Origin of the sequence: Streptomyces sp. NBC_00654, assembly GCF_026341775.1 — a bacterium.
Lineage (GTDB): Bacteria > Actinomycetota > Actinomycetes > Streptomycetales > Streptomycetaceae > Streptomyces.
This window is the reverse complement of record NZ_JAPEOB010000003.1, coordinates 57,672-172,044: the sequence shown is the minus strand read 5'-3', so window position 1 is coordinate 172,044 and position 114,373 is coordinate 57,672. Positions and strand designations below refer to the sequence as shown.

Here is a 114,373-nt window from a genome sequence, read left to right as displayed (position 1 = left end):
GCGTGGGCGGTGTCGGCCGGGGCGCCGGGCGGGCCGTGGCCGCGTGACGCGATGGACATGCTCGCGCAACGGAAACGTCTTCAAGTCTTGACACCCACCCCTCCGAGGAAGGAACCTTCCGGCATCGGTGCATGGGAGCGCTCCCACAATGCACGGGAATCCCGTGCGCATGGCACTGCCCGTGCCTCCCCCCAGTACCACCTGGCGCCGTCCGCGCCGCCGCACCGGCCTCGCGGAGCACCGCCAGTCCCACCCTGGAACAAGGAGTAGTGGAATGCGCATCACCCGCAGCGTTGCCGGCGGACGCCGCAGAACCGCGATCGTGGCCACCACGGGCCTGACGGTCACCGCCCTGCTGCTCACCGCGTGCAGCGACTCGTCGGATTCCGGCGGCAGTGCCGACGCCGACGGGAACATCACGCTGACCGTCGCCGACTTCGGGCAGTTCGGGTACAAGGAGGCCGGGCTCTTCGAGAAGTACCACGAGCTCAACCCGAAGATCACGGTCAAGGAGGACACCACCGCCGAGGAGAAGAACTACTACCCCAAGCTGCTTCAGCAGCTGAACTCGGGCAGTGGGCTCGCGGACGTCCAGGGCATCGAGGTCGGCCGGATCAAGGAGATCGTCGACACCAAGGCGGACGCGTTCGCCGATCTCGGCAAGGTGATCGACGTCGACGAGTGGGTGTCGTGGAAGGAGAAGCAGGCGACGGCCCCCGGCGGCGCGGTGATCGGCGCGGGGACCGACATCGGCCCGATGTCGCTCTGCTACAACACCGAACTCTTCGCGAAGGCCGGACTGCCGACCGACCGCACCGAGATCGCGAAGCGGACCGCCGGGGGCTGGGAGGACTTCCTCGCGCTCGGTGAGGAGTTCAAGAAGAAGGCGCCCAAGGGCACGTACTTCATGGACTCCGCCAGTGCGATGTTCAACGCCGTGGTCAGCTCGAACGCGAAGCAGTACTACGACGAGGGCGGCAAGCCCATCTACCAGGACAGCCCCAGCGTCCAGCAGGGCTGGGACCTGGCCGCCGAGGCCGCGTCCAAGAAACTGACCCAGGGCCTCGCCCAGTTCGAGGACCCGTGGCAGGCGGCCCTGCGCAAGGGGACCATCGCGACCGTGGTGTGCCCGGCGTGGATGGCCGGGCAGATCTCGACGTACGCCGGTGAGGCCAACAAGGGCAAGTGGGACATCACCAGCGCTCCCGGTGCGACGGCCGCCAACTGGGGCGGCTCCTTCCTCTCCGTGCCGAAGTCGGGGAAGAACGTCGACGAGGCGATGAAGCTCGTCAAGTGGCTGACCGCCCCCGAGCAGCAGGCGGCCGTCTTCAAGGCGATCGGTGTGTTCCCGTCCAACAAGGGCGCGTACGAGCTGCCGGACGTGAAGAACGCGACCCTCCCGTACTTCAACAACGCCCCGATCGGCCAGATCTACGCGGATGAGGCGACGTCCATCCCCGAGGCGGTCCTCGGCCCGAAGGACGGCGTGATCAAGGACTCCATCTCCACGCAGATCAACAACATGGAGCAGCGCGGCACGAACCCGGACGACGCCTGGGACGCGGCGACGAAGGCGATCGACAAGGCGATCGGCTGAACCGTCGCCGGTGCGGGCGGCCCACGGAGGGCTGCCCGCACCGGCGGGACGGGCAGCCGTCCGCATCCCTTCCGCACCGGGGGGCTTGCGCAGCGGTCCGCATCCCTTCCACGCGCAGCCTCCACCTCCGCCCTGATCTCCACCTCCATCCGCATCCCCACCTCCATCCCCACCTCCATCCGCATCCGCATCCCCATCCGCATCCGCATCCCCATCCGCATCCGCATCCGCATCCGCATCCCCATCACCGTCTCTCCGGTCCGACCGTTCCTCGCGCCGTCCTGCCGGCGCACCCCTGGGAAGGACTCCCGCCCGTGGCAACCTCGACCCCCACCCGGGACACGCACGCCCCGCCACCCGGTGATCCCGGGCGCGAACACCGCGACGCCCGACGCCAGTTGTGGCGGAGCCGGCTGTGGCGGTTCGACGACAAGGCGTCCCCGTACGCGTACATAGCGCCGTTCTTCCTCGTCTTCGCCGCCTTCGGGCTCTACCCGCTCATCTACACGGGCTGGATCGCCCTGCACCGGGTGGAGATGACCGGCCTGGACCGGATGGAGTGGGTCGGCTGGGAGAACTTCGACCGGATCCTGCACGACTCCGAGTTCTGGACGGCGGTCAGCAACACCTTCCTGATCGGGGTCATCTCGACCGTGCCGCAACTGCTGGTCGCGCTGGGCCTGGCGCATCTGCTGAACTACAAGCTGCGGGCCAGCACGTTCTGGCGCACCGTCATCCTGACGCCGTACGCCACATCGGTGGCCTCGGCGGCCCTGGTCTTCGCGCTGGTCTTCCGTGCGGACGGCGGCCTGCTGAACTGGGTGCTCCAGTTCGTCGGATTCGGCGACACCAACTGGGCGAACGGGCACTGGACGTCGAAGATCGCCATCTCCGTCATCGTGATCTGGCGCTGGACGGGGTACAACGCCCTGATCTACCTGGCCGCGATGCAGGCGGTGCCGAACGATCTGTACGAGGCGGCCTCGCTCGACGGCGCGTCGCGGTGGCAGCAGTTCCGCAAGGTGACCATCCCCTCGTTGCGGCCGACGATCCTCTTCACGATCGTCATCTCGACCATCGGTTCGATGCAGCTGTTCGGGGAGCCCCTGCTCCTGGAGGGCGGCGCGCTCGGAGCCACCGGAGGCAACGAGAATCAGTACGAGACGCTCAGCGTCTACCTCTACAACTACGGCTGGAATCTCGGGCATCTGGGCCCGGCCGCCGCAGTGGCCTGGGCGATGCTCGCCCTCCTGCTCATCATCGCCGCGGTGAACTGGCTCATCGGCCGTTTCGTACGCAACTCAGCGGCCTGACCGGGAGCGATTCCATGACCATGACCAGCCCCACCAAAGCGCCGCGGCCCGTCCTCCCGACACCGCGTGAGCGGCGCACACCGCACCGTACGAACCGTTTCCGGATGGGGGCGGGCCAGCAGATGAAGGGCGGCCCGTTCGCCTACGCCGCGCTGACCGTCGTCGGTATCGGCTCGCTGCTGCCTCTCTACTGGACGCTGGTGGCGGCGTCCAGGACCCAGGACGAGGTCCTCGCGTCCACCCCGCCGTTCCTGCCGGGCGGGCGGCTGTTCGACAACCTCGGGACCGCCTGGGAACAGGCGAACCTCGGCAAAGCGATCATCAACAGTGTCGTCGTCTCCGCGTCGATCACCGCGGCGACGCTGTTCTTCTGCACGCTGGCCGGGTACGCCTTCGCCAAGATGCGCTTCCGCGGGCGCGGCTGGCTGATGACCGCGGTCATCGCCACGCTGACGATCCCGCCGCAGCTCAGCGTCGTCCCGCTGTTCATGATGATGTCCGACCTCGGCTGGGGCGGGCAGCTGGAGTCGGTGATCTTCCCGACCCTGGTGAGCGCGTTCGGTGTCTTCTTCATGCGCCAGTACCTGATCGAGGCGCTGCCGTACGAACTCATCGAGGCGGCGAGGATCGACGGAGCGAACAACTTCCGCATCGTGGTGAGCGTGGTGCTTCCGGTGGCCCGCCCGGCGATGATGGTCCTGGGCATGCTCACGTTCGTCCAGGCGTGGAACGACTTCTTCTGGCCCTATCTCGCGCTGAACCAGCAGAACCCGACCCTTCAGGTCGCGCTGGGCCAGCTCAGCGCCTCGTACACCCCTGATCAGAGCATCGTGATGGCGGGCGCGCTGATCAGCACACTGCCGCTGCTGGTCGTGTTCGTGCTGTTCGGGAAGAAGATCGTCGGAGGGATCATGTCCGGCGCGGTCAAGGGGTGACGGAGCCGGCGGAGTTTCGCCCCGACGTTCACTGACGCCGCCCCGGCCCGACTCCTGAGCCCGACTCCTGAGCCCGACTCCTGCGCCCGGTTCCGAGCCCGTCGGCCTGCCCCTATTCCTACTCCCGCTCTCTACCCCCTACTCCCGCCCTCTGCCCTGCCCCTGGCGCGACCCGCCAGCCCCCTGCCGCAGTCTGCCCCAGCCTGCCAACCTCCTGCCCCACCCTGCCTGCTTCCTGCCGCCTGCCCTGCCTCACCCACTTCTGGGAGCGCTCCCGTTATGACTGCCGTACGCCCTGACACAGCAATCCCCGGCATTCCCGCCCTTCTCACCAGCCCCTCGGCCCCGCTGGGGTCCGGCCCCGCGACGGGCACCGCCCCGCAGCGGCCTGCGGGGGAGCCCCCCTTCCCGGCGGGCTTCGTCTGGGGCGCGGCGACCGCCGCCTACCAGGTGGAGGGAGCCGCCGCCGAGAACGGCCGCACCCCCTCCATCTGGGACACCTTCTGCCGCACACCGGGCAAGGTCCGCAACGGCGACACCGGGGACATCGCCGCCGACCACTACCACCGCTACCGCGACGACGTCGCCCTGATGAGGCGGCTCGGGCTGAAGGCGTACCGCTTCTCCGTCTCCTGGTCCCGCGTCCAGCCCACCGGCCGCGGCCCCGCCGTCGAGCGCGGGCTGGACTTCTACCGCAAGCTCGTCGACGAGCTGCTGGAGGCGGGCATCACGCCCGTCGCCACGCTCTACCACTGGGACCTCCCGCAGGAGCTGGAGGACGCGGGCGGCTGGCCGCAGCGCGTCACCGCCGAACGCTTCGCCGACTACGCCGCGATCATGGCCGGGGCGCTGGGTGACCGGGTCGGCATGTGGACCACGCTCAACGAGCCGTGGTGCTCGGCCTTCCTCGGTTACGGCTCCGGCGTGCACGCCCCGGGGCGCACCGAACCGGGCTCCGCGCTGCGGGCGGCCCACCATCTCAACCTCGCCCACGGCCGGGCGGCCGGGATCCTGCGCGACCGGCTCCCCGCTGCCGCCCAGCTCTCGGTCACCCTCAACCTCCACCAGGTGCGCCCGCTGACCGCGAGCGCCGAGGACGCGGACGCCGCCCGCCGCATCGACGCGGTGGGGAACCGGATCTTCACCGGCCCGATGCTGCGGGGGGAGTACCCCGAGGACCTGCTCGCCGACACCGCGCACCTGGTCGACTGGTCCGGGCTGGTGAGGGACGGTGATCTGGCGGAGATCGCGCGCCCCGTCGACGTACTCGGCGTCAACTACTACACGCCGACGATCGTCTCCACGCCCGCCTCGGGCTCCGGGGACACCCGCAACGACGGCCACGGCAACAGCGACCACTCGCCGTGGCCCGGTTCCGAGCACGTCGCCTTCCACCTCGCCGAGAACAGACCGCGTACGGCGATGAACTGGTCGGTCGACCCCGACGGGCTGCACGACCTGCTCCTCGACGTCACCCGCGATCACCCGGGCCTGCCGCTGATGGTCACGGAGAACGGAGCCGCGTTCGACGACTACATGTCCCCCGAGGGCCGGGTCGAGGACCCCGAGCGGATCGCGTATCTGCGGGGCCACCTGGACGCCGTACAGCGCGCGGTCGCCGCCGGGGCGGATGTGCGCGGCTACTTCCTCTGGTCGCTGATGGACAACTTCGAGTGGGCGTACGGGTATTCGAAGCGTTTCGGGGCGGTGTATGTCGACTACGCGACCCAGCGGCGCACCCCGAAGGCGAGTGCCCACTGGTACGCCGATGTGATCCGCCACCACGCGCTGCCCCCGGCGCCGGAGGCGCGAGACTGACGTACGCGCCCGGCGCACGCACCCGGCACACACGCCGGCCCCGCTCCCTCGGAAGACCCCGCGCACCGGCGGGGTCTTCCGACGTTCCGGCGGGTCCGGGACCCCGTAGACTCGAAACCGCTGGGAGCGCTCCCAAGCCGCACGGTCGACCCCACCGGGGCGAAGCATCCGAAACTTGGATTGGCTTTGCGGCTGTGAGAAATTGACCGGGAACGGGGAGGCAGCCATGGCGGCAGGGCGAGTACGGAGCGGCGGGCGGCCCACGCTCGAAGAAGTGGCGGCACGGGCGGGAGTGGGCAGGGGCACCGCGTCCCGCGTCATCAACGGATCGCCACGGGTCAGCGCGCAGACCCGCGAGGCCGTCGAGGCGGCCGTCGCGGAGCTGGGATACGTACCCAACCGCGCCGCCAGGGCCCTCGCGGGAAACCGCACCGACGCCATCGCGCTGGTCGTCCCGGAGCCCGAGACCCGCTTCTTCGCCGAGCCGTACTTCTCCGACATCGTGCGCGGTGTCGGCGCCGCGCTCGCCGACACCGAGATGCAGCTGCTGCTCACCCTGGTGGGCAGCGACCGGGAACGCCGGAGGCTCGCGCAGTACCTCACCGCGCACCGCGTCGACGGCGTCCTGCTGGTCTCGGTGCACGCCGACGACCCGCTGCCCGACCTGCTCGAACAGCTCGGGATGCCGTCCGTGATCAGCGGCCGCAGAAACGCCGCCGAACCGCTCGCCTCGGTGGACTCCGACAACTTCGAGGGCGCGAGGGCCGCGGTGGACCACCTGGTCTCACGGGGGCGCCGCTCCATCGCCACGATCACCGGCCGCCTCGAGGTCTACGGTGCGCAGCGCCGCCTGGACGGCTACCGCGCGGCTGTCGCCGCGGCGGGCCTGGCCCCCGACGAACGCCTGATCGCCCCCGCCGACTTCACCGAGGAGGGCGGCGCCCACGCCATGCGCGAACTCCTGGCCCGCCGCCCCGGCCTCGACGCGGTCTTCGCCGCCTCCGACGTCATGGCCGCCGGCGCCCGCCAGGTCCTGCGCGAGGCCGGCCGCCGCATCCCCGACGACGTGGCCCTGGTCGGCTTCGACGACTCGGTCGTCGCCCGCCACATGGACCCGGCCCTCACCAGCGTCCGCCAGCCGATCGAGGAGATGGGCCGCACGATGGCCCGGGTCCTCCTGGACGAGATCGCGGGCCGCCAGGAAGAGCGCCCGAGGATCGTGCTGCCGACGGAACTGGTGGTACGCGACTCGTCGTGAGGGCCGGCTCGCCCTCGGCGGCTGCCCTTGGGCCGCGCGCCTGTACGCGAACCTGTCCGCGACGATCGTGGTGGAGACCCGGTCCGCCCGCATGCGGTGGGAGTTGGTCACTCCGGAGAGCGTGATACCTCCGTGGCACGATGCTCCGGTCCGCGGTGGGGACCACGTCCGTTTCGGCATCACGGCACATGCTGCCGGGCGCCGGCTCACCGAAGCCGACTCCGACCTGGCGGCCCGGACCGATCAGATCGCCGCCGCGCATGGGGCGCAGCCGTTCAACGGCTGATCAGCGGAGCGAGCGCCTGGGCCGGGCAGGCAAGGAAGGCCGTCTCGCCGTGGCCGCAGCAGCCACAGAGCCGCAGCAGCCGCACAGCGGGCCACCCCGGTCCCGGCCGGCGTCCGGGACACCCCCGGGCACACGGAACAGCTCGCGTCCGGCCGAAGGCGATGGGCGCACGCCCCGCGCGTGCGGGGACCACCGTTCGGGGCTGATCTGGAAACGGATCAGCCCCTGACCCGTTTCCCAGGTCAGGGGCTGATCAATCAGGGTGAGTAACGGGACTTGAACCCGCGACATCCTGGACCACAACCAGGTGCTCTGCCAGCTGAGCTATACCCACCATGTCGTCCGGTCTTTTTCTGACCGGCCGAGAAAAAGTGTACAGGGTCCGGGAGGGTGCTCGCGCCCCGGTTGTTCCTGCCCGGTCCACGGGCCCCGAAGGGCCCGTGACCTGGGCTGTCGTCCTACGCCGGAGGCAGCACGTGGCGCGCCGCGATTTCCTTGGCGCGTTCCGAGTCCGGGCCGGGCTGCGGCACGAAGACCGCCTCCCGGTAGTAGCGCAGCTCCGCGATGGATTCGCGGATGTCCGCCAGGGCCCGGTGGTTGCCGCTCTTGGCCGGGCTGTTGAAATACGCCCGCGGATACCAGCGGCGGGCCAGCTCCTTGATGGAGGACACGTCGACGATCCGGTAGTGGAGGTAGCCCTCCAGCGTCTGCATGTCCCTCGCCAGGAAGCCCCGGTCGGTGCCGATGGAGTTTCCGCAGAGAGGGGCCTTGCCCGGCTCCTTCACGTGTTCGCGTACGTATGCCAGGACCCGCTCCTCGGCGTCGGCCAGGGTGGTACCCCCGGCCAGCTCGTCGAGGAGACCCGAGGTGGTGTGCATCTGCCGCACCACCTCGGGCATGGTCTCCAGGGCCGCGTCCGGCGGGCGGATCACGATGTCCACCCCTTCACCGAGCACGTTCAGCTCCGAGTCGGTGACCAGTGCGGCCACCTCGATGAGTGCGTCGTCCGCCAACGAGAGCCCGGTCATCTCGCAGTCGATCCACACCATGCGGTCGTTCATGCGCCCCACCCTACGGGGCGCTCCGCTGTCCCGGCAGGGCCGGGCGCCCGTGAGCGTACGCGTCCGGACCCGGTACGGAGTGGTCCCCGGCGCCCGCCGATGCCGCGCTCGCGAGCGGCATCGAACCTGCCCCGGACGGGGCCATGCCCCGGCGGCCGGACGGTGAACCCTGGGAGGGCACGACCGTCTCGATCGCCGTGGAGGACTCCGCCATTCCCCCTTGCGGACGACGGGCCCGATAGGCGGCCCGGTACGCGGCGGGGGAGGAGCCGAGCTGGCGGCGGAAGTGCCCGCGCAGCGCGACCGGGGAGCGGAAACCGCAGCGCCCCGCGACCTCGTCGACCGAGTAGTCGGAGGTCTCCAGCAGCCGTTGCGCCTGCAGCACCCGCTGGGTGATCAGCCACTGCAGCGGTGCGCTTCCGGTGAGCGAGCGGAACCTCCGGTCGAAGGTCCGCCTGCTCATATAGGCACGCGCCGCCAGCGTCTCCACGTCGAACTGCTCGTGAAGATGCTCCAGGGCCCAGGCCACGACCTCGGCGAGCGGGTCGGAGCCGATCTCTTCAGGTAAAGACCTGTCGAGGTAGCGCTCCTGGCCGCCACTGCGCCGTGTGGGCACGACGAGCCGGCGGGCCAGTGCCCCGGCGGCCTCCGTGCCGTGATCCGTACGCACGATGTGCAGACAGAGATCGATCCCGGCAGCCGTCCCGGCCGAGGTGAGCACATCGCCGTCGTCGACGAAGAGCTCACGCGGATCGACGTGCACCGACGGATAGCGCTTGGCCAGCGTCGGTGCGTACATCCAGTGCGTGGTCGCCGGGCGGCCGTCCAGCAGACCTGCGGCCGCGAGCACGAAGGCCCCGGTGCACAGTCCGACGATGCGGGCACCCTCCTCATGGGCGCGGCGCAGCGCGTCCAGTGCCTCGGCGGGCGGCGCTGAAGTGATCGAGCGCCAGGCGGGCACCACCACGGTGCCGGCCCTGCTGATCGCCTCCAGGCCGTACGGCGCGGTGAGTTCGAGTCCGCCCGTCGTACGCAGCGGCCCTTCCTCGCCGCCGCAGACCAGCAGGCGATAGCGGGGAACTCCCGCGTCCTGCCGGTCGATTCCGAAAACGGAGAGCGGGATGGAGCTCTCGAAGATAGGGCCACCACTGAACAGCAGCACGGCTACGACTTCCCGGCGTCGCCGCCCGGTCAGTTTTCGTGCGGCCTCCGTTGCGGTGGCGGAGTCCTGGCTCATGACGCTAAGCCCCCCTCGGTGTTCGCGTCTCCCTGGTCCTTACGGGCCTGTCGCTCCTGCACGTTTCCCCTCGGTATTGCACGGGTCCCCAGCCATCGATACCCATGATCGAATCTACTGTGTCCCGCAGTCCCGACGTGAACACGTTCCCCCACCGGCACTATGTCGACAAGGCAACTTGGCGCGAAGCATTCGATCACGAAGCGTTCCACTCGCGGGCCGCGCAGGGAAGTGCGCCTCGCGATCATGGCCCGTCCGCGTTGGGTGAAAGCGTACCGCGCGGTCTCTTCCTGCCTGGCGGCAAGTGGGTTGGTCGGCCATATCGCCAAGGATTCGGCGCAGATGTGAAGTTGGCTGAAAAGTGGTGGTTGTGTGAGCGGTTCCGGTCACGCCCGGCGCACAACTACTCGCCTCGCGGCCGCTGCAGTGCGCTCCTAACGGCCGCTCCGCTGTGCTCCTTCGGCCGCCCGGAGTGTGGCGCGTTCGGACCGGCGCAACAACAGCCGGCACACTGCCGTGACAGAGGCGAGACCGAGCGCGGAGACGGTGGCATTACCGACCGATGTGCCGTAGACGACCAGAACCGCCGGGACGAGCAGACCCCCGAACACCGCCCAGCGGACACCGTCGCCCGCCGGATCGGACACCGCGTCGCGGCTCTGCTCGGACGAGGGTCCCGGCGGGGTCGGCACAGCTTTGCTCCCTGAGGTGGCGGTGAGGTGGCACGGTGTGACGATGTGGCTAACGGAGACCGTTCGAAGGGGTCACTCCCCGGTGCGCCGATTCACTTTCGAGTGCTTCCGTACGGCCCCCAAAACAGGGCGACCGGCCTCCTCCGGCCGCCGAACCGCTCGGTGTAAGACACAACCGGCATTGCCATCCGGGGCCGCCTCGGGCATGCTCCCTCCAACGTCGCGCGCGCTTTTGCGGGGGTCTGGGCAGTGGAGGAGTGGCGCCGTACCCTTGGGGGTAGGGGGTTGGGAAGATGATTCCCGGACACAGCTACACCGCTCGCTGATGCACCTCCCCAAGCCGCTCCCTCCTCACGAGGACTCTCTTCGCCGAGACATCGATGGCCGGTCACGAAATCCCTGAACCCGCAGACCGCAAGCAGGTAGCCGACCCACTGTCGGAGCCGCAGACGGTCGAAGAAACATGCCATTCCTGCGATCCCGCCTTCCGCCACGGCGTCGTGGTCGGCTTCGACGGCTCCACATCCAGTGAACGGGCCCTCGCCTACGCCATCGGCATGGCCTGCAGATCCGGCTCCGGTCTGATCATCGTCCATGTCGCCAACCGGCTGCCGACCACTGTCTGGGCGGGCTGCGAGCCGCCCGTGTTCGTCGATGTGCCCGATCACCGCACCGAGGTCCTCGGGCTCGAACTGGCCTGCGCGGACTACCTCTCCGACGTGCCCTGGGTGCTGGTCGAGCGCGGCGGCGACATCTGCCACGAGCTGGAGGAGGTCGGCCGCGAGTATTCGGCCGACGCCATCGTCGTCGGCTCCACGCACGGCATCGTCGGCCGGATCTTCGGCTCGGTGGCGGGCCGTCTCGCACGCCGCGCGCAGCGCCCGGTCATCGTCATCCCCTGACTCCGCCGCCGCGCCCCGCCGCCGCGCCCCGCCGCCGCGCCCCGCCGCGGCGATCCCACCGGAGGCACCCCACCGACGTGAGGCATCGGGCGTCGGGCGGCGGGTGTCGGGCCGGTCTTCGGGCGCCGGACATCAGGTGCGCTGCGCCGTGGCGCGTGGCGCCGTACCGGCAGACGAAGCGTCACAAGGCCCTGGAAGGCGCCTGGTTGGCCGCTGGAGCGCTCGGCGCGGCGGTGGGCGCCTTCTCCCGGCCCCGCGGGGTCCACGGGCCTCTCGTGCCCCCCGGGGCCCGTCGTGACCCTCATGCCCCTCGGGCCGCCACACGCCCTCGCCCTCCGCCCCCTGCTGCCCCTCCCGGATGCCGGAGAGCCGCCCCGCGATCCCGGGGAAGGGGTGCGGGGCGGCTCTCCATGGATGCCGTTGCGAGGCGGGGCCGTGGCGCGGGGCGGCTACTCCACCGTGACGGACTTCGCCAGGTTGCGCGGCTTGTCGATGTCACGGCCCATGGCCAGCGCCGTGTGGTAGGCGAAGAGCTGGAGCGGGATGCCCATCAGGATCGGGTCCAGCTCGTTCTCGTTCTTCGGTACGACGATGGTGTGGTCGGCCTTCTCCTGCTCGCGGTGGGCGACGGCGAGGATACGTCCGCTGCGGGCCTTGATCTCCTCCAGCGCCGCTCGGTTCTTCTCCAGCAGGTCGTCGTCCGGGACGATCGCGACGGTGGGGAGCTCCGGCTCGATGAGCGCGAGCGGGCCGTGCTTCAGCTCCGAGGCGGGGTACGCCTCGGCGTGGATGTACGAGATCTCCTTCAGCTTGAGGGAGGCCTCCAGCGCGACGGGGTAGCCCCGCACACGGCCGATGAACATCATCGACCGCGCGCCCGCGTACTCCTCTGCCAGCTTCTTGATCTCGTCCTCGGATTCGAGGATCTCACCGATCTGCTCGGGCAGCTTGCGCAGGCCCTCGATGATCCGCCTGCCGTCGGCGACCGAGAGGTCACGGATACGGCCCAGGTGCAGGGCGAGCAGCGCGAACGCGACGACGGTGTTGGTGAAGCACTTCGTGGAGACGACACAGACCTCGGGGCCCGCGTGGACGTACATGCCCCCGTCGGCCTCGCGGGCGATCGCGGAGCCGACGACGTTGACGACGCCCAGGACGCGCGCGCCCTTGCGCTTGAGCTCCTGGACGGCGGCGAGCACGTCGTACGTCTCACCGGACTGGGAGACCGCGACGTACAGGGTGTCGGGGTCCACGACCGGGTTGCGGTAGCGGAACTCGGAGGCGGGCTCGGCGTCCGCGGGGATGCGGGCCAGCTCCTCGATGAGGCCGGCGCCGATCAGACCCGCGTGGTACGAGGTGCCGCAGCCGAGGATCTTGATCCGGCGCACGCCCCGCGCCTCGCGGGCGTCCAGGTTGAGACCGCCCAGGTGCACGGTGGAGAAGCGGTCGTCGATCCGGCCCCTCAGCACCCGGTCCACGGCGTCGGCCTGCTCGGAGATCTCCTTGTGCATGTACGTGTCGTGGCCGCCCATGTCGTACGACTCGGCCTCCCACTCCACCGTGGTGGGCGTGGACGTCGTGGTCGAGCCCTCCGTGGTGTACGTACGGAAGTCGTCGGCCTTGAGGGTGGCCATCTCGCCGTCGTCCAGGGTGACGATCTGGCGGGTGTGGGTGACCAGCGCGGCGACGTCGGAGGCGACGAACATCTCCTTCTCGCCGATGCCGAGGACGACGGGGGAGCCGTTGCGGGCGACGACGATCCGGTCGTTGAAGTCGGCGTGCAGGACGGCGATGCCGTAGGTGCCCTCGACGGACTTCAGCGCCTCGCGGACCTTCTCCTCCAGGGTGACGGCCTGCGAGCGGGCGATCAGGTGGACCAGCACCTCGGTGTCGGTCTCGGAGAGGAAGACGACCCCGTCCGCGACGAGCTTCGCACGGAGCTCGGAGGCGTTGTCGATGATGCCGTTGTGGACGACGGCGACCTTGTTGTCGGCGTCCAGGTGGGGGTGGGCGTTCTCGTCGCTCGGGGCGCCGTGGGTGGCCCAGCGGGTGTGGGCTATCCCCGTGGTCCCGGCGAACCGCTTGGGGACCCGGGACTCCAGCTCGCGGACCCGGCCCTTGGCCTTGACCGTCTTCAGGGTCCCGGCCTTGCCGGCCGCCGCCTTGCCCGTGATGACGATGCCCGCGGAGTCGTAACCCCGGTACTCCAGCCGCTGCAGGCCCTCCAGCAGCAGTGGGGCGACATCACGCTTCCCGATATAACCGACGATTCCGCACATAGAGTCTCTGCCCCTCCATCGACGTACAAAGATCAGACCGTGCTCAGCCGTAGACGATGCGGCGCAACTGGCGGAGCGAGAGCTCCGGCGGCGCCACCGCGCGGTGCGGCAGCTCGGCCGCGATCCGCTCGAAGATCTCCGCGTTGACCAGGCCGCCCGATTGCAGTTCGCGGTGGCGGCGCCGGACGAAGTCGTCCGTCGTCTCGTCGAAGTACGCGAGCACGTCAAGGATCACCCGGGCCGCTTCACCGCGCTGGAGCGCGCTGGAGCGTACGAGGTGGTCGATGAGGTCGTCGTGCGACGAGCGGCGTTCAAGCACTCGTCGATACTGCGCGGAGCGGAGGGCTTATGCAAGAAATCTGCCCGATATCGGGCAGAGGGTGCTGGGAGGGGATGCCAATCGGGTCAGAGGCGCTTCAGTACGGCCTGCTTCGCCGCGCCGAACTCCTCATCGGTGAGCACTCCGGCCCGGTGCAGCTCGCCGAGCTCGCGCAGCCTGCGCAGCAGTGCGTCGTGATCGTCGGCGTCGCCGGTGGCGGGGGAGGGGGAAGGGGGAGCGGCCGGTGGGGCGGAAGGGGAAGGGGGAGCGGCCGGTGCGGCGGCGGTCTCCCCGGGCGCGCCCGGGGTCTCGCGTGTGTTCGCCAGCCGCATCAGCACCGCCGCCGCGACCAGGACCGCGGTGTTCTCCTTCTTCGACATGCCCCACAGGTCCAGCGAGTACGGGTCGAACTTCGGCGGCGCCGTGACCGGCCCGCGGTCCAGCTCGAAGCGCAGGTAGCCGTTCTCCAGGCCGAGGGACGGCAGCCAGCGCACGCCCCGGACCGCCGACACCGGGAAGGAGACCGCGCCACCGGCGGTCTTCGACTCCTCGGCCTTCCAGTTCCAGGTGAGCCGCACGGTCTCCCCGTCGAACGAGGCCGTGCCGTCCCCGCCGCCGCCGGACACCGGGAGCGAGGGGCCCGGCAGCAGGAAGCGGTCCACCGGGCCCTCGGGCACCTGCTCGATCAGCAGGGCGTTGCGCACCTCGTCGACGAAGTACTCGGCGACGCCCGTGCGGTCCTTCTCCACCGTGAGTACATAGGGGTCCGCGCCGTCCTTGAGCCGGCCCTCCGCGGCGAGCAGCACCGGGCAGGCCCCGCCGCGCAGCCGTAGCCGCAGTCGGCCGCCCTTGCGCTCCGACTCGAACGAGATGCCTGCCAACGCCTGTACGGGTATGGCGAGTTCGCCGAGTCCCTGGCGTACCGGATGCGCCTTGCCGCCCGGCACGATGCGCACCGTTTCGCCGTCGAAGGTCCACGTTCCGTCGCGCTGGATGATTTCCGCCATGCCGGTGATTCTGCCAGCAGCCCATGCCGAACTTGGTCTAGTCCTTGACGGGTCCGCGACCACCGCGATACGGATGGTGACCGTTCGGTTGCTCAGAAGAAGCGCAGGTGACCCCGTCGAAGGGACCGGCTTGTGACACAGCACAGAACGCTTCCCCGCCTGTTCGGATCGCTGCTGCTCGTCGTGGCGGCCGGCGTCTCGGGCATCGGAGCCGCGCCCGGCGGCGGTACGGGCCCGGGGCACGCGGACGCACCCCGGCCGCTCGGGCAGCTCGTGCCCGTCCCCGCCGAGGTGGTGCCGGGCGGGTCCCCGTACGCCATCACCGCCGCGACCACGATCCGGACCGTCGGCGGCTCCCGCGAGGTCCGCGAGATCGGCGCGTATCTGGCGGACCTCCTGCGGCCCTCCACCGGTTTCGCGCTGCCGGTCACCGACCGCGACGGCCCGGACGGCATCCGGCTGGATCTCGGGGACGGCGTCCCCGGCCTGGGTGCGGAGGGCTATCGCCTGCGGTCCGCCCAGGGCTCCGTCACCATCACCGCCCGCGAGCCCGCGGGTCTCTTCCACGGCGTCCAGACACTGCGGCAACTGCTCCCGGACCGGGTGGAGGAGGACAGCCGGCAGGACGGGCCCTGGCGGATCGCGGGCGGTACCGTCACCGACTTCCCGCGCTACGCCTACCGGGGCGCGATGCTCGATGTCTCGCGGCACTTCTTCTCGGTCGCCGAGGTGAAGCGGTACATCGACCAGCTCGCCCTCTACAAGCTGAACAAGCTCCATCTGCACCTCTCCGACGACCAGGGCTGGCGCATCGCCATCGACTCCTGGCCCCGGCTGGCCACCTACGGCGGTTCCACCGAGGTCGGCGGCGGACCCGGCGGGTACTACACCAAGGACGACTACAGGGAGATCGTCCGGTACGCGGCCTCCCGCTATCTGGAGGTCGTCCCGGAGATCGATCTGCCCGGCCACACCAACGCGGCCCTCGCCTCGTACGCCGAGCTGAACTGCGACGGCATCGCGCCGCCGCTCTACACCGGCACCGAGGTCGGCTTCAGCTCGCTGTGCGTCCCGAAGGCCGTGACGTACGACTTCGTGGACGACGTCGTACGCGAGCTGGCCGCGCTCACGCCGGGGAAGTACGTCCACATCGGCGGCGACGAGGCGCATTCCACCAGCGACGAGGACTTCACGGCCTTCATGGAGAAGGCCCAGGCGATCGTCGGCGAGTACGGCAAGACCGTGATGGGCTGGCACCAGCTCACCGGGGCCGAACCGGTCGACGGGGCCGTGGCGCAGTACTGGGGCTACGACCGGACGGGCGCGGCCGAGCGGCAGCAGGTGGTGGACGCCGCGAAGGCCGGCACCAAGCTGGTGCTGTCGCCCGCGGACCGGGCCTACCTCGACATGAAGTACACGAAGGACACCGAGCTGGGGCTGTCCTGGGCCGGGCTGGTCGAGGTGCGGCGGTCCTACGACTGGAATCCGGCGGCCTGTCTCGCCGGTGCGCCGGAGGACTCCGTCCTCGGCGTCGAGGCACCGCTCTGGACGGAGACGCTGACCGACAGCACGGAGATCGAGCAGATGGCCTTCCCCCGGCTGCCGGGGGTCGCGGAGCTGGGATGGTCGCCCGCGGCGACGCACGACTGGGAGACGTACAAGGTGCGGCTCGCCGCCCAGGGGCCGCGGATGACCGCGCTCGGCATCGGTTTCTACCGGTCGCCGCAGGTGCCGTGGGCCGCGCCGTGACCGGCCGGCGTCGGCGCCGTACGCGTCGGAAGGCGCGAGAACCGGAGGCGTGAGTACGGGAACGAGTGCGCGTACGGGAACGAGTGCGCGTACGGGTACGGGAAGGTGAGCGGTGAGCGCCCGTAGGGCCTTGGGTCCGGGCGCTCACCGGTTTGTGGGGGCCCTGTCAGGGCCTGGTTCCTCTCACGGCACTGGAGACCGGCGGGACCCGGTCGTCGGAACCCGGCCGTCAGAATCCGGTCGCCGGGGCCCGGTGGAGGTGGCCGGTTCCCTGGTCGGCCGGTACGCGGTTCCGGCCAGGGCCGACGCGTGCCCCTCCGTGCGCTCCGGTACTGCCTCCGGCGTACGCCCGCGCGTGCGGCGCGGGCCGAGGGACAAGCGCGGTGCGTCCGCCGCTAGTTCGGATCGGCGCAGGTGGCGGCGGACCGTAGCCGTGCCGACCTGCCCCTGGTCCGGTGGGAGGGGCCGGCGCGGAGAGGCGGCAGCCGATCGTGGCGTCGCCTCCGTGCGCGGCGCGGCGGACCTTGCCGAGGAGTGCGGGGTCCGTCCGCCGCACATGGCCGAATTCGTCGGGCGTTCTGCGGCCGAGCGGTCTGTTTGTAGTGGTCCGGCGGCCGGGCTGCCCGCCGGAAAGCGGGCGGGCCCTGTCGGTGAGGGGGACCTCCGGGCGGAGAAGGAGGAGTGAGGGTCGCGATGTGTAACTAAGGTTAGCCTAACCTATCCATGGTGGTGATGTCCCTCGCCCTCCCCGGAACGCGCGAAGCCGCCCGCCTCAGGCGTCCTCGGTGGCCGCTTCGGCGCGCAGCTGCTCCTCGCTGAGCCCGCGCCGCCAGTAGCCGACGAAGGTCACGCGCTTGCGGTCGAACCGCCGCTCCTGGACGAGATGGCGGCGCAGCGCCCGCACCCCGGAGGACTCGCCCGCGATCCAGACGTACGGCGTTCCCCCGGGCAGTTCGGCGGCCCGGACGGCGTCCACGGCGGACGGGGCGCCCTCGCTCCGTACGAGCCAGCTGATCCTGGCCCTGGCCGCGGTGTTGAGGGCCTGGCGGTCCTCGGTGCGCGGGACGTCCAGCCAGACCCGGGCGGTCATCCCGGCGGGCAGCCACTCCAGGGCGGCGGCCGCGGCGGGCAGAGCCGTCTCGTCGGCCCAGATCAGCACCCAGTCGGTGTCCTGCGGCGGCCGGAAGCGGACGGCCGTGTTGTCCTCGACGGCGGGGCCGAGCGCCTTGATCAGCTGCCCCGGAGCGGCCGCCATCGCCCAGCGGCAGGCGGGACCGCCGTCCTCGTGCAGCGCGAAGTCGATGTCGACCTCGGTGGGGCCGTCGCCCGTACGGCGCTGCGCGCGCACCGTGTACGAGCGCATCACCGCCCGTACGTCCTCCGGCAGCGCCCGCCACCGGGCGAACCAGTCCTCGCCGGTGGGCAGTACCGGCTCGGGCTGCCCCGGGTGCGGCAGGAACAGGGACAGGCTCTGGTCGCGCCCCCCGGCGGCGAACCCGTCGAGCCCCGGCCCGCCGAAGGTGACCCGGAGCATGGAGGGGCCCAGCCGTCTGGACCGGAGCACGGTCAGGCCGAAGAACCGGAAGGGGGCGATGGCGGGTGCGGGGGCAGTCGTCATACGGAGTTCCTCCGGAACGGGCGGGGCCCGCGGGCGCACGGCCCGGCCCCGGCAGCGGTGCGCCTGTGGTGCGCCGGCGGTGCGGTCGGCGTACGGCCGTGGTGCGATGGGCGTACGGGCCGTGACGCGTCGCCGGTGCGGCAATCCGAAGGAAGGTTAGCCTACCCTTTGTGAGTTGTGGAATGGGTGGCCGACCGGAATGGGTGGCCGACCGGAATGGGCGGCCGACCGGAATGGGCGGCCGGAGGAATGGCGGCGGGGCGTGACCACCGGCCCGCCCCCGCCCTTCTCACCCGCACATGAATGGCCGGACAGAACTCAGACGCAGGTGCTCGTCTCCGGCGTGCAGAACGTGACCTGCGGGTAGTGCGTGGAGGGCTTGTCCAGGAGGGGCTGGGGCCGGTGGCGCAGGTGCAGTTCGAAGAACGCGCGGGTGTACCTGCGGGTGATCTCCGATACCCGGGCGGCCGGCAGGTCGGCGCCGAGGTCGATTCCCAGTTGCTCGGCCGGCAGCCCGACGTCGGTGAAGGAGGCGTGTTCTGCTCCGGCGGACCGTGCCCATCGGCGGCCAGGGGTTGTACGGGGGTACGCGCGCGGCGTCACCAGACGATGACCCCGCCGCCCACCGCACGGGCCCGCTCTCCCGCGGCGGCGATGTTGGCCAGCCGCTGGGCCACGTAGTCGGCGCGGTATCCGCCGTGCGCGGCCAGGGCCTCGGTGTGCGGGCGCAGCAGCTCGCACTCGGCGAGGAAGTCCGCCACCTCCTCCGGCTCGACGAGCAGCATGTCCGTCGCGAGCCGGGGCAGGAAACGGGCCCCCAGCGCCCTGGCCGGCTCCGCGCCCCACAGCCGCGTACGGCAGCTCTCGAACCCGGCCATGTCCCGCCCGTCCGGCGGATCGTCGAGGAAGTCCCAGGCCCCTTCCTCGCCCGGCAGATACGTGTGCACCAGCAGCGTCATGCGCCGAAGTCCCCCCGGCAGGCGTCGAGCCCCTCGACGGTGACCGGGATGCTCCGGTGCTCCTCCCAGCGGGCCCGCTCCAGCCGCAGCCGTCGCAGGGTGACGGCCCTGCCGCGTACGGCGGTGACCTCCAGGCCGTCCGGTACGTAACCGAGCCGCCGCGAGACGCCGAGCGAACGCGGGTTGTCGGTCATCGCGCTCGACGTGGCGCACCGGGCCCCGAGCCCGGCGAAGGCCAGATGGAGCGCGGCGGCCCGCATCTCGGTGCCGATGCCCTGCCCCTGGTGCGCGAGCCCCAGCCAGGAACCGGTCGTGACCTCCCGGGTCACGGCGAAGTCCCGCCCCATCACGTCCTGTCGCCCGACGACTTCGCCCTCGTGCAGAACGGCGAGGCTCAACGCCCAGTTCTCCGCCGACCAGTTCGCCACCGTACCCAGTACATGCAGGTACACGGCCCGCCCGACCTCCTCGGGCGAACCGTCGGTCCACGGCACGGTGAAGGGCATGGCGTCCGGCGCGTGCACCCCGTCGGCGGCGACCGACGCGAGCTCGTCGAGCAACTCGGTCCCGGGGAGGCGCAGTTCGAGGCGGGGGGTGCGGATGCGGAGGCCGTACAGGGGCCAGTGTCGAGGCGTCATGACGGGACTCTGCCGGGCGGCGGCGGGCGGTGTCGAGCGAGTTTCCGTACGTCGGCGCAGTGGCGCGGTCCGCCGCACCGGACCGGGGCTGCCGTCCGCTGCCGTACACCCGGTTACGGCGGCGGAACGGCAGAGCGGGTCCGGTCTCGCGGACGGCGGCCCCGGCCCGGGTGGCTCAGGCCGGCAGCCCCAGCTCGCGGGCGATCAGCATCCGCTGGACCTCGCTCGTGCCCTCGCCGATCTCCAGGATCTTCGAGTCGCGCCACATGCGGGCCACCGGGTACTCGTTCATGAAGCCGTAGCCGCCGTGGATCTGGGTCGCCTCGCGGGCGTTGTCCACCGCGACCGTGGAGGAGTACAGCTTGGCGATCGCCGCCTCCTTCTTGAACGGCTCGCCCGCCAGCAGCCGGGAGGCCGCGTCGCGCCAGCCGATGCGGGCCATGTGCGCGCGCATCTCCATGTCGGCGATCTTGAACTGGATCGCCTGGTTGGTGCCGATCGCTCTGCCGAACGCGTGCCGCTCGGCGGCGTACTTCACCGACTCGTCCACACAGCCCTGCGCCAGGCCCGTGGAGAGGGCGGAGATCGCGATCCGGCCCTCGTCCAGGATCCGCAGGAACTGCGCGTAGCCGCGGCCCTCCTCGCCCAGCAGGTTGCCCGCCGGGACGCGGACGTCGGAGAAGGACAGCTCACGGGTGTCCGAGGAGTTCCAGCCGACCTTGGAGTACGGGGCGGCGACGGTGAAGCCGGGGGTGCCGGAGGGCACGATGATCGAGGAGATGCGCGGGGCGCCGTTCTCCTTGCGGCCGGTCACCGCGGTGACCGTGACCAGCTCCGTGATGTCCGTACCGGAGTTGGTGATGAAGCACTTGGAACCGTTGATCACCCACTCGCCGGTCGCCTCGTCGAGGACCGCCGTCGTGCGCGTACCGCCCGCGTCGGAGCCGCCGTCCGGCTCGGTCAGGCCGAACGCGCCCAGCGCCTCGCCCGAGCAGAGCTTCGGCAGCCACTGCTGCTTCTGCTCCTCGGTGCCGAAGCGGAAGATGGGCATCGCGCCCAGCGAGACCCCGGCCTCCAGGGTGATCGCCACCGAGGAGTCGACCCGGGCCAGTTCCTCCAGGGCGATGCCGAGGGCGAGGTAGTCGCCGCCCATGCCGCCGTACTCCTCAGGGAACGGCAGCCCGAACAGGCCCATCCGTCCCATCTCGCGGACGATCTCGTACGGGAACTCGTGGCGCTCGTAGAGGTCGCCGATCTTCGGGGCGACCACATCCTGTGCGAACTGCTCGACGGTGCGGCGCAGTTCCTCGTGTTCGGGGGTCAGTCGGTGATCCAGGGCCATGGTGGTCTTCACTCCTTGTGGGAGAGCGCGCGGACGGTACGGGAGGGGCTGGGGCGGCCCAGCTGTTCGGCGAGCCACACGCTCGTGGCGACGAGCTCGTCGAGGTCGACCCCGGTTTCGATGCCGAGGCCGTGGAGCATCCACACGAGGTCTTCGGTGGCGAGGTTTCCCGTCGCGCTCTTCGCGTACGGGCAGCCGCCGAGGCCGCCGGCGGAGGCGTCCACGGTGCTCACCCCGTGCTGGAGCGCGGCGAGGGTGTTGGACAGCGCCTGGCCGTACGTGTCGTGGAAGTGCACCCCGATGGTGTCGGTGCGCACGCCCTTCTCGTTCAGCTCGGTCAGCAGGGTCCGGACGTGGCCGGGGGTGGCGACGCCGATCGTGTCGCCGAGCGACAGCTCGTCGCAGCCCAGGTTCATCAGTGCCTTGGCGACCCGGACGACCTGGTGGACGGGCACGGGCCCCTCCCAGGGGTCGCCGAAGCACATCGACAGATAGCCGCGCACATGCACCTTGTCCGCCTTGGCACGGGCCACCACCGGCTCGAACATGGCGAGCGACTCGTCGACGGTCCGGTTCAGATTGCGGGCGGCGAAGGTCTCGGTCGCCGAGCCGAACACGGCGATCCGGCGGGCCCCGAGCGACAGCGCCCGGTCCAGTCCGCGCTCGTTCGGTACGAGGACGGGCAGTGCCACATCCCCGATGTCCGCGATCTCCCCGAGCAGGGGGTAGAGCTGCTCGGCGTCGGCCAGCTGCGGCACCCAGCGGGGGTGCACGAAGCTCGTCGCCTCGATCGTCGCGAGCCCGGCCACGGCGAGCCGGCGGATGAACTCCGCCTTCACCTCCGTGGGGACGACCGCCTTCTCGTTCTGGAGGCCGTCGCGGGCCCCCACCTCATGGATGCGGACCCGGGCCGGCAGGTCCGGGGCGGGCACCTCCATGGGCAGCCCGAGCGGTTGCGCGGTCATGATTCCTCCCCGGTCACGGGTACGGCGACGGGTGCCACCACGGCCAGGATCTGGTCCATGGCGACCGTGGCTCCGGCGATGACGTCCAGTTCGGTGACGGTGCCGGCGTGCGGGGCTGAGATGACGTGTTCCATCTTCATCGCCTCGACGACCAGCAGGCTCTGCCCGGCCGCGACCTCGTCCCCGACCGCCACCTTGACCACCGTGACCGTGCCCGGCATCGGCGCGGCCAGCGTGTCGGCCCCTGCGCGGGCGGCGCCGCTCAGGGACGCCTCCACCGGGTCGTGGTCCTGCACGTGCCAGGTGTCGCCGTCGCGGCCCAGCCAGTGGCCGCCGCGGTGGAAGTGGTGCGTGACGCCGTCCAGTTCGACCGTGACCCCGTGCGGGGTGACGGCCGACGCGTGGGGGGCGGCGCGGTCGGCCGGCTCGCTGCCCGCGACCCGGAGCGGGAACGTCAGGGGGGCCGCCCCGCCGCCCGTGCGCCAGCCGTTCGGCACGGAGAAGGGGTCCGTCCAGCCGTCCGCGTCAGGCCGGGGGGCCAGCGCGTCGAGCCGCAGCGCGGCCGCCGCCGCGTACACCTCGTCCGGCACCCCGTCCGGGACCAGCCCGTCCGCCTCGCGTTCCACCAGACCGGTGTCCAGATCGCCCGCCACCACCGCCGGGTGGGCCAGCAGGCGGCGCAGGAAACCCGCGTTGGTCGGGACGCCCAGGATCACCGTGTCCGCGAGGGCGGCGCGCAGCTTGCGTACGGCGGTGGCGCGGTCGGGGCCGTACGCGATGACCTTCGACAGCATCGGGTCGTACAGGCTGCCGACCGGCACGCCCTCGCTGAGCCCGGAGTCCGTCCGCACCCCGTGGCCCTGCGGCTCGCGCAGCGCGAGCACCGTGCCGCCGGAGGGGAGGAAGCCGCGCGCGGGGTCCTCCGCGCAGATCCGGGCCTCGATCGCGTGCCCGGTGAGGGTGATGTCGCTCTGGGCGTACGGGAGGTGTTCGCCCGCCGCGACCCTCAGCTGCCACTCGACCAGGTCGAGACCGGTGATCAGCTCGGTGACCGGGTGCTCGACCTGGAGGCGGGTGTTCATCTCCATGAAGCAGTACGCGGCGGGGTCGTCGCCCGGGACGATGAACTCCACCGTGCCCGCGCCGACATAGCCGCAGGAGCGCGCCGCCTGGACGGCCGCCTCGCCCATCGCCGCCCGGGTCTCCTCGGTCAGCAGGACGGACGGCGCCTCCTCGATGATCTTCTGGTGGCGGCGCTGGAGCGAACACTCGCGCTCGCCCAGGTGCACCACCTGGCCGTGCGCGTCGGCCAGCACCTGGATCTCGATGTGGCGCGGCCGGTCGATCCAGCGCTCCACCAGCAGGGTGTCGTCGCCGAACGAGGCGCGCGCCTCGCGCCGGGCCGCCGCGATCTCCTCGGCCAGCAGCGCCTCGTCCCGGACCAGCCGCATGCCCTTGCCGCCGCCGCCCGCCGAGGGCTTCAGCAGCACCGGCATGGCGATCTCGCGTGCGGCGGCGGCCAGTTGGGCATCGGTGAGACCGCTGCCGGAGGACCCGGGCACCACCGGCACCCCGGCCGCCGCGACGGTCTCCTTGGCCCGGATCTTGTCGCCCATGAGGGAGATCGCGGAGGCGGGCGGCCCGATGAAGACCAGCCCCGCGTCCGTGCACGCCCGCGCGAAGTCCGCGTTCTCGGCGAGGAATCCGTACCCCGGGTGCACGGCCTGCGCGCCGGTGCGGCGGGCCGCGTCCAGCAGGGCGTCCACGCTGAGGTAGCTCTGCGCGGCGGGCGCGGGACCGATCCGTACCGCTGTGTCCGCCTCCCGTACGTGCCGGGCGTCGGCGTCCGCGTCGCTGAAGACGGCGACGGAGCGCACACCCAGCTCGCGCAGGGTCCGGATCACCCGGACGGCGATCTCGCCGCGGTTGGCGACAAGAACGGTGTCGAACATCGTCATCTGTTCCTCACATCCGGAAGACGCCGAAGCCGGGCCCGGCCGGGTCCTTCTGGGGCAGCGGGGCGTTGGCGCAGGCCGTCAGTGCGAGCCCCAGCACCTGGCGGGTGTCCAGCGGGTCGATCACACCGTCGTCCCAGAGCCGGGCGGTGGCGTAGTACGCGTTGCCCTGGGTCTCGTACTGCTCGCGGATCGGCGCCTTGAAGGCGTCCTCGTCCTCGGCGCTCCAGTCGTCGCCGAGCTGGTCGCGCTTGACGGTCGCCAGGACGGAGGCGGCCTGCTCCCCGCCCATCACGGAGATCTTGGCGTTGGGCCACATCCACAGGAAGCGGGGGCTGTAGGCCCGGCCGCACATGGAGTAGTTGCCCGCCCCGTAGGACCCGCCGACCACCACGGTCAGCTTCGGCACCCGTGTGCAGGCCACCGCCGTGACCATCTTCGCGCCGTGCTTGGCGATGCCGCCCGCCTCGTAGTCCCGGCCGACCATGAAGCCGGAGATGTTCTGGAGGAAGACGAGCGGGATGCCGCGCTGGTCGCACAGCTCGATGAAGTGCGCGCCCTTCTGGGCGGACTCGGAGAACAGGATGCCGTTGTTGGCGACGATGCCGACCGGGTGGCCGTGGATACGGGCGAAGCCGGTGATCAGCGTCGTGCCGTACTCCGCCTTGAACTCCTGGAACCGCGAGCCGTCCACGACCCGGGCGATCACCTCGCGCACGTCGTAGGGCGTCCGGGAGTCGACCGGCACCGCCCCGTACAGACCTGCGGGGTCGACCTTCGGCTCCTCGGCCGGCCGTACGGACCAGGGGAGCGCCCCGCGCTCCGGCAGGGTGGCCACGATGTTCCGGACGATCCGCAGCGCGTGCGCGTCGTCCTCCGCGAGATGGTCGGTGACCCCCGACGTACGGGAGTGGACCTCGCCGCCGCCCAGCTCCTCGGCCGTGACGACCTCACCGGTCGCCGCCTTCACCAGCGGCGGACCGCCGAGGAAGATCGTGCCCTGGTTGCGGACGATGACGGCCTCGTCGCTCATCGCGGGGACGTACGCCCCGCCCGCCGTGCAGGACCCGAGCACCGCCGCGATCTGCGGGATGCCGGCCCCCGACATCCGGGCCTGGTTGTAGAAGATCCGCCCGAAGTGGTCCCGGTCGGGGAACACCTCGTCCTGCATCGGCAGGAAGGCCCCGCCCGAGTCGACCAGATACAGGCACGGCAGCCGGTTCTCCAGCGCCACCTCCTGGGCGCGGAGGTGCTTCTTCACGGTCATCGGGTAGTACGTGCCGCCCTTGACCGTGGCGTCGTTGGCGACGATCACGCACTCCCGGCCGCTGACCCGCCCGATTCCGGCGATCACCCCGGCCGCCGGGGCGGCGCCCCCGTACAGCCCCTCGGCGGCCAGCGGGGCCAGCTCCAGGAAGGGCGAGCCCGGGTCGAGCAGGGTGTCCACCCGCTCCCGGGGCAGCAGCTTGCCGCGCGCCACATGCCGGGCGCGGGCCTTCTCACCCCCGCCGAGCCGTGCCGTGGCGAGCCGCGTGCGCAGCTCTCCGGCGAGCGCGTGATGCGCCGCCTCGTTGGCCTGCCAGGCCTCCGAGGCGGGATCGGCCGCGCTCGCCAGGACCGGTGCCTGCTGCATCGTGTCGAGCCCCCTTGCCCGTACCGCGATAGTTAATGAGCGTTAACGCATTGCGTTCAGGTTAACGAGCGCTAACGGCCCTGTCTAGAATGAATGCCCATGAGCACCCATGCCGCCGCCCGCGTCGCGGCTCCGACCCGCCGCGAGCAGATCCTCCGGGAGGCCGCCCGCCTCTTCGCCGAGCGCGGCTTCCACGGCGTCGGCGTCGACGAGATAGGGGCCGCCGTCGGGATCAGCGGCCCCGGTCTGTACCGCCACTTCCCCGGGAAGGACGCGATGCTCGCCGAGCTGCTGGTGGGCATCAGCGAGCGCCTGCTGGAGGGCGGCCGGCTCCGTGTGTCGCAGGACGCGGCCGACGGGGACGGCTCCCCCCGGGCCCTGCTCGACGCGCTCATCGAGGGGCACATCGACTTCGCTCTGGACGACCGCCCCCTGATCACCCTCCACGACCGTGAGCTGGACCGGCTGCGCGACACGGACCGCAAGCGGGTGCGCCGGCTCCAGCGCCAGTACGTCGAGGTCTGGGTCGGCGTCGTCCGCGAGCTCTACCCGGACGTTGCCGAGGACGAGGCCCGGGTCACCGTCCACGCCGTCTTCGGCCTGCTGAACTCCACCCCGCACCTGGCCCGCCCCGAGGCCCTTCCCGACCGTGCGGCGACGGCGGCGCTGCTGCACCGGCTGGCACGCGGAGCGTTCGAGGCGGCGGCCGCTCCGCGCTAGCGCGCGCGGGCGACAGCGGGTTCGGGCGGCCGGCGGTGGGTTCGCGGCAGCGCGCGGCAGCATCGGCCGCCGGTTCGCGCCGGCGCGCGGCCGGCGGTCCCCGGCGCCCTCGACGGGCAACCCCGAGGGGCGCGACCGCGTCTCCCCGCGGGGGACGAGCGGCACCGCCATGCCCCGGGACGACCGCAGGACGAACGAGGGGGACCCGACGGATGGCCGTCACACACTCGCGCCAGGAACCGGCCGCACCCCTGCGGCAGCGGATCGTGGAGGTCGACGCCCTGCGCGGCTTCGCGCTCTGCGGGATCTTCCTCGCCAACGTCATGGTGATGTCGGGGATCGAGGGCACGCGCGGCGGCGGCCCGCTCACCGATGGTGTGCACTACACCGCGCTGTGGCTGGTCACGATGTTCGTGCACACCAAGTTCTACCTGCTGTTCTCGTTCCTCTTCGGCTACAGCTTCACGCTCCAGATGACCTCGGCCGAACGCGACGGCGCCCGCTTCGCACCGCGGACGCTGCGCCGGCTCCTCGGCCTGTTCGTCCTCGGTGTCCTGCACGCCGCCCTGCTCTACCCCGGCGACATCCTCACCACGTACGCCGTGCTCGGCCTGATCCTGTTCGCCGCCCGCGACGCCGGCCCGGCCAGGATGTGGCGCGCCGCCCTGTGGGTGTACGGGGCCGTGGCCGCCCTCTACCTGCTCGCCGCGGCGGGCGTCGCGCTGCTGGACCCGGCCGACGACGGCGAGGCCGCCGAAATCGCCGCGCGGGCCGCCGACCTGACCGCCGCCTACCGGGGCGGCGCGGGTGATGTGCTCCGCGCGAACATCGGGTCCTGGCCGGACATCCTGGTCGGGCTGTTCATGATGGGCGGCATGGTCGTCACCGCGTTCCTGGTCGGCTACGCGGCGGGCAAGCGCCGCCTGCTCACCGGCCTCGTCGGCCGCACCGACCGGCTGCGCCGGATCCTCCTGGTGGGACTCCTCGTGGGCCTGCCCGGCGGGGCGCTCATGGCGGCGGGCACGGTCGGGCCGATGTCCGCCCGCTGGGAGATCCCGATGTTCGTCGTCGGCATGGTGACCGCCCCGGCGCTGACCGCCGCCTACGCGAGCGGCCTCCTGCTCTGGTTCACCACCCCGCGCGGCGCGGCACTCGCCGCCCGGCTCGCCCCGGCGGGCCGGATGGCCCTGACCAACTACCTGACGCAGTCGCTCGCCATGGCCCTGGTCTTCACCGGCTACGGGGCCGCGCTGTACGGCAGGGTGGGCGCGGCCACCGTCCTGGCCGGGGCGCTGCTCTTCTACGTCTGCCAACTCGCCGTGTCAGCCCGGCTGATGCGGCGCCACCGGCTCGGCCCGGTGGAGTGGCTGCTGCGCGCGATGACGCTGTGGGGCCGGCCCGGACGACGGCCGGCCCGGCCCCACGCGTAGAGCCCGCGGACAGCCTCTACCGCCCGGCGGCGACCCCCTTTCGGGCCGAGACGGTGACGTGGTCGACGCGCATCGGGTGGCCGGGCTCGGTGGCCGGTCCGGGAGCCGCCCCGTCCGCGAGCGGGAGCTTGCCGCCGACGGCCACGTTCAGGATCAGGAACACCCCGTGGTCCACCGCCCGCTTCCAGGTACCGGCGTCCATCGAGGCGGCCGTCACCCGGTGGTACGCACGCCCGTCCAGATACCAGCGGACCTCCTCCGCGCCGGGGGAGCGGTCGACCTCGACGGCGTACGAGTGGAACTCCGTACGGCAGCCGGGGCACGGCTGCGGCCCGGACGTCCGCCCCACCGGCTCCTCGCAGGGGCCGCCCTCCATGACACCGCAGTGCATGCTGCCGAAGACGGTGTCCCGGCCGTTGACGGACTCCATGATGTCCAGCTCCCCGACCCCCGGCCACCCCGTGTAGCCGTCACGCAACGGCGCGCCCAGGGTCCAGAAGGCCGGCCAGTAGCCCGCCGCCCCGGCCCCCGTGACATCCGGCAGCGCGATCGACGCCTCGATCCGCAGCACCCCGCCGGTCGGCGGCGCGAAGTCGGAGCGCCGGGTCTCGATCCGGCCCGAACTCCACTCGCCCGCCTTCCTGGTGGGGACGATCTCCAGCGCGCCCCTCCCGTCGAGCCGGACGTTGTCGGCCGAGTCGGTCATGGTCTCGATCTCCCCCGTGCCCCACTGCGGCGCGGGGCAGCCCGGGTAGCAGGTGCCGAGGTCGTACTGCCAGTGCGCGGCGGACGGGCGGCTGCCCGCCGGACCGTCGAAGTCGTCGCGCAACAGCTCGGTCCAGCCGCCGGCCCCGGGGGCGGCGGGGCCGCTCGGCGCGGGCGTTCCCGATACCCCGGGTACGGGCAGCGCCCCGGCCTCGCCGAGCAGCCGCTCCAGCCGGGGAGCCAGCACGACGGCGGCCGCATTGGTCAGATGGGCGTCGTCCCGGTAGAGCAGGACCCTGTCCCGTACGGCGGGGCAGTCCGGCCCGTTCCCCGGGCACAGCACGGGGTTCACGCTGATGCTCCGTACGCCGGGCAGCGCGCCCGACGCGATCCGCCGGGCCAGCGGATCGGCCGGCACGGCGTCCTTCCGGGCGAACGCGCACGCGCCCGGGTCCCCGGGGCTGCCGGAGACACACGCGGGGACGTCCGTACCGGGTACGGGGGTGTCCTCGATGTAGACGATCGGCACCCCGAGCGCGCGCAGCGGCTTCAGCGTCTTCTCCCAGCCGTCCGCGAGGAGTCCGGGGTCGGCGGTGTAGCGGTTGAGCGAGGAGATCACGATGAGCCTGGGCTTCGGCTGCTCCCGCAGCCGCTCCAGCGCGTCCGCCCGCCAGACGTCGCACTCCCGGTAGACGCGGCCCAACTGGGGACTGTCCACCGTGAGCCGGGGCAGCGGGCAGCCCTGCTTCACCAACTCCTGGAGCGCCCAGCCGCGTTCGGCGGCCAGCGCGAGCATCGGGGAGAACCACTGCCCGGCGTGCGAGTCGCCGAGCAGCACGATCCGGTCCGGGCTGTCCGTCGCGCCGAACAGGCACTCGGGGCTGCGGGTCACGGCGGGCGCGACCTCGCAGGCGCCGTCCGGCGGGAAGTCCTTCCGCGCCTGTACGGGGTTGGGCACCACGGGCCCGCCGGCGAGCGGCGCACCGGCGTCCCGGGCCAGCAGCGAGGGCCCGGCGGCGGCACCCGGCGGAAGCCCTCGCAGATCGACCGGGGTGGCCGGGCCCAGCAGCCGGAGCGTCGTGGTGCCCACCACCAGCGCCAGCACCACCGGGAGGATGATCGCCGAGACGCCCACCGCCAGCCCGCGCCGGGGCAGTTCGGACACCGTACGGCTGCGGCGCAGCGGCTGCTCCACCCAGCGCAGGGTGGCCAGCGCGGGCAGCGCCGATGCCAGGGTCAGCGCGGTCCGCGCGGGCCAGCCGAGCACCCCGAACCGGGCTTCGGCCAGTACGAGCACGGGCCAGTGCCACAGATAGAGGTTGTAGGAGAGCCGCCCGACCGCACGCGGTGCGCGCCCCGCCAGCAGCCGCCCCACCCCGTACGGCCCCTCGGCGAGGCGCTCGCCCCGGCCGGGGATCGCGGCCAGGATGACGGCCGCCGTGGCCAGGGTCGGCACGAGCGCGGCGTACCCGGGGTACGGGGTGCTCGCGTCGTACGACAGGACGCACCAGACGATCGCCCCGGCCCCGGCCCAGCCGCACAGCAGACGCAGCGGGCGCGGCCCGCGCATCAGGTGCCAGGGCAGCAGGGCGAGCAGCGCCCCGGCCCCGAACTGCCAGACCCGCGAGGGCGTCCCGAGGTACGCCAGTGAGACGGAGGAGCCGGTCCAGTGCAGGGACAGGGCGAACGAGCCGAGCGCCAGTACCGCCGTGACCAGGGCCACGACACCGCGTACCGCCCGTCCCCGGCGGACCGCGCGGGCCGCACCGATCACGATCACCGCCAGCAGCGGGGCCCAGAACAGATAGAACTGCTCCTCCACCGCGAGGGACCAGAAGTGCAGCAACGGGCTCTGGCCGTGCCCGGCGGCGAGGTAGTCGGTCTGCTGGGAGACGAACCGCCAGTTGGCGACGGACAGCGCCGCCGCCACGACGTCGTACTCCAGGTCGGTCCGCCGCAGCGGTACGGTCAGCCAGGCACCGGCCACCGCCACGGCGGCGAGCACCACGGCGGCCGAGGGCAGCAGCCGCCGGGCGCGGCGGGAGAAGAAGTCGCCGAGCCGGATCCGGCCGGTGGTGATCGCCTCCCGGACCAGCAGTCCGGTGATCAGGTAGCCGGAGATGACGAAGAAGACGTCCACCCCGACGAACCCGCCCGCCATGCCGGGTATCCCGGCGTGGAAGGCGAGGACCGCGAGCACGGCCACCGCGCGCAGGCCCTCGATGTCGGGCCGGAACGTGGACCGGTGCGGGCTCGGCCCGGATTCGCCGCCTGGACCGGTGGGACCGGTGGGACCGGCGGGACCGGCGGTGGGAGGTGCGCCGGGCGGGACGCCGTTGCGGCGCCGGCGCGGGGTCACGGGGAACGGCATGGAGATGATGCCTTTCACGTCAGCTCAACTCAGCCAGGGGAGCATCGGGTTGACGAGCCCGGAAGCGAGCAGGCCGGTCAGGAGAAGGACGGCGGTGGCGGCGAGGGTCTCGGGCCAGCGCCGGGGGAGCATGCCGGTCGGGACGCGGAGCCGGGTGACGACGGGGCTCGCGGACCGGCCGGGGCTCGCGGACCGGCCGGGGACCCGGCCCGGGTTCCGGCCTGTGTTCCGGACCGGGTTCCGGCTGGCGTTCCGGCCTGCGGACAGTCGGGCGTCACGGCGGATGTCACGGCGTGCGTCATGGCGCGCGGACTGTTGTACGTCACGGCGTGCGGACCGTCGTGCGTTCCTGCGGGCCGCCCGGTCCGTGGCCTTCGCCGGCGTACGCAGCTCGGCCAGCAGGTCCCGGATCAGCGGCACATTGATCTGGCACTGCACCAGGAGGTACAGCCCCAGGCCCCAGTTGGGCTCCCAGCCGTTGCGGGCGACGGCCAGCGCGAGTCCGGCCGCGGCGGCTCCGTTGGACACGACGAGCCAGCCCAGCGAGACGCCCACCACCCGGCGGGCCATCCCGCCCCGGGTGCCGGTGCCGCGTGCGCCGGTGGGTACCCAGGCGGCGCTGCGGCCCCGCAGGGTGTGCAGGAACGCGGTCGCGGCGGCGACGCTCGTGAGGACGTTGGCGCGGATCACCTCCACACGCCAGCGGGTACGGCTGACGCGCGGCAGCAGCACATGCCAGAGCCAGAGCGGCGCGAGGAGCGGAAGCACGTGCCAGGGGCGGATGTGGTCCGGGTACAGGAACATCATGACCAGCGGCGGCAGCGGTGCCGCGAAGGTGTTCACCGCGGTGGCCAGGTAGCCGACGATGCCCTCGTAGAAGCACAGCCGCATCCGCCAGGGCGCCCGCATCCGCCGCAGCACGGGTGTCCCGAGCAGATGCAGGTTCCCCATCGCCCAGCGGTACTGCTGGTTGACGAAGGCGGTGACATGGTCCGGGGAGGTGCCCTTGGCCACCAGTACCGGCACGTACTGGGTGCGGAACCCCCGTTCGTACAGGGCGAGTCCGGTGTACAGGTCCTCGCTGTGGTCGAGCGGGGCGAAGCCGCCCGCCAGGTCGATCGCGCTGCGCCGGTAGACGGCGTTGCTGCCGCAGCAGATGGCGGCGTCGCTCGCGTCGCGCGACGGCTGGATCCAGCGGAAGAACCACTCCTGCGCCGATCCGGCGGCCCGCTGGATCCAGTCCATGCCCTCGTCGGTGTCGAAGCACTGCGGGCTCTGCACGATGCCGACAGCGGGATCGGCCAGATACGGGACGAGGTGGCGCAGGAAGTCCGGCCGGGGTGCGAAGTCGGCGTCCAGGATCGCGATGAACTCCGAACCGCTGAGGGTGAGCGCGTGGTTGAGGTTGCCCGCCTTCTTCAGGTGCCCCCGGTCGGGCCGGACGACATAGGTGTAGCCGTGCTCGGCGGCGAGCGCGGCGACCTCGGGCCGGTCGGCGTCGTCCAGCACCCAGACGGTCAGTGCCCCGGGCCAGTCCACGGCGGCGACGGCGCGGTAGGCGTTGGCGAGGACGGGCAGCGGCTCCCCGCAGGTCGGCAGATAGAGATCGACTCCGGGCAGCTCGGCGGGCTGCCAGGCGCGCACGAGTACGTCGTGCGACTGCCGGGTCAGCCGGCGCTGGCGAAGGCTGTTCAGTGAGGAGAGGACGAGGGCCACGACATTCAGGCCGAGGACCGCGAGGAACGCCCACAGGGCGGGTGTCCGGAGCGCGAAGGTGAACATCGTCGCCGCCGTGAACACGAAGGCGAGTGAACTGCTGACCAGGACCCAACGGCGCTGTGGGCCGAAGTACCAGTAGAGCTCGTCGTCGGAAGGTGGTTGCGGAAGGTGACACACGCTCATAAAGCCCCCCACGGCTGCGTATGTAGCGGTTTCAGGTGGCCCACCCTAGTAGCAAAGGTATAGACCACTTGCCCGTCACGGGGGGAACAGGCGGAATTGGACACGGGATTGGCGTGACTCAGGTGGTCCAGACCTCTGTGCGGATCCATTCGAGACGCCGGGCCCGTCCGGGCCACGAAGCGGCAGGTCACGCGGGGGTGAACAGCACGGGAAGACTTCCGCCGGGCGGGGGCGCCGGGCCGCACGAGGGGCTGACGCCGGGGTCGGCGAGGGGGACGGGGCGCGGCGGGCGACGGGTGCGACGCGGGGCCGGCGAGCGGGCGATGGCCGACCGGCGGCGTGGGCACGGGGAGGGGCGCCGGGTGTACGACGGGGCACGAAGGGCGTTCCCCCGCGCCGCCCGGTGAGCAGGACACCCGGCGCGATGCGCACACAGGGCGGCACAATGGGTGCATGCCGATACCCAGCCGCGCCGCCCTCGTCGACCACCTCGTCCGTACGCGTATCGCAGGTGATGTCGCCACACCCCGCGACAACAACCTCTCCCACTACCGCAAGCTCGCCAACGGCGACCGTCACTACTGGCTGGGCCTGGAGCTCGGCGACCGCTGGGCCGATGAGCAGGACGTGCTCGCCGTCATGGCCGAGCGGTGCGGAGTGAACGACGACCCCGCACACCGGGTGGGCCAGGACACCATCGATCCGGAGCTGACGGTCGACGGCCTGGAGCGGATGGCGGCGCGGCTGCGCAAGGCGGCTGCGGGCTCCGAGCGCGTCCTGTTCGCCACCGGCCACCCCGGCGGTCTGCTGGACGTGCACCGGCAGACGGCGGACGCCCTGCGCCGGGCGGGCTGCGAGATCGTCCGGATTCCGTCAGGGCTGATGGCGGACGAGGGCATGGTCTTCCAGTTCGCGGACGTCGCCGTACTGGAGCGCGGGGCGACCCTGTGGCACACGCACTCGCCGGCCCCGATGGCGGCCATCCTGGACGCCATGGAGCAGCAGGGCCGGCCGCTGCCCGACCTGGTCGTCGCCGACCACGGCTGGGCGGGCTGCGCGGGGCAGCGCGGGCTCGACTCGATCGGTTACGCGGACTGCAACGACCCGGCCCTGTTCCTCGGTGAGTCCGAGGGCACCCTCCAGGTCACCGTCCCCCTGGACGACCACGTCACCGACCCGCGCTTCTACGACCCGATGACGGACTACCTCCTGGACGCGGCCGGGCTGCTCTGACCGGGGCGGGGGAGCCCGGCGGCCCACGGGCGCCCGCCCGGGTCAGCCGCAGCCGATGCGCGAGCCCTTGACGGGCACGAACTCACCCTGGCGTGCGGTGGTGGCGCCCGGCCGGGAGGGGAGCGCCGCCTTCGCCTCGGACAGCGGCCGGTCCTTCCGCATGGTCGCGAACACGGCGTCCGCCTTCTCCTCGTCCCAGTCGATCGTCGATCCGACGCCCTCGATGTCGGGGTGGAAGCCCTTGACGGGTACGGAGGCGAATTCGAGCGACGAGAGCGTGATGCCGCGCATGTCCCGGGCCAGGGAGACCAGGTCGGGCAGAGTGACATTCCTTTCCGTGCGGGGGCCGGAGAGCAGCACGTCGGTGAGTTTCGCGAGCCGGGCAGGGCTGCGCATTGTTCCGTCGGCCCGGAGTTTCTTGATGAACGAGACGACGAACCGCTGCTGCCGCTGCATACGGCCGAAGTCGGCGGAACCGTCGACCTTGCGTGAGCGGGCGAACCGGAGCGATTCGCCGCCGTTGAGCCGGTGGGTGCCGGGGGAGAGGCCGAGTCCGGTCACGGGGTCCTTCAGCGGGCGCGCGGTACAGATGTCGACCCCGCCGATGGCGTCGACGGCTTTCATGAAGCGGGAGAAGTCGACGGCGAGGAAGCGGTCGATCGTCACGCCGGTCATCTTCTCGACGGTACGCATCGAGAGTCCGGCGCCGCCCTCGGCGTACGCCCCGTTGATCTTCACCGGGTGCGTTCCGTGCCGCTCACCCGTGCGCCGGTCCTGGTGCGCGGGGAGCTGGGCGAAGGAGTCGCGCGGGATGCTGACGACGGAGGCCCTTTTCCGGTTCTGCGCGATATGGACCAGCATCATGGTGTCCGTGCAGTCGCAGGCGACGCCGCCCAGGCGGAATTTCTTCTTTTCCCGCGGGGTGATCGTGTCCCGGCCGTCCGTGCCGACGAGCAGGATATTCAGGCCGCGCCCTTTGTTGTCGAGGTTGTTCGACGACGGAATGGCGTCCGCTGTCCGAATGACGCCCAGGGCGAGCAGAGGCGTCAGCACCGCGGCGGCGACCACGGGCCTGCGGCGAATGATTCTCCGCTTCGGACCGGCGGACGGGAAAGGCGGTGTCGGGGGGTGAAAGGGCACCATGAGCGCTACTCTCCGGAATGGTTTTCCTGAAAGGTCATCCTGTCCCGGAAACCGTATGATTTTCCGCGTGCGCGGAATGCCGCACCATTCCGCGCATTGCCCTGTGACAGCCCATGATGCACGCGATTGGGCGTGAGGGGACGCGTGGGGGCGCGTTGGGACGCGACGGAGGCGACGGAGGCGACGGAGGCGACGGAGGCGACGGAGGCGACGGAGGGTGACGCCTCACCCGGTTCCGCGCGCCCGGCGCGCAGCCCGCTGTCCGGGCCCCGGCGTCGGATCGAGATAGACGCGGTGGATGGACGGAAAGCGTTCCCGCAACTGCGCCTCCGCCTCCTCGCAGGCCCACTCGACCTGCTCGGCGCCGGCCATGTCCCGGAAGTCGATCTTCGCGGCGATCAGGATCTCGTCCGGCCCCTGGATCAGCGTGGTCAGCTCCAGTACGTCCACGATGTGCGGGACCGAGAGCAGTTCCTCGCGGACCCCCGCCCGCATCGCCTTCGGCAGCGGACGGCCGATCAGCAGCTGGGCGTTGGACCGGCCGAGCACCCAGGCCACGTACACGAGCAGCACGCCGATCAGGACGGAGGCGATGCCGTCCCAGACGCCGGACCCGGAGAGCTGCCCGCCGAGCAGCCCGCCCGCGGCCAGCAGCAGACCGATCAGGGCCGCCGAGTCTTCCATCACGACGGCCTTGACCGCGGTGTCGGGGGTGTGGCGGAGGTAGTACGCGTCCGGGACGCGCAGCCTCGACGCCTCGCGCCGCACCTGCTTGACGCCGGTGCGCAGGGAGTAGCCCTCCAGCACGAAGGCGACGCCGAGCACGATGTACGAGATGAGCGGATCGCCGAGATCCTCGCCCTCGACGAGGGTGTGGACGCCGTCGTACACGGAGAAGACGGCGCCGCCGACGAACGTCGCGATGGAGGCGAGCATCGCCCAGATGTAGCGCTCGGGGCCGTAGCCGAGGGGATGGTCCTCGTCGGCCGGCTTCCCGCTCCGCCGGAGCGCGGTGAGGAGCATGACCTCGGTGACGGTGTCGGCCACCGAGTGCGCGGCCTCGGAGAGCATCGCGCTCGATCCGCTGATCAGCCCCGCGACGGCCTTCGCCACGGCGATGCCGAGATTGGCGACCGCCGCCACGACGACCGTGAACGCGGACTCCCCACCACCGGACTTCTCGTCGCTCATGGTGGGGAGTATGTCCGAATCGACGGACTTCGGCCTGTTCAGTCCCGGGGGACCCGGACCACGCCCTCCTGGATGACGGTGATCGCCAGCTGCCCGTCCTGCGTGTAGATCCGGGCCTGGCCCAGACCGCGCCCGCCGGACGCCGAGGGCGACTCCTGGTCGTACAGCAGCCATTCGTCGGCCCGGAAGGGACGGTGGAACCACATCGCGTGGTCCAGGCTGGCGCCCACCACGTCCCCGACCGCCCAGCCGCCGCGCCCGTGGGCGAGCAGCACCGAGTCGAGGAGCGTCATGTCGGAGACGTACGTGGCCATGCAGACGTGCAGCAGCGGATCGTCCGCGAGCTTGCCGTTGGTCCTGAACCACACCTGGGAGCGGGGATCGCGGGGTTCACCGACCGTCCCGAACGGCGGGGCGTCCACGTACCGCAGGTCGACGGCGGCCCGCGCCTCGATCAGCCGGTCCACGACCCCGGGGTCGCTGAACCGGTCCGCGTACCGGGGCAGCATCTCGGCGGCCGTGGGCAGCGTCTCCGGATCCGGCGCGGCCGGCATGCCGGCCTGGTGCTCCAGCCCGTCCTCGTACGTCTGGAAGGACGCGGAGAGGTGGAAGACCGGCTGGCCGTGCTGGACGGCGACGACCCGGCGGGTGGTGAAGGACTTCCCGTCGCGGATCCGGTCGACGCTGTACACGATCGGCGCGCCCGGATCCCCCGCGCGGAGGAAGTACGCGTGCAGGGAGTGGGCTCCCCGGTCGGCCGGGACGGTACGGCCCGCGGCGACCAGCGCCTGGGCCGCGACCTGGCCGCCGAAGACACGGGGCACGACCGCGCTGCGGCTCAGGCCCCGGAAGATGTCCCGCTCGATCTGCTCCAGGTCGAGCAGATCGAGCAGGGAGTCGAGTGGTGCGCTCATGAAAGGAACGTGGCCGCTCTACAGACCCATGGACTTGGCGATGATCGACTTCATGACCTCGCTGGTGCCGCCGTAGATCCGGTTGACCCGGTTGTCCGCGTACAGGCGGGCGATCGGGTACTCGTTCATGTAGCCGTAGCCGCCGTGGAGCTGGAGGCAGCGGTCGATGACACGGTGCGCCACCTCGGTGCAGAACAGCTTCGCGGACGCGGCCTCGGCGGGGGTCAGCTCGCCCGCGTCGAGGGCCTCCAGCGCGCGGTCGGCGACGGCCTGGGCGGCGTCGACCTCGGCCTGGCAGGCGGCCAGCTCGAACTTGGTGTTCTGGAACGAGGCGACCGTCTTGCCGAAGACCGTACGGTCCTGGACATAGGCCTGGGCGAACCGGACGGCGGCAGCGGCCTGCGCGTACGCGCCGAAGGCGATGCCCCAGCGCTCGGAGGCCAGGTTGGTGCCGAGGTAGCCGAAGCCCTTGTTCTCCTCGCCGAGCAGGTCCTCGGCCGGGACCTTGACATCGACGAACGCCAGCTCGGCGGTGTCGGAGGTGCGCAGGCCGAGCTTGTCGAGCTTGCGGCCGACCGAGTAGCCCTCGGACGTGGTGTCGACGGCGAAGAGGGAGATGCCGAAGCGGCGGTCGTCCTCGCGCGGGGCGGAGGTGCGGGCGCAGACGATCACGCGGTCGGCGTGCACCCCACCGGTGATGAACGTCTTGGCGCCGTTGAGGACGTAGTGCGTGCCGTCCTCGGAGAGCTTGGCGGTGGTCTTCATGCCCGCGACGTCGGAGCCGGTGCCGGGCTCGGTCATCGCGAGCGCCCACATCTCCTCACCGGTGGCGAACTTCGGCAGCCAGCGCTTCTTCTGGTCGTCGGTGGCGAGCATCTTGATGTACGGCAGGCCGAGTAGCGTGTGCACGCCGGAGCCGCCGAAGGAGACACCCGCGCGGGAGGTCTCCTCGTAGATGACGGCCTCGTACTTGTGCGACTCGATGCCCGCGCCGCCGTACTCCTCGTCGACCTCGATGCCGAAGACGCCCAGCTCACCGAGCTTGTGGTAGAACTCGCGCGGCACCTGGCCGGCGGCGAACCACTCGTCGTAGACCGGCGCGACCTCGGCCTTGATGAAGGCGCGGATGGTCTCCCGGAACGCCTCGTGGTCCTCGTTGAATACCGTACGGCGCACGGGGTGCCTCCTTGTGAGCTGTCAGCTTCGGCTTCGTCAGCAGGGCTAAGCGCTTGCTCAGCCATTCCTACTGAAGTTACCCGGCAGTCAAGGTGCCTGTCCAGGGTGATGCTCGGCACGCGCACACCCCGGCCCGGCGGTGTTGTCAGTGGCGTGGTGCAGGATCGGGGAGTCGGATCTTTCGGCTTTCGGCCTTCGGGCCTTCGGACGGGCAAGGGGGGTCGCCATGGCGATCACGAACGAGCGGGTGGCCGAGTACACGTTCCTGCTCCCGCTGTACGAGGACGATTACTACCCGGACCACGTGCTCGACAAGGGCAAGGCGATCCTGTTCCGCCTGTGCGAGCGGATCGAGGCCGAAAACCCCGCGGACCTGGCGGCGTTGTACGCGCTGACCGAGGTCGCGACCGAGGCGTTCAACGACCTGGAGGCGGAGTTCGACGCGGCGGGCAGCGAGATCGAGACCGTGGCCCGCGAGGAGATAGGCGAGGCGTTCTGGTTCATCGCGACGGCGTACGGCTTCGAGGACGCGGACGGCGAGGAGCTGATCGCGGCCCGGGAGTGGTGAGGGGTGGGACTGCGGGGCGGGGCTGATCCGGACTGCGGGGGCGAAGCCGTACTCACCCGGCGCGGCCGCCACCGCGCCCTTCGTGGCCCGGTCTCACGTCCGGCGCAGCGCGAACCACAACTCCGTCCGTACGTCCATGTCGTTCAGGTCCATGTCCAGCAACTCCGCGCACCGACCGACGCGTTGGCGGACGGTGTTGCGGTGGACGGAGAGGGCCACCGCCGTGCGGTCCCAGTTGCCGTGCAGGGACAGCCAGCAGCGCAGGGTGTCGGCCAGGGGTGCGGTGAGCGGGGCGAGGAGGGCGCGGGCGTGGGCGGCGGCGCGGTCCGGGGGGATCAGGGCGGCGAGGCCGGAGGCGGGGGAGCCGACCTCCAGCGGGGTGCGGGTCGCCTCGGCGTGGCCCAGGGCGCGGGCCGCCCGGGTGTCGGCGGCGTCGAGGTCCCCGACGGGCACCGGGGACGACGCGCCGAGTGTCCAGCCCGGCTGCGGGGTGAGCGGGGCGGGGCCGGTGAGCACGATCCGTACCGCGTCGCCACCCCTGCCCGCGTCGACCAGGGCGGAGCCGAGGGAGGCGCCGAGGGCCCCGGCGGTGAGCGGGCCGGCGGTGGAGCCGTCCGTGCGGCGGGCGTGCACCACGGTCCAGGGGCCCTCGCCGCCCAGCAGCGGGGTCACCTCCTGCGGAGCCGCGCCCAGCAGCATCCGTACGAGCGCGGCCGAACGGCCCGCCGCGTCGGCGCCCTGGTGCGGGGCGGCCAGCAGGGAGAGCAGGACGACCGCGATACCGGCCACCGTGTGGTCACCCGTCCCGCGCCGCCGGGTCGCCAGGGCCAGCACCAGGCCCTGACCGCCTCCCAGCGCGTACGCGGACAACTGCGCCTCGCCGCACGTGTCCGTCGCCGACGCGGGAGCCGGTGACACGGGAGCCGGAGGCGTGGGAGCCATGGGCGCGGAAGCCGGTGACGCGGGGGAGGGCGGTTCGCCCGGGGTCACCACCCTCGCCAGCCGCCTCAGCGCCTCCCGCACCTCCGGTGCCGGGCGGCTGCCCGCCCCGTGCAGTTCCTCGCCCCCCGCCGTCAGCAGCGCCGCCCGGCCCCCGAGCTGCGCGGCGAGCTGCCGCAGTACCGCGGGCACCGGGTCGGGGCGGGCCGCCGCCGTCGCCAGGGCCTGCTGCGCGCGGGTCACCCGGCGCAGCTCGCGGTGGCGCGCCTCGGACATCAGCCGCCACACCGCCCGCGCGATGGCGGTGAAGGGCGTCTCGGGCGGCACCTCGATCAGCGGCAGGCCGTGCCGCTCGCACGCCTCGACCAGCGCCCGCGGCACCGTCTCGTGCACCGGCCGCACCCCGAAGCCCAGCGCCGCCGCCCCCGCCTCCACCAGCCGGGCGACAAAGCGGTCCGGGTCCGTGAGCAGCACCCCGGCACTCAGCAGCAGCTCACCGCCGAGCAGATACGGGTACGGGTCGGCCATCTCCGAGGTGTGCACCCACAGCAGGTCCGCGTGGACCGGCCCCGCGATCCGGCGCAGCCCGAGCTCCTCCCTCGCCAGGAGCGCGGCCAGCGGGATCGGCGGGGTGGGCGGCCCGGCGGGCAGGTCCGGCATGGATGATCCATCCAGTCAGCGTGTCAAGAATGGATGAAACGTACACTTCAGCACCACTGCCCGGCCACCTACCGTCTTCACCACACACGAACCACATACGAACCCCCGAATCCGTTGTGCGAGACGGCCCCGCGCACCCCGGCCCCGCGTACCCCCGCATCCAGGCCCCGCGCACCCCGGCCCCCGCACCCGGAACCACCCCGCACACTGAATACCGTACGAACGCCCACAAAGCGCGTATCACCCGAAGGAAAGGCACCCCGACCCATGAGCAGCAACGCAGCGCCGCGCGGCCCCGTCGACTCCTCCCGCGTCCCGCGGTACGCCGGACCCGCGACGTTCGCCCGGCTGCCCCGCCTCGACGAGGTCGGCGCCGCCGATGTCGCCGTCGTCGGCGTGCCCTTCGACAGCGGGGTCTCCTACCGGCCCGGCGCCCGCTTCGGCGGCAACGCGATCCGTGAGGCGTCCCGGCTCCTGCGCCCGTACAACCCGGCCCAGGACGCCTCGCCGTTCGCCCTCGCCCAGGTCGCCGACGCGGGTGACATCGCGGCCAACCCGTTCAACATCAACGAGGCCGTCGAGACGGTCGAGGCCGCCGCCGACGATCTGCTCGGCACCGGCGCCCGGCTGATGACGCTCGGCGGCGACCACACCATCGCGCTGCCCCTGCTGCGGTCCGTCGCCAAGAAGCACGGCCCGGTCGCGCTGCTCCACTTCGACGCCCACCTGGACACCTGGGACACCTACTTCGGTGCCGAGTACACCCACGGCACCCCGTTCCGGCGGGCCGTCGAGGAAGGCATCCTCGACACCTCGGCCCTCTCCCACGTCGGCACCCGCGGCCCGCTGTACGGCAAGCAGGACCTCACCGACGACGAGAAGATGGGCTTCGGCATCGTCACCTCGGCCGATGTCATGCGGCGCGGCGTCGACGAGATCGCCGACCAGCTGCGCCAGCGCATCGGGGACCGGCCGCTCTACATCTCCATCGACATCGACGTCCTGGACCCGGCGCACGCCCCCGGCACCGGCACCCCCGAGGCCGGCGGCCTCACCTCCCGCGAACTGCTGGAGATCCTGCGCGGGCTCGCCTCCTGCCACCTGGTCTCCGCCGACCTGGTCGAGGTCGCGCCCGCGTACGACCACGCCGAGATCACCTCCGTCGCCGCCTCCCACACCGCGTACGAACTGACGACGATCATGTCCCGGCAGATCGCGGCGGCGAAGGGGAAGCAGGCCAAGTGAGCCACGACCACGACGACCGGCCGCGGCTCACACCCGCCCAGGCCGAGGCCGCCCTCAGCCCCCCGCCGGGACGCAATGGCGGCGACCTCGTGGTCGAATCCCTCCAGGGGCTCGGCGCGACCACCGTCTTCGGGCTGCCCGGCCAGCACGCGCTCGGCATGTTCGACGCGCTGCGCCGCTCCTCCCTCTCGTACGTCGGCCTGCGCGTCGAGAACAACGCGGGCTTCGCCGCCGACGCCTACGGCCGGATCACCGGGGAAGTGGCGCCCCTGCTGCTCTCCACCGGACCCGGCGCGCTCACCTCGCTCGCCGCCCTCCAGGAGGCGGCCGCCGCGTCCGCCCCGGTGCTCGCGATCTCCAGCCAGATCCCGACGGCCGGTCTGGGTGGCGGCCGGCACGGCTATCTGCACGAACTCCGCGATCAGCAGGCGTCGTTCCGCGACATCGTGAAGTCCGTGCACACCGTCCGTTCGGCCTCGCAGATCCCGTCCGCGATCGCCGCCGCCTGGGAGTCCGCGCTGACCGCCCCGCACGGCCCGGTCTGGGTGGAGATCCCGCAGGACGTGCTGCTGGCCGGGACCGTGCTGCCGGTCGTCAGCGCGATGGACGCCACCCCTCGCGAGGTCCACCCGCGCCCCGAACTGACCGTGGCCGCCGCCCACCTCCTGTCGAACGCCGAGCGTCCGGCGATCATCGCGGGCGGCGGAGTCGTACGCTCCGACGCGAGCGGCAAGCTGCGCGCGCTCGCCGAGCGGATCAACGCCCCGGTCGTCACCACGTTCGGCGGCAAGGGCGCGTTCCCGTGGGAGCACCCGCTCTCGCTGCGCTCCTGGCTGGAGGACCGGCACACGACGGACTTCCTGGAGTCCGCCGACGTCCTGCTCGTCGTCGGCTCCGGACTCGGTGAACTGTCCTCGAACTACCACACGTTCAGCCCGCGCGGCCGGGTCATCCAGATCGAGGCCGATGCCGGGAAGCTGGAGTCCAACCATCCCGCTCTCGGTATCCACTCCGACGCCCGCGAGGCGCTCGCCGACCTCCTCGAAGCGGTGACGGAGCGCCCGGACGAGGACGCGGCCGGGCGAGTGCGTACGGTGCTGGAGAAGGTACGGGCCCGGATCGACGCCCAGGACCTCACCCTGGAGCAGGGGGTCCTCGCCTCCGTGCGCGAGGCCCTGCCCGACACGGCCCCCAGCTTCTGGGACATGACGATCCTGGCCTACTGGGCCTGGTCCGCGTTCGACGCCCGCCACCCCAACACCATGCACTCGGCCCAGGGTGCCGGCGGCCTCGGCTACGGCTTCCCGGCGGCCATCGGCGCGGCGGCGGCCGACCCCACGCGGCCGGTGCTCGCGGTCTCCGGCGACGGCGGCGCGATGTACTCCCTCGCCGAACTGGCCACGGCCCGCCAGTACGGCCTGCCCGTCACCTGGCTGATCGTCGACGACGGCGGCTACGGCATCCTGCGCGAGTACATGACGGGAGCCTTCGGCGAGGCCACCGCGACGGACCTGGCCCGCCCGGACTTCGTCGCCCTGGCCGAGTCCTTCGGCGTCCCCGCCGTCCGTACGACGCCGGAGTCCCTGGCCACCGACCTGGCGAAGGCCCTGGCCGCCCCGGGCCCGTCGGTCGTCGTGCTTCCGGCCCTGCTGCGGATGTTCGAGCCGACGCACCTGTAGCCGGGCGGGACCGCTGTCCCGGGTCGGCGGAGACCCCGGGCAGCGGGACGGCAGCGCTCGTCACAGGGACTTGAGCGCCTTCTCGATCTCGGCCGCCTGCTGGTCCCGTCCCTCCCCGAACCGTTCCCGCTTCTCGTCCGTCCGCAGGTCACCCGGTAGCTCCTTCGCCTCGGGAAGCAGGTCGGGGAGCATCCGGAAGACGGCCGCCGCCGCCGGGCCGTTCCCCCGGTTCCTCGCGTCGAGCAGATACCTGCCGGCCTTCTCCAGATGCTCGGTCAGATGCTTCCGGGGCTCCGTGGCGATCTGCTGGGCCGGGCCGGGGCTCCCCAGCGAGTGATGCGCGCCCGTGCTGAGCTTCTGCAACTCGGCGAGCGCGGCGTACAGCCTGCCGCAGCGGTGCGCCTCGGTGAGCTGGTCGGTGGTCATGGGTCTCTCCGCCCTGGGATCTGTCCGTTCCGTGCCGGCCCGTGCGATTCCGGCCGTCCTCCACTACGCCGTCCCCCACTACCCGGCCCGCCCCGTTCCGGAACGCCGCACGGTGCCACGTACAACTATTCGGCCGGTCGGCAGTCGTCTGTTCTGGGTGTGCCGGGGGGCGCACCCGTACGTATCACGCAGGGACGGGAACTCTCATGACCATGCATCGCAGCAGGATGTCCCGGGGCATACTCTCCGCCGCGCTGGCCACCGCCGCGCTGGCCACCGCCGCGCTGGCCACCGCCGTGCTCGCGCCGCTGGCCGCGGCCGCGCCCGCGGCGGCCGCCGCCGCACCCAAGGTGAGCTGCACCTCCGACAGGACACGGCTGGCCGTCAAGCTGACCAGGGACATCACCGCCGCGCTCAAGGGGCGCCGGTCGACGGCGGCCGTGGCGCTCCACGACCGGACGACGAAAACGACCTGCACCCTGCGCGGCACGCAGACGTACGACTCCGCGAGCGTCGTGAAGGCGACCGTCCTGGCGACGCTGCTCTGGGACAGCCAGAAGAAGGACCGCTCGCTGACCGGGCGCGAGAAGAACCTCGCCACCGCCATGATCACCAAGTCGGACAACACCGCGACCAGCGCTCTGTGGAAGCAGCTGGGAGCCGGGAAGGTCAAGGCGTTCCTGAAGGCGGCCGGGATGACCCGTACCGTGCCCGGCTCCGGCACCTACTGGGGCCTGACCCGGATCACCGCACAGGACGAGCTGCGGCTGCTGACGCTGCTGACCGCCAAGAACGCGGTCCTCACCGACGCCTCCCGCGCCTATGAGCTCGGCCTGATGCGCAAGGTCGTCCCCGCACAGCGCTGGGGCACCCCCGCCGGAGCCCCGGCCGGGGCGAACGTCCAGGTCAAGAACGGCTGGCTGCCGCGCGCCACGCACGGCTGGCGGGTGCACAGCATCGGCGCCTTCACCGGGAAGGGGCACGACTACGCCCTCACCGTGCTCACCCACGACAACAAGACGATGAACGACGGCATCAACACCATCCAGGCCGTCGCCCGCGTCGTCCACCGCGATCTGAACCCGACCACCAAGTCCTGGCGTTCCTCGACCCTGCCCGTCGCCCCGCAGGAAGCCGTCCCGGCCGTCCCCGGCACACCGGGCGTGGCGCTGCTCACGGCGAAGCCGTAGTACGGCGATGCTCACGGCGGAGCCGTCGTACCCGGAGCCGTCGTACCCGGAGCCGTAGTACCCGAAGCCGTAGTACCCGATGGCCGTCGTACCCGGAGCCGTAGTACCCGAAGGCCGTCGTACCCGGAGCCGAAGGTCCTACGACCTGACCCGTTCGGCCTCGGTCGCTGGTCCCCCTTTTGTTGCGGCGGGATGAAATCCACTGCTCGCGGCGTTGGTGCCTTGCGGTAGAGCAGGTGGACACGGGGTCGAACGGGAGGCACGGGTGACGGGCGCAGACCAACAGGGGTGGGGCCGGCGGCTGACCGGGTACGCATGGCGGTACCGGCGCAACGTCGTGCTGGCGCTCGGCTCCTCGCTCGCCGGAATGGCCGTGATGGCGCTCGTCCCGCTGATCACCAAGGTGATCATCGACGACGTCGTCACGGACCACACCCGCTCCCTCGCCGTCTGGACCGGGCTCCTCATAGGCGCGGCGGTGCTCGTCTACATCGCCACCTACATCCGCCGCTACTACGGCGGCCGCCTCGCCCTCGACGTCCAGCACGACCTGCGTACGGAGATGTACGCGACGATCACCCGCCTCGACGGGAAACGGCAGGACGAACTGTCCACCGGCCAGGTCGTCGGGCGAGCCACCAGCGATCTGCAACTGATCCAGGGCCTGCTCTTCATGCTCCCGATGACCATCGGGAACATCCTGCTCTTCCTCATCTCCCTGGTGATCATGGCGTGGCTGTCGCCGCTGCTGACCCTTGTCGCCCTCGCCGTCGCCCCCGCCCTCTGGTTCATCGCGCAGCGCTCCCGGAACCGCCTCTTCCCCGCCACCTGGTACGCCCAGAGCCAGGCCGCCGCCGTCGCCGGAGTCGTCGACGGGGCCGTCTCCGGAGTCCGGGTCGTCAAGGGGTTCGGGCAGGAGGACCAGGAGACCGGCAAACTCCGCGAGGTCGGACGCAGGCTCTTCGCCGGGCGGCTGCGCACCATCCGGCTGAACTCGCGCTACACCCCCGCCCTCCAGGCCGTGCCCGCGCTCGGCCAGGTCGCGATGCTGGCCCTCGGCGGCTGGCTGGCGACGAAGGGCGAGATCACCCTCGGTACGTTCGTCGCCTTCTCCACCTACCTCGCCCAGCTCATCGGCCCGGTCCGGATGCTCGCCATGGTCCTCACCGTCGGCCAGCAGGCGCGGGCCGGCGTGGAGCGTGTCCTGGAGCTGATCGACACCGAGCCGACGATGCGGGACGGTACGAAGGAGCTGCCGGCCGGTGCCCCGGCCAGCGTCGAGTTCGACGACGTGAGCTTCGGCTACGACGAGGAGAACCCCGTCCTCGACGGCTTCTCGCTCACCATCGAGCCCGGCGAGACCGTCGCCCTCGTCGGCGCCTCCGGCAGCGGCAAGTCCACCGTCTCCCTGCTGCTGCCCCGCTTCTACGACGTGACGCACGGCGCCGTCCTGGTCGGCGGCCACGACGTCCGCGAGCTCACCCAGACCTCGCTCCGGGCCGCCATCGGCCTCGTACCGGAGGACAGTTTCCTGTTCTCCGACACCCTCCGCGCCAACATCGCCTACGGCTTCCCCGACGCCACCCAGGAGCAGATCGAGCAGGCCGCCCGCGCCGCCCAGGCCGACCGGTTCATCGCGCAGCTGCCCCTCGGCTACGACACCAAGGTCGGCGAGCACGGGCTCACCCTCTCCGGCGGCCAGCGCCAGCGCGTCGCGCTCGCCCGCGCCATCCTCACCGACCCCCGGCTGCTGCTCCTCGACGACGCCACCTCCGCCGTCGACGCCCGGGTCGAGCACGAGATCCACGAGGCGCTCAAGCAGGTGATGGAGGGCCGCACCACCCTGCTGATCGCCCACCGCCGCTCCACCCTCGGCCTCGCCGACCGCATCGGCGTCCTCGACGGCGGACGGCTCGCCGACATCGGCACGCACGAGGAGCTGGAACAGCGCTCCGCCCTCTACCGGCGGCTGCTCACCGACCCGGACGAGCTGGGCGGCACCTCGCCCGGCCATCTGCCCGTGGACCCCGGTACGGCGCCCGAGGACGACCGCGCGCTCCTGGAGGAGCTGGACGCGGAGTTCGACGCCGAGCGGGGCATCACGCCCGACCTCTGGATACGCAAGGAGGAGACGCCCGCCGCCGGGGCGGCCGGAATGCCCGCCACCCCCGAACTCCTCGCCCAGGTCGACGCGCTGCCGCCCGCCACGGACACCCCCGACGTCGACGAGGCACGCGCCGTACAGCCGGAGCGGTCCTACGGGCTGCGCCGACTGCTGCGCGGCTTCGGCCTTCCGCTGCTGGTCAGCCTGGCGCTCGTCGCCGTCGACGCGGGCATGGGGCTGCTGCTGCCCGTCTTGATCCGGCACGGCATCGACGAGGGCGTCAACCGGCTCGCGCTCGGCGCGGTCTGGGCGGCCTCCGGGATCGCCCTGCTCGTCGTGGTCGTGCAGTGGGCGGCCCAGGTCGGCGAGACCCGGATGACGGGCCGCACCGGCGAGCGGGTGCTCTACTCCCTGCGCCTGAAGATCTTCGCGCAGCTCCAGCGGCTCGGCCTCGACTACTACGAGCGCGAACTGACCGGCAAGATCATGACCCGGATGACGACGGACGTGGACGCGCTGTCCACGTTCCTCCAGACCGGCCTGGTCACCGCGTTCGTCTCGGTGGTCACCTTCTTCGGCATCATGGTCGCCCTGCTCGTCCTCGACATCCAGCTGGCCCTGGTCGTCTTCGCGACGCTGCCGGTGCTGATCATCGGGACGGTCTTCTTCCGCCGCAAGAGCGTCCAGGCGTACGAGCTGGCCCGTGAACGCATCAGCGCGGTCAACGGCGACCTCCAGGAGTCCGTCTCCGGGCTGCGGATCGTGCAGGCGTTCGGCCGTGAGAAGGACGGCGCGCGGCGCTACGCCGACCGCAGCGACCACTACCGCGAGGCCCGGGTGCGCGGCCAGTGGCTGATCTCCGTCTACTTCCCGTTCGTCCAGCTGCTGTCCTCGGTGGCCGCGGCCGCCGTGCTGATCGTCGGCGCGGGCCGGGTCGACAACGGCACCCTGACCACCGGTGCCCTGGTCGCGTACCTCCTCTACATCGACCTGTTCTTCGCCCCCGTGCAGCAGCTCTCCCAGGTCTTCGACGGCTACCAGCAGGCCACCGTCTCCCTCGGCCGCATCCAGGAACTGCTCCAGGAGCCCACCTCGACCGCCGACCCCGACGAGCCGATGGACGTGCTGTCGCTGCGCGGCGAGATCGCGTTCGAGGACGTGTCCTTCGCGTACGGCGGTGAGGAAGAGGCCCTGACCGGCATCGACCTGCACATACCGGCGGGCCAGACGGTGGCCTTCGTCGGGGAGACGGGCGCGGGCAAGTCCACCCTCGTCAAGCTCGTCGCCCGGTTCTACGACCCCACGGGCGGCCGGGTCACCGCCGACGGCACCGATCTGCGCAAGCTCGACATGACCGCCTACCGGCACCGCCTCGGTGTCGTACCGCAGGAGGCCTACCTCTTCGCCGGTACGGTCCGTGACGCCATCGCCTACGGTCTGCCCGACGCCACCGACGCGCAGGTGGAGGCGGCGGCCAGGGCGGTCGGCGCGCACGACATGATCGCCACCCTGGACGGCGGCTATCTGCACGAGGTCGCCGAGCGCGGCCGCAACCTCTCGGCCGGCCAGCGCCAGCTCATCGCGCTCGCCCGCGCCGAACTGGTCGACCCGGACGTCCTGCTGCTCGACGAGGCCACCGCGGCCCTGGACCTCGCCACCGAGGCCCTGGTCAACCAGGCCACCGACCGGCTCACCGGCCGCCGCACCACGCTGGTGGTGGCCCACCGGCTGACCACGGCCGCCCGCGCCGACCGGGTCGTGGTGATGGACCACGGCCGGGTCGTCGAGGACGGTACGCACGACGAGCTGCTGGCCCGGGACGGGCAGTACGCCCGGCTGTGGCGCACCTTCATCGGCGAGGACGAGCCGGCGGGGGTCTGAGGGGCCGGGTCCGCCCGGCGTCCGTCGCGTCGCCGGGCGGCCGAATGGCCGCACCCGTACCGCGCCCGGTGCAACCTTCGGGCGGCCTCTGGCGTCGTACGCAAGTACGTGCACCTGTCGGGTGTGGATGCACACGTTCGATGGGGTGGTGAGACCGCTGAATACGCTGAAGCCGTCACGACGGGCGAACGGGCCGATGCCGGTGCCGGTGTCCATGCCGGCGTCCGTACGTCCGCTGCTGGGGCGTCTGCTCGTCCTGCCGCTGATCGCCGCGGTGGGCCTGGTGCTCGGGATGCCGACGGCCCCCGCCGCCCACGCCGCGACGTCCTGCACCGGACGCCCGGCGAAGACGGTGGCCTTCGCCACCGGGGAGCTGCGCGTCTACAAGAGCCGCGCCTACGCCTGTGCCGTGACCGTCGCCAAGAAGCCGGGCAAGCGGCGGGCGATGAGTGTCTCGCTCCAGCCGCGCGGCGGCCGGGCGGTGTCGGACAGCGGCAAATACACCAAGCTGGCCGGTCCGGTGACGGTCCATGCGCTGAACCGCTGCGTGCGGGCGTCCGGCTCCATCGGGGGAGCGTCGGCCTCCACCGGATGGATCCTCTGCTGACGTTCCGCGGGGACCTCGTGAAGTATGTGGTCAATCGGGTCTGGCGTGGCGCGTGTTGCCCCGGCTAGGTTCACGGCGAATGTCGTGAAACTACGGGAGGGTGCATGCGCAAGGCGCTCAGAGGGTTTCTGTCGCTCGCGGTGCTCATAGGCACAGTGAGTGCGACGGGGGCCTCGGCCGGTGCGGCCACCGCCGCGGAACCGTCCGCGAACCAGGGCAGCGGTGCTGCCGGAAGCAGTGAGTCCAGCAGCGAGGACATCAAGGACCGCATCCTGGCCATCCCGGGAATGAGTCTGATCGAGGAGAAGCCGTACCCCGGTTACCGCTTCTTCGTCCTCAACTACACCCAGCCGGTCGATCACCGGCACCCGTCCAAGGGCACGTTCCAGCAGCGCATCACCCTGCTGCACAAGGACACGTCCCGCCCGACGGTCTTCTTCACCAGCGGCTACAACGTCTCGACGAACCCGAGCCGCAGCGAGCCGACGCAGATCATCGACGGCAACCAGGTCTCCCTGGAGTACCGTTTCTTCACCCCCTCGCGCCCGGCGCCCGCCGACTGGTCCAAGCTCGACATCTGGCAGGCCGCCAGCGACCAGCACCGCGTGTTCAAGGCGCTGAAGAAGATCTACAGCAAGAACTGGCTGACCACCGGTGGCTCCAAGGGCGGCATGACCGCCACGTACTTCGAGCGCTTCTACCCGAAGGACATGGACGGTGTCGTGGCGTACGTCGCGCCCAACGACGTGGTCAACAAGGAGGACTCGGCGTACGACCGGTTCCTGGCGAACGTCGGCACCAAGGAGTGCCGCGACAAGCTGGGCGGGGTGCAGCGCGAGGCGCTGATCCGCCGGGCGCCGCTGGAGAAGAAGTACAAGGAGTACGCCGCCGCGAACGGCCTCACCTTCAACACCGTCGGTTCGCTCGACCGCGCCTACGAAGCCGTCGTCATGGACTACGTCTGGGCGTTCTGGCAGTACAGCCTGGTCGCCGACTGCGCCGACATCCCGGCCGACGCCAAGAACGCCACCGACCAGGCGATCTGGGACTCGATCGACGGCATCTCCGGCTTCTCCGCCTACGCGGACCAGGGCCTGGGGACGTACACGCCGTACTACTACCAGGCGGGCACCCAGCTCGGCTCGCCCGACATAAAGCAGCCGTGGCTCGGCAACCTGAGCCGCTACGGCTACCAGCCGCCCCGCAACTTCGTCCCCCGCTCGATCCCGATGAAGTTCCAGCCGTCGGTGATGCGGGACGTGGACAACTGGGTGAAGCACAACGCCAAGCGGATGATGTACGTCTACGGGCAGAACGACCCGTGGGGTGCGGAGCCCTTCCGCCTCGGCCACGGCACCCGTGACAGCTACGTCTACACGGTGCCGGGCGGCAACCACGGCTCCAAGGTCTCCGGTCTCGTCGCCGACGAGAAGGCGAAGGCCACGGCCGCCATCCTGCGCTGGGCGGGGGTCGCTCCGGCGGCCGTCGAGGCGGACCCGGCGAAGGCGAAGCCGCTCGCGAAGTTCGACGCGCGGCTCGACCAGCGCAACGGTGAGGTCGAGCGCGGCGAGGGAACCCTCCGCCCGTAACCCCGGCCGTTCACCGAAGTGGTGGGCTGTGCCCGCCGGTTCCGCACCTCGGAGCCGGTGGGCACAGCACGGAGCCGGCGGGCACCGGCCTCTGCTCAGAGCCGGCGGGCACAGCCCACGGCCCGGTCGCCGCTCAGGGTGACGAAGAGATCGGTGGTGTCCGGGCACCGCTCACGCCGCTCCTCGGCCGATGTGACCTCGAACTGCGGCGCCCGGCCGCCCGAACCGTCACAGGAGGTCTCCTTCACGGGGCCCTGGTGCCTGTCCGCGTCGGCGCCCCTGCCCCTGCCCCTGCCCTCGGGGGAGTGACGGACGCAGTCCCCGACGACCGTCAGCGGTCCGCCGCCCTGCCCCGGGTCGCCCGGATGCGGGGGCTCCAGATTGCGCATGCAGGCGTAGCCCTTGGTGAGGCGGCTCTGTGCGCCGTCCCCGCTCTCCGAGATGTGCAGGACGAAGTCGGTCGTGGGCGGGCAGGGCGGGCCCGTCCTCGACGCGCCGAGGTGCCGTGCCAGCACCCGCGCCAGGGCCTTCTCGCTGCGGCAGGACACCTCTCGCACCTCGGCCCCGCGCGAACTGCAGTCGGCGGGCCCGAGGAAGACCACCCCGTACGCCGTCGGCGCGGCGGCGCGCCCGGACGGCCCGGGGCCGCCGACGGAGTCGCCGGGCCGGCGGCAGGCGGTCAGCGAGAACGCGGCGGCGGCCACCGGCACCAGCAGCAGCGCGTGTACCACCCGCACCGCCGGCCACGCTCGTACAACCGGCATGTGAATACCCCCGATACGTCCGTCGTCAAGACGTACACCCGGCGTGGTCCGCCGGAGCGGAAACACGCCGGGTGCCCGGGGCACCGCACCCCGGCCGGGGCGGTGTGCGGTGGCGCGCGGGGGTACGTGGTGGTGCGGCGGTCGCGCACGGGTCGCGCGGAGGCGGCCGGCGCCCCGTCCGCGAGGGATTCCGGGCAGCCTCTAGTACGACAGCCCGTATCCGACCGGGTACAGCACCTTCGCCGGGTCGTCCGCACGCTGCACCGGGACCGGGAGCCTGCCCTCCGGTTCGGCGCGGCCCGCGATCACCCGGGCCGCCGCCCGCAGTTCGACATCGGTCCAGGAATACGCGGCCAGACTCGCGGCGATACCCGTACCGCCCAGGTGGGCGATGTCGTACGGGTTGCGGACCGCGACGGTGACCACCGGCACTCCGGTCGCCACGAGGGCCTTGACCAGGGCGAGTTGGCTGCTGGTCGCCGAGACGTTGTACGTCCCCACGATCACCGCGTCCTTGCCCCGCGCGGCGGCCACCGCCTCGGCGATCCTCGCCGCGTCGGGGGCCGTGCCGGTGGACAGGGCGGTCGCCGCGTACCCCAGCTCGCCGAAGGCCCCGGCGAGTGTGGTGGTCGGCGGGCCGGTCGTACCGGAGGGTGAGGCCGGGTCGGCGCCGACCACGAGGAGCCTGCGGTGGGAGCGGCGCGAGAGCGGCAGCAGCGAGCCGGGGTTGGTGAGCAGCGTGGTCGTGCGCTCGGCGATCCGGTCGGCGGCGGCCAGGTGCGCCCGGGTGCCGACCGTGCGGTCGACGCCCCGGCGGCTGACGAACGGGTCGCGGAACAGGCCCAGTTTCGTCTTCAGCCGCAGGATGCGCAGGATCGATTCCTCGATCCGGGCCTCGCTGATCTCCCCGTTCCTGACGGCCGCCAGAACGGCGTTCCAGGCCACGTCGAGGTTCGGCGGGTTCAGCAACTGGTCGACGCCCGCCAGGAGCGCGAGGACCGGGACGCGGTCGTCGCCGTACTTCTCCCGTACACCCTTCATGTCGAGCGCGTCGGTGACCACGACCCCGTCGTAGCCCAGTTCCTCGCGCAGTACGCCGGTGAGGATGGGCCGGGACAGTGTCGCGGGGTCCTCCGCCGGGTCGAGCGCGGGGACCACGATGTGCGCGGTCATGATCGAGTCGATGCCCGCGGCGATCGCGGCCCGGAAGGGCGGGGCGTCCAGTTCGGCCCACTGTTCCCGGGTGTGCTGGATGACCGGCAGACCGCTGTGGCTGTCGGTGCTGGTGTCGCCGTGGCCGGGGAAGTGCTTGGCCGTGGCGGCGATTCCGGCGCCCTGGTAGCCCTTCACCTGCGCCACGGCCATCCCGGCCACCGACTGCGGGTCCGAGCCGAAGGAGCGGACGCCGATCACCGGGTTGGCCGGGTTGACGTTCACATCGGCGTTCGGCGCGTAGTTCTGCACGATGCCCAGGGCGGCCAGCTCGTCGCCCGCGATCCGGGCCGCCCGGCGGGTGTCGGCGTGCGAGCCGCCCGCGCCGAGCGCCATCGCGCCCGGCAGCAGCGTGGCGGGTTCGCCGACGCGGCAGACGATGCCGTGCTCCTGGTCGGTGGAGACCAGGAGGGGTACGGAGTTGGGCCCGGCGAGTCCTGCGCGCTGGATGCCGTTGGAGAGTTCGGCGATCTGGTGCGGGTCGCGGGTGTTGTGGGCCCAGACGAAGTAGATGATGCCGCCGACGTGGTACTTGGCGATCAGTTCGGCGGCGGTCCGGACCCCGATCTCCTTGAGGTTCGCGTCGATGTCCGCCTGATCGGGCTCGGTGGCGGAGTGCCCGTACACCCGCATCACGAAGAGCTGGCCGACCTTCTCCTCCAGGCTCATCCGGCTGATGAGCCGCTTGAGCCGGCTGTCGGTGGAGGCACTCGCGGGCTGCGCGGCGGCCGGTACGGCAACGGTGACGGCGCCGGTGGCAGCAGCGGCGGCGGTGGCCGCGGTAGCGGTGAGAAGGGTGCGTCGGGAGGTGCGGTGGTGCACGTGGGCTCCTTCCTGGGACTGAAAGAAACTTCCAAGAAGGTACGGATATATGGAAAGTAACTACCGGTCAAGGGGGCCCGCCCGGCGATCTTCCGCGGGGGGCGACGATTGGGGGTCAAACCGTCACGTGCGAGCACACGCGGGGGCTCGGACCAGTCCCGCCGCCACCCCGTGCGCCTGGAGCGCCGACACCGCGGCCGTGATCGCCGGCCGCCGGGCCGCCTCCGTACGCCACAGCGCGTACAGCCTCCGGACCGGTACGGGGTCGAGTCGCACGGCCACCACCCCGGCGGGCAGCGGCCCCCGTCCCAGCCGGGGAATCATCGCGACCCCGAGCCCGGCGGCGACCAGCGCGAGCTGGGTGTGGTTCTCCTCCGCCCGGTGCCGGATGTCCGGCTCGCAGCCCGCCGCCCGCAGCGTCCGTACGAGCCAGTCGTGGCACACCGTGCCCGGCGGCTGGCACACCCACCGCTCCTTCGCCAGCTCCTCCCGCCGCACCGCCTCCCGCCCGGCGAGGGCGTGCCCCTCGGGCACCAGGAGATCGCACCGGTCGTCCCCGATGACGGCCTGGGCCACCCCCTCCGGGGCGGGCAGCGGGGCGATGTCCCAGTCGTGGGCGACCGCCAGATCGAGGACGCCGTTGGCCACCAGGTCGACCGACAGATGCGGGTCGACCTCGGTCATCCGGGCCTCCAGCGCCGCGTGGTCCCGGTCCAGCTCCGCCAGCACCCCCGGCAGCAGCCCCCGCGCCGCCGAGGCGAACGCGCCGATGGACAGCCGGCCCGTCGGCAGCCCCCTGCGCTCCTCCAGGGTCGTCTCGGTCCGCTCCATGATCGCGAGCAACTGCTGGGCGGCGGTGACCAGATGGAGGGCCTCCTCGGTGAGCGAGACGCCGCGCCCGCGCCGTTCGAGCAGGGTGGTCCGGGTCTCCCGCTCCAGTTTGGTGATCTGCTGCGAGACCGCCGAGGGGGTGTAGCCGAGTGCGGCGGCTGCTCCCGCGACGGAACCGTGGACGGAGACGGCGTGCAGCGCGCGCAGCCGGGACAGGTCGAGCACCGTGGCCTCACAGGGAAAGGGGGTCCGGGAATCATTAGCGATGCTCAATTCCACCATGAAGAAATCCGTGCTGGTGCTAAAGGGTCCTCACGGCCGATGCTCGGTCCATGCGTCCCCTCCACATCGCCCTGGCCTCGCTCGTCGCCGCAGTCTGGGGGGTGAACTTCGTCGTCATCGAGATCGGCCTCGACCACTTTCCGCCGCTGCTCTTCTCCGCGCTGCGCTTCCTGGTGGCGGCACTCCCGGCGGTCTTCCTCGTCGGCCGGCCCAGGGTCGCCTGGAAGTGGATCGTGGGGGTCGGGCTCGTACTCGGAGTGGGCAAGTTCGGCCTGCTCTTCATCGGCATGGACCGGGGGATGCCCGCCGGGCTCTCCTCCCTCGTCCTCCAGGTCCAGGCGGTCTTCACGGCCCTGTTCGCGGCGCTCGCCCTCGGTGAACGGCCGGGAAGGACCAAGGTGTGGGGGATGGGTGTCGCCCTCGCGGGCATCGGGGTGGCGGCGGTCGACGAGGGCGCGGGCGGGCCGGTGCTCGCCTTCGTCCTCGTGATCGCGGCCGCCGCCTGCTGGGGCGTGTCGAACGTGCTGACCCGTAAGGCCTCCCCGCCCGACTCCCTCAACTTCATGGTGTGGGTCTCGACCGTCCCCGTGCTCCCGCTCCTCGGCCTGTCCCTGCTCTTCGAGGGCTGGGACCGCGACGCCGAGGCGCTGGCCGCGCTCGACTGGAGCGGTGCCGGGATCATCCTCTACGTCGCCTGGATCACCACGGTGTTCGGCTTCGGCACCTGGAGCTTCCTGCTCAGCAGGCACCCGGCCTCGTCGGTGGCCCCGTTCACCCTGCTCGTGCCGGTCTTCGGGATGACCTCGGCCGCGCTGCTGCTCGATGAGCCGGTCGGCCCGCTGCGCTGGTGTGCGGCGGCCCTGCTGGTCGGCGGGGTGGCGCTCACCTCGTCCTCGCGGCCGCGCGGCCCCCGGGCCACGGCGGTGGAGGGTGCTGCTCCGGTGGAGGGTGCCGAGCAGTCGCCGCCCGCCCCGACGGAGCCGCTCCCGTGCGGACGGTGACGGGCGGCTGAGCGCCGGGCCCACGGCCCGTACGCACCGGGCCCACGGCCCGTACGCACCGGGCCCACGGCCCGTACGCACCGGGCCCACGGCCCGTACGCACCGGGCCCACGGCCCGTACGCACCGGGCCCACGGCCCGTACGCACCGGGCCCACGGCCCGTACGCACCGGGCCCACGGCCCGTACGCACCGGGCCCACGGCCCGTACGCACCGGGCCCACGGCCCGTACGCACCGGGCCCCACGCCCGTACGCCCCCGGGCCCGCCGCCCCGCCACCACCGCGCTACCGCTACCGCTGCTGCTTCGGGGCCCCGAGCCTCAGCAGGTGCTCGCGCCCCGCGCTCAGCAGCCCGGCCAGCTCCGGCGCGTCGGGGTGCCAGCGCTTCTCGTACTCCCAGCACACCCAGCTGTCCGGGTCCAGCGTGTCCAGGCAGGCGCCCAGCGGCAGCACCCCGGCCCCCAGGCCGATCGGCGCGATGTCCTCGGCCGACGCGATGTCCTTCACCTGCACGTAGCCCAGGTGCGGGGCCAGCACCGCATGGCTCGCGGCCGGCTCCTCGCCCGCCAGCCAGGTGTGCATGATGTCCCAGAGCGCACCGACCTGCGGGTGTCCGACCGTACCGGCGACCCGGGCCACGGCGGCGCCCGCCCGGTGCGAGTCATGGGTCTCCAGCAGGATGCGCACGCCCATGTCGGCGGCGGCCGGGGCCGCGGCGCCGAGCCTGCGGGCGGCGGTCGCGTCGGCGACGCCGGGGTCCTGGTCGCCGCCGCCCGGGAAGACGCGGACGTTCTTCGCGCCCAGGTCGCGGGCGAGCTTCAGCAGTTCGGCCAGTTCGGCCAGAACGGGCTCGTCGTCCCCTTCCGCCGCCACCCGTACATAACCGGCCAGGGTCAGGATCTCGACCCCGCCCGCCGTGAACTGCTCGACCACATCGGCGCGTTCGAGCAGCGAGAGCCCCGGGTGCACCGGCTCCTCCGGGTGGGTGCGCAGCTCCACCCCCCGGTACCCGTGCTCGTTGGCCAGCCGGACGACCTCGGCTATCGGCATCCCCGGCACTCCGAGGGTCGAGAAAGCGAGCTTCACGTGCGTGTTCCTTCCACATCGGTACGTGCCACCGCCCCGGGCGACGCGAGCGGCGACGCCCACATCATCGGCCCGGGGTGCGACGTACGCCTACCCCCGCCCGGGAGGCCGACGCCCGCACCCGCGTCCGGGCGGGTGACGGCAAGGCCGTACCGGGGGTGTGACGGCAGGGCTGTACGGGGGGCGTGACGGCAGGGCTGTACGGGCGCGCGGCGGCAGGACTGCTGCGGGGCTCACGCCCGGGGCGGCGCCGTCGATCCCCGTACCATCAGCTCGGCCGCGATCGTCGCGACGCCGCCGGGCGGCGGGGTCTCCTTGCCCATCGCCAGCCGCCCCGCGCGGGCGCCCGCCTCGAACAGCGGCAGCCGTACGGTCGTCAGCGCCGGTGCGGCGTCCACCGAGAACGGCAGGTCGTCGAAGCCCGCCACCGAGATGTCCTCGGGAATGCGCCGGCCGAGGTGGCGTACCGCCGCCCCCGCACCCAGTGCCACCGTGTCGTTGGCGGCGACGATCGCCGTCACCTCCGGTTCGCGGCGCAGGAGTTCGAGGGTGGCCTCGTAGCCGGAGCGCCGGTCGTACGGGCCGTGGACGGTGAGCCGGTCCTCGTCGCCCGCCAGCCCCGCCTCACGCATCGCGTCCCGGTGGCCCTCCAGCCGGTGGCGGGTGGTGGTCCGCTCCAGGGGGCCCGCCACATAGCCGATCCGCCGGTGGCCGAGCGAGAGCAGGTGCTCGGTCAGCCGCCGCCCGCCGCCCCGGTTGTCGAAGGCGAGCGCGGCCATCACCGCGTCGCTGTCCGGCAGCGGGGGCCGCCCGCAGAACACGATCCGGGTGCCCGCGTCGGCGAGTTTCGCCAGCTTCGCGGACATCGCGGCCTGGTGCGCGGGGCTCTCCAGTGCGCCGCCGGTGAGGATGACGGCGGCGGCCCGCTGGCGCTGGAGGAGGGTGAGGTAGGTGAGTTCGCGCTCCGGGGAGCCACCGGTGTTGCAGACGACGGCCAGCTTCTCGCCGCCCGCCCGGCCCGAGCCGTCACCGGGGCCGCCGATCTCGGTCTGCGTGGCCCCCGCCATGATCCCGAAGAACGGGTCCGCGATGTCGTTGACCAGGATGCCGACCAGGTCCGAGGTGGCGGCGGCGAGCGAGCTGGCCGGTCCGTTGAGCACGTAGTCCAGCTCGTCCACGGCACGCAGGACCCGCTCCCGCGTCGACGCGGCCACCGGGTAGTTGCCGTTGAGCACGCGCGAGACGGTGGCCGGGGACACCCGGGCGCGGGCCGCCACGTCCGCCAGGGTGACTGTCATCACTGTCCTCCGAGAGGTCGCGGGGGGTTACCGAGGAGTTCCGGGGGCGCCCCCTCTTGTCCGGGCCGCTGTCGGCAGGCTAGCGTCATCCCCGATAGAAAGCGCTTGCTACGGCTGTATGGAGGGAACTTCGTGACACGCAGGACAGTGCGCATCGCCATGAACGGCGTCACGGGTCGCATGGGATACCGGCAGCACCTGGTGCGCTCGATCCTCGCGATCCGCGAGCAGGGCGGCCTCGATCTCGGTGACGGCGACGTGCTGTGGCCCGAGCCCGTCCTCGTCGGCCGGAGGGCCCACGCGCTGGAGGCGCTCGCCGCACAGCACGGTCTGACCGAGTGGTCGACGGACCTGGACGCGGTGCTCGCCGACGACACCATCGACATCTACTTCGACGCCCAGGTCACCTCCGCGCGCGTCGACGCGATCAAGAAGGCCATCGCGGCGGGCAAGCACATCTACACCGAGAAGCCCACCGCCACGGACGTCGAGGGCGCCCTGGAGCTGGCCCGGCTGGCCCGTGACGCCGGAATCAAGCACGGCGTCGTCCAGGACAAGATCTTCCTGCCGGGCCTGCTGAAGCTGAAGCGCCTCATCGACGGCGGCTTCTTCGGCGAGATCCTCTCCGTGCGCGGCGAGTTCGGCTACTGGGTGTTCGAGGGCGACTGGCAGGAGGCCCAGCGCCCGTCCTGGAACTACCGCGCCGAGGACGGCGGCGGCATCGTCGTCGACATGTTCCCGCACTGGGAGTACGTGCTCCACGAGCTGTTCGGCCAGGTCACCACGGTCCAGGCGCATGTGCAGACACACCTCCCGCAGCGCTGGGACGAGCAGGGCAAGCCCTACGCCGCGACCGCCGACGACGCCGCGTACGGCATCTTCCAGCTGGCGGGCGGCGCCGTGGCACAGATCAACTCCTCCTGGACGGTACGGGTCAACCGCGACGAGCTGGTCGAGTTCCAGGTCGACGGAACCCACGGCTCCGCCGTCGCCGGACTCCGCAACTGCCGCGTCCAGCACCGCTCGGCCACGCCCAAGCCGGTCTGGAACCCGGACCTCCCGGTCACCGAGCCGTTCCGCAACCAGTGGCAGGAAGTCCCCGACAACGCGGTCTTCGACAACGGCTTCAAGGCCCAGTGGGAGCTGTTCCTGCGCCATGTCGCGCTGGACGAGCCGTACACCTGGGACCTGATGGCCGGTGCGCGCGGGGTGCAGCTGGCCGAGCTGGGCCTCAAGTCGTCGGCGGAGGGCCGCCGCTTCGACGTCCCGGAGCTGACGCTGTGACGCCCGGCACCGTGCGTCCGGGGACCGGAACGGCGACGGCCCACGCCGCGCACCCGGGGCCCGGCGCCGGCGCCGCGACGCCCCGCCCTCCGCACCCGGAGCTGACCTCATGAGCACCATCCACCTTCCGCAGGGCCCCTACGAACCCCGCGCCACCCCGCTGGACCTGGCCCCGGGCAAGGCCCCGCTCGCCTCCCGTACGGTCTTCTCCGCCGCCCATGTCGTCGCCGACCCCTACGCGGACGTCAGCGCGGACGACCCGGCGGCCGTCGACTGGGACGCCACCCTCGCCTTCCGCCGCCACCTGTGGTCGCACGGCCTGGGCGTCGCCGAGGCGATGGACACCGCTCAGCGTGGCATGGGCCTGGACTGGGCGGGCGCGGCCGAACTGATCCGCCGTTCCGCCGCCGAGGCGAAGGCCGTCGGCGGCCGTATCGCCTGCGGCGTCGGCACCGACCAGCTCCCGGCCGGCCCGGCCACGCTCGCCGGGGTACGCGCGGCGTACGAGGAGCAGCTCGCCCTGGTCGAGGAGAGCGGGGCCCAGGCCATCCTGATGGCGTCCCGCGCTCTCGCGGCGGTGGCGAAGGGCCCCGAGGACTACCTGGAGACGTACGCGCACCTGCTGCGCCAGGCCTCGGAGCCCGTCGTCCTGCACTGGCTCGGCCCGATGTTCGACCCCGCGCTGGCCGGCTACTGGGGCAGCGCGGATCTCGACGCCGCGACCGATACGTTCCTCAAGGTCATCGCCGAGCACCCGGACAAGGTGGACGGCATCAAGATGTCCCTGCTGGACGCGGAACGCGAGATCGACGTCCGCCGCCGCCTCCCGGGCGGGGTCCGCTGCTACACCGGCGACGACTTCAACTACCCGGAGCTGATCGCGGGCGACGAACGCGGCTTCAGCCACGCGCTGCTCGGCATCTTCGACCCGCTCGGCCCCCTGGCGGCACACGCGGTACGGGTGCTGGACACCGGCGACACCCAGGGCTTCCGGGATCTGCTCGACCCCACGGTCGAACTGTCGCGTCATCTGTTCCGGACCCCCACCCGCTTCTACAAGACGGGCGTGGTCTTCCTCGCCTGGCTCGCGGGCCACCAGGAACACTTCACGATGGTCGGCGGTCTGCAGTCCGCCCGCTCGCTGCCGCACCTGGCGAAGGCGTACGAACTGGCCGACCGGCTGGGCCTGTTCCCCGACCCCGAGCTGGCCGCGTCCCGGATGCGGGCGCTGCTGACGGTCCACGGAGGTTCCCGATGACCAACGACCTGGCCAGGCTCTCCCTCAATCAGGAGACCATCAAGCAGTGGTCCCTGCCCGAGCTGACGGAGGGCTGCGTCAAGGCGGGCATCGACCAGGTCGGCCTGTGGCGCGCGCCGGTCCAGGAGTACGGGGCCGAGCGCGCGGCGGGCCTGCTGAAGGACGCGGGGATCTCCGTCACCAGCCTGTGCCGGGGCGGTTTCTTCACCGCCCTGGACCCGGCCGAACGGGCCCGCGCCCTGGACGACAACCGGGCGGCGGTCGACGAGGCGGCGGCCCTGTCCACCGACACCCTCGTCCTCGTCTCCGGCGGCCTCCCGGCGGGCAGCCGCGACCTGCACGGCGCCCGTGAACGCATCGCGGACGCCCTCGCCGAACTGGGCCCGTACGCGGCCGAGCGCGGCGTACGCCTCGCGATCGAACCGCTGCACCCGATGTTCGCCTCGGACCGCTGCGTGGTCTCCACGCTCGGCCAGGCGCTCGACATCGCGGAACGCTTCCCCGCCGAGCAGGTCGGGGTGGTCGTCGACACGTACCACATCTGGTGGGACGACCAGGCCCCCGCCCAGATCGCACGGGCGGGGCGGGGCGGCCGGATCCACTCCTTCCAGCTCGCGGACTGGATCACCCCGCTTCCGGCGGGCGTTCTGGTGGGCCGTGGCCAACTGGGCGACGGCAGCGTGGACTTCCGCGCCTGGCGTCGTCTGGTCGAGGCGGCGGGCTTCGACGGGCCCATCGAGGTGGAGATCTTCAACGAGGGCCTGTGGGCCCGCGAAGGAGCCGAAGTCCTCGCCGAAGTGGCGGCCCGTTACCTGCAACATGCCTGCTGAGAGGCCTGTTGGCGACCCAGGGTAAAGAGATCGCAAAGGGATGCAACCTTTGCGTACCCTGCCGGGTCACACATGGCGTCGGGACTTCCGGGGAGGGGTCCGGGGGGATCGGGAAGCCCGACGGGAGGGGAAAGCGAGGGGGGTCCGGCCGTGCGGCCGGGCCCCATTCCGCTTTCGCGGGGCTGCTTCTCCCCGACTCTCGTGGGGCCGCTCCTCCCCGGCTTTCGTGGGGCCGCTCCTCCTCGACCCGTCCGCACGAGTCGGACGGTGGGCTCCGTCCGTACCGTACGGTGGTCGAGGAGCGCTGCGAGGGCCGGCCGCTGCGACAGCGACCTCCGCCCCGCCCCTTCCACACCGGACGGAACCGTCACCCATGTACGTCTCCCGCGTGTACGTCGAGAACATCAAGTCGTTCCACGGTCCGCGCGTCGTCGACCTGACACTGACCCGCCCGGACGGCTCGCACGCCGGGTGGACCGTCCTCGCGGGACGCAACGGCGCGGGGAAGACGACGCTGCTCCGGGCGCTGGCCCTGGCCCTGAGCGGACCGGTGGCGGCGCGGGGCCTGGTGCCCGACTTCGACAACTGGGTGACGCGGGGCACGTCGGCGGGACGGGCCGAGGCATTGATCGCCAGAGACGCGGACTTCGACCGGTTCACCTACGGCCGGCCTCCGAGCACCGGCTTCAAGGCCGGTCTGCGGTGGCGGGCCCGACCGGACGGGGCATCGGACACCCGGTCCTCCCACAGGAGGGGAAGCCGGCCGTCGCTGGAGGAGATCCGCTACACCGACGCGCAGAGCAGCACCGCTCGACGCGGCCCCTGGGCCGACAACCCGGTCGGCTGGTTCTGCGCCGCCTACGGACCGTTCCGGCGGATGGCCGGGGGGTCGGGCGAGGTGCAGCGGCTGATGCTGGCCTCGGGGCCGGTGGCCCGGCAGGCGAGCCTCTTCCACGAGGACGCCTCCCTGGCCGAAGGCGTCGCCTGGCTGATCGAACAGCACCTGCGCGCGCTCGAAGGACGTGAGGGCGCCGCAGCACTGAAGTGGGCAGCGCTTTCCGTGCTCGGCGACGGACTTCTTCCCGACGGCTATCGCGTGGAGGACGTCGACTCCGAGGGGCTGTGGGTCTCGCGCGACGGCCACCGGTTCCCGCTGCGGGAGATGAGCGACGGATTCCGTACCGTGGCCGCACTCGTCGTCGACCTGCTGAAGCAGATCCACGACACCTTCGGCGACGTGGTGTTCGCCGGAGAGGGCAACGAGGACGGACCCAGCCCCCTCCATGTGCCCGGTGTCGTGATCATCGACGAGATCGACGCCCACCTCCATGTCTCCTGGCAGCGCCGCATCGGCCCCTGGCTGACCTCGCACTTCCCCCACATCCAGTTCATCGTGACGACCCACAGCCCGTACATCTGCCAGGCGGCCGACCCCGGCGGCCTGATCCGGCTGCCGGGTGTGGAGGAGGACGCCGCGCCCGAGGTCGTACCGGAAGACCTGTACGAACGCGTGGTCTACGGCAGCGGCGACGACGCGATCCTCTCCGATCTCTTCGGACTCGACACCCCCTACTCGGTGCGCGCCGAACACCTCCGGGCCGAGTTCGTCGCGCTGGAGTCCCAGGTGTACGAGGGCGACACCTCGCCGGACACCGTCGCCCGCTACAAGGCCCTGAAGGACCTGCTCACCAGCTCTCCCGCGGCGCGTGTGCACGAGATGTCCGCCCAACTGCACCGCATCGCCGGGGAGATCGGGAACGGAGAGGCGGGCGGGGCCGGGTGATCAGGCTGGAACGCGCCGACCTGCCCCCGGACACGGCAGCGCACATGAAGACGTACACCCAGGAGATCGAGGGGACCGCCGAGCCGAAGCGCAAGGAGAAGGCGGCGGCTCTGTGGGCCCATTCGACCGTACGGAGACGGGTACGGGAGGGACTCCTCGCCACCCTCGCGGACATGGCCCCCGGCCACCAGCGCTGTATGTACTGCGGCGACGGACAGGGCACGGACATCGACCACTTCGAGCCGAAGAGCCTCGCTCCGCTGCGTACCTTCGAGTGGCTGAACCACCTGCTGGCCTGCTCGTACTGCAACAGCAACCAGAAGCGGAACAAGTTCCCCCGGTCCCGGGAGGACGGCAGCCCGCTCCTCCTGGACCCCACGCTCCAGGACCCGCTGACCCATCTGCGCCTCGTGCTGCCGCTCTGTACGTACAAGGGGCTGACGCCCCAGGGCGACGCGTGCATAGACGTGTTCGGCCTCAACTCGCGCGGGGTCCTCGTCGACGGCCGCAGGACGGCGTACGAAACCGCCAAGCAGTCCATCGAACTCTGGAGCATCGCCACGGACCTGGGCCGGCACGACAAGGCGGCGAAGATCGTCAGGGTCGCGTGGGACCGCCCGCTCGCCGACGTACTGGCCGCGATGTTCCACCAGTCGGGCCACCCGGCGGCGGACCTGCTCTTCGACGGCGAGGAGGAGACCTTGGGGCTCCTGCGTGACCCGGCCCTGCGTGCGGCCTTCCTCGCACGGGCATGACGTCACCCCGGTGTGCCCGACCTGGGGAGGGAGCGGCTCGCCGGGGCGACGTGGCTGATCACCGGCTGATCACCGGTTGAGTGCCGCGAGAATCTCCCGTGGGTCGAAGGTGACCCGGATCCTGGTGATCCTCCCGTCCTCCACATGGCTCCAGTTCGCCGTCGGGGTGGGCGCCGCGCCGGGAACGTGCAGGTCGAACCACGTGATCACGTCCGTGTCGTCCGCCACCCGGGCGTGCACGTCGATCCGTTCCATGACCTGGCCCAGACCGCGCAGGCCGCCGAGGCACTCCTCCACCCCGGAGGCCCGCCCGAGCGCGCCGACGAACTCGACGTCATCGGCCAGGAGGCCGCGCAGCGTGTCGAAGTCGCCCGCCTGCCAGGCGGTGAAGTACTTCTCGGAAATCTGTGCCGGAGTCGTCATGCGTCCAGGGTCCCGCAAGCCGAACCATCCGTCCAACAGATGATTCAGATGTTCACTATCATCGTTGGTTATGGAAATGCATCAGCTGCGCTACCTCGCCGCAGTGGTGGACGAGGGCACCTTCACCGCTGCGGCGGCACGGCTGCACGTCAGTCAGTCGGGCATCAGTACGCAGGTGGGCAAGCTCGAACGGGAGCTGGGGCAGCGGCTCCTGGAGCGCTCGGGACGCCGGGTCCGGCTGACGGCCGCCGGGGAAGCCGTGTTGCCACTCGCCCGGGAGGCTCTGGAGGCGCTCGACGGCATCGAGCACACGGCGGCCGAGTTCGCGCAGACCACACGGGGCAGGATCCGCCTGGGAATGATCACGGGCTGCTCGATCCCCGGCTTCCTGGATGCCGTGGCAGGGCTCGGCAGGACCCACCCGGGCCTCGTCGTGAGTCTGCACGAGGACGACTCGCGAGCCCTGCGGTCCCAGGTGCTCGCCCGGTCGCTCGACCTGGCCCTGATCGCGTTCGCCGGGCAGGCCGAGCCCGGGTTGGACGTCAGCGTGATCGTCGACGAACCGATCGCCGTGGTCGTGCCCGAGGACCACCCGCTGAACCGTGCGTCGGTGCGGCTCGCCGACGTACAGGCGGAGAAGGTCCTCTGCCTGCCGCACGGTACGGGCATCCGGGAGGCGTACGAGCGCTCCTGCCTCCAGGCGGGAATCGAACCGCGCGTGGACATCGACGCCAGTTCGCCGCAGACACTGATCGGGCTCGCCCGGCGAGGGGCCGGAGTCGCGGTCCTGAGCCCGTCCTCGGGGGCCGACGAGGACGTTGTGCCGGTACCCATCACGGACGCCGCGACGCACGCCTGCCTCGGCCTGGCCATCCGCCCGGACCAGCGCTCCCCGGCCGCCCGTCTCATGATGGCGAGGCTGCGCGAGGCACTCGCCCCCTGAGACGACGCCGGGGGCCGGGAGGCCGTTTGCGTCAGGCGGTGAGGTGGCCGTTCTTGACGGCTGCGACGAACGATGACCAGCCGTCCGGGGAGAAGAGGATGGCCGGGCCGGTGGGGGTTTTGCTGTCGCGGACGGGGACGGAGAGGTGGCCGTCCGCGACCTCAAGGCACTCGCCGTTGGCCCCGCCGCTGTAGCTGGACTTGCGCCATCCGGCCGGGGGCGAGCTGTCAGTGATGGGGGACTTGGTGTTGTGCATGTTCGTGTTCCTCCGCGATGGCTCTGATGAGCGCCAGGGACTTCCGTTGCGGGCCGTATCGCCCTGGTGTACCTGACATGGGCGTGTGGCTCGTCGGGGTTCGGTACGAGTCAGGCGGTGAGGTGGCCGTTCTTGACGGCTGCGACGAACGATGACCAGCCGCCCGGGGAGAAGAGGATGGCCGGGCCGGTGGGGGTTTTGCTGTCGCGAACGGGGACGGAAGTGTAGTTGTCGGTTACCTCAAGGCACTCGCCTTGGTCTCCGCCGCTGTAGCTGGACTTGAACCACCCGGTGAGGGCGGACGAGTCCACAACGCCCCGCTTACTGGTGACCATGTTCGTGTTCCTCTGCTGCCGCCCGCACAAGGGCCAGTGATTCCTGGTGCGACATCGCATCGCTCAGGGCCAGATCGTAGGCCGTGCGGCTGGAGGCCACCAGGCCCGGATCGTCCATCAAGTTGCCTGTCTGGAAGCCTTCAACGTACGCCACCGGTGCGGAGTCCGCGAAGCTCAGCAACGTCAGCAGACTCTGCTGGAGCGAGTGGGCTCCCACACCGAATGGCAGCACATGCAGCCGCAGCCGCCCGCTCTCGGCCATGTCCGCGATCTTGTTCAACTGCTCTGCCATGACCTGTGGTCCGCCGACCCCGCGCCGCAGCACCGCCTCGTCCAGCATGGTCCACAAGACCGGTTTCATCGGACCGTCCAGGACGCGGGAACGCTGTGTTCGGATGACGACGTCCTTGTCGATCTCTTCCCGGAGGTGGTTGGGTCGGTATGCCTGGAAGAGTGCGCGCGCGTAGCCGTCCGTCTGGAACAGTCCTGGCACCAGCGAGAGCGCGAACTGCTGGATGAGGGTCGCTTGCGTCTCCAGCTCGGCCACCGCCGCGAAGTGGTCGGCGTACTTCGTGTCCAGGTCCTCCAGCCAGCGGGCGAAGAACCCGTCCGTACCCAGGGCGCGGTCGATCCGCTGGGCGTCGTCCGGGCTCGGCAGCCGGCGGCCGGCCTCGAAGTGACTGATCAACGTCGGTGAGCAGACGACCTCTTCGGCCAGGGCCTCCTGCGTCAAGCCGGCGGCGAGCCGTCGCAGCCTCAGCTCCTCGCCGTACTTCTCCCGTGGCGTGCGTGGCCTTCGGTTCGTCCTCATCAAAGCCCAACTCCCAGACTTGACCGGCGTTCTGTCATCCCCAACCCCCTGGAAGCGTAGCGACTCATGACCCCACTCTGTGATGAGTTCGCTACGCAAAGAAGCGATGCCGACGCAGGAGAGACCCCCGCGACCGACGCAACCGGTCCGGGGGCGTGGCCACACCGAGAAAGCAGGCTGACATGAATCACGCTATCGCCCGGCTTCTGGAGCCGGTGCTGCGATTGCTGATCCCCGCACGACACCAACGGCATCAGCGTCATCAGTGGCACCCACTGGACACGTGCGCGTACGTCCACCCCTACTCCTGCGACTACGTCGGCGGACCGACCGTCTTCCGGACCGGCGAGCGTCCCCCGCGCGGGGAGGACAGCCCGTTGGTGCGTCCGTACTTCGTCGCGTACGAGCGGGAGCAGGCCGAGGCGTTGGTGGCGGAGCAGCGACGGCGGCGGGTCCGTCGCGGGGGACTGCTGGTGGCCGTGCGCGGTGTGGAGATCACGCCCGAGCCTCTTCGCCGCGTCGAGGCCGCCGCGTGAACAGGGAGTGGGACGACCAGCACGCGTTCAGGCTGCTTCCCTGGACGGGGCCGGAGGGGAAACCGGGTTACGTCCTGGGTGATGGCACCGGCTATGTGTCACGGATGGCGGACGACATGGAGCGTGTGCAGCTCGACATGGCGCACGACCTGCTCGGGCATGCCGCTGACCTGCTGGCGGACCAGCGGGTCACCGGAGCGGAGCTGCACTTCCTCGCCAGCCGGCTGAGCGAGTCGTTGGTTGAGGTCAAGAGGGTCGCGGAGAGCCGGGGTTGGCGGCTGAGCGCGATCGGCGCGGGTCCGGACAGCGGCTCACCGGGGCATCGGGTCCGAGAGCCGGACCCCGGGGGCCGGTGAGCCGGCCAACGGCCTGACGGCCGGTTCCCCGGGCTGTCACCTGTTTCCGCCGGCCTGCGGGTGCGGGTCCGGTGGGGCTTCCCGCCACAGGACGGGGAACCGGTCGGCCATCTCGCGCTCCACCCAGGCACGTCGCCGGTTCAGCAGCTCCCGGCCGTGAGGATGGGCGCCTGGTTCCAGATCTGCCAACAGCGTACGGAGACGGGTGAGGACCAGGGGGGAGTTCAGAGCCGCCACGATGACGTCGTCGATGCCCGTGCGCACGAAGTCCTCCCACGGGGGCCGCCGGATCACGACCCGTACCGCGCCGTCGGGGCCGGTGACCCGCAGGGGGCCGGCTTCCCCCGCACGTTTCGCGGCCGGGCCGCCGAGCAGATCCTTCACGCAGTCCAGGGCCTGCACGGCGGTGGCCGGGTCGTTGATGCTGGAGGAGAGCGCCCTGAGAGCGATGTCGGCCAGGAGGCGGAAGGCGAGCATCGGGTCCTGCTCGAACGTCGGCTCCAGCCCGGTCGCCAGCGATCCCAGGACCTTGGTGTCCGCGATGGCGGCGCCGTACACGTCGGCGATCCGCGCCCCCTGGTGCAGGGTGGTGCCGGGGGCCTTGTGCAGCACGATGACCGCGTCCGCTTCCCGGGCCGCTTCCCTCAGCCCTTTCACGTCGATCTGCTGGAGCACGGCCGAGGGCCTCGGCCAGGTGACGGTGGCAGCCGGTGGGCCGTCGGTCACGGTGGGACCGGAGGCCGCCGGAACGGTGCCCGAGGGGTAGAGCGTGTCCAGGGCGGTGGATCCCCGCTCGGTGATCGAGCGCAGGACCGGGGCGAGCTGGATCGAGGCGAGAGCGCGCAGCAGCAGGGTCCGCAACAGGGCCAGCATCGCCAGCAGCAGGATCGAGGTGATGACCGGGACGGCGACCGTCACCTCGGAGCGGTCGCCGATCGCCAGCGCGGCCGTGACGCAGAAGACCGCCAGACCGATCGCGAAGGCGAAGGTCCGCCAGACGATCGGCGACTGACGGAACAGGGCCAGGCGGGGGGTGAAGCTGGTGTGGGCCCACTGCACCACCAGGAACAGCAGAGAGAAGATCACAGCCGTCGTGCCGAGCACGCCGAAACCCAGAGACAGCAGCAGATCGGCCACCTGCCGCGCGGGTGCGCTCGGGCCACCGGTGATCCTCGGTACGAGCAGGCCCAGAGCCAGCCCCACGAGGGCCAACAGCAGCTGCACCAGTCCGGCCCGTACCTGCCGACTGCGTCGCAACGGGGTGCGCCCGCCGCGAGGGGTCACGGTCATCGCGCCGGTCCTCTCACGCCCGTCACCTGTGCCGCGCTCCGCCGCACGAGGATGCCGCCGGGCCCGCTTCCCGCACGGTGAGCAGACCGGTCCGCATGCTGACAGTCTCTCCCCCCGAAGGCCGGACGGCCTCCCGGCGCACTTGAGCGATCGCGTGAAACGCCCCGGCGCGAGAGGCCACCCCTGGAGGCCCGGGTTCGTGCGACGGGTTACGGGCCGCAACATGGACGAGTTGGACGTGTGGCACACCATCGAAGGACTCGACTACCTTCTCGAAGGTGACAGCTGACGAGGCCAAGGCCCTTGAGCCGGTTGTTCCTGCCGCGCGTCAGGCCCCGGGCGACGTGAAGCTGTACTGGCCGTAGCCGGGCACAACGGCATCCAAGCCCCCCGGAGTTGGCGGCCGGACGGCGGCTTCCGGCGGTCGACTCCCGACGACGTCAGCCGCCCAACGCCTCCAGCCGCCCAACGCCTCCAGCCGCACGGCTACTCCGGCCGCCCGGCGACATCAGCCGCCCGACGACTCCAGCCAGCCGACCAGGTCGTCCGTCAGCAGCTCGCCGTCCGTCCCGACGTCCGCGCTGATCGCACCCAGACCGAGGTGGTACACCCGGGTCCGGTCGCGGCCGTGGCGCCGCATGAGCAGTCCGCCGCCCCCGCTGTCGTCCCCGACCAGCACCCACTCGGGCGCGTACCGGGCCACCTCGAAGGTCTCGTTCCGCTCCTCGATCACGTGCGGCCCGTAGGCCAGGACGCCGTTGTCGAGCAGTGCTCCCGGCGTCGACCGCCACAGCCGGGCGACGGCGGGATTGGGGCCGTCCCGGAGCCCGCGGGCGAGGGCGGAGCGGGTGGCGAGGAACCCGGCGAACGACTCCGCCACCCGGTGCTCCTCGCCGTCGAGGCCGTCGCGGCGGACCACCGGATACTCGCCCTCCCCGCACGCGCCGCTTCCGTCGAGGGTGAAGGAGTAGGTGTCACCGCAGTCGGGCTCGACGGCGAAGCAGAGCCTGGCGCCGTCCCTGCGCCACCCGGCGGTGATGTCCTCGTACACGTCGTCGGCGAACCCGCCCGGTACGACCGTCGCGAGGTCCGCGCCACCGGCCCGGCCGTGTCCGTACTCGGTCAGCCACCACCGGTACGAGGGCGGCAACGGACCGACCCGCTCCTCGGCTTCGCGGATCGCCGCTTCCGGTACGGCGACGGCGGGCCGGCGGCCGAACCCCGGTGTCGCTTCCACCAGCTCGCGCAGTTGTGTCAGGTCAGGTCTCACGCGACAGAGTGTGCCAGGGCGCCCGGTCGGCCCAGCAGTTCCTGGAGCCTGACGAGATCGTCGCCCACCGACCGGCGTTCCTCGTCGGTCAGTTCCATTGCCGCCGCCTCTTCCAGCAGTTCGCGGGCCCGTCCTGCCCTGCCGAGCCGTTGCGCGATGTCCCCGCGCAGGACGAGCAGCCGCAACCGCTGTACGGGGGTGGGGTGTTCGCCCTCCAGGTTCAGCACCCGGTCGATGATCCGCGCGGCCCCGGGCAGGTCCTGCTTGGAGTCGGCGAACAGGTCCGCCATGGGCAGGGCGCGGGCGAAGGTCTCCTTGGGGGCGGGCCGGTGGCTCGGGTCGTCGCTCGTCGGCTGCCCGATCCGGATCGTGTTCCCGGTGGGGTCGGTCATCAGGAACTGCCGCACCCCGTACGACATGTCCTTGAGCGGGCCGATGCGGGGCAGCCCGCGCGTGGGGATCCGGCCGTACGCCGCCTTGAGGCCTGCCCGGAACGCGGTGTGCAGGCTGTCGACGTCCTCGGTGAGGACATAGCAGCCGGAGTGCGAGGCGGCGGGGTCGTACTCCTTCATTCCGTAGAACTGAAGCTCGATCGCCCCGCGTTCGACGACCGCGTAGGCGTACGGGCTGGTCCGGAGGTACGTCGTCCCGAAGCCCAGGGCCGTGGAGAAGTCGACCACCGGCTTGATCGACTGCGTCCGGCAGGGGAGGAGCGGGATGGTCTTCTCGGTCATGCCTCGCACGGTAATGAAATTTGACTAGTTGAGCCAGTGGGGCATGACACCACCTCTGTCAGGTCGTGGGCCGTGACGCGGGGCCGACGTCGTACCCGATGCGCTGTTCATGGGCGCGGAGCGGGTGTGACCCCGGGAGCGCGTGAGCAAGGCCCCGGATCGCGGTGGCGTACGCTGGCATTCCATGGCAATGAGCACCGCACTGTGGTCCTTCGCCCTCGTCGTAGGGCTTCTCACTCTCACCCCCGGTCTTGATACCGCTCTGATCCTGCGGACATCGGCCCTCGGCCGACGCGGAAGAGCCTGGGGCGTCGTCCTCGGAATCCAGACCGGGACCCTGCTGTGGGGCGCGCTCACCTCGCTCGGAGTGACCGCTCTCCTCACCGCCTCCCACCTCGCCTACACGACGTTGCGCTGGGTCGGCGCCGCCTATCTGGTCTGGATGGGTATCCGCATGCTCCGGGACACCTTCCGGGGGCTTCCGGCCTCGGACACCCCTGACTCCGCGCTGCTCGCCGGTACGGACTCGGTGGGCGCGGGCTGGCGGCAGGGGACACTCACCAACCTGCTCAACCCGAAGATGGGCGCCTTCTACGTCGCCGTCCTGCCCCAGTTCATCCCCGTCGGCGCGAGCCACTTCACCATGGGGCTCCTGCTCACCGCGGTGCACATCCTCATCGGCCTGCTCTGGTCGGCCGTTCTCATCGGCTTCGCCCGTGTCCTGCACGGCTGGCTCCGCAAGCCGCAGGCCCGTCGCCTGCTCGACCGGATCACCGGGACCGTCATCGCCGCATTCGGCGTCCGGCTGGCTCTCGGCGACTGAACACCGGCCCATGCCCCCGCCGGGCTCCGTGGTCCCGCCCGGCGCCGGTTCGGGTCAGGGCGGCGGGGCCGCTTCCGCCCCCGCTTCGGCTCCCGCCTGCCGGGCCGTGGCGGCGATGCCCTGGAGTGCCGCGATGTGCAGGGCCAGGGCCTGGTGCCCCTCGGGTGTGAGGGAGAGCCAGGTCCGGGGGCGCTTGCCGACGTAGCCCTTGCGGACGGCGAGGTACCCGATCCCCTCCAGGGCGGAGGCGATCTTGCTCAGCATCGAGTCGGACACCTGGCAGCTGTCCCGCACGGTGGCGAAATCGGCCTCGTCGCACGCGGAGAGAAACGCGACGACCGCCAGCCGGGTGGGGTGGTTGATCGCCGCGTCGATCGCCGGCTGTCCAGGCGCGGGGGCTGTGGTCATCCGACGTCCTGGAGCTTCCGCCCGATCGACGCGTTCCGGGCGGCGAACGCCGCCCAGACGCCGAGTCCGAGGACGGTGAACAGCGCGATCTTGGTGACGGCGCGATCGGCGCCGAGCAGGTGGCACAGCCCCCACGTCACGAGCCCCGCGGCGAGGAGGGCCGACAGGGGAACCGCGGCCCGGCGCAGCCGTGCGGACCAGGACCGGGTCACCGTCACTCCCGCCCGCCGCCCGGCGGCGTTGACGAGCACGAGCACCACGGCCAGGCCCACGAGCGAGATCACCAGCGAGAGGGCCGCCCCCCAGCCGCCGCTCTCCTCGGCCCATGCCTGCCCGAGGGCCGGAACGATCAGCGCCGCCGCAGCCGCAGGGCCGTACCAGGCGGGAGTCAGCCCGGCCCGGAGGCGGGCGCCCTCCCTCGCCGATTCGACACTCCGCAGAGCTTCCGTGGCGCGGTCGGCGGATACGTCCGTACCGCCCGAGCGGGTGGGGGTGTTCTCCTGCGGGGACATCGTGTTTCCCGGACCTCTCGTCAGCCGTGTGCGTGATCTGCCCCCTCATCCTGGCATGTACTTTCCGTAAAGGAAAGTACTTTCCGGCCCGGGGTGGCCGACCGGGACCGGACCGCACCGCTTGTCAGCGGGACCCGGTAGCGTCGGCGCATGTCCAACATGGCCGTCCTCGAAGGGGTCCTGGAGAGGATCACGTACGCCAATGAGGAGAACGGGTACACCGTCGCCCGCGTCGACACCGGGCGCGGTGCCAACGATCTCCTCACGGTGGTCGGTGCGCTGCTCGGTGCGCAGGTGGGTGAGTCGCTGCGGATGGAGGGCCGTTGGGGGTCGCACTCCCAGTACGGCAAGCAGTTCACCGTGGAGAACTACACGACGGTGCTGCCCGCCACCATCCAGGGCATCCGCCGCTACCTCGGCTCCGGTCTGATCAAGGGCATCGGCCCCGTCATGGCCGACCGGATCACCACGCATTTCGGCGTCGACACCCTCGACATCATCGAGCAGGAACCCAAGCGTCTCGTCGAGGTCCCCGGACTCGGGCCGAAGCGGACGAAGATGATCGCCGCCGCGTGGGAGGAGCAGAAGGCGATCAAGGAGGTGATGGTCTTCCTCCAGGGCGTCGGCGTCTCCACCTCCATCGCCGTCCGTATCTACAAGAAGTACGAGGACGCCTCCATCTCCGTCGTGAAGAACCAGCCCTACCGGCTGGCCGCCGACGTCTGGGGCATCGGCTTCCTCACCGCCGACCGGATCGCGCAGGCGGTCGGCATTCCGCACGACAGCCCGGAGCGGGTCAAGGCCGGACTCCAGTACGCCCTGTCCCAGTCGTCCGACCAGGGCCACTGCTTCCTCCCCGAGGAGCGGCTCATCGCGGACGGGGTCAAGCTCCTCCAGGTCGACACCGGTCTGGTCATCGAGTGCCTGGCCGAACTCGCCGCCGACCCGGAGGGCGTCGTACGGGAGAAGGTGCCGTCCCCCGAGGGCGGGGAGCCGGTCACGGCCGTGTATCTGGTGCCGTTCCACCGTGCCGAGATCTCGCTCGCCGCCCAGGTCCGGCGGCTTTTGCGCACCGCGGAGGACCGGATGCCGGCCTTCCAGGACGTGGCCTGGGACAAGGCGCTGGCCTGGCTCGCCACCCGTACGGGCGCGACGCTGGCGCCCGAGCAGGAGGAGGCGGTCCGGCTGGCGCTCAGCCGGAAGGTCGCCGTCCTGACCGGCGGGCCCGGCTGCGGGAAGTCGTTCACGGTCCGCTCCATCGTCGAACTGGCCCGCGCCAAGCGCGCGAAGGTGGTGCTGGCCGCACCCACCGGGCGGGCCGCCAAGCGGCTGTCCGAGCTGACCGGCGCCGAGGCGTCCACCGTGCACCGGCTGCTGGAGCTGAAGCCCGGTGGGGACGCGGCGTACGACCGGGACCGTCCGCTGGACGCCGACCTCGTCGTCGTGGACGAGGCGTCGATGCTCGATCTGCTCCTCGCCAACAAGCTCGTGAAGGCGGTGGCGCCCGGTGCCCACCTCCTGCTCGTGGGCGATGTCGACCAACTCCCCTCCGTGGGCGCGGGCGAGGTGCTGCGCGACCTGCTCGCGGACGGCGGCCCGGTCCCGGCCGTCCGGCTGACCCGGATCTTCCGTCAGGCCCAGCAGTCCGGAGTCGTCACCAACGCCCACCGGATCAACGCCGGACAGCCGCCCCTGACCGAGGGCATGAGCGACTTCTTCCTCTTCGTGGAGGACGAGACGGAGGACGCGGGCGTGCTCGCCGTGGATGTCGCGGCGCGCCGCATCCCGGCGAAGTTCGGCCTGAACCCTCGCCGTGACGTGCAGGTTCTCGCTCCGATGCACCGGGGGCCGGCCGGGGCGGGCCATCTCAACGGCCTGCTCCAGCAGGCCATCACCCCCGGCCGTCCCGACCTGCCCGAGAAGCGGTTCGGCGGCCGGGTCTTCCGCGTCGGCGACAAGGTCACGCAGATCCGCAACAACTACGACAAGGGCGAGAACGGCGTGTTCAACGGCACGGTCGGCGTCGTCACCGCCCTCGACGTGGACGAACAGAAGCTGACCGTCCGCACCGACGAGGACGAGGAGATCGGCTACGACTTCGACGAGCTGGACGAGCTGTCCCACGCGTACGCCATGACCATCCACCGCTCCCAGGGCAGCGAGTATCCGGCCGTCGTCGTACCCGTCACGACCAGCGCCTGGATGATGCTCCAGCGGAACCTGCTGTACACAGCGGTGACCAGGGCCAAGAAGCTCGTCGTGCTGGTCGGATCGCGCAAGGCGATCGGCCAGGCGGTACGCACGGTTTCCGCAGGCAGACGCTGTACGGCGCTGGATTTCCGGCTCAGGGGCGGTAGCGACGGAGACTTCGTGTGAGCCTCGTACAAAAATGATCGATCAAATCGGTGGGAAACATCACGGAGGTCTTCCGGAACCGCAGTCAAGGGGGCAGGATGAGTAAATTGGCGGCACTCAGTGCCGCCAGTAGGTCCAATGGACGACCCCGAGTGCACTCTCCTGAGCCAAATGGGGGAGGGTGGAGACAGTCAGGGCACCTCGAAGAAGAGGCACTACGTCGGTGAGGGATGACGTGAGCGAGCACACCAACAACGCTGTAGTACTGCGGTACGGCGATGACGAGTACACCTACCCGGTGATCGACAGCACCGTCGGCGACAAGGGCTTCGACATCGGGAAGCTCCGGGCCAATACCGGCCTGGTGACGCTGGACAGCGGATACGGCAACACCGCCGCCTATAAGTCCGCCATCACGTACCTCGACGGCGAGCAGGGCATTCTGCGCTACCGCGGATACCCGATCGAGCAGCTCGCCGAGCGCTCGACGTTCCTCGAGGTCGCGTACACGCTGATCAACGGTGAGCTTCCCAAGGTCGACGAGCTGTCGACCTTCAAGAACGAGATCACCCAGCACACGCTGCTGCACGAGGACGTCAAGCGGTTCTTCGACGGCTTCCCGCGCGACGCCCACCCGATGGCCATGCTGTCCTCGGTCGTCAGTGCGCTGTCCACCTTCTACCAGGACAGCCACAACCCGTTCGACGAGGAGCAGCGCCACCTCTCGACGATCCGGCTGCTGGCCAAGCTCCCGACGATCGCGGCGTACGCCTACAAGAAGTCGATCGGTCACCCCTTCGTCTACCCGCGCAACGACCTCGGGTACGTCGAGAACTTCCTGCGGATGACCTTCTCGGTCCCCGCCCAGGAGTACGAGCTGGACCCGGTCGTCGTCTCGGCGCTCGACAAGCTGCTCATCCTGCACGCGGACCACGAGCAGAACTGTTCGACCTCCACCGTGCGTCTCGTCGGCTCCTCGCAGGCGAACATGTTCGCCTCGATCTCCGCCGGTATCTCGGCGCTGTGGGGCCCCCTGCACGGTGGCGCCAACCAGTCGGTGCTGGAGATGCTGGAAGGCATCCAGGCCAACGGCGGCGACGTCGACTCCTTCATCAACAAGGTGAAGAACAAGGAGGACGGCGTCCGCCTGATGGGCTTCGGCCACCGGGTGTACAAGTCCTTCGACCCGCGCGCCAAGATCATCAAGGCTGCGGCCCACGATGTGCTGTCCTCGCTCGGCAAGTCCGACGAGCTGCTCGACATCGCGCTCAAGCTGGAGGAGCACGCGCTCTCCGACGAGTACTTCGTCTCGCGCAACCTCTACCCCAACGTGGACTTCTACACGGGTCTGATCTACCGGGCCATGGGCTTCCCGAGCGAGATGTTCACCGTGCTCTTCGCGCTCGGCCGGCTTCCGGGCTGGATCGCCCAGTGGCACGAGATGATCAAGGAGCCGGGATCCCGCATCGGTCGCCCGCGCCAGATCTACACCGGCGAGGTCCTGCGCGACTTCGTGCCGGTCGAGGGCCGCTGAAGCCGGACCGGCTTCGCCGGCCCGCGTGCGCACCTCGCTCGCGGGCCGCTTCCCACGGCTCTGCGCACGACGTGACGTTGACGTCGTGCGGGTAACCCCGTCGTACCCGGCCTCTTCGGCCGACTGCCTTCGCCCCGCGTACCGCGCTTCGCACAGAGCGCGGTGTCCGGGGCGATTCGGCGTTCCGGGGGCGGATGGTGCGCGGCCCGGCGGATGGTGCGTGCGGTGCGTGTGGTGCCGGTTCGTGGATGGTGCGAGAAACGCCCCGCCGTCGATCCCCCCACGGGTCGACGAACGGGGCGCTTCCCATATCCCGGAGCGGATTCCCCCCACGGGATCCGGCCGGGCGTCTGCAGGGAGCCAAGGCTCCCGTTGTTCTGTTGTGCTGCGGTCTGCCGGGGAACGTACGCACGGGAGGGCCGCTCAAAGCTCCCCGGTGCACGCGCCCCGGCCAACGCTTGCCATGGAGCGTCCCCCAAGACACTCCATCGGACGTCCCCCAAGACATCCTTGGCATCGCACTCTTAGACTCGCGAACCCACCGGATGGTTACCCTGCAAACGGTGTGATCTAGATCTCTTTGTGGAAGTTACGTGAAGGAGCGCAACCTCAGGCTGTTGGTAACGACGAACACGGACGAAAACGCCATGGCGGCTCCCGCGATCATAGGGTTGAGCAGGCCAAATGCAGCCAAAGGCAACGCAGCAACGTTGTACCCGAAGGCCCAGAAGAGGTTGCCCCTGATGGTGGTCAGCGTACGCCTGGAGAGCCGGATTGCATCACCGGTCACCTTAAGATCTCCACGAACCAAGGTGAGATCGCCGGCTTCGATCGCCGCGTCGGTGCCCGTGCCCATCGCCAGGCCCAGGTCGGCCTGGGCCAGTGCGGCCGCGTCGTTGACGCCGTCGCCGACCATGGCGACCGAACGGCCCTCGGCCTGGAGGCGCTTGACGACGTCGACCTTGTCCTCCGGCATGACCTCGGCGTAGACCTCGTCGATGCCGACCTCGGCCGCGACCGCTTCCGCCACGGCCCGGTTGTCGCCGGTCAGCAGGACGGGCCTGAGTCCCAGTGCGCGCAGCTCGGCGACGGCGGCCGCGCTGCTGTCCTTGACCGCGTCGGCGATGGACAGCACGCCCCGGGCTTCCCCGTCCCAGGCGACGGCGACCGCGCTGCGGCCCCGGCGCCCGGCGTCCGCCAACGCGGCGGACAGGCCCTGCGGAAGGGTGATCCCGGCTTCCGTGAGCAGCGCCGGGCGGCCGACGAGGACGGAGCGGCCCTCGACGGTGCCGCGTACGCCGAGGCCCGCGATGTTCGCGAAGTCCTCGGGGGTGGGGAGGGTGCCGACCTCGTTCATGGCGCCGGTGGCTACGGCTTGGGCGATGGGGTGTTCGGAGGCGTGTTCGAGGGCTCCGGCGATGCGGAGGACGTCGTTGCGGTCGGTGCCGTCGGCGGTGTGGATGTCGAGGAGGGTCATCCTGCCGGTGGTGACGGTGCCGGTCTTGTCGAGGACGATGGTGTCGACGCGGCGGGTGGTTTCGAGGACTTCGGGGCCCTTGATGAGGATGCCGAGCTGGGCGCCGCGTCCGGTGCCGACCATGAGGGCGGTGGGGGTGGCGAGCCCGAGGGCGCAGGGGCAGGCGATGATCAGTACGGCGACGGCGGCCGTGAACGCGGCGGTCACGTCGTCCGTGATCAGCAGCCAGGCGACCAGCGTGCCCAGGGCGATCAGGAGCACCACGGGGACGAACACGGCGGAGATCCGGTCGGCCAGGCGCTGTACGTCCGCCTTGCCGTTCTGGGCGTCCTCGACGAGCCTGGCCATCCGGGCGAGCTGGGTGCCGGCGCCGACCCGGGTCGCCTCGACGACCAGCCGGCCCGAGGTGTTCACCGTGGCCCCGGTGACCGGGTCGCCGACCGCGATGTCCACGGGGACGGACTCACCGGTGAGCATGGAGGCGTCGACGGCCGAGGCGCCCTCGATGACGGTGCCGTCGGTGGCGATCTTCTCGCCGGGGCGGACCACGAACCGGTCCCCGACGGCGAGCGTGCCGACCGGGACACGTACCTCCCGGCCGTCCCTGAGCAGCGCGACGTCCTTGGCGCCCAGGTGCATCAGCGCCCGCAGCGCCGAACCGGCCTTCCGCTTGGACCGCGCCTCCAGGTAGCGGCCCAGCAGGATGAAGGTGACGACCCCGGCCGCGACCTCCAGATAGATCGCCGAGGACGCGTCGGCGGAGCCCATGGCGCGCGAGACGGTGAAGTCGAAGCCGTGCCGCATGCCCGGCATGCCGGCCTGCCCGAAGAACAGCGCCCACAGCGACCAGCCGAACGCGGCGAGCGTGCCGAGGGAGACCAGGGTGTCCATCGTGGCCGCACCGTGCCGCAGATTGGTCCAGGTGGCGCGGTGGAACGGGAGGCCGCCCCAGACGACGACGGGTGCGGCGAGGGTGAGGGAGAGCCACTGCCAGTTGTCGAACTGGAGGGCGGGGATCATGGCGAGCAGGATGACGGGGAGGGCGAGGGCGGCGGAGACGACGAGGCGTTGCCGGAGCGAGGCGAGGGCAGCATCCTTCGCGTCCTCGGCCGCGCCGGCGTCTTTGACCGCGTCGGCGTCTATGGCCGCGTCGGTCCCGACAGCCGCATCGGTCTCGTCCGTTCCGCCCGATGCCCCTGCCCCTGCCTCGGTCCCCGCCTCTGCCGCCGGGGACGGCTCCGTCCCCCCGGGGGCCGCTGCCGGGCGGGCCGTGTAGCCGGTCTTCTCGACCGTGGCGATCAGGTCCGCCAGGGCGGTTTCCCCGCCGAAGGTGACCCGCGCCTTCTCTGTCGCGTAGTTCACCGTGGCGGTGACGCCGTCCATCCGGTTGAGCTTCTTCTCGACGCGGGCCGCGCAGGACGCGCAGGTCATGCCGCCGATCGTGAACTCGGCTTCGGAGGTTTCCGGGGCCGGGGCCTCGGGGGCGGTGGTGGTGGCCATGTCCGAACTCCTGGGTGACGCAGGTCGGGCCGTACCCCTCCAGTATGTGCTGGTGGGTCCGGCCCGACGGCAGAGCGGTGGTGCGGGTGGTGCGGGTGGTGCGGGTGGTGCGGTCTCAGGCGGCCTGGCCGACGAGCTCGTAGCCCGCCTCGTCCACGGCGGCGCGCACGGCGTCCTCGGCCAGCGGGGCCTGCGAGACGACCGTGACCCGGCCGGTGGAGGCGACGGCCTTGACCGAGGTGACACCCTCGATGCCGGAGATCTCCTCGGAGATGGAGCCCTCGCAGTGGCCGCAGGTCATGCCCTTCACCTCGTACACGGTCGTGACCGCGCCGACCTGCACGTCGGCCGCTCCGTCGTGGCAGGTGCCGGCCGGCGTGCAGCAGGAGCCGGTGGCCTGGGGGGTCTCGGTCTCGACAGTCATGACGTTCTCCTCTTCGGTAAACACATGTGGGGCGCACGCGGAACGTGGCATGAGGGGCCGCCGGGAAGTCCGGTGTGCCTCATGCACGTCATACTATACCCCTAGGGGGTATGAATGCGAGTCCCCTCCCGCTCCCGTCGGTGGCCGCGCGTCGATGGCCGCCCCGGAAGCCCGTAGCCCTGGGCCTCGCCCCGCACCTTTCCCGGGCGGCTCCGGCCCCTTCCCGCCCCGCCCGGGATCCGACTCGAAAACCTGCCTCGGCGGTGGCGGGAATGCCCCCTGGAGCCCCTGCGGGCGGCGCGCTGCCGACCGGGTTCGCCCGGCGTGCGGGGCGGGCTCCGTGCGCCTCCGGTGGGCCCCCAGTCGCCCGCCAGGTGCCTTTCCTTGACCCCCGGAAACACCCTCTGAGCTGGGCTTTTGTGTACTCCGGTCATACAATTCCCCTATGGAAAAGGGGACTTCGGTGGACCGAGACATACGCACGGTGGACGACGTACTGCGGCTCATGGACGGCCTGTTCGCGCCGGAGGCCGACCGGTGGACGGCCGACGCGTCCTCCTGGTGGGACGGCTTCTACGCGGACCGCTCCAAGGCGGTGCCCTTCTTCGTGTCGAAGCCCGACGAGAACCTGGTCTCGTACGCCGACCGGGGGCTGATCCCGCCGGGCCGCGCGCTCGACCTGGGCTGCGGCCCGGGGCGCAACGCGCTCCGGCTCGCCGCTCTGGGCTTCGAGGTGGACGCCGTGGACCTGTCCCCGGCGGCCATCGCCTGGGCCGGGGAGCGGGCCCGCGAAGCGGGGGTGAGGGTCGGGGCGGAGGCCGGGGCGGGTCCCGGGGGTGGCATCCGGTTCCACTGCGGCGACGCGTTCGGCGACGCGGCGGCCGCGCTGACCGGGCCGTACGACCTGATCTACGACTCCGGCTGCTTCCATCACCTGCCGCCGCACCGCCGCATCAGCTACCTCGCCCTGCTCGACCGGGCGCTCGCCCCAGGCGGCCGGTTCGCCCTCACCTGCTTCGCGGCCGGTGCGATGGGCTCCGAACTCTCCGACGCGGACCTCTACCGGCAGGCCCGGCTCCACGGGGGCGTCGCCTACACGCCGGATTCGTTGCGCCGGATCTTCTCGGACCTGGAGGAGGTCGAACTGCGCCGGATGCGCGACGAGCCGTCCGGGTCCCCGCTCTTCGGTGAGGCGTTTCTCTGGACGGCCCTGTTCCGCCGGGCCGGTCAGAGCTAGTGCCGACGGCGGCGCGGCGCGGCGGGGATGCGGGGATGCGGGGATGCGGTGTCAGCGGCTCCGGTTGCGGGGGCGGGCGGCGACCCAGGCGTGGACGGTGTCCCCGTACCAGTGGGGCTTGCCGTTCCGTACCTGGTCGGGCGGGGGAAGGAGGCCGTGTTTGCGGTACGAGCGAACGGTGTCCGGCTGGACCTCGATGTGCGCGGCAATGTCCTTGTAGGACCAGAGCGTTCTGTCCGTCATCGGTGACGCCTCTCTGCACTTCACTGCACTTCTCTGCGCTTCCTTGCGCGCTCAGCCTGTGCTCCGGTGAGCACCACCGAGCGGCAGGCGGGGTGGGGCTGTTGAGCGACTGTGACGAAACACCCGTGAAGTGGTGACATATGTGACGAAGAGGTGACTTCGATGACGGACGGGATGAGTGGTGTCTCCGGTTCTGGCCGGGGCCCTCTGTCGGACCCTCGTGCCAGGCTGGGTGCCATGACTGTCCCGGAACGCGCCATGCCCCCGTTGGAAGCCGATGAGAGGGTCTCCCTGGAGACCTGGCTCGACTTCTACCGCGCCACCCTCGCGCAGAAATGTGACGGGCTGGGGGAGGACCAGCTCCGTGAGGCGTCCAGCGAGCCCTCGCCGATCACCCTGCTCGGCCTTGTGCGGCACATGGCGGAGGTCGAACGGAACTGGTTCCGCCGGGTCCTGGCCCAGGAGGACGCCCCGCCGATCTTTCCCGAAGAGCCCGGGGCGGAGACCGGTGCCGGTGCCGAATCGGGCGCCGGAATCACGGGCGACGACGGCGGCTTCGTCCTCGGTGAAGGCGCCACCTATGGGACGGCGCTGACCGTGTGGCAGACCGAGATCCGTCGCGCCCGGGAGAACTGCGCCGCCCGTGCCCTCGACGACACCAGTCCCTTCATGGGCGGGCGGGTCACGCTGCGCTGGATCTACACCCACATGATCGGCGAGTACGCCCGCCACTGCGGTCACGCCGACATCGTCCGCGAGCGCATCGACGGCCGTACGGGGGTCTGAGACCGGCCCCGGAGGGCCTGGGCCCGGGAAGTCCGCACCCCGGGCCCGTCTCGGAGTGGCCTGTCCCGGAGCGACCTGTCCCGGAGCGGCCTGCCTCAGAGCGGCCGCGAGGGCGTGCCGCAGGTGCGGAGGTAGTCGCGGGTGCGGCGAGCGATCGGGAACGGCCGCTCGGGCGGGCACGGGTACATGTCCTGCTCGACGATCGCGAACAGCTCGGTGTCCAGGCCGCGGGCGGCATCGAGGACCGGCCCCAGCGCGGGCACCCCGCCCGGCGGTTCGCACATCACCCCGCGTGCCACGGCCGGGCCGAAGGGCACCTCGTCCGCCACGACGCCGGCCAGGATCTCCGGGTCGACCTGCTTGAGGTGGAGGTAGCCGATCCGCTCCCCGTAGGTCTCGATGAGCTCGACGCTGTCCCCGCCGCAGTACGCGTAGTGCCCCGTGTCCAGGCAGAGCGAGACCAGAGCGGGGTCGGTGGCGTCGAGGAAGCGGTTCACGTTCTCCTCGCCGTCGATGTGGGTGTCCGCGTGCGGGTGCACGACGATCCGCAGGCCGTAGCGGTCGCGCACCTCGCGGCCCAGCCGTTCGGTCTGGGTGGTGAGGTCGCGCCACTGCGCGGCGGTGAGCGTGCGGTCCTCCAGCACCTCGCCCGTTCTGTCGTCGCGCCAGAAGGAGGGGATGACCACCAGGTGCTCCGCGCCCATGGCCCGGGTGAGCGCCGCGATGTCCGCGACATGCGCCCAGGTCCGGTCCCAGACGTCCGGTCCGTGGTGCAATCCGGTGAAGACGGTGCCGGCCGAGACCGACAGCCCGCGGCTGCGGGTCTCGTCCGTGAGCCGGGCCGGATCGGTCGGCAGATAGCCGTACGGTCCGAGCTCGATCCACTCGTAACCGGCCTCGGACACCTCGTCGAGGAAGCGGTGCCAGGGCACCTGTCCCGGATCGTCGGGGAACCACACTCCCCAGGAATCGGGTGCCGAGCCGATGCGGATGCGGGCCGGAGGCGGTGCGGAGGGGGCCATATCGCCCACCTTCCGGCCCTCGTGAAGAGGTGTCAAGGCTTCGTCCGAATGTCCGGACAAAATGTTGACAGGGCTCCGGGGGAGGGCTAGACCTGGACCGGGCCCATCCGGTCGCGGCCGGGCGTCGGCGGCGGGAGGGCGCGGGGCGCGGTCGGAGCGGGGTCGCAGCGGGCCGAAGGGACGCGTATGCCTGAGCCGTACGACGTGATCACGATGGGGCGGATCGGGGTGGACATCTACCCGCTGCGCAGCGGTGTACCGCTCTCCCAGGTCGACACCTTCGGGAAGTTCCTCGGCGGCTCCCCGGCCAATGTCGCGGTGGCGGGCGCGCGCCTGGGCCGCCGGACGGCCGTGATCACCCGTACCGGACGGGACGCCTTCGGCGAGTATCTCCACCACCAGCTGCGTGAGTTCGGGGTCGACGACCGGTGGGTGAGCGATGTCGAGGAGTACCCGACCCCGGTGACGTTCTGCGAGATCTTCCCGCCGGACCACTTCCCCCTCTACTTCTACCGGCAGCCCAAGGCGCCCGATCTGGAGATCAGGCTGCCGGAACTCGACCTGGCGGCGGTGCGTGCCGCCCGGATCTTCTGGATGACGGGCACCGGCCTCAGCGCCGAACCGAGCCGCACCTCGACCCTCGCCGCACTCCGCGCCCGCGACCCGGGGACGGGCGGTGCGGGTACGGCCGGTCCGGCCGCGGCCTCCGGGCTCCGCACGGCCACCGTCTTCGACCTGGACTGGCGCCCCATGTTCTGGGACGACGGTGACCACGGCAGTGTCGCGCCCGCCCGCTACCGCGAGGCCCTCGCCCACGCCACCGTCGCCGTCGGCAACCTCGACGAGTGCGAGATCGCGACGGGGGAGCGCGAGCCGTACGCGGCGGCCCGCGCCCTGCTCGCGGCCGGGGTGGAGCTCGCCGTCGTCAAGCAGGGCCCCGAGGGGGTCCTCGCCGTGCACCGCGACGGGACCGCCGTCGAAGTGCCGCCCCTGCCCGTGCGCGTGGTCAACGGCCTCGGTGCCGGGGACGCGTTCGGCGGGGCGCTGTGCCACGGGCTGCTCGCCGGGTGGGAGACCGAACGGATCATGCGGTACGCCAATGCCGCCGGGGCCATCGTCGCCTCCCGCCTCGCCTGCTCGTCCGCGATGCCGTACCCGTACGAAGTGGAACAGGCCCTGGCCGACGGCGCCGTCACGTCGGGCGGCGGCGCGGCACCGGAGACCGGAGCGACCCCATGACGCCGCCGCCCCTCACCCCCATGCCCCCCGCCGCCTCCGTCTCCGATCTCGTGCGGCTGCGGGCGCACCGCCCCGAGGCGGTGGCCGAGGCCGCGGCCCGGCGGCAGCGGCGCCCCCTCATCCGTACCGGCGGCCGGCTGATGATCATCGCGGCGGACCATCCGGCGCGCGGCGCCCTCGCCGTCGGTGACCGCGCACTCGCCATGGCCAACCGGTTCGAGCTGCTCGAACGGCTCTGCCTCGCGCTCTCCCGGCCCGGAGTCGACGGCGTCCTCGCCTCCGCCGACATCCTCGACGACCTGCTGCTGCTCGGCGCCCTGGAGGACAGGGTCGTCATCGGCTCCATGAACCGGGGCGGACTCGCGGGCGCCGCCTTCGAGCTGGACGACCGCTTCACCGGTCACCGTCCGGCCGACCTGGCCCGCCTCGGGTTCGACGCGGGCAAGCTGCTGCTCCGTATCGACCACGACGACCCCGGTTCCCTCGAAACGCTCCACAGCGCCGCCCGCACCATCGACGCGATGGCCGCGCACCGGCTGCCCGTCTTCGTCGAACCGTTCCTCTGCCGCCGCGCCGGCGGCCGGCTGCGCACCGACCTCGGCGCCGCCGCCGTCACCACCTCCATCGCCATCGCCTCCGGGCTCGCGGGCACCTCCGCGTACACCTGGCTCAAGGTCCCGGTCACCGAGGACCCCGACGACATGGCCCGGGTGATGGAGACCTCCACACTGCCCGCCGTGCTGCTCGGCGGCGACGTCGGCGACGACCTCGACGGCGCGTACGGGAAATGGCGTACGGCGCTGCGGCTGCCGACCGTCCAGGGGCTGGTCGTGGGGCGTTCGCTGCTCTACCCGGTCGACGGGGACGTGGCGGGGGCCGTCGACACCGCCGTGTCGCTGCTGTAGACGGCTGCCGAAGGGTAGGGAACCGGGCATGACGACGACGCACCACGACAGCGAGCGCGGCCGGGACGGCGACGGCAGCCGGGACGGCGACGGCAGCCGGCAGCGCGTACGGTTCCACGACCGCCATGTGCGGGCCGGCGGCGCGGCGCGCGGCCCCTATGCCCTCGACATCGATCCCGACGGCGCGGGATGGGGCTGGTCGAGCCTGCGGGTGCTGGAGCTGGCGCCCGGCGGTGTTCACACGCTTGTCACCGGGGAGAGTGAATGGATCGTGCTGCCATTGACCGGCGGCTGTACGGTGCACACAGCAGGTGACATCTTTGAACTGCTGGGCCGGGAAAGTGTGTTCAGCGGTGTGACCGATTTCGCGTATCTACCGCGTGACGCCCACGCACAGATCGCCTCCGGCGCGGGAGGCCGCTTCGCCCTGGCAGGAGCGAAGTGCGAGCGACGACTCCCCGCTCGCTACGGCCCCGCGCCGGAGGTACCCGTCGAACTGCGCGGCAGCGGGAACTGCTCGCGCCAGGTCAACAACTTCGCCGCGGCCGACGCCTTCGACTGCGACCGGCTCATCGCCGTCGAAGTGCTCACCCCCGGCGGCAACTGGTCCTCGTACCCGCCGCACAAGCACGACGAGCACCACCCCGGTGTGGAGTCGCAGCTGGAGGAGATCTACTACTTCGAGGTGGAGGGCGACGGGCTCGGCTACCACCGGGTCTCCCCCTCCCGCGAGGGCGGTACGGATGTCCTGGCCGAGGTCCGGGGCGGGGACGCGGTCCTCATCCCCGACGGCTGGCACGGCCCGTCCATCGCACCGCCCGGCCGCACCCTCTACTACCTGAACGTGATGGCGGGGCCGGGGCGGCGCGAGTGGCTGATCCGGGACCACCCCGACCACGGCTGGATCCGTGACACCTGGCCGGATCTGCCGGTCGATCCCCGACTTCCCTTCTACGGCCCGGAGGATGCCCGGTGACGAACCCGAGCGACCGCACCCCGCCCCGTACCCGCAGACTGACCACGGCTCAGGCCCTGGTCGCGTTCCTGGCCCGCCAGTACACCGAGCGCGACGGGCGGCGCCGGCGGCTGATCGACGCCACCTGGGGCATCTTCGGCCATGGCAATGTCGCCGGGATCGGGCAGGCGCTCCTGGAGACCGGCTCCCGGATGCCCTATCTCCAGGGGCGCAACGAGCAGGCCATGGTGCATGCCGCCGTCGGGTACGCCCGCCAGTCCGGGCGGCTCTCCGCGCACGCCGTCACCACGTCCATCGGTCCCGGCGCCACCAACCTCGTCACCGGCGCCGCGCTCGCCACCGTCAACCATCTCCCCGTCCTCCTGCTGCCCGGCGACACCTTCGCGACCCGGCCCGCCGACCCCGTACTCCAGCAGCTCGAAGTCCCGCACGCGGGCGATGTGTCGGTCAACGACTGTCTGCGCCCCGTCTCGCGCTACTTCGACCGGATCACCCGCCCCGAGGCCCTGATCCCGGCCGCGCTCCGGGCGATGCGCACCCTCACCGACCCGGCCACGGCCGGCGCGGTCACCCTGGCGCTGCCGCAGGACGTGCAGGCGCAGGCGTACGACTGGCCGGAGGAGTTCTTCGCGGAACGGGACTGGCATGTGCGCAGGCCCGCCCCCGACGCGTACGAACTGGAACAGGCGGTACGGGCGGTGCGCTCCGCCCGCCGCCCCCTCCTCGTCGCGGGCGGCGGCGTCCACCACAGCGCCGCCGAGGAGACCCTCGCCGCCTTCGCCGCGTCCACCCGGATCCCCGTCGCCTCCACCCAGGCGGGCAAGGGGTCCCTGCGCCACGACCACCCGGCCGACGTCGGGGGCATCGGCCACACCGGCACCGCCACCGCCGACGAACTGGCCCGCACCGCGGACCTGGTGATCGGGATCGGCACCCGCTACACCGACTTCACGACCGCCTCCGGCACGCTCTTCGCCGACCCCGCTGTCCGCTTCCTCAACCTGAACATCACGGGCTTCGACGCCCACAAACTGGCCGCGCTCCCGCTCGTCGCCGACGCCCGCACCGCCCTCGAAGCGCTCGGCGCGGCCCTCGCAGGGCGCGGCTACCGGGTCGACCCGGCGTACGAGACCGAGTACACCGACGCCAAGGAGCGCTGGGAGCACCGGGTCGACACCGCCCTCGCCGCCCCCGACCCCGCGGCGCGCCCCACCCAGGCCCAGGTCCTCGGCCTGCTCGACGCCCTGGTCACCGAGGACGACATCCTCATCAACGCGGCCGGCTCGCTCCCCGGTGACCTGCACAAGCTCTGGCGGGCCCGCTCCCGCGACCAGTACCACGTCGAGTACGGCTACTCCTGCATGGGCTACGAGATCCCGGCGGCGATCGGCGTCCTGCTCGCCGCCCCGGACCGCCCGGTCTGGGCGCTCGTCGGCGACGGTACGTATCTGATGAACCCCACCGAAATCGTCACGGCCGTCCAGCTGGACCTGCCCATCAAGCTGGTCATCCTCCAGAACCACGGGTACGCCTCCATCGGCGGTCTCTCGGAGTCCGTCGGCGGTGAGCGCTTCGGCACGGCCTACCGCCGCCGGGACGGCGCGGGCGGCTTCACGGGCGAGCCGCTGCCCGTCGATCTCGCGGCCAACGCGGCCTCCCTCGGCATGCGGGTGCTGCGCGCCCGCACCGTGCACGACCTGCGCGAAGCGCTCGCGGAGGCCCGTGCCGCGGACCGTCCCACTTGTGTCTACGTCGAGACCGAAACGCCCGACACAGTGTCGGGCCCTCCTCCGGCACAGGCGTGGTGGGATGTTCCGGTAGCCGAGACCGCGACCCGCTCGTCGGCGGTCGAGGCCCGCGAGGAGTACGACCGCCATGTCGCAGCCCGACGCCGCCACCTCTGACAGCTTGAAGGAGTACGCAATGACGAAGACCGTCGACCACTGGATCGGTGGCAAGACCGTCGAGGGCACGTCGGGCAACTACGGCCCCGTGACGGACCCGGCCACCGGCGCCGTCACCACCCGGGTCGCGCTCGCCTCGGCCGAGGAGGTGGACGCCGCGGTCGCCGCCGCGAAGGCCGCCTACGCGACCTGGGGCACGTCCTCGCTCTCCACCCGCACCGCGGTCCTGTTCCGCTACCGCGCCCTGCTGGACGCCCGCCGCGACGACATCGCCGCGCTGATCACCGCCGAGCACGGCAAGGTGCACTCCGACGCGCTGGGCGAGGTCGCCCGCGGCCTGGAGATCGTCGAGCTGGCCTGCGGCATCACCACCCAGCTCAAGGGCGAGCTGTCCACCCAGGTCTCCAGCCGGGTCGACGTCTCCTCGATCCGGCAGTCGCTCGGTGTCGTCGCGGGCATCACGCCGTTCAACTTCCCGGCCATGGTGCCGATGTGGATGTTCCCGCTGGCCATCGCGTGCGGCAACACGTTCGTCCTGAAGCCGAGCGAGAAGGACCCCTCGGCCGCCAACCTGCTGGCCGAGCTGGCCGCCGAGGCGGGGCTGCCCGACGGCGTCCTGAACGTCCTGCACGGCGACAAGGTCGCGGTCGACGGCCTGCTGGCCCACCCGGACGTGGCCGCGGTCTCCTTCGTCGGCTCCACCCCGATCGCCCGCTACATCCACGCCACCGCCTCCGCCAACGGAAAGCGCGTCCAGGCGCTCGGCGGTGCGAAGAACCACATGCTCGTCCTGCCGGACGCCGACCTGGACGCCGCGGCCGACGCGGCGGTCTCGGCCGCGTACGGCTCCGCGGGTGAACGCTGCATGGCGATCTCGGCGGTCGTCGCGGTCGGCGCGGTCGGCGACGAGCTGGTCGCCAAGATCCGTGAGCGCGCCGAGAAGATCAAGATCGGTCCCGGCAACGACCCCACGTCCGAGATGGGCCCCCTGATCACCGCCGCCCACCGGGACAAGGTCGCCTCCTACGTCACGGGCGCCGCCGCCCAGGGCGCCGATGTGGTGCTGGACGGCACCGGCCACACGGTGGAGGGCTTCGAGGACGGCCACTGGATCGGCCTCTCGCTCCTGGACAACGTCTCCACCGACTCCGACGCGTACCGGGACGAGATCTTCGGCCCGGTCCTGTGCGTGCTGCGCGTGGACTCGTACGACGAGGGCGTGGCCCTGATGAACGCCTCGCCGTTCGGCAACGGCACGGCGATCTTCACCCGCGACGGCGGTGCGGCCCGCCGCTTCCAGCTGGAGATCGAGGCCGGCATGGTCGGCGTCAATGTGCCGATCCCGGTGCCGGTGGGGTACCACTCCTTCGGCGGCTGGAAGGACTCGCTCTTCGGCGACCACCACATCTACGGCAACGACGGCGTGCACTTCTACACCCGGGGCAAGGTGGTCACCACCCGCTGGCCCGACCCGGCGGACGCCCCCTCGGGCGTGGACCTGGGATTCCCCCGCAACCACTGAGCCCAGGCGGCCGCCGAGCGTCGGCGGACCACGGACCCGCCGCTGACTCGCCGCTTTCCGGCCGAGCCCCTGCCCGCACCCCCGGGTGGGGGCTCGGGCGTGCGCGGGTCCGGGCGCGGCCCGCCCGCTCGGGCTCCGGCCCGCCCGCTCAGGCTCCGGCGCCCGGCGCGTCGTCCGGGAACCACGCGACCATCTCGCGGTAGATCTCCGGGACCCGGTCCTCCGGGGCGAGCCAGTCCGTTTCGCCTTGACGCCATTCGTACGCGCGATGGCGCTCCCCGAGCACCTCGACGAGTTCGGCGGCCAGCCGGGAGGCCTCGTAGAGGTCCTGGTCGGTGCTCTGTGAGCTGGCGGCGACGATCACACCGCGGACCTCGGCCGAGTGGCCGTAGCGGAACGCCCCGCTCCCCATGAGGTGCGGGTCGGTGTGCGCGGCCGATCCGTTGTTGTGGCCGATCCGCCGGTGGGCGGCGGCCTTGGCGGCCGCCTTCGGCAGGAACGCCGCCGCCTGTTCCCCGACCGTGAGCGCGGCCAGGACGGCGTCGGTGTGGCCGGTGGCCGCGTCCGCGGTGGGGTCGAGGATCACGAAACCCATGGCCGGACGCGGATACGGGCCGCGTGGCGCCTCACCGGCGGCCGCGGTGTGGTTCCGCTGGATGCTCGCGGCGCGGCGCCGGCCCAGATCGGTGAGCAGCTCGGTGAGTTCGGCGTCGCTGAGCATGTAGCCGTAGGGGTTGCGACGTATCGCGGCGTGTACGCGCGGCGGGCTGGATGGGGCGCTCACGGTGCTCCTTGTCGGTGACGGACGGGAGTTGTCCGGGTCGGCGGACCGGCGGCGCGTTGAACCGTAGCCGCTTGATCCTTTCCGCGCCACGGGAATCCGATCCGCCGAATTCGGAGGCCCGACTTTCCGGGCGCAAATGTCGAGATCACCGAGTAGGCCGAAATCAAACGGCAATTTTCAGACCTTCGCTTGGCCAATTCCAGGTGGTTGACCTTGGGTGGCCGGTTCCGTAGATTCCTGCCTCGTTGCCCAAAGGTCCAGACCAACTTGTGGGGTCTGGGCTGGTACTCCATGACGGTCTTCCCCCTCTTCTGCGCTCCGCCGCGACGCGGGGAGGGGGTGTGAGGGGGGTTGTTCACTGTGGCCACGCCGGTAGTTTCCGGACTTAAGCAGAAGTTCACATCTGACGGATTCACTGCTGTCGGGGAACTTCTTTCGGACGACGAGCTCGCGCTCTATCGCGAACTGTACGACCGACTTCTGAGTGGGGACATCGCGACGGGGGACAAGCGATCGGACCTCGGTTCGCATGTGCCCCGGAAAGCGGGAGTCCGCGAGAACATCACGCAGATCATGTGGCCGTCGGCGCTCCATCCGCCGCTGCGGGATCTGCCGCTGCACGACCGGGCCCTGTCCGTCGCCCGTGAACTCATAGGCGACGACGCGGAACTCGACTTCGACATGATGATCCACAAGGGCCCGAACTCGGGCGTCCCCACCCCGTGGCACCAGGACGCCGCGTACTGGGTCGACATGCCCGACCGCCGGGCCGTCTCGATCTGGGTCGCGCTGGACGACGCGCACCTCGACAACGGGTGCATGTGGTACGTCCAGGGCTCCCACCTGCAGCCGCTGAGGCCGCACCGGCCCACCAGCGACGGCAAGAACATCGAGTGCGACTGCTCGGAGGACGAGCCGGGCGCCACCGCGGTGCCGCTGCGGGCCGGGGAGGGCGTGGCACATTCCGGTTCCACGCTGCACTCGTCGCGCGGCAACACCACCGACGGAACCCGGCGGGCGTACATCCTGAACTACCGCCCCGCCTCCATGATTCAGCTCGAACGGGAACAAGGCGCGGATCACGGGCTGAAGGAGAACGTGCGTCAGGTACGCAACTCCGACGCGTCCGAAGGCTGACGCATTCGACCGCACAGGCCCGCGCCCCGCATCCCCGGAGAATCCGTCAACGGATTCCGGATGCGCGGAGGCGGCCGCCGGCTCGACCGCACGGCGTAGTGCTGCCTGCCGGAAGACCATGGACACCTTTTCTCCTTGCCGGGCCGGCGCACACACCGGACCGGAATCCAAACGACCGGAAGGCAAGCGGTGAACGCTGTCTCTCTGACCGGCGCAGTCATGACGCACCCCAGGCGGATCGACGCGGCACAACACATCGCGGCCAAGGATCCGCAGGGCCGGATCCAGGTCATCACCGACCCTGATCCATCCGGCCCGCCCACCGCACTGCGCACCGCGAATCCCTCGTGGAGCTGTGTAGGCGGTGACGCCACCCACCATGTCGTGTTCCAGGACGACATCCTGATGGCGGACAACTTCTTTGCGTATGCGGAAGAGGTCGCCGCCGCTGTTCCCGGTGAAGCCGTCGCCTTCTACGAGGGCTGGGAAGGCCGGAACAGCGGCGTCGTCCGGCTGGGCGCGCTCACCGGAGCGTCCTGGGCGTACGCCATCGACGAACACGTCCCCTCGCTCGCGCTGATGCTCCCGGCCGAAGCCGCCCGCGGATACGCGCGGTTCGCCGCGGAGCACGGGGACGGCTGGCCCTACGACGTCGTCATCCAGCGCTACCTCAAGTCGCTCGGCATCCCCGTGCGCATCGGCGTTCCCAGCACCGTCGACCACGACGACGTACCCAGCCTCGCCGGGAACAGCACCCACGGCTGGCGGCGGGCCACCTTCTTCAGCGAGCGGACGCCCGCGACCGCCACCGGCGACTGCGCCACCTTCACCGTGGTGCCCTTCTACCAGTACGGGGAGGCCAAGTGCGCGGTGCGCTACGGAGCGCACTGGGAGTACCTGGAGACCCACCGGTACCTGCTGCGCGAAGGCCTCCTCGCACGCAGTGACGCGGACCTCGCCGCCGCGGACGCCCCGGACCTGCCCGACCGGGTCCGCCGCCAGGTGTGGCTGACCGCCTTCGCGACCGGCGCCGTGTTCGACGGCCTGAGCGCCGAGGACCCGGACCCCGCCGTGGCCGACGCCGTGATGAACTCCCTCGGGCCGGGCGGCCTGTGCGAGGAGTACACGGGCGCCGAACTCCTGGACATGATCCCCCTGATCCGCCGGCTGGCCCTGGACGCCTTCGCCTCCGGGCGCGCGGCCCACCGCGCCGTCTCCGCGGCACCCCGCGCCGGGGAGCCGGACGCGACCGCGGAGGTCGTGGTCACCGGCGGCGACCGGGCGTTCGCCGGACAGCTGGCCCGCCTGCTGCGCGACGCGGGGGTGCACGCGGCCCACGCGGAGCGCCTCGACGCGCAGCGGTACCCGAACGCGACCACCGTGGTCAGTCCGGGCGGAACGGACGACACCGCCTACCCGTTGACGGATCTGCTCGCCGACGCCGAGAAGCTCGGTGTCCGGCGGCTGGTACACATCGGCTCGGCGGCCGTCTACCGCGGGGAGCCCGGCGGGAACCACACGGAAGACCTGCCGCTCGACCGGCCGCTCGACGCGGCCGCCCTCGCCCGGCGCCAGGAGGAACAGGCCTGCCGGAACTGGGGCGCCGAGACCGGCGCCGCCGTCCAGATCCTCCGCGCCGCCGAACTCGTGGGCCCGCACGCGCCCCTGGACGGCGTACTGGCCGGCTGGATGCTGGACGCCTGGACCCGCAGGCCGATGCGGCTGACCGACGGGCGCCGCCACCAGATCCTCGACCACCGGGACCTGGCCGGCGCACTCGCCGCCGTACTGGCGCGCCCCGCGTCGACGGCCGTCTACAACGTGGCCTCGGCGCAGTTCGACGAGACGGAGTTCGCCGAACTCGCGGCGCTCACCGCACGCCGCACCGCATGGGAGCAGGCCCCCGCGCAGCAGCCGCACGCGCCCGTCATGGACACCGGGCTGATCACGGCGGAGACCGGGTGGCAGCCCACCGCCGCGGTGCACGACGGCGCTCGGGCCCTGGCCCAGTGGCTGGCCTGCGACACGCACGACACGCTCACGCCCAGGCCACGACGACGAGGTCCCGTTGACTGACGAACAGCACACGCTCGACTCCCGGGACGCCGAGGCCGGGATCTTCTCCCGGCCGTACGCGGCGGCCACCACCACGTTCGCCGTGGTGATGTTCCTGACCGGGTTCGCCGCCCTCGCGGTGGTGCCCACCCTGCCGACGGCGGTGCAGGACCTGGACGGGGTCTCCCTGTTCCCGGTCGTGGCGGGCTGCTTCGTGGCGGCCAGCCTGCTCGGCGGTGTCCTCGGAGGGCACTGGGCCGACCGGTCGGGTGCCCGGCGCCCGCTGGCCCTCGGCATCGTCCTGTCGGTCGTGACCCTGCTGGTGTCCGCCTCCAGCGTGTCCGTGTGGCAGCTGGCCGCCGGCCGGTTCCTGGACGGTCTGGCCGCGGGCATGGTCGCGGTCTCCGTGACCACCGCGATCGGCCAGTCCTACCCGGAGTCGCTGCGGCCCAGGATGCTCGCGCTGATGAGCGCCAGCTGGGTCGTCCCGTCGCTGGTCGGGCCGCCGCTGGCCGGTGTCGTCGCCGACTGGTGGTCCTGGCGCGCCGTCTTCTACGGCCTGGCCGTACTGACCGCCCTGCCCGCCGTCGCCCTGATGGCCGTCCTGCGCAGACCGGCGGAGGACGGCGCCGCCGGGCCGGCCGACCTGCCGCCGGAGGAGGAACGGGCGGCCCGCCCCCCGCTCCTGGTCGCGGCGCTCCTCAGCCTCGGCGCGGCCCTGGGACAGTACGGGGTGTCGGGCTGGAGCGTGCGGCACCTCCTGTTCGTCGCCGCGGGCCTCGCGCTCCTGGTCGTCTTCGCCCCGAAGCTGCTGCCGAAGGGCACCTGGCGCGGCGCCCGCGGTCTGCCCACCACGGTGCTGCTGCGCGGTCTGACCTCGGGGTCGTACTTCACCATCGAGGCGCTGGTGCCGCTCATGCTCATCACCGAGCGGGACGTGGCGCCGGTCACGGTCGGTGTGGCGTTCACCGTCTCGGCGGTGCTGTGGGCGGGCGCCTCCTGGGTGCAGGGCAAGCTGCTCCAGGACGTCGCCAGACACCGGCTGGTCGTCGTCGGCGCCCTGATCATGGCCGCCTCCGTCGCGCTCGCGGTCGCGGGCTGCTTCGGCCCCCCGGCCACGGCTCTGGCGGCGATGCCCCTGGCGGCCGTCGGCATGGGCCTGCTCGATCCGTGTGTCACCGTGCTGTCGCTCGGGCACAGCGCCCCGCACCGGCAGGGCCACACCACCAGCGCCATGCAGACGAACATGAACCTCGGCCAGGTCGTCGTGCTGGCCATGGCCTCCGGCGTGCTCAACGCCTGTATCTCCTCCGGCGCGACGGCGCTCGACGGCTATGCCGTCGCCTTCGCCCTCCTGCTCGCGCCACCGCTCCTGGTGGCCGCCCTGGCAGTCCGCGCCCGCGCGGTGTGAACACCGCTGTCCCGCTCTTCCCGCACGCTGAAAGGGAACGTTGTGCGCAGTGACCTCGTGGTCATCGGCCTCGGCTATGTCGGTCTTCCGCTCGCGGTCGAAGCCGGCCGATCCGGTATGAAAGTCATCGGTCTCGATCGCGACGCCACCACCGTGGCCCGCCTCAACACCGGAATCTCCCACGTCGACGACATCGACGACGACGCGGTCGTCGGTATACGTGCCCAGGGCTTCACCGCCACGACCGACGAGAGCGTGATCGCCGACACGGACACCGTCGTCATCTGTGTCCCCACCCCGCTGTCCCCGTCGGGGGGACCGGACCTCGCCATGGTCGAGAGCGTCTGCGCCACGATCAGCCGGCACCTGCGTCCCGGGACCCTCGTCGTCCTCGAATCGACCACCTACCCCGGCACCACGGACGAGATCGTCCGCCCCCTCCTCGAACGCTCCGGCCTCGTCGCCGGCCAGGACTTCCACCTGGCCTTCTCCCCGGAGCGCGTGGACCCCGGGAACAAGCACTACAACATCCGCAACACCCCCAAGGTGATCGGCGGGCACACCCCGTCCTGCACCACCGTCGCGGCGGCCTTCTACGGCAAGGTCGTCGACCGCATCGTCCAGGCCGCCGGCACCCGCGAGGCCGAGATGGCCAAGCTCATCGAGAACACCTACCGGCACGTCAACATCGCCCTGGTCAACGAGATGGCGATCTTCTCCAACGAACTGGGCATCGACCTCTGGGACTCGATCTCCTGCGCGGCCACCAAGCCGTTCGGCTACCAGGCGTTCCGCCCCGGTCCGGGCGTCGGGGGCCACTGCATCCCCATCGACCCCAACTACCTGGCCCACAAGGTCCGCACACTGGGCTACCCCTTCCGGATGGTCGAACTGGCCCAGGAGATCAACACCCGGATGCCCCGGTACGTCGTCGAACGCGCCCAGCACCTGCTGGACCGCAAGGGCCGGACGCTCAGCACCTCGCGCGTGCTCCTGCTGGGGGTGACGTACAAGGCGGACATCGCCGACCAGCGCGAGACCTCGGCCAGGGCCGTCGTCACCCGGCTCCGCTCGCTCGGCGCCGACGTGGCGTACCACGACCCGCACGTACCCACGTGGGAGGTGGACGGCACACCCGTGCCGGCCGCTCCGGCCGACCTGCCGACCGCCCTGGCCCAGGCCGATCTCGTCATCCTGCTCCAGCAGCACAAGGAGTACGACATCGACGTGATCGAACAGCACGCGCCGCTGCTGCTGGACACCCGGGGCACCGCGCGCCCCCGGGCCCACGTCGAACGCCTGTAGTCCCGGACCGCCACACACGCGCACGGCACCACAACACCCGTATCTCCCAGGAGTATTCACATGTGCGGCATTGCAGGATGGGTCGACTTCGCACGACCGGTGGACCGCGACATCGCGCACGCCATGACCGCCACCATGGAACGCCGCGGCCCCGACGCCGGCGGCCTGTGGACGGACACCCACGTCGCCCTCGGGCACCGGCGCCTGTCCGTCATCGACCTGGAGGGCGGCTGCCAGCCCATGGCCGCCGGGACGGCCCCCGGAACCCGCGCCGTCCTCACCTACAGCGGTGAGACCTACAACTTCCAGGAGCTCCGCACCCAGCTCAGCAGCCTGGGACACTCCTTCACCACCCGCAGCGACACCGAGGTCGTGCTCAGGGCGTTCCAGCAGTGGGGCGCCGGCTGCGCCACACGTCTGCGCGGCATCTACGCCTTCGCCGCCTGGGACGCAGACCGGGAGGAACTCCTGCTCGTCCGCGACCGCATGGGCGTCAAGCCCCTGTACTACGCCGAGACGGACTCCGGCGTCCTGTTCGGGTCCGAGCCCAAGGCGATCCTCGCCCACCCCGGGTTCCGGCCCGTCCTGGACACCGAGGGGCTGCGCGACATTCTCTCCGTCGCCAAGGTCCCGGGCCACGCGATGTTCCGCGGCATGCGCGAGGTGCCCCCGGGCTGCACCGTACGGGTCAGCCGCGCGGGCGTGAAGGAGGAGCGCTACTGGCAGCTGGCGATAGCCGAGCACCCCGACCCGCTCGACCGGACGATCAGCACCGTACGGGACCTCCTCGGCGCCGTCGTCGAGGAGCAGATGGTCTCCGACGTACCGCTGTGCACCCTGCTGTCCGGCGGGCTCGACTCCAGCTCCCTGACCGCACTCGCCGCCCAGGCGTCCCGCGCACAGGGCCGGGGCCGCATCAGGTCCTGCTCGGTCAGCGACCCCGACCTCGACGGCAGCGCGGGCAGCGCCGCCAACGAGGACCACATCTACGCCCGGCTGCTCGCCGGACACGTCGACTCGGACCACAGCGAACTCCCGCTCAAGGCGCCGGACCTGCTCGCACCCGAGCTGCGCGACTCGGTCCTGCGGGCGTACGACCTCCCGCTGGCCAAGGGCGACGAACACGCCTCCCTGCACATGCTGTTCGGCATCGTCCGCCGCCACTCCACGGTCGCCCTCTCCGGTGAGTGCGGCGACGAGGTGTTCGGCGGCTACCGCTGGCAGCGGGACCCCGACGCGGTGTTCTCCACCACGTTCCCGTGGGTCCACGAGGGCCGCCACAACTACCAGGGCAACGACATCCTCTTCAGCCCCGACCTGATGGCCAAGCTCGACCTCGACACCTACGAGCGCGACTGCCACAGCAGCGCCGTCGCGGAGATCGACGCCGGCCGGCACCTCGACGACGCCGCCGAGGCCCGGTACCGGGAGACCACCTACCTCGCCCTCACCCGCCACGCCCAGGTGCTCTTCGACCGGAAGGACCGCATGAGCATGGCCTGCGGGCTGGAGGTCCGGGTCCCGTTCGCCGATCACCGGCTGGTCGAGTACACCTTCAACGTCCCCTGGGCGATGAAGAGTTTCGACGGACGCGAGAAGAGCCTGCTGCGCGCCGCCATGAAGGACCTGCTGCCCACGGCGATCTCCCAGCGCGTCAAGACGCCGTACCCCTCGATCCGGGCGGCGGCGTACAACCAGGGGCTCCGCGAGCGCCTGTCGGACGTCCTGCTCGACGGGTCGAGCCCGCTCGGCCCGCTCGTCTCGTCGGACCTCAGGTCCGCACTGCGCCGCGACGGGACCACGGCGCTGGAGGAGGGCATGAGCCGCGCCGCGCTGGAGACGACCCTCCAGCTCGACGCCTGGCTGCGCACGTACAAGGCGGAAGTCGTCCTGTAAGCGGGACGGCCCCGCCGCCCGCGCGGCCCCGCTACTCCTGGCGGCCGGTACCCCCGGCCGCCAGGACGGCGTGGGCGAGCGCGACGAGCCACGCGCCGTGGCTGAAGGAGTCCGGCGGATCCACCTCCAGGCCGAGTTCGGTGAGCCCCACCGTGTACTCGCCCTCGTCCAGGCCGAGAGCCAGCAGCTCGTGCAGCTCACCGGCCAGCCGGGTGACCAGGGAGCGGTCGGTCGTGTCCAGATAGTCCTGGAGCGCCGCGTCATGGTCCTCGGACTCGTCCGGCATGTCCTGCGAGAACCAGCCGCCGAGCAACTGCCCCAGCTCGGGGAAGCGGGCGTGCCACTCCCAGTGGGTCCGCGGGGCGCAGGGCGGCGGGACCTCGCCCGCCTCGATGCTGCGCCGCAGATGGTCGGCGAGCAGCAGCAGCCAGTCCCGGACCGCGTCCTCGTCCAGCCCCACGTCGGGCACCGGATAGAACTCCCCCAGACGCAGCCGCAGCGGCCCCGGCGGGGTGCGGGCGTAGGAGCGCAGCTGTGCCTCGGCGGCGGCCAGGGCGTGCGGCCGGGTGTGCCAGGTGTGCCGCAGATAGGCGGCCAGCGCCTCGCTCGGCCGCTCCGGGGTGTCGTCGGCTCCCAGCCCCGCGTAGGCGTGCAGGACCTGGTCCAACTCGCCGTAGGAACTGTCGTGTTGCAGGGGTGTCAGGGGCACGTGGGCCTGCCTCTAGAGGAGGATCGGGAAGGTGGCGTGCACGGTGAAGCCGTGCGGGGAGGACGCGGACCGCTTCAGGATCACGCGTGCGGCCCGCACATCGACCGCTCCGCGCCCCGCCAGCATCATCGCCTGGAGGAGCACCCGGCCCACCGGCTCCGGCCGGGAGGGCCAGGACGCCTCGATGGTGAGCCGCTGCCGCGTCGACTGCGCCAGCCACCGGTGCACCGCCTGGTCGTTGCGGGTCACGACCATCTGGGTCGCCCACTGCGCGGTCTCCCGGTCCGGGTAGGTGGCGCTACGCGTGCGCATGCTGCTCCTTCATGTGCCGGGTCAGCTCGCCGGCCAGGCGGCCGAACCACTGCGCCCAGGTCGATCCGGACACTGAGGCGAGGGGAAGCGTACGGTCGAACGCCTCGCTCATCAGCTCCTCGGTGGGATAGGTGGCGATGGCCCGGTGGGCCTCACCGACGAGTCCGGGGAGGATCCAGCCGCAGTGCCGCGGGTGATATCCGGCGACGTAGCCCGCGATCACCTCGTCGACCTCCTCGCCGTCCGAGACCTCCAGGTACGCCTGGGAGAACTCGACGAGGAGCGGGAAGCAGCCGCTGATCCCGATCCGGCTGTCCGGCCGGAAGCCGGGGCCGTCGCCCGTGCCGGCGTCGGCCCCCGTTCCGGCGTCCTCGGCATCGCGCCAGGTCTCCGACTCGATGGCCTCGCAGAGGATGCCGAAGAGCTCCGCCGTACCGATCCCCGACCGCATCCGGGCGGGGACCGTCCGCGCCAGCACACCGAACGCGGGATGCTCCCGGCCGTACGCGAGGACCCGGCGCAGGGAGTACGCGGTCTCCTGCGGCTGCCGGGCGGTGAGCGCGGGCAGCAGCCACTGCCGCCGGCAGTACTGAGCGACCCCCAGCTCCAGGACCACGCGCGCCTCTTCGGCGTTCTCGCAGCGTGCCGCCGCGGCGAGGTCCAGCTCCTCCAGCAGCAGGGCCGGGCCGCGGTGCCGCAGCCACCAGTCGGCGGGGGTGCGGGGCTCGGTGTCTGTCACGGTGCCACGGGGCCTTTCCTAGTCCGGGTACGAGGTGAGCACGACGAAGGAGGGAGGGTTGCTGCCCGGCAGTCTACGAAGGATGACCTTCGCGCCGGTCGCGTAGGTCGGGGCGCCGTAGGTGTGCGGACCGGTCTTGGGGACCGTCCTGCCGGTCACCGCGTCGTCCGGGGCGTCGTAATGGGGCAGCGGCAGTGTGTTGCCGGGCGGGTTGCCCGCGAGCCAGGCGGCGATCCGCGGGCTCTCCTTGTCGATGACCGCCTGGGTGATCTGCTGGGCATCGGCGAGGGTGGCGTACGTGGACGCGGCGGACGGCCTGATCTCCCCGTTGGCCTTGAGGTCGTCGCGCAGCCGCTGTTGCAGCTGCTCGTCCGTCTTGCCCACGTGCTTGTCGACGGGGTGGGAGCCGGCCATGTTCTCCTGGTTCGCCAGGTCGATGGGGTAGGCGTGGGCCGTGGCGGAGCCTCCCGGCACGGTGTACTTCGCGGGCTGCTTGAACTCGTCGAGTGCCCGCGCGCCGATCGCCTGCGCCCGCGCCTCCTCCGCCTCGTAGGTGGGGGCGCTGAGGAGGGCCTCGTTCAGGGCCGGTTCGAGCGCCAGCAGGATGTCGGCGAGGGCCTCGGTCTCCCGGTTGTAGGCATCGACGGCCGCATTGAGGCGGTTGGTGTCGATGTTCTCGATGAACTGCTCGGCGAGACCGACGATGTTCGCGCCGACCACCTTGAAGATCGTCTCCCCGGCCGACTTGAACGACTCGTGGTCGACGAGGTCCTTGGCGGCCTGCTTGTAGACGTCCGTGATCTCCTGCCGGACCCGCGACACCTTGGTCTTGAACTCGTCGAGGGCCCTGGCGATCTCCCGCGCGGAGTCGCTGAGGACGCTCAGCACCGGCTGCTGCCGGCCGTCGTGCTTCCAGCTGCGGTTGTGCAGATTCGCGTTGCCGTAGGGGGTGGTGCCCCAGAGGCTGGAGCAGAACTGGTGCATCGCACCCTGCCACTCGTCCTGGCCCGGCGCGTTGTTGGTGATGTAGCCGATCGCGCCGTCGAGGTCGCCGCCCGACTTCCGCGCGTCGTCCGCGATCTGCCGCCAGGCCTGCGCCACCTTCGGCAGCTCGGAGTCGTCCCCGCCGGGCGTGATCTCCGCGACGCGTCCGTGCCGCAGCGCGTACTTGAGGATCGGCCGCAGCAGCATCTTCCCGATGAAGGACACGATCTCGGCGGCGCCGTCGACGATCTGGTCGCCCAGCGGACCGCCGCCCCCGCCGTCGTGCCAGCCGAGGCCGGTGACGTCTCCGTACGACGGGGCCCTGGAGATCACGCCGGGTAACGCCTTGGGGGCCGGGGGAGGGCCTGCCTGCGGGTTGGAGGCGTACTCGGCGGCCACGTAGTTGTTCGACGTCATGGTCAGACCGACCGAGGCGCCGCCGATGGAGACCACCGACTTCGCCCAGACCTGGAGGTAGAGACGGCAGACCTTGTCGTACGCGGTGGTGAAGGCCGAGGGACCCCTGCCCGTGCCGCACGCGTGGCCGTGGCCTCTCAGGGAGTCGAGCAGGCGGTCCGGGTGCTCCTTGAAGGCGAACTGGAGGTTCCGGATCAGGTACGAGGTGTAGTAGAGGTGCGGCGGCTGGACGTCGAAACCTCCACCGGGGCCGGGCCCCGGGCCCGCCGCGGGCCGGAGATCCTCGACCTCCTTGACCAGTGCCCGTTTGGCCGACCCGGTGTCGTGCTGCGAGATGTCCTTGCCCTGCGGGTCCACCAGCTTCCCGGGGCTGGGCTCGGGCAGCCCCGGCGCCTGGGGCGTGGCCGGCATGCCGCCCTGGCCCGGCAGGGCCGTCGAGCCCGGCTGGGGAACGTGGGGGGTCGAGCCGGGCTGGGGCACCTGCGGGGGCGGGCTTCCGGGGGTCCCCGGGGGCGGCGGCGAGGAGGTCATCAGGCGGCGCCCCAGCCGCGCAGGACGGCCCGGTGGGCGGAGCTGTAGTTGGTGTGGGCCGTGGTGACGACCTCGTGCAGCCAGGCCTGCCGTGCCTGGAGGTCCGCCATGTCGGTGCTCCAGCGGTCCAGCGAGGAGACGAACGCCTCCCGCGCCTCGCCGTCCCAGGTGAGCACCACCTTCTCGGTCCGCTCGTACAGCAGGGCGAGCCGCTGGTTCAACTGCTTGAGGATGTCCTCCAGTTCACCGGCCAGATGCTGCAGCGTGCGGAAGTCGACGGCTATGTGCTCGGCGTCGGTCACGTACGGCTCTCCTCCTACAGGTCGTGAACGCGACTGCGCGGGCCGGGTTCCGGGGCGGGGGCGGGCGACTGGAGCGCGTCCGCCTCACGTGCGACGTCCGTGTCGTCCTGGACCCGGCGCATCCGGGCGAGGATGTCGAGCTCCTGCTCGGTGAAGCCGTCACGGCTGAGGCGGACGGCCTCCTCCAGGACGCGCAACGTCTCGCGGATCCGCACCGCGTCCCGGGCCGCGCCGTTGTGCAGGGTGCGGTACGCCGTCCCGGTGGGCCCCTGCCAGCGGGCCTGGATGCGGTCCACCACTCCGTCCATGCGCCGGACCTGGCTGTCGAGATGACGCTGCATCTCGTCGAGGTCGGCGGCCAGCTTCTTCAGCCCGTCGTCATCGGGCGTGCCGAGGTCAGGATTGACCACCACCATGCCGTACCCCCCACCTCTTCGGGCCCGTGCGTGCGACGCCGCAGCCTACAACGGCCCCTGGCCTCATATGACTTGGGGAATTGCCAAGAATGGGAAATGTTTTTCGCCGGCGGTGGTGGCGGTGGCGGGTGGGGCAGTGGCCGCCGTGGCCGCCGTGGCCGTTCCGGATATTCGGATGCCGGGGCGCGCGCTCCTCCCGCACCCTGGGGTCCATGAACGTTCCGCCCCCGTACGAGATCCGCGCCCGGCACTCGGCCTCCACCGTCACCGTCTACCAGGCCTACCCGCCCTCCATCGGTCTGCCCGCCGCGCGGGACGGACGGTTCCCCGCCGCCTGGAAGCGCGACCGTATGACCTGGATCAAGCCGAGCTTCCTGTGGATGATGTACCGCTGCGGCTGGGGGACGAAGGAGGGGCAGGAGACCGTTCTCGCCGTGGAGATCACCCGCGAGGGATTCGCGTGGGCGCTGGAGAACGCCGAACTCTCGCACTACGTCAGGGGCGTTCACTCCGATCAGGCCGCATGGAAGCGCGCCCTCCGCAGCGCCCCCGCCCGCGTCCAGTGGGACCCGGAGCGCGACCTGCGCCTCGATCCGCTCCCGTACCGCTCCCTCCAGCTGGGCCTGAGCGGCGAGGCGGCGCGGCGGTACGCCGACGAGTGGACGGTGTCCGTACGGGACGTGACCGGGCTCGCGCACGAGATCCACGGGCTCGTCCGCGCGGGCGAGTGGGACGGCGCGGCCGGACTGCTCCCGCGGGAGACCCCGCTCGCATGCCTCAACGCACCCCGGCCCGTGCCGGCCAGCCCGTGACGGTCAGCACCTCTGCCGCGATCTCCGGGACCGTCCGGCCGTCCGTGGCGACCCGCGCGGTGTCCGACAAGCACACAGTCCGGCAAGTGGTGCGGCGCACGCGGCGTTTCGACGCAGGCGCATATGTGCCCTGAATGGCGCATATGCGGCGTTATGCTCCGCGCATGATCCCCCCTCTCACCCCCCTCGCGGCATCCGGTCTGAAGATCGACTGGAACCAGATGCCGACGTACAACACGATCATGTCGGTGGCGGCCGGCGCCGGGCTGCTGCTCGTGGTGGCCCTGGGGCGTCAACTCCTCACGCCGGGCCGCACCATCACCCCCGACGGCTGGGTGCTGGCCTTCGGGGCCCTCGGCTTCACGCTGGTCACCACGGGCCTCCATATGACCCTGACCTGGCCCCTCGCCGGACAGGGCTTCCCGTTCGACAACATCATCTTCGGCGAACCGGCGCTCGCCTTCGGCGTGTTCCTCCTCGCCGCGTGCTTCTACCTCTGGAAGCGCGGCGGTGAACTCGCCGACGACCCCGACCGCGTCGTCCGCACGGCCAGGGTCGCCGCCCCCATCTCCCTCTTCGTCTTCGGACTCGGCCTCGCCTGCTTCGGTATCGCCGCCGCCGGATGGAAGTACACCCTCTTCGCCGCCCCGCCCGAGGAGCCCATCTCCGGGGAGTTCGCCGACTGGCCGATGCTCGAAGCGAGCTTCATGTCCGGGCTGTACGTCCTCGTGGGCATCGGCGCGCTCCTGTTCCCGTTCGCCCTGCGCCGGCCCAGGACCTGGCTGGTCCCGGTCGTCGGCGTCGTGTGGGCGCTGGCCGGACTCGCCTTCCTGCTCTTCGGCGGGCTCAACTACTTCACCCACATCGGCCTCATCGTCAACACCATGTGAGCGCGGCCCGGCGGACCGGCCGGGGGCGTACCGCGCATGCAGTACGGAGGACGGACCCCGTACCTCTCAGGGAGGCCCGGCACCTCCCCCCGGCGGCACCCTGAACGGCGGCACCATCCGTTTAGGGTCGAGACATGGAGACCCCTACTTCCCGATGGCGGCGCCGACTGCCCCGTGGACGCGGCCGGTGGGCAGCGGCCGTCACCGCGCTCGTCGTGCTCGCGGGCGCCGGGACCTGGACCGCGGCGGCCGACGACAGCGCGCCGGACGTCCACCGCGAGGACCGGACACTGTCGATGGACGGGGTGCCCATCGACACCTCGTACTTCACGGCAGGCGGTGCGCAGCGGCGGCCCGCCGTGCTCATCGGGCACGGCTTCGGCGGCAGCAAGGCCGACGTACGGGCCCAGGCCGAGAAGCTGGCGGGCGCCGGGTACGCCGTGCTGACCTGGTCGGCCCGCGGCTTCGGGAAGTCCGGCGGGGAGATCTCCCTGAACGCACCCGACCGCGAGGTCAGGGACGTCTCCCGGCTCATCGACTGGCTGGCCGCCCGCCCCGAGGTGGAACTCGACGGCAGGGGTGACCCCCGCGTCGGGGTCACCGGGGCCTCGTACGGCGGGGCCGTCTCGCTGCTCGCCGCCGGGTACGACAAACGCGTCGACGCCATCGCCCCCGTCATCTCCTACTGGAACCTTGCCGAAGCGCTCTTCCCCGACGGGGTCTTCAAGAAGCTCTGGGCCGGGATCTTCGTCACCACGGGCGGCGGCTGCGAGAAGTTCGAGAAGCGGCTCTGCGAGATGTACGAGCGGGTCGCCGTCAGCGGAAAGCCGGACGAGGCCGCGCGCGAACTGCTCACCGAGCGGTCACCGGCCGCCGTCGCCGACCGGATCAAGGTCCCCGCACTCCTGGTGCAGGGACAGAGCGACTCGCTCTTCCCGCTCGGCCAGGCCGACGACATGGCGAAGGCGATCAAGGCCAACGGCGCCCCCGTCTCCGTCGACTGGATCGCGGGCGGGCACGACGGCGGGGACCTGGAGGCCGACCGAGTCCAGAGCCGTATCGGCGGCTGGTTCGACCGCTACCTCAAGGGCTCCGAGGGCGCCGACACCGGCCCCGCCTTCCGGGTCACCCGCACCGGCGGCATCGACTCCACCGACGGCGCCGCGCTCAAGCGGGGCGCGAGCGGCGACACCTACCCGGGACTGCGCGGCGGCGGCCGGGAGTTCGCCCTCGACGGGCGGACCGAGACGTTCCGCAACCCTGCGGGAGCCGGCCCGCCCGCCATCTCCGCCGTACCCGGCGTGGGCGGCGGACTCGCCCGGCTCTCCTCGCTCGGCGTCGGCCTGGCGGTCGACTTCCCGGGCCAGTACGCCCGCTTCGACTCCGCCCCGCTCGACACCTCCGTACGGGTCACCGGGACGCCGACGGTACGGGTCCGGGTGAAGGCCGGACCGGGCAGCGGCGACGCCGTGCTGTTCGGCAAGGTGTACGACGTGTCGCCGGACGGCAAGCAGCAGGTGCTGCCCGCGCAGCTCGTCGCCCCGTACCGGATCACCCCCGCCGAACAGGGCGGGCCCATCGAGCTGACCCTCCCCGCCGTCGACCACGAATTCGACTCCGGGCACCGGCTGCGCCTCGTGCTGTCCGCGACCGACCTCGGCTACGCGTCCCCCGCCGAGCCGGCGACGTACACCGTGAGCACGGACGGCCCGCTGACCGTCCCCACCGCAGCCGCCGTGAGGACCGCGTCCGCCGGCCTCCCGTGGTGGACCTGGGGACTCCCGGCCGCCGCCCTCGTCATCGCCGCCGCGCTCCTGCTCACCGCGCGCCGCCGCACCGCGACCCCGGCCCCCGACCCGGAACTCACCGGCGTGCCGCTGCGGATCACCGGCCTGTCGAAGAAGTACGCCAAGTCCGTCGACCGGTACGCCGTGAAGGGACTCTCCTTCCAGGTGGAGAAGGGGCAGGTGCTCGGGCTCCTCGGGCCCAACGGCGCGGGCAAGACCACCACCCTGCGCATGCTGATGGGGCTCATCGCGCCCGACGAGGGCGAGATCCGCGTCTTCGGGCAGGCCATCCGGCCCGGCGCCCCCGTCCTGTCCCGGGTCGGGGCGTTCGTCGAAGGGGCGGGCTTCCTGCCGCACCTGTCCGGCCGCGCCAACCTGGAGCTCTACTGGCAGGCCACCGGCCGCCCCGCCGAGGACTCGCACATCGAGGAAGCCCTGGAGATCGCCGGACTCGGCGACGCCCTGGCCCGCGCCGTACGCACGTACTCCCAGGGCATGCGGCAGCGGCTCGCCATCGCCCAGGCCATGCTCGGCATGCCGGACCTGCTCATCCTCGACGAACCGACCAACGGCCTCGACCCGCCCCAGATCCGCGAGATGCGCGACGTGATGATCCGGTACGCGGCCGGGGGCCGGACCGTCATCGTCTCCAGCCACCTCCTGTCCGAGGTCGAGCAGTCCTGCACCCACCTGGTCGTCATGGACCGGGGGCGGCTCGTCCAGGCCGGACCGGTCGCCGAGATCACCGGCTCCGGCGACATGCTGCTCGTCACCACGGCGGAGGAGGTGACCGAACCGCTCGTGGAGAAGGTCTCCGCGCTGCCCGGCATCGGCTCGGCCGTCCGCACGGGCGACGGACGCGGGCTGCTCGTCCGGCTCGACGGCGCCACCGCCTCCCGGCTCGTCACCGAACTCGTCCGGCTGGACGTCCCGGTCACCGGCGTCGGGCCGCACCGCCGCCTGGAGGACGCCTTCCTCACCCTGATCTCCGGAGGATCCGCATGAGCTCCGCAGCCGACATCCGGACGGCGGCCGGCCCCGCCCAGGCCCCCGGCTACCGCGCCCGGCACACCCTGCCGCTGCGCGTCGAGGCGATGCGGCAACTGCGCAGGCGCCGCACCCTGCTGATGGGCGGGGTGCTGGCCGCGCTGCCGTTCATCCTGATCATCGCCTTCGCGATCGGCGGCACTCCCGACGGCGGACCCGGCGGCGGTGACCGGCTCACGCTGATGGACACCGCGACCGCCTCCGCCGCGAACTTCGCCGCGACCTGCCTGTTCGTCTCGGCCGGGTTCCTGCTGGTGGTGCCGGTCGCCCTGTTCTGCGGGGACACCGTCGCCTCCGAGGCCAGTTGGTCCTCGCTGCGCTATCTGCTCGCCGCCCCCGTGCCCCGGACGCGGCTGCTGTGGAGCAAGCTCGTGGTCGCGCTCGGCTTCAGCCTGGCCGCGATGGTGCTGCTGCCGGTCGTCGCGCTGGCGGCGGGCGCGGCGGCGTACGGCTGGGGCCCGCTGGAGCTGCCCACCGGGGGAGCGCTGGCCACCGGGGACACGGTGCCGCGCATCGCGCTCGCCGTGGCGTTCATCTTCGTCTCCCAACTGGTCACCGCCGCTCTGGCGTTCTGGCTGTCGACGAAGACCGACGCCCCGCTGGGCGCGGTCGGCGGGGCGGTCGGGCTCACCATCGTCGGCAATGTGCTGGACGCCGTCACCGCGCTCGGCTCCTGGCGCGAGTTCCTGCCCGCGCACTGGCAGTTCGCCTGGGCGGACGCGCTCCAGCCGGAGCTGGAGTGGGGCGGGATGGTGAAGGGCGCGGCGGTCTCGGTGACGTATGCCCTGATCCTGTTCGCGCTCGCCTTCCGGGGGTTCAGTCGTAAGGACATCGTGTCCTGAACCTGATGTTCCGCCGGTGCGGCGGTCGCTGTTGCCGCATCGAGACGCTTCCGCAACGCGTTCGTCGACTCCCCACGGCCCTCCCGCACGTCACATTCACAGTTGTCGACGATGTGGGGGGTACGGATGAAGCACCGGACACGGGCCGCCGCGCTGCTGCTGGCGGGCGGAATGCTGATCACCGGATGCGGTGGCGGAATGGGCGAGGGGGCGTCGGCCGACCGCCGTACCGGCGCACGGCAGCCGCCGGGGGCGAGCGGCGGCGGGCAGCCCGCCCCGCCCGCCCCGGGCGGGGCGCCCGACGGTGCCGCCAAGGGGGACAGCGCCGCCCGCGAGGACGGGACGGACGGGAAGCAGCGGGACGTCGCACCGCCCGACTACCTGTCCACCTTCGCCCTGGACGTGGACACCGCCAGCTACGGCTACGCCCGCCGCACCCTGGGCGACGGCAGGCTGCCGGAGCCCGGGACCGTACGGCCCGAGGAGTTCGTCAACAGCTTCCGGCAGGGCTACGAGCGGCCCGAGGGCAACGGCTTCTCGGTGACCGTCGACGGAGCACGGGCCGGCGGAGGGACCGGCGGGGCGTCGGACGGGAAGTCCGGTGAAGGCTCCGGCAAGGGGGCCGGAGACTGGTCCCTGGTACGGGTCGGACTGGCCACGAAGGCGGCGCAGCCGAGCGGTGAACGCCCGCCCGCCGCCCTCACCTTCGTCGTCGACATCTCCGGCTCCATGGCCGAACCGGGCCGCCTGGACCTGGCGAAGAAGTCCCTGACGATCCTCACCGACGAACTGCGCGACGACGACGCGGTCTCCCTGGTCACCTTCAGCGACGAGGCCGAGACCCGGCTGCCGATGACCCGGCTCCAGGGCAACCGGAACCGGATCCGCGACGCGGTCGAGGAGATGGAACCGGCCGACTCCACCAACGTCGACGCCGGTATCCGGCGCGGCTACGAGGAGGCGGTCGAGGGCCACCGCAAGGGCGCGAACAACCGTGTCGTGCTGCTCTCCGACGCCCTCGCCAACACGGGGGAGACCGAGGCCGACGCCATCCTGGAACGGATCGGCGACGCCCGCCGCGAGCACGGCATCACGCTCTTCGGCGTCGGGGTCGGCAGTGACTACGGCGACGCGCTGATGGAACGCCTCACCAACAAGGGCGACGGGCACACCACGTACATCGCCGACGAGGAACAGGCCCGCAAGGTCTTCGTCGACCAGCTGCCCGCCCATGTGGAGCTGCGGGCGCGGGACGCCAAGGCCCAGGTCGCCTTCGACCGCGAGACCGTCCAGCAGTTCCGGCTGATCGGCTACGAGAACCGCAAGGTCGCCGACGAGGACTTCCGCGACGACGGCGTCGACGGCGGAGAGGTCGGCCCCGGCCACACGGTGACCGCGCTCTACGCGGTACGGCTGCGCGAGGGCGCGTCCGGCCATGTGGCGACGGCCACGGTGCGCTGGCTGGACCCCAGGACCCGTAAGGCGCACGAGAGGACCGGCTCCGTGGGGAGCGGGGCGATCGACGGCGAGCTGTGGGGCGGACCGGGCAAGCGGCTCCAGGTGGCGGCGGTGGCGGCCTACTTCGCCGAGACCCTGCGCGGCGGCGAGCTGCCGGGCACGCCCGGCCTCGGTGAACTCGCCTCCCGGGCCTCAGAACTGGCGGAGGAGACCGAGGACGATTCGGTACGGAAGCTGGCGACGGCGATCGGCCGGGCCGACCGGCTCAGGAACGGCGAGGAGCCGAAGGGCGGCGACGGGACGGAGGGCGAGATCGGCTGACGCCCGGCGCGTCCGGGCGAAGGGCGGGGGCGGGCGCGCACGGCTGCGGGGAATCGTGGCGGTGCGGGCCGCCGCCCCGCGCCATGATGTGCACCATGACCTCTGTGCTCCTGGTGCTCTCCGTGGTTGCCAACGGCCTCTACGCGGGCTTCATGCTGACGTTCCTGACCGCGATCATGCCGGGCCTCGCGGCGCTGCCGGACGACCGGTTCACCGCCGCGATGCGCCGCTTCAACGAGAAGGTGCCGGGGCCTCTCTTCCTCGTCCTGTTCCTCGGAGTGGTCGCCCTTCCGGTCGCGGCGCTCGTCTCCGGTGCCGGCGGGGACGCCCGGGTGCTCACCGCCGTCGCACTGGCCTGCGCGGTCATCGGCCACCTGATCACGATCGCCGGGAACATCCCGCTCAACAAGGCGCTCGCGGACTCCGAGGGCGGCGACGACAGCGCGGCCCGTGAGGCCTTCGAGTCCCGCTGGAACACCCTTCACCTGGTCCGTACGGTGCTCTCGCTCGCGGCCTTCGTCCTGCTGGCCGTCACGCTGTAGCCGCCGCCGGGTCCGCCGCCGGGTCCGCCGCCGGGTCCGATGAGCGGTCCGCTGCCGAGAGGCCCGGGTGCCGGGGCCCGAGGAGCACGACGAGCCCCGCCCTGCCCGGTACGGGCGTGGCGCAGCGGTGCCATCCGGCGCGCTCGTACAGCCGCAGCGCCGCCTCCGCCCGTGCCGAGGTCAGCAGCCAGCAGCGGCCGTCCACCGCGGGGCCCGTCACCGCCGCCAGCAGGGCCCGGCCCAGTCCGGTGCCGTGCGCCCGGGGGCTGACGGCCAGCTCGTCCACCTCAAGGGCCCCGCACAGCCACGCCGTCGCCCGGTCGGGGCCCAGGGCCTCGGCGACCTGTCCGTAACTGCGGTCGCGGGGAAAGACCTCCGGTGTGGTCCAGGCCGTGGCGAAGCCGGTCACGGTCTCCCCGTCCAGGGCCACCGCCGCCGTGAATCCCGGCCTCGCCGCGTCCTCGGCGAGCCGTTCCAGGTAGTCGTCCGCCTCTTCCGGGTCCTCGTACCAGGGCGGGGCGGAGAACGCCTCCGCGTACACGGCGCGGATGCCCTCGCCGTAGCCGCGCAGCGCCTCCTCCGTCACGAGCCCGACCTGTGAGGTCACCGGGTCACTCCTTCGTCAGGGGCCGGTAACAGGGAACAAGATAGGCGCACTTGTCCGGAACGGCACGCAACCCCGGGGCCGATCCGGCCGTCGTACCGGGTACGAGCCGCTTTGCTACCCCCCGTACAGCAGACACCGGCGGAACGCTTCACGAACAACCCGAGAACGATCTCCGCACACGTCAGCAGAAGGAGTCCCTGTGGCATCCCGAGCACTCGGTACCGGTGTGGTCCTGGCCATCGCCGTCGCCTCCGCCGCCCTCACCCTGCCCACGGCCCAGGCAGCCCCGGCAGCCCCGGCCGCACCCGAGCGGGCGGCCGCCCCGGCAGACCCCCACTCCGACTTCAACGGCGACGGTTACGCCGACGTCGCGTTCGCCGCCCCCGGTGCCACGGTCAAGGGCTTCGCGGGCGCCGGGTACGTCGGCGTCGCCTACGGGTCCAGCACCGGCATCAAGAACTCCGTCAAGAAGGTCTTCACCCAGAGCACGGCAGGCGTCCCCGGCACTCCGGAAGCCGGGGACGCCTTCGGCAGCTCGGTGGTCTCCGCCGACCTCGACCGGGACGGCTACGCGGACCTGGTGGTCGGCTCCTCGGGCGAGAAGGTCGGCACCGGCGTGGGCGCGGGCTCGCTCACCGTCCTCTGGGGCGGTGCGGGCGGACTCGCGGGCGGCGCGACGGTCCTGGACGGGGAGCAGTACGACAACGTCGGCACCCATCTCGCCACGGGCGACCTCAACGGGGACGGGGCCCCGGACCTCGCGGTCGTCCGCGACCACGATCTCCAGAGCCTCCTGGGCCCGTTCACCCGTGACGGCCTCGCGTCCGCCACCACCGAGCGGCCCGACATGGACGACATGCGCTACCTGGACCTGGCGGCGGGCGACGTCAACGGGGACGGGCGCGACGACGTCGTCGCCGCCGTCCACAGCGGCGACGAGTTCGACGACCGCCGCATCCTCATCGGCAACGGCAGCCCCGCCGGTCCGGGCGAGTACACCCAGGTGAAGGGCGCCGACGGCTACTCCCTGGAGGGCGGCGAGTACCTCGCCGTCGGCAACGTCAACGGTGACAAGTACGCCGACCTCGCCGTCGGACGCGCGATCGACGGCTACGACAGCGACCTCGGCCTGCCGCTCGCCAAGGGCGGCATGCTGACCTACGTCCAGGGCAGCGCCACCGGGCCGCAGGGCACCAGGGCCAAGGTCTTCAACCAGGACTCGGCGGGCGTCCCGGGCGCGGCGGAGCACTCCGACGGCTTCGGCACGTCCGTCGCGATCGGTGACACGAACGGCGACGGCTTCGGCGAGATCGCCGTGGGCGTCCCGAAGGAGGCGCTCGGCACGGTCCAGCGGGCGGGCGGCATCGTGATCATGCCCGGTACGGCCTCCGGCCCGACGGGCACCGGCACCAAGGGCTTCAACCAGAGCACGCCGGATGTCACGGGCACCGCGGAGAAGGGCGACCTGTTCGGCGGGGCCGCCGCCTTCGTGGACATCGACAAGGACGGCCGGTCCGAACTGGCCGTCGGCGCCCCCGGCGAGGACACGGGCGCGGGCTCGCTGTGGTTCTTCCCCGCCACCAACTCCGGGCTGACCGCCGAGGGATCCGTCAGCTTCGGTCACGGGACGCTGGGCACGGTGGCGGCGAAGGCCGCCCTGGGGAGCTCCTTCAACCGCTGACGGCGCACGGGCGCCGGTTCCGGGTTCGCCCTCCGAACCCGGAACCGGGCCCCGCGGATCAGACGTTCGGGACCTTGAGCTTGGCCCAGCTCTCCTTGCCCGGGATGCCGTCCGCCCCGGCGCCGGAATAACCGAGCTTGCGCTGCCAGGCGGCGTACGACTTCCTGTCGGCCTCCGACCAGGACGGGCCGGGGCCCACCTCGTAACGCCCGCAGCCCTCGGACACCAGCCGCTTGCCCATCGCGGTGATGACCGCGCTGCGTCTGCCCGCCTTGAAGAACGCCGCTCCGGGGAACGGCTCGTACTTCGGCTTGGAGGGCGGCTTCGACGGGCCGTCCGGCTTGCCCCCGAGGCGCGACTTGATCCGGCCGCGCATCGAGTCCATCGTGAACCCGCGCGGATCGACCTTTCCCGGCTGCCACTCCTTGTGCCCGATCACCGAGCGCTGCGACCAGCCGTGCGCCCGGCAGATCGCGGCGGCGGCCTTCTCGATCGCCTCCAGCTGCGCGGCCGGCCACGGGTCCTTCCCGTCGCCGAGGTTGACGCACTCGAAACCGTAGAAGTGCCGGTTGCCGTCCGTATTGGCCTCGTTGTCGGAGGGCAGTGAACCCGATTCATCGACCACGGCCCGCAGGACGTCGTCGTCGCCGAGCCCGGCGTGGTTGGCCCGTCCGTTCCCGACGAGATGGACCGAGCCGTCCTTCGCTATCACCCCGTGGCAGAGCGGACCGGGCAGGCTGGAGTGGCCGTTGTAGCAGAGTTCCACCGAACTCTGCGTGCCCGATGTCACGGTGTGATGGATCATCACCCCGTTCACCGGGCCCCACGGGCCCTTGTGATTGCGGTTGTGCGTACGCCAGCTCCGGTGCTCGACGACACGCAGGCCTTCGTCACGAAGGGCTTTGAGCAGCTTGTCGGCCGACAGAGGCGTTGCCATCGTGGTGCTCCTTCCAGGTGGTGCGGTGGTTCGACGCTCTCGATTGTGCGTCAGTTCTCGCTCGTCTCCTGATCGTTTTGCCCCGAAACGACAGGTGCTGAACCGCTGTCGGCCGCCTGTTCGGCGGCCACCGCCTCCTCCTCGGCCCGGACTTCCGCCGCCAGGGCTTCCTCGTCCGCCGCCGGAAT

At 71.7% G+C, this 114,373-nt stretch carries 98 protein-coding genes and 1 tRNA gene (1 of these 99 running past the window's edge); 48 read left to right on the top strand and 51 right to left on the bottom strand.

Annotation, left to right across the window (positions count from 1 at the left end; translation table 11 throughout):
* The first annotated feature begins 274 nt into the window (after positions 1 to 274).
* From OHA98_RS33165 to OHA98_RS33145, 5 genes are all read left to right on the top strand, one after another.
* Positions 275 to 1,597 carry an ABC transporter substrate-binding protein gene (locus tag OHA98_RS33165; protein ID WP_266931259.1) on the top strand — a complete coding sequence of 441 codons (1,323 nt, stop codon included), beginning with the start codon at positions 275 to 277 and terminating at the stop codon, positions 1,595 to 1,597.
* A gap of 314 nt (positions 1,598 to 1,911) precedes the next feature.
* Positions 1,912 to 2,910 (top strand): carbohydrate ABC transporter permease, encoded by a 999-nt coding sequence (locus OHA98_RS33160; protein WP_266931257.1) that lies wholly within the window; start codon positions 1,912 to 1,914, stop codon positions 2,908 to 2,910.
* Positions 2,911 to 2,924: 14 nt separating this feature from the next.
* The gene (locus OHA98_RS33155; protein WP_266931255.1) at positions 2,925 to 3,845 is read left to right on the top strand and encodes a carbohydrate ABC transporter permease; all 921 of its coding nucleotides are present in this window, start codon (positions 2,925 to 2,927) and stop codon (positions 3,843 to 3,845) included.
* A gap of 279 nt (positions 3,846 to 4,124) precedes the next feature.
* Positions 4,125 to 5,663, top strand: coding sequence for a GH1 family beta-glucosidase (locus OHA98_RS33150; RefSeq protein ID WP_266931253.1), 1,539 nt, complete (start codon positions 4,125 to 4,127; stop codon positions 5,661 to 5,663).
* 226 nt (positions 5,664 to 5,889) lie between these two features.
* On the top strand, positions 5,890 to 6,921 hold the full coding sequence (locus OHA98_RS33145) for a LacI family DNA-binding transcriptional regulator (RefSeq protein WP_266931251.1): 1,032 nt from the start codon (positions 5,890 to 5,892) through the stop codon (positions 6,919 to 6,921).
* Between the two features lie 547 nt (positions 6,922 to 7,468).
* On the opposite strand, the gene OHA98_RS33140 is transcribed toward OHA98_RS33145, so the two are convergent.
* From OHA98_RS33140 to OHA98_RS33125, 4 genes are all read right to left on the bottom strand, one after another.
* A tRNA-His gene (locus OHA98_RS33140) sits at positions 7,469 to 7,541 on the bottom strand.
* 124 nt (positions 7,542 to 7,665) lie between these two features.
* Complete coding sequence (gene orn / locus OHA98_RS33135) at positions 7,666 to 8,268, bottom strand: oligoribonuclease (protein ID WP_266931249.1); 603 nt, start codon at positions 8,266 to 8,268, stop codon at positions 7,666 to 7,668.
* 10 nt (positions 8,269 to 8,278) lie between these two features.
* Complete coding sequence (locus tag OHA98_RS33130; RefSeq protein WP_266931248.1) at positions 8,279 to 9,505, bottom strand: helix-turn-helix domain-containing protein; 1,227 nt, start codon at positions 9,503 to 9,505, stop codon at positions 8,279 to 8,281.
* Between the two features lie 434 nt (positions 9,506 to 9,939).
* Positions 9,940 to 10,197, bottom strand: coding sequence for a hypothetical protein (locus tag OHA98_RS33125; RefSeq protein WP_323179685.1), 258 nt, complete (start codon positions 10,195 to 10,197; stop codon positions 9,940 to 9,942).
* Between the two features lie 380 nt (positions 10,198 to 10,577).
* On the opposite strand from OHA98_RS33125, the gene OHA98_RS33120 reads away from it, so the two are divergent.
* Positions 10,578 to 11,099, top strand: a complete 522-nt coding sequence (locus OHA98_RS33120; protein WP_266931246.1) for a universal stress protein — start codon at positions 10,578 to 10,580, stop codon at positions 11,097 to 11,099.
* Between the two features lie 449 nt (positions 11,100 to 11,548).
* Here OHA98_RS33120 and glmS read toward each other — a convergent pair whose 3' ends face one another.
* The 3 genes from glmS to OHA98_RS33105 all read right to left on the bottom strand — a co-directional run bounded on the left by glmS (position 11,549) and on the right by OHA98_RS33105 (position 14,704).
* A complete protein-coding gene (gene glmS / locus OHA98_RS33115; RefSeq protein ID WP_266931244.1) occupies positions 11,549 to 13,378 on the bottom strand; it encodes a glutamine--fructose-6-phosphate transaminase (isomerizing) in 1,830 nt (609 codons plus the stop codon).
* A 43-nt stretch (positions 13,379 to 13,421) separates the two neighbouring features.
* Positions 13,422 to 13,697 (bottom strand): hypothetical protein, encoded by a 276-nt coding sequence (locus OHA98_RS33110; protein WP_266931243.1) that lies wholly within the window; start codon positions 13,695 to 13,697, stop codon positions 13,422 to 13,424.
* Between the two features lie 86 nt (positions 13,698 to 13,783).
* Positions 13,784 to 14,704, bottom strand: a complete 921-nt coding sequence (locus tag OHA98_RS33105) for a DUF4429 domain-containing protein (RefSeq protein ID WP_266931242.1) — start codon at positions 14,702 to 14,704, stop codon at positions 13,784 to 13,786.
* 132 nt (positions 14,705 to 14,836) lie between these two features.
* On the opposite strand from OHA98_RS33105, the gene OHA98_RS33100 reads away from it, so the two are divergent.
* Entirely contained in the window at positions 14,837 to 16,453 is a 1,617-nt protein-coding gene (locus OHA98_RS33100) for a beta-N-acetylhexosaminidase (RefSeq protein ID WP_266931241.1), read from the top strand.
* A gap of 772 nt (positions 16,454 to 17,225) precedes the next feature.
* On the opposite strand, the gene OHA98_RS33095 is transcribed toward OHA98_RS33100, so the two are convergent.
* The 8 genes from OHA98_RS33095 to OHA98_RS33060 form a co-directional block, all read right to left on the bottom strand.
* A complete protein-coding gene (locus tag OHA98_RS33095) occupies positions 17,226 to 18,071 on the bottom strand; it encodes a siderophore-interacting protein (RefSeq protein WP_266931240.1) in 846 nt (281 codons plus the stop codon).
* A 318-nt stretch (positions 18,072 to 18,389) separates the two neighbouring features.
* Complete coding sequence (locus OHA98_RS33090; RefSeq protein ID WP_266931239.1) at positions 18,390 to 18,674, bottom strand: hypothetical protein; 285 nt, start codon at positions 18,672 to 18,674, stop codon at positions 18,390 to 18,392.
* Positions 18,671 to 19,030, bottom strand: a complete 360-nt coding sequence (locus OHA98_RS33085; protein WP_266931238.1) for a hypothetical protein — start codon at positions 19,028 to 19,030, stop codon at positions 18,671 to 18,673. The genes OHA98_RS33090 and OHA98_RS33085 overlap by 4 nt, the downstream gene beginning before the upstream one ends.
* Positions 19,027 to 19,668 carry a GNAT family N-acetyltransferase gene (locus OHA98_RS33080; RefSeq protein WP_266931237.1) on the bottom strand — a complete coding sequence of 214 codons (642 nt, stop codon included), beginning with the start codon at positions 19,666 to 19,668 and terminating at the stop codon, positions 19,027 to 19,029. The genes OHA98_RS33085 and OHA98_RS33080 overlap by 4 nt, the downstream gene beginning before the upstream one ends.
* Positions 19,669 to 19,843: 175 nt before the next feature.
* Positions 19,844 to 21,010, bottom strand: coding sequence for an acyl-CoA dehydrogenase family protein (locus tag OHA98_RS33075; RefSeq protein WP_266931236.1), 1,167 nt, complete (start codon positions 21,008 to 21,010; stop codon positions 19,844 to 19,846).
* Between the two features lie 8 nt (positions 21,011 to 21,018).
* Complete coding sequence (locus OHA98_RS33070; RefSeq protein WP_266931235.1) at positions 21,019 to 21,975, bottom strand: hydroxymethylglutaryl-CoA lyase; 957 nt, start codon at positions 21,973 to 21,975, stop codon at positions 21,019 to 21,021.
* Positions 21,972 to 23,933: an acetyl/propionyl/methylcrotonyl-CoA carboxylase subunit alpha gene (locus tag OHA98_RS33065; RefSeq protein ID WP_266931233.1), complete on the bottom strand. Its 1,962-nt coding sequence runs from the start codon at positions 23,931 to 23,933 to the stop codon at positions 21,972 to 21,974. Before OHA98_RS33065 ends, OHA98_RS33070 begins: the two co-directional genes overlap by 4 nt.
* Before the next feature lie 7 nt (positions 23,934 to 23,940).
* Positions 23,941 to 25,563 (bottom strand): carboxyl transferase domain-containing protein, encoded by a 1,623-nt coding sequence (locus OHA98_RS33060; protein ID WP_266931232.1) that lies wholly within the window; start codon positions 25,561 to 25,563, stop codon positions 23,941 to 23,943.
* A gap of 99 nt (positions 25,564 to 25,662) precedes the next feature.
* Here OHA98_RS33060 and OHA98_RS33055 point away from each other — a divergent pair, with 99 nt between their 5' ends.
* Entirely contained in the window at positions 25,663 to 26,283 is a 621-nt protein-coding gene (locus OHA98_RS33055; RefSeq protein ID WP_266931230.1) for a TetR/AcrR family transcriptional regulator, read from the top strand.
* A 212-nt stretch (positions 26,284 to 26,495) separates the two neighbouring features.
* Positions 26,496 to 27,713, top strand: a complete 1,218-nt coding sequence (locus OHA98_RS33050; protein WP_266931229.1) for a DUF418 domain-containing protein — start codon at positions 26,496 to 26,498, stop codon at positions 27,711 to 27,713.
* 16 nt (positions 27,714 to 27,729) lie between these two features.
* On the opposite strand, the gene OHA98_RS33045 is transcribed toward OHA98_RS33050, so the two are convergent.
* The gene (locus OHA98_RS33045; protein ID WP_266931227.1) at positions 27,730 to 30,789 is read right to left on the bottom strand and encodes an acyltransferase family protein; all 3,060 of its coding nucleotides are present in this window, start codon (positions 30,787 to 30,789) and stop codon (positions 27,730 to 27,732) included.
* 24 nt (positions 30,790 to 30,813) lie between these two features.
* Complete coding sequence (locus OHA98_RS33040) at positions 30,814 to 32,691, bottom strand: cellulose synthase catalytic subunit (protein WP_266931225.1); 1,878 nt, start codon at positions 32,689 to 32,691, stop codon at positions 30,814 to 30,816.
* A 453-nt stretch (positions 32,692 to 33,144) separates the two neighbouring features.
* Here OHA98_RS33040 and OHA98_RS33035 point away from each other — a divergent pair, with 453 nt between their 5' ends.
* A complete protein-coding gene (locus tag OHA98_RS33035) occupies positions 33,145 to 33,924 on the top strand; it encodes a phosphatase (protein ID WP_266931223.1) in 780 nt (259 codons plus the stop codon).
* Between the two features lie 42 nt (positions 33,925 to 33,966).
* Here OHA98_RS33035 and OHA98_RS33030 read toward each other — a convergent pair whose 3' ends face one another.
* The 4 genes from OHA98_RS33030 to OHA98_RS33015 form a co-directional block, all read right to left on the bottom strand.
* Positions 33,967 to 34,992, bottom strand: coding sequence for an LCP family protein (locus OHA98_RS33030; RefSeq protein ID WP_266931222.1), 1,026 nt, complete (start codon positions 34,990 to 34,992; stop codon positions 33,967 to 33,969).
* Between the two features lie 300 nt (positions 34,993 to 35,292).
* Positions 35,293 to 36,258, bottom strand: coding sequence for a cation diffusion facilitator family transporter (locus tag OHA98_RS33025; RefSeq protein ID WP_266931220.1), 966 nt, complete (start codon positions 36,256 to 36,258; stop codon positions 35,293 to 35,295).
* Between the two features lie 38 nt (positions 36,259 to 36,296).
* A complete protein-coding gene (locus tag OHA98_RS33020; RefSeq protein WP_266931218.1) occupies positions 36,297 to 37,172 on the bottom strand; it encodes an acyl-CoA thioesterase II in 876 nt (291 codons plus the stop codon).
* Positions 37,173 to 37,190: 18 nt separating this feature from the next.
* Positions 37,191 to 38,348, bottom strand: coding sequence for an acyl-CoA dehydrogenase family protein (locus OHA98_RS33015; RefSeq protein WP_266931216.1), 1,158 nt, complete (start codon positions 38,346 to 38,348; stop codon positions 37,191 to 37,193).
* A gap of 226 nt (positions 38,349 to 38,574) precedes the next feature.
* Between OHA98_RS33015 and OHA98_RS33010 the strand changes: the two genes are divergently transcribed.
* Entirely contained in the window at positions 38,575 to 38,916 is a 342-nt protein-coding gene (locus tag OHA98_RS33010) for a DUF5713 family protein (protein WP_266931214.1), read from the top strand.
* A gap of 93 nt (positions 38,917 to 39,009) precedes the next feature.
* On the opposite strand, the gene OHA98_RS33005 is transcribed toward OHA98_RS33010, so the two are convergent.
* Entirely contained in the window at positions 39,010 to 40,515 is a 1,506-nt protein-coding gene (locus tag OHA98_RS33005; protein WP_266931212.1) for a PucR family transcriptional regulator, read from the bottom strand.
* 267 nt (positions 40,516 to 40,782) lie between these two features.
* Here OHA98_RS33005 and speB point away from each other — a divergent pair, with 267 nt between their 5' ends.
* Both speB and OHA98_RS32995 read left to right on the top strand, forming a co-directional pair.
* Positions 40,783 to 41,760, top strand: coding sequence for an agmatinase (gene speB, locus OHA98_RS33000; RefSeq protein ID WP_266931210.1), 978 nt, complete (start codon positions 40,783 to 40,785; stop codon positions 41,758 to 41,760).
* Positions 41,757 to 43,439: a thiamine pyrophosphate-binding protein gene (locus OHA98_RS32995; RefSeq protein ID WP_266931208.1), complete on the top strand. Its 1,683-nt coding sequence runs from the start codon at positions 41,757 to 41,759 to the stop codon at positions 43,437 to 43,439. The genes speB and OHA98_RS32995 overlap by 4 nt, the downstream gene beginning before the upstream one ends.
* A gap of 60 nt (positions 43,440 to 43,499) precedes the next feature.
* On the opposite strand, the gene OHA98_RS32990 is transcribed toward OHA98_RS32995, so the two are convergent.
* The gene (locus tag OHA98_RS32990) at positions 43,500 to 43,865 is read right to left on the bottom strand and encodes a hypothetical protein (protein WP_266931206.1); all 366 of its coding nucleotides are present in this window, start codon (positions 43,863 to 43,865) and stop codon (positions 43,500 to 43,502) included.
* A 206-nt stretch (positions 43,866 to 44,071) separates the two neighbouring features.
* Here OHA98_RS32990 and OHA98_RS32985 point away from each other — a divergent pair, with 206 nt between their 5' ends.
* From OHA98_RS32985 to OHA98_RS32970, 4 genes are all read left to right on the top strand, one after another.
* Positions 44,072 to 45,055, top strand: coding sequence for a serine hydrolase (locus tag OHA98_RS32985; RefSeq protein ID WP_266931204.1), 984 nt, complete (start codon positions 44,072 to 44,074; stop codon positions 45,053 to 45,055).
* Between the two features lie 265 nt (positions 45,056 to 45,320).
* A complete protein-coding gene (locus OHA98_RS32980) occupies positions 45,321 to 49,040 on the top strand; it encodes an ABC transporter ATP-binding protein (protein WP_266931202.1) in 3,720 nt (1,239 codons plus the stop codon).
* Positions 49,041 to 49,236: 196 nt separating this feature from the next.
* On the top strand, positions 49,237 to 49,647 hold the full coding sequence (locus OHA98_RS32975; RefSeq protein WP_266932499.1) for a hypothetical protein: 411 nt from the start codon (positions 49,237 to 49,239) through the stop codon (positions 49,645 to 49,647).
* A 104-nt stretch (positions 49,648 to 49,751) separates the two neighbouring features.
* Complete coding sequence (locus OHA98_RS32970) at positions 49,752 to 51,236, top strand: S28 family serine protease (RefSeq protein ID WP_266931200.1); 1,485 nt, start codon at positions 49,752 to 49,754, stop codon at positions 51,234 to 51,236.
* Positions 51,237 to 51,331: 95 nt separating this feature from the next.
* Here the strand turns inward: OHA98_RS32970 and OHA98_RS32965 are convergent, their stop codons facing one another.
* The 3 genes from OHA98_RS32965 to OHA98_RS32955 form a co-directional block, all read right to left on the bottom strand.
* Positions 51,332 to 51,973 (bottom strand): hypothetical protein, encoded by a 642-nt coding sequence (locus OHA98_RS32965; RefSeq protein ID WP_266931198.1) that lies wholly within the window; start codon positions 51,971 to 51,973, stop codon positions 51,332 to 51,334.
* A 228-nt stretch (positions 51,974 to 52,201) separates the two neighbouring features.
* On the bottom strand, positions 52,202 to 54,034 hold the full coding sequence (locus OHA98_RS32960; protein WP_266931196.1) for a glycoside hydrolase family 3 protein: 1,833 nt from the start codon (positions 54,032 to 54,034) through the stop codon (positions 52,202 to 52,204).
* A 123-nt stretch (positions 54,035 to 54,157) separates the two neighbouring features.
* On the bottom strand, positions 54,158 to 55,090 hold the full coding sequence (locus OHA98_RS32955) for a LysR family transcriptional regulator (RefSeq protein WP_266932498.1): 933 nt from the start codon (positions 55,088 to 55,090) through the stop codon (positions 54,158 to 54,160).
* Between the two features lie 107 nt (positions 55,091 to 55,197).
* Between OHA98_RS32955 and OHA98_RS32950 the strand changes: the two genes are divergently transcribed.
* Positions 55,198 to 56,148 (top strand): EamA family transporter, encoded by a 951-nt coding sequence (locus OHA98_RS32950; RefSeq protein WP_266931194.1) that lies wholly within the window; start codon positions 55,198 to 55,200, stop codon positions 56,146 to 56,148.
* A gap of 291 nt (positions 56,149 to 56,439) precedes the next feature.
* Here OHA98_RS32950 and OHA98_RS32945 read toward each other — a convergent pair whose 3' ends face one another.
* A complete protein-coding gene (locus tag OHA98_RS32945) occupies positions 56,440 to 57,234 on the bottom strand; it encodes a sugar phosphate isomerase/epimerase (RefSeq protein WP_266931192.1) in 795 nt (264 codons plus the stop codon).
* A 233-nt stretch (positions 57,235 to 57,467) separates the two neighbouring features.
* On the bottom strand, positions 57,468 to 58,532 hold the full coding sequence (locus OHA98_RS32940; RefSeq protein WP_266931190.1) for a LacI family DNA-binding transcriptional regulator: 1,065 nt from the start codon (positions 58,530 to 58,532) through the stop codon (positions 57,468 to 57,470).
* A 132-nt stretch (positions 58,533 to 58,664) separates the two neighbouring features.
* On the opposite strand from OHA98_RS32940, the gene OHA98_RS32935 reads away from it, so the two are divergent.
* The 5 genes from OHA98_RS32935 (at position 58,665) to OHA98_RS32915 (ending at position 64,442) form a co-directional block, all read left to right on the top strand.
* Positions 58,665 to 59,816, top strand: a complete 1,152-nt coding sequence (locus OHA98_RS32935) for a Gfo/Idh/MocA family protein (RefSeq protein WP_266931188.1) — start codon at positions 58,665 to 58,667, stop codon at positions 59,814 to 59,816.
* A 109-nt stretch (positions 59,817 to 59,925) separates the two neighbouring features.
* On the top strand, positions 59,926 to 61,074 hold the full coding sequence (locus OHA98_RS32930) for a dihydrodipicolinate synthase family protein (protein ID WP_266931186.1): 1,149 nt from the start codon (positions 59,926 to 59,928) through the stop codon (positions 61,072 to 61,074).
* Complete coding sequence (locus OHA98_RS32925; protein WP_266931184.1) at positions 61,071 to 61,904, top strand: sugar phosphate isomerase/epimerase; 834 nt, start codon at positions 61,071 to 61,073, stop codon at positions 61,902 to 61,904. The genes OHA98_RS32930 and OHA98_RS32925 overlap by 4 nt, the downstream gene beginning before the upstream one ends.
* A gap of 373 nt (positions 61,905 to 62,277) precedes the next feature.
* A complete protein-coding gene (locus tag OHA98_RS32920; RefSeq protein WP_266931182.1) occupies positions 62,278 to 63,687 on the top strand; it encodes an ATP-binding protein in 1,410 nt (469 codons plus the stop codon).
* On the top strand, positions 63,684 to 64,442 hold the full coding sequence (locus OHA98_RS32915; RefSeq protein ID WP_266931180.1) for an HNH endonuclease: 759 nt from the start codon (positions 63,684 to 63,686) through the stop codon (positions 64,440 to 64,442). Before OHA98_RS32920 ends, OHA98_RS32915 begins: the two co-directional genes overlap by 4 nt.
* Positions 64,443 to 64,511: 69 nt before the next feature.
* Here OHA98_RS32915 and OHA98_RS32910 read toward each other — a convergent pair whose 3' ends face one another.
* On the bottom strand, positions 64,512 to 64,865 hold the full coding sequence (locus OHA98_RS32910; RefSeq protein ID WP_266931178.1) for a nuclear transport factor 2 family protein: 354 nt from the start codon (positions 64,863 to 64,865) through the stop codon (positions 64,512 to 64,514).
* Between the two features lie 70 nt (positions 64,866 to 64,935).
* Between OHA98_RS32910 and OHA98_RS32905 the strand changes: the two genes are divergently transcribed.
* A complete protein-coding gene (locus OHA98_RS32905; RefSeq protein WP_266931177.1) occupies positions 64,936 to 65,808 on the top strand; it encodes a LysR family transcriptional regulator in 873 nt (290 codons plus the stop codon).
* 31 nt (positions 65,809 to 65,839) lie between these two features.
* Here OHA98_RS32905 and OHA98_RS32900 read toward each other — a convergent pair whose 3' ends face one another.
* From OHA98_RS32900 to OHA98_RS32890, 3 genes are all read right to left on the bottom strand, one after another.
* Complete coding sequence (locus OHA98_RS32900) at positions 65,840 to 66,064, bottom strand: DUF397 domain-containing protein (protein WP_266931175.1); 225 nt, start codon at positions 66,062 to 66,064, stop codon at positions 65,840 to 65,842.
* Positions 66,065 to 66,174: 110 nt separating this feature from the next.
* Entirely contained in the window at positions 66,175 to 66,399 is a 225-nt protein-coding gene (locus tag OHA98_RS32895) for a DUF397 domain-containing protein (RefSeq protein WP_266931173.1), read from the bottom strand.
* On the bottom strand, positions 66,386 to 67,210 hold the full coding sequence (locus OHA98_RS32890) for a helix-turn-helix transcriptional regulator (RefSeq protein ID WP_266931171.1): 825 nt from the start codon (positions 67,208 to 67,210) through the stop codon (positions 66,386 to 66,388). Before OHA98_RS32890 ends, OHA98_RS32895 begins: the two co-directional genes overlap by 14 nt.
* Positions 67,211 to 67,392: 182 nt before the next feature.
* Here OHA98_RS32890 and OHA98_RS32885 point away from each other — a divergent pair, with 182 nt between their 5' ends.
* Both OHA98_RS32885 and OHA98_RS32880 read left to right on the top strand, forming a co-directional pair.
* On the top strand, positions 67,393 to 67,746 hold the full coding sequence (locus OHA98_RS32885) for a hypothetical protein (protein ID WP_266931169.1): 354 nt from the start codon (positions 67,393 to 67,395) through the stop codon (positions 67,744 to 67,746).
* Complete coding sequence (locus OHA98_RS32880; RefSeq protein ID WP_266931168.1) at positions 67,743 to 68,102, top strand: hypothetical protein; 360 nt, start codon at positions 67,743 to 67,745, stop codon at positions 68,100 to 68,102. Before OHA98_RS32885 ends, OHA98_RS32880 begins: the two co-directional genes overlap by 4 nt.
* Positions 68,103 to 68,138: 36 nt before the next feature.
* On the opposite strand, the gene OHA98_RS32875 is transcribed toward OHA98_RS32880, so the two are convergent.
* From OHA98_RS32875 to OHA98_RS32865, 3 genes are all read right to left on the bottom strand, one after another.
* Complete coding sequence (locus OHA98_RS32875; protein WP_266931166.1) at positions 68,139 to 69,392, bottom strand: DUF2254 family protein; 1,254 nt, start codon at positions 69,390 to 69,392, stop codon at positions 68,139 to 68,141.
* Positions 69,393 to 69,900: 508 nt separating this feature from the next.
* On the bottom strand, positions 69,901 to 70,662 hold the full coding sequence (locus OHA98_RS32870) for an SMI1/KNR4 family protein (protein ID WP_266931164.1): 762 nt from the start codon (positions 70,660 to 70,662) through the stop codon (positions 69,901 to 69,903).
* Positions 70,659 to 71,396, bottom strand: coding sequence for a VOC family protein (locus tag OHA98_RS32865; protein WP_266931162.1), 738 nt, complete (start codon positions 71,394 to 71,396; stop codon positions 70,659 to 70,661). Before OHA98_RS32865 ends, OHA98_RS32870 begins: the two co-directional genes overlap by 4 nt.
* 184 nt (positions 71,397 to 71,580) lie before the next feature.
* Between OHA98_RS32865 and OHA98_RS32860 the strand changes: the two genes are divergently transcribed.
* A complete protein-coding gene (locus tag OHA98_RS32860) occupies positions 71,581 to 72,219 on the top strand; it encodes a LysE family translocator (protein WP_266931160.1) in 639 nt (212 codons plus the stop codon).
* Positions 72,220 to 72,273: 54 nt separating this feature from the next.
* Here the strand turns inward: OHA98_RS32860 and OHA98_RS32855 are convergent, their stop codons facing one another.
* Complete coding sequence (locus OHA98_RS32855; RefSeq protein ID WP_266931158.1) at positions 72,274 to 72,627, bottom strand: transcriptional regulator; 354 nt, start codon at positions 72,625 to 72,627, stop codon at positions 72,274 to 72,276.
* Positions 72,624 to 73,139 (bottom strand): hypothetical protein, encoded by a 516-nt coding sequence (locus tag OHA98_RS32850; protein ID WP_266931156.1) that lies wholly within the window; start codon positions 73,137 to 73,139, stop codon positions 72,624 to 72,626. The genes OHA98_RS32855 and OHA98_RS32850 overlap by 4 nt, the downstream gene beginning before the upstream one ends.
* A 150-nt stretch (positions 73,140 to 73,289) precedes the next feature.
* Here OHA98_RS32850 and OHA98_RS32845 point away from each other — a divergent pair, with 150 nt between their 5' ends.
* Entirely contained in the window at positions 73,290 to 75,515 is a 2,226-nt protein-coding gene (locus OHA98_RS32845; RefSeq protein ID WP_323179683.1) for an ATP-dependent RecD-like DNA helicase, read from the top strand.
* 214 nt (positions 75,516 to 75,729) lie between these two features.
* On the top strand, positions 75,730 to 77,028 hold the full coding sequence (locus OHA98_RS32840; protein ID WP_266931154.1) for a citrate synthase: 1,299 nt from the start codon (positions 75,730 to 75,732) through the stop codon (positions 77,026 to 77,028).
* A gap of 589 nt (positions 77,029 to 77,617) precedes the next feature.
* Here OHA98_RS32840 and OHA98_RS32835 read toward each other — a convergent pair.
* Together OHA98_RS32835 and OHA98_RS32830 are read right to left on the bottom strand one after the other, a co-directional pair.
* The gene (locus OHA98_RS32835) at positions 77,618 to 80,005 is read right to left on the bottom strand and encodes a cation-translocating P-type ATPase (RefSeq protein ID WP_266931153.1); all 2,388 of its coding nucleotides are present in this window, start codon (positions 80,003 to 80,005) and stop codon (positions 77,618 to 77,620) included.
* Positions 80,006 to 80,120: 115 nt separating this feature from the next.
* The gene (locus OHA98_RS32830; protein ID WP_266931151.1) at positions 80,121 to 80,429 is read right to left on the bottom strand and encodes a heavy-metal-associated domain-containing protein; all 309 of its coding nucleotides are present in this window, start codon (positions 80,427 to 80,429) and stop codon (positions 80,121 to 80,123) included.
* Between the two features lie 463 nt (positions 80,430 to 80,892).
* Here OHA98_RS32830 and OHA98_RS32825 point away from each other — a divergent pair, with 463 nt between their 5' ends.
* Positions 80,893 to 81,666, top strand: coding sequence for a methyltransferase domain-containing protein (locus tag OHA98_RS32825; RefSeq protein WP_266932496.1), 774 nt, complete (start codon positions 80,893 to 80,895; stop codon positions 81,664 to 81,666).
* 51 nt (positions 81,667 to 81,717) lie between these two features.
* Here OHA98_RS32825 and OHA98_RS32820 read toward each other — a convergent pair whose 3' ends face one another.
* Positions 81,718 to 81,909, bottom strand: coding sequence for an AlpA family transcriptional regulator (locus OHA98_RS32820; RefSeq protein WP_266931149.1), 192 nt, complete (start codon positions 81,907 to 81,909; stop codon positions 81,718 to 81,720).
* A 237-nt stretch (positions 81,910 to 82,146) separates the two neighbouring features.
* Here OHA98_RS32820 and OHA98_RS32815 point away from each other — a divergent pair, with 237 nt between their 5' ends.
* Positions 82,147 to 82,695: a DinB family protein gene (locus OHA98_RS32815; protein WP_266931147.1), complete on the top strand. Its 549-nt coding sequence runs from the start codon at positions 82,147 to 82,149 to the stop codon at positions 82,693 to 82,695.
* A 95-nt stretch (positions 82,696 to 82,790) separates the two neighbouring features.
* On the opposite strand, the gene OHA98_RS32810 is transcribed toward OHA98_RS32815, so the two are convergent.
* Positions 82,791 to 83,717: a sugar phosphate isomerase/epimerase gene (locus OHA98_RS32810; RefSeq protein ID WP_266931145.1), complete on the bottom strand. Its 927-nt coding sequence runs from the start codon at positions 83,715 to 83,717 to the stop codon at positions 82,791 to 82,793.
* Between the two features lie 186 nt (positions 83,718 to 83,903).
* Between OHA98_RS32810 and iolC the strand changes: the two genes are divergently transcribed.
* The 5 genes from iolC to mmsA are packed head-to-tail and all read left to right on the top strand — an operon-like array spanning position 83,904 to position 90,263.
* Positions 83,904 to 84,956 carry a 5-dehydro-2-deoxygluconokinase gene (iolC, locus tag OHA98_RS32805; protein ID WP_266931143.1) on the top strand — a complete coding sequence of 351 codons (1,053 nt, stop codon included), beginning with the start codon at positions 83,904 to 83,906 and terminating at the stop codon, positions 84,954 to 84,956.
* Entirely contained in the window at positions 84,953 to 85,861 is a 909-nt protein-coding gene (locus OHA98_RS32800) for a deoxyribose-phosphate aldolase (protein WP_266931141.1), read from the top strand. Before iolC ends, OHA98_RS32800 begins: the two co-directional genes overlap by 4 nt.
* Before the next feature lie 28 nt (positions 85,862 to 85,889).
* Positions 85,890 to 86,837: a 5-deoxy-glucuronate isomerase gene (gene iolB, locus OHA98_RS32795; RefSeq protein ID WP_266931139.1), complete on the top strand. Its 948-nt coding sequence runs from the start codon at positions 85,890 to 85,892 to the stop codon at positions 86,835 to 86,837.
* Positions 86,834 to 88,741, top strand: coding sequence for a 3D-(3,5/4)-trihydroxycyclohexane-1,2-dione acylhydrolase (decyclizing) (iolD, locus tag OHA98_RS32790; protein WP_266931137.1), 1,908 nt, complete (start codon positions 86,834 to 86,836; stop codon positions 88,739 to 88,741). Before iolB ends, iolD begins: the two co-directional genes overlap by 4 nt.
* 19 nt (positions 88,742 to 88,760) lie before the next feature.
* Positions 88,761 to 90,263 (top strand): CoA-acylating methylmalonate-semialdehyde dehydrogenase, encoded by a 1,503-nt coding sequence (gene mmsA, locus OHA98_RS32785; RefSeq protein WP_266931135.1) that lies wholly within the window; start codon positions 88,761 to 88,763, stop codon positions 90,261 to 90,263.
* Between the two features lie 148 nt (positions 90,264 to 90,411).
* Here mmsA and OHA98_RS32780 read toward each other — a convergent pair whose 3' ends face one another.
* Positions 90,412 to 91,047, bottom strand: coding sequence for a hypothetical protein (locus OHA98_RS32780; protein WP_266931133.1), 636 nt, complete (start codon positions 91,045 to 91,047; stop codon positions 90,412 to 90,414).
* Between the two features lie 360 nt (positions 91,048 to 91,407).
* Between OHA98_RS32780 and OHA98_RS32775 the strand changes: the two genes are divergently transcribed.
* The 5 genes from OHA98_RS32775 to asnB all read left to right on the top strand — a co-directional run bounded on the left by OHA98_RS32775 (position 91,408) and on the right by asnB (position 98,851).
* A complete protein-coding gene (locus OHA98_RS32775) occupies positions 91,408 to 92,184 on the top strand; it encodes a phytanoyl-CoA dioxygenase family protein (RefSeq protein WP_266931131.1) in 777 nt (258 codons plus the stop codon).
* 189 nt (positions 92,185 to 92,373) lie between these two features.
* Positions 92,374 to 94,260 carry an NAD(P)-dependent oxidoreductase gene (locus OHA98_RS32770; protein ID WP_266931130.1) on the top strand — a complete coding sequence of 629 codons (1,887 nt, stop codon included), beginning with the start codon at positions 92,374 to 92,376 and terminating at the stop codon, positions 94,258 to 94,260.
* Positions 94,253 to 95,650, top strand: a complete 1,398-nt coding sequence (locus tag OHA98_RS32765) for an MFS transporter (protein ID WP_266931128.1) — start codon at positions 94,253 to 94,255, stop codon at positions 95,648 to 95,650. Before OHA98_RS32770 ends, OHA98_RS32765 begins: the two co-directional genes overlap by 8 nt.
* A 42-nt stretch (positions 95,651 to 95,692) precedes the next feature.
* On the top strand, positions 95,693 to 96,955 hold the full coding sequence (locus tag OHA98_RS32760; protein ID WP_266931126.1) for a nucleotide sugar dehydrogenase: 1,263 nt from the start codon (positions 95,693 to 95,695) through the stop codon (positions 96,953 to 96,955).
* Positions 96,956 to 97,015: 60 nt separating this feature from the next.
* The gene (gene asnB, locus OHA98_RS32755) at positions 97,016 to 98,851 is read left to right on the top strand and encodes an asparagine synthase (glutamine-hydrolyzing) (RefSeq protein ID WP_266931125.1); all 1,836 of its coding nucleotides are present in this window, start codon (positions 97,016 to 97,018) and stop codon (positions 98,849 to 98,851) included.
* Between the two features lie 31 nt (positions 98,852 to 98,882).
* On the opposite strand, the gene OHA98_RS32750 is transcribed toward asnB, so the two are convergent.
* From OHA98_RS32750 to OHA98_RS32725, 6 genes are all read right to left on the bottom strand, one after another.
* A complete protein-coding gene (locus tag OHA98_RS32750; protein WP_266931124.1) occupies positions 98,883 to 99,560 on the bottom strand; it encodes a contact-dependent growth inhibition system immunity protein in 678 nt (225 codons plus the stop codon).
* Positions 99,561 to 99,572: 12 nt separating this feature from the next.
* Positions 99,573 to 99,872: an RNase A-like domain-containing protein gene (locus OHA98_RS32745; RefSeq protein WP_266931123.1), complete on the bottom strand. Its 300-nt coding sequence runs from the start codon at positions 99,870 to 99,872 to the stop codon at positions 99,573 to 99,575.
* Positions 99,859 to 100,611, bottom strand: coding sequence for a hypothetical protein (locus tag OHA98_RS32740; RefSeq protein ID WP_266931121.1), 753 nt, complete (start codon positions 100,609 to 100,611; stop codon positions 99,859 to 99,861). Before OHA98_RS32740 ends, OHA98_RS32745 begins: the two co-directional genes overlap by 14 nt.
* A gap of 18 nt (positions 100,612 to 100,629) precedes the next feature.
* Positions 100,630 to 102,423, bottom strand: a complete 1,794-nt coding sequence (locus tag OHA98_RS32735; RefSeq protein WP_266931120.1) for an RNase A-like domain-containing protein — start codon at positions 102,421 to 102,423, stop codon at positions 100,630 to 100,632.
* A 119-nt stretch (positions 102,424 to 102,542) separates the two neighbouring features.
* On the bottom strand, positions 102,543 to 102,845 hold the full coding sequence (locus tag OHA98_RS32730) for a WXG100 family type VII secretion target (protein ID WP_266931118.1): 303 nt from the start codon (positions 102,843 to 102,845) through the stop codon (positions 102,543 to 102,545).
* A gap of 14 nt (positions 102,846 to 102,859) precedes the next feature.
* Positions 102,860 to 103,261 carry a WXG100 family type VII secretion target gene (locus OHA98_RS32725; protein WP_266931117.1) on the bottom strand — a complete coding sequence of 134 codons (402 nt, stop codon included), beginning with the start codon at positions 103,259 to 103,261 and terminating at the stop codon, positions 102,860 to 102,862.
* Between the two features lie 212 nt (positions 103,262 to 103,473).
* Between OHA98_RS32725 and OHA98_RS32720 the strand changes: the two genes are divergently transcribed.
* From OHA98_RS32720 to OHA98_RS32695, 6 genes are all read left to right on the top strand, one after another.
* Positions 103,474 to 104,073 carry a DUF4291 domain-containing protein gene (locus OHA98_RS32720; RefSeq protein ID WP_266931116.1) on the top strand — a complete coding sequence of 200 codons (600 nt, stop codon included), beginning with the start codon at positions 103,474 to 103,476 and terminating at the stop codon, positions 104,071 to 104,073.
* A 164-nt stretch (positions 104,074 to 104,237) separates the two neighbouring features.
* Complete coding sequence (locus tag OHA98_RS32715) at positions 104,238 to 104,963, top strand: DUF981 domain-containing protein (RefSeq protein WP_266931115.1); 726 nt, start codon at positions 104,238 to 104,240, stop codon at positions 104,961 to 104,963.
* 134 nt (positions 104,964 to 105,097) lie between these two features.
* Complete coding sequence (locus OHA98_RS32710) at positions 105,098 to 107,755, top strand: alpha/beta fold hydrolase (RefSeq protein WP_266931113.1); 2,658 nt, start codon at positions 105,098 to 105,100, stop codon at positions 107,753 to 107,755.
* Positions 107,752 to 108,639, top strand: a complete 888-nt coding sequence (locus OHA98_RS32705) for an ABC transporter permease (protein WP_266931100.1) — start codon at positions 107,752 to 107,754, stop codon at positions 108,637 to 108,639. The genes OHA98_RS32710 and OHA98_RS32705 overlap by 4 nt, the downstream gene beginning before the upstream one ends.
* Before the next feature lie 126 nt (positions 108,640 to 108,765).
* Positions 108,766 to 110,418, top strand: coding sequence for a von Willebrand factor type A domain-containing protein (locus OHA98_RS32700; RefSeq protein WP_266931099.1), 1,653 nt, complete (start codon positions 108,766 to 108,768; stop codon positions 110,416 to 110,418).
* A gap of 95 nt (positions 110,419 to 110,513) precedes the next feature.
* Positions 110,514 to 110,960, top strand: a complete 447-nt coding sequence (locus tag OHA98_RS32695; RefSeq protein WP_266931097.1) for a DUF1772 domain-containing protein — start codon at positions 110,514 to 110,516, stop codon at positions 110,958 to 110,960.
* Here the strand turns inward: OHA98_RS32695 and OHA98_RS32690 are convergent.
* Positions 110,950 to 111,567: a GNAT family N-acetyltransferase gene (locus OHA98_RS32690; protein WP_266931096.1), complete on the bottom strand. Its 618-nt coding sequence runs from the start codon at positions 111,565 to 111,567 to the stop codon at positions 110,950 to 110,952. The two genes, OHA98_RS32695 and OHA98_RS32690, sit on opposite strands and share 11 nt — an antisense overlap.
* Positions 111,568 to 111,766: 199 nt before the next feature.
* On the opposite strand from OHA98_RS32690, the gene OHA98_RS32685 reads away from it, so the two are divergent.
* Positions 111,767 to 113,248 (top strand): FG-GAP-like repeat-containing protein, encoded by a 1,482-nt coding sequence (locus tag OHA98_RS32685; protein WP_266931095.1) that lies wholly within the window; start codon positions 111,767 to 111,769, stop codon positions 113,246 to 113,248.
* 58 nt (positions 113,249 to 113,306) lie between these two features.
* On the opposite strand, the gene OHA98_RS32680 is transcribed toward OHA98_RS32685, so the two are convergent.
* Both OHA98_RS32680 and OHA98_RS32675 read right to left on the bottom strand, forming a co-directional pair.
* Positions 113,307 to 114,185 (bottom strand): peptidoglycan-binding protein, encoded by an 879-nt coding sequence (locus OHA98_RS32680; protein WP_266931094.1) that lies wholly within the window; start codon positions 114,183 to 114,185, stop codon positions 113,307 to 113,309.
* Positions 114,186 to 114,235: 50 nt separating this feature from the next.
* Positions 114,236 to 114,373, bottom strand: partial view of a DUF6519 domain-containing protein gene (locus OHA98_RS32675; protein WP_266931093.1) — the 3' portion only. The gene runs 1,407 nt beyond the window's last position; only the last 138 of its 1,545 coding nucleotides appear in the window; the start codon falls outside the window, past its right edge; its stop codon occupies positions 114,236 to 114,238.

What these genes read in the sequence shown, in the direction of transcription:
- OHA98_RS33165 (WP_266931259.1), top strand. Translation starts at nt 275, where the DNA reads ATGCGCATCACCCGCAGCGTTGCCGGCGGACGCCGCAGAACCGCGATC.
- OHA98_RS33155 (WP_266931255.1), top strand. Translation starts at nt 2,925, where the DNA reads ATGACCATGACCAGCCCCACCAAAGCGCCGCGGCCCGTCCTCCCGACA.
- OHA98_RS33150 (WP_266931253.1), top strand. Translation starts at nt 4,125, where the DNA reads ATGACTGCCGTACGCCCTGACACAGCAATCCCCGGCATTCCCGCCCTT.
- OHA98_RS33145 (WP_266931251.1), top strand. Translation starts at nt 5,890, where the DNA reads ATGGCGGCAGGGCGAGTACGGAGCGGCGGGCGGCCCACGCTCGAAGAA.
- orn (WP_266931249.1), bottom strand. Translation starts at nt 8,268, where the DNA reads ATGAACGACCGCATGGTGTGGATCGACTGCGAGATGACCGGGCTCTCG.
- OHA98_RS33130 (WP_266931248.1), bottom strand. Translation starts at nt 9,505, where the DNA reads ATGAGCCAGGACTCCGCCACCGCAACGGAGGCCGCACGAAAACTGACC.
- OHA98_RS33120 (WP_266931246.1), top strand. Translation starts at nt 10,578, where the DNA reads ATGGCCGGTCACGAAATCCCTGAACCCGCAGACCGCAAGCAGGTAGCC.
- glmS (WP_266931244.1), bottom strand. Translation starts at nt 13,378, where the DNA reads ATGTGCGGAATCGTCGGTTATATCGGGAAGCGTGATGTCGCCCCACTG.
- OHA98_RS33105 (WP_266931242.1), bottom strand. Translation starts at nt 14,704, where the DNA reads ATGGCGGAAATCATCCAGCGCGACGGAACGTGGACCTTCGACGGCGAA.
- OHA98_RS33095 (WP_266931240.1), bottom strand. Translation starts at nt 18,071, where the DNA reads ATGACGACTGCCCCCGCACCCGCCATCGCCCCCTTCCGGTTCTTCGGC.
- OHA98_RS33085 (WP_266931238.1), bottom strand. Translation starts at nt 19,030, where the DNA reads ATGACGCTGCTGGTGCACACGTATCTGCCGGGCGAGGAAGGGGCCTGG.
- OHA98_RS33080 (WP_266931237.1), bottom strand. Translation starts at nt 19,668, where the DNA reads ATGACGCCTCGACACTGGCCCCTGTACGGCCTCCGCATCCGCACCCCC.
- OHA98_RS33075 (WP_266931236.1), bottom strand. Translation starts at nt 21,010, where the DNA reads ATGGCCCTGGATCACCGACTGACCCCCGAACACGAGGAACTGCGCCGC.
- OHA98_RS33070 (WP_266931235.1), bottom strand. Translation starts at nt 21,975, where the DNA reads ATGACCGCGCAACCGCTCGGGCTGCCCATGGAGGTGCCCGCCCCGGAC.
- OHA98_RS33065 (WP_266931233.1), bottom strand. Translation starts at nt 23,933, where the DNA reads ATGACGATGTTCGACACCGTTCTTGTCGCCAACCGCGGCGAGATCGCC.
- OHA98_RS33060 (WP_266931232.1), bottom strand. Translation starts at nt 25,563, where the DNA reads ATGCAGCAGGCACCGGTCCTGGCGAGCGCGGCCGATCCCGCCTCGGAG.
- OHA98_RS33055 (WP_266931230.1), top strand. Translation starts at nt 25,663, where the DNA reads ATGAGCACCCATGCCGCCGCCCGCGTCGCGGCTCCGACCCGCCGCGAG.
- OHA98_RS33050 (WP_266931229.1), top strand. Translation starts at nt 26,496, where the DNA reads ATGGCCGTCACACACTCGCGCCAGGAACCGGCCGCACCCCTGCGGCAG.
- OHA98_RS33045 (WP_266931227.1), bottom strand. Translation starts at nt 30,789, where the DNA reads ATGCCGTTCCCCGTGACCCCGCGCCGGCGCCGCAACGGCGTCCCGCCC.
- OHA98_RS33040 (WP_266931225.1), bottom strand. Translation starts at nt 32,691, where the DNA reads ATGAGCGTGTGTCACCTTCCGCAACCACCTTCCGACGACGAGCTCTAC.
- OHA98_RS33035 (WP_266931223.1), top strand. Translation starts at nt 33,145, where the DNA reads ATGCCGATACCCAGCCGCGCCGCCCTCGTCGACCACCTCGTCCGTACG.
- OHA98_RS33025 (WP_266931220.1), bottom strand. Translation starts at nt 36,258, where the DNA reads ATGAGCGACGAGAAGTCCGGTGGTGGGGAGTCCGCGTTCACGGTCGTC.
- OHA98_RS33020 (WP_266931218.1), bottom strand. Translation starts at nt 37,172, where the DNA reads ATGAGCGCACCACTCGACTCCCTGCTCGATCTGCTCGACCTGGAGCAG.
- OHA98_RS33010 (WP_266931214.1), top strand. Translation starts at nt 38,575, where the DNA reads ATGGCGATCACGAACGAGCGGGTGGCCGAGTACACGTTCCTGCTCCCG.
- OHA98_RS33005 (WP_266931212.1), bottom strand. Translation starts at nt 40,515, where the DNA reads ATGCCGGACCTGCCCGCCGGGCCGCCCACCCCGCCGATCCCGCTGGCC.
- speB (WP_266931210.1), top strand. Translation starts at nt 40,783, where the DNA reads ATGAGCAGCAACGCAGCGCCGCGCGGCCCCGTCGACTCCTCCCGCGTC.
- OHA98_RS32990 (WP_266931206.1), bottom strand. Translation starts at nt 43,865, where the DNA reads ATGACCACCGACCAGCTCACCGAGGCGCACCGCTGCGGCAGGCTGTAC.
- OHA98_RS32985 (WP_266931204.1), top strand. Translation starts at nt 44,072, where the DNA reads ATGACCATGCATCGCAGCAGGATGTCCCGGGGCATACTCTCCGCCGCG.
- OHA98_RS32975 (WP_266932499.1), top strand. Translation starts at nt 49,237, where the DNA reads ATGCCGGTGCCGGTGTCCATGCCGGCGTCCGTACGTCCGCTGCTGGGG.
- OHA98_RS32970 (WP_266931200.1), top strand. Translation starts at nt 49,752, where the DNA reads ATGCGCAAGGCGCTCAGAGGGTTTCTGTCGCTCGCGGTGCTCATAGGC.
- OHA98_RS32950 (WP_266931194.1), top strand. Translation starts at nt 55,198, where the DNA reads ATGCGTCCCCTCCACATCGCCCTGGCCTCGCTCGTCGCCGCAGTCTGG.
- OHA98_RS32940 (WP_266931190.1), bottom strand. Translation starts at nt 58,532, where the DNA reads ATGACAGTCACCCTGGCGGACGTGGCGGCCCGCGCCCGGGTGTCCCCG.
- OHA98_RS32930 (WP_266931186.1), top strand. Translation starts at nt 59,926, where the DNA reads ATGAGCACCATCCACCTTCCGCAGGGCCCCTACGAACCCCGCGCCACC.
- OHA98_RS32925 (WP_266931184.1), top strand. Translation starts at nt 61,071, where the DNA reads ATGACCAACGACCTGGCCAGGCTCTCCCTCAATCAGGAGACCATCAAG.
- OHA98_RS32920 (WP_266931182.1), top strand. Translation starts at nt 62,278, where the DNA reads ATGTACGTCTCCCGCGTGTACGTCGAGAACATCAAGTCGTTCCACGGT.
- OHA98_RS32910 (WP_266931178.1), bottom strand. Translation starts at nt 64,865, where the DNA reads ATGACGACTCCGGCACAGATTTCCGAGAAGTACTTCACCGCCTGGCAG.
- OHA98_RS32905 (WP_266931177.1), top strand. Translation starts at nt 64,936, where the DNA reads ATGGAAATGCATCAGCTGCGCTACCTCGCCGCAGTGGTGGACGAGGGC.
- OHA98_RS32900 (WP_266931175.1), bottom strand. Translation starts at nt 66,064, where the DNA reads ATGCACAACACCAAGTCCCCCATCACTGACAGCTCGCCCCCGGCCGGA.
- OHA98_RS32895 (WP_266931173.1), bottom strand. Translation starts at nt 66,399, where the DNA reads ATGGTCACCAGTAAGCGGGGCGTTGTGGACTCGTCCGCCCTCACCGGG.
- OHA98_RS32890 (WP_266931171.1), bottom strand. Translation starts at nt 67,210, where the DNA reads ATGAGGACGAACCGAAGGCCACGCACGCCACGGGAGAAGTACGGCGAG.
- OHA98_RS32885 (WP_266931169.1), top strand. Translation starts at nt 67,393, where the DNA reads ATGAATCACGCTATCGCCCGGCTTCTGGAGCCGGTGCTGCGATTGCTG.
- OHA98_RS32875 (WP_266931166.1), bottom strand. Translation starts at nt 69,392, where the DNA reads ATGACCGTGACCCCTCGCGGCGGGCGCACCCCGTTGCGACGCAGTCGG.
- OHA98_RS32865 (WP_266931162.1), bottom strand. Translation starts at nt 71,396, where the DNA reads ATGACCGAGAAGACCATCCCGCTCCTCCCCTGCCGGACGCAGTCGATC.
- OHA98_RS32860 (WP_266931160.1), top strand. Translation starts at nt 71,581, where the DNA reads ATGGCAATGAGCACCGCACTGTGGTCCTTCGCCCTCGTCGTAGGGCTT.
- OHA98_RS32855 (WP_266931158.1), bottom strand. Translation starts at nt 72,627, where the DNA reads ATGACCACAGCCCCCGCGCCTGGACAGCCGGCGATCGACGCGGCGATC.
- OHA98_RS32850 (WP_266931156.1), bottom strand. Translation starts at nt 73,139, where the DNA reads ATGTCCCCGCAGGAGAACACCCCCACCCGCTCGGGCGGTACGGACGTA.
- OHA98_RS32845 (WP_323179683.1), top strand. Translation starts at nt 73,290, where the DNA reads ATGTCCAACATGGCCGTCCTCGAAGGGGTCCTGGAGAGGATCACGTAC.
- OHA98_RS32835 (WP_266931153.1), bottom strand. Translation starts at nt 80,005, where the DNA reads ATGGCCACCACCACCGCCCCCGAGGCCCCGGCCCCGGAAACCTCCGAA.
- OHA98_RS32830 (WP_266931151.1), bottom strand. Translation starts at nt 80,429, where the DNA reads ATGACTGTCGAGACCGAGACCCCCCAGGCCACCGGCTCCTGCTGCACG.
- OHA98_RS32820 (WP_266931149.1), bottom strand. Translation starts at nt 81,909, where the DNA reads ATGACGGACAGAACGCTCTGGTCCTACAAGGACATTGCCGCGCACATC.
- OHA98_RS32815 (WP_266931147.1), top strand. Translation starts at nt 82,147, where the DNA reads ATGACTGTCCCGGAACGCGCCATGCCCCCGTTGGAAGCCGATGAGAGG.
- OHA98_RS32810 (WP_266931145.1), bottom strand. Translation starts at nt 83,717, where the DNA reads ATGGCCCCCTCCGCACCGCCTCCGGCCCGCATCCGCATCGGCTCGGCA.
- iolC (WP_266931143.1), top strand. Translation starts at nt 83,904, where the DNA reads ATGCCTGAGCCGTACGACGTGATCACGATGGGGCGGATCGGGGTGGAC.
- OHA98_RS32800 (WP_266931141.1), top strand. Translation starts at nt 84,953, where the DNA reads ATGACGCCGCCGCCCCTCACCCCCATGCCCCCCGCCGCCTCCGTCTCC.
- iolB (WP_266931139.1), top strand. Translation starts at nt 85,890, where the DNA reads ATGACGACGACGCACCACGACAGCGAGCGCGGCCGGGACGGCGACGGC.
- mmsA (WP_266931135.1), top strand. Translation starts at nt 88,761, where the DNA reads ATGACGAAGACCGTCGACCACTGGATCGGTGGCAAGACCGTCGAGGGC.
- asnB (WP_266931125.1), top strand. Translation starts at nt 97,016, where the DNA reads ATGTGCGGCATTGCAGGATGGGTCGACTTCGCACGACCGGTGGACCGC.
- OHA98_RS32745 (WP_266931123.1), bottom strand. Translation starts at nt 99,872, where the DNA reads ATGCGCACGCGTAGCGCCACCTACCCGGACCGGGAGACCGCGCAGTGG.
- OHA98_RS32735 (WP_266931120.1), bottom strand. Translation starts at nt 102,423, where the DNA reads ATGCCGGCCACGCCCCAGGCGCCGGGGCTGCCCGAGCCCAGCCCCGGG.
- OHA98_RS32725 (WP_266931117.1), bottom strand. Translation starts at nt 103,261, where the DNA reads ATGGTGGTGGTCAATCCTGACCTCGGCACGCCCGATGACGACGGGCTG.
- OHA98_RS32720 (WP_266931116.1), top strand. Translation starts at nt 103,474, where the DNA reads ATGAACGTTCCGCCCCCGTACGAGATCCGCGCCCGGCACTCGGCCTCC.
- OHA98_RS32715 (WP_266931115.1), top strand. Translation starts at nt 104,238, where the DNA reads ATGATCCCCCCTCTCACCCCCCTCGCGGCATCCGGTCTGAAGATCGAC.
- OHA98_RS32710 (WP_266931113.1), top strand. Translation starts at nt 105,098, where the DNA reads ATGGAGACCCCTACTTCCCGATGGCGGCGCCGACTGCCCCGTGGACGC.
- OHA98_RS32705 (WP_266931100.1), top strand. Translation starts at nt 107,752, where the DNA reads ATGAGCTCCGCAGCCGACATCCGGACGGCGGCCGGCCCCGCCCAGGCC.
- OHA98_RS32700 (WP_266931099.1), top strand. Translation starts at nt 108,766, where the DNA reads ATGAAGCACCGGACACGGGCCGCCGCGCTGCTGCTGGCGGGCGGAATG.
- OHA98_RS32695 (WP_266931097.1), top strand. Translation starts at nt 110,514, where the DNA reads ATGACCTCTGTGCTCCTGGTGCTCTCCGTGGTTGCCAACGGCCTCTAC.
- OHA98_RS32680 (WP_266931094.1), bottom strand. Translation starts at nt 114,185, where the DNA reads ATGGCAACGCCTCTGTCGGCCGACAAGCTGCTCAAAGCCCTTCGTGAC.